The following is a 114,261-nucleotide window of genomic DNA, read 5'->3' as shown; positions in this document are numbered from 1 at the left end:
TTCGCCCATGAGCTGGCCGTGCGTGGCAAGCTGCAGCCGACCGAAGAAGACGTGTTCGCCGCGGTTTCCCACGTGCACAGCCGTTGCGTCGGCGGCTACGCGGTCGTTGCGATGATCACCGGCTACGGTGTCGTCGGCTTCCGTGACCCGAACGGCATCCGCCCTGTGGTGTTCGGTCAGCGCCACACCGACGAAGGCGTGGAATACATGATCGCCTCGGAAAGCGTCGCCCTCGACGTGCTCGGCTTCACCCTGATCCGCGACCTGGCGCCGGGCGAAGCGGTGTACATCACCGAGGAAGGCCAGCTGTTCACCAAACAGTGCGCCGATGCGCCGAAGCTGCAGCCGTGCATCTTCGAGCACGTCTACCTGGCCCGCCCGGACTCGATCATCGACGGTATCTCGGTGTACAAGGCCCGTCTGCGCATGGGTGAAAAACTCGCCGACAAGATCATGCGCGAGCGCCCGGAACACGACATCGACGTGGTCATCCCGATCCCGGACACCAGCCGTACTGCAGCGCTGGAGCTGGCCAACCGCCTGGGCGTGAAGTTCCGCGAAGGCTTCGTCAAGAACCGCTACATCGGCCGTACCTTCATCATGCCTGGGCAGGCCGCCCGCAAGAAGTCGGTGCGCCAGAAACTCAACGCCATCGAGCTGGAATTCCGCGGCAAGAACGTGATGCTGGTGGACGACTCGATCGTGCGCGGCACCACGTGCAAGCAGATCATCCAGATGGCCCGCGAAGCCGGCGCCAAGAACGTCTACTTCTGCTCCGCAGCCCCTGCGGTGCGCTACCCCAACGTCTACGGCATCGACATGCCGAGTGTTCACGAACTGATCGCCCACAACCGTACCACCGAACAGGTGGCCGAGTTGATCGGCGCCGACTGGCTGGTCTACCAGGACCTGCCGGACCTGATCGACTCGGTCGGTGGCGGCAAGATCAAGATCGATCACTTCGATTGCGCAGTGTTCAACGGTGAATACGTCACCGGCGACATCGACGAAGCCTACCTTGACCGTATCGAGCAGGCCCGTAACGACCTGGCCAAGGTCAAGAACCAGGCGGTCAGCGCGATCATCGACCTCTACAACAACTGATTTGGGAGCGACGGCATGACGGATCAATGGGATGCCGGGCGACTGGACAGTGACCTCGAGGGTGTCGGTTTCGACACCCTGGCGGTGCGCGCCGGTCAAAACCGTACACCGGAGGCCGAGCACAGCGAAGCGCTGTTCCTGACCTCCAGCTATGTGTTCCGCACGGCGGCCGATGCCGCTGCGCGCTTTGCCGGCGAAACGCCGGGCAACGTCTACTCGCGCTACACCAACCCGTCGGTGCGTGCCTTCGAAGAGCGCCTGGCGGCCATGGAAGGCGCCGAGCAGGCCGTGGCCACCTCCACCGGCATGGCGGCGATCCTCGCCGTGGTCATGTCGCTGTGCAGTGCCGGCGACCACGTGCTGGTCTCGCAGAGCGTATTCGGCTCGACCATCAGCCTGTTCGAGAAGTACTTCAAGCGCTTCGGTGTGCAGGTGGACTACGTGCCACTGGTCAACCTCGCTGGCTGGGAAAACGCCATCAAGGACAACACCAAGCTGCTGATCGTCGAGTCCCCGTCCAACCCACTGGCCGAGTTGGTCGACATTCCTGCGCTGGCTGAAATTGCTCACGCCCGTGGTGCCATGCTGGTGGTGGACAACTGCTTCAGCACCCCGGCCTTGCAGCAGCCGCTCAAGCTGGGTGCCGACATCGTGTTCCACTCGGCCACCAAGTTCATCGACGGCCAGGGCCGTTGCATGGGCGGTGTGGTCGCCGGTCGTGCCGAGCAAATGAAAGAAGTGGTGGGCTTCCTGCGCACAGCAGGGCCGACCCTCAGCCCCTTCAACGCCTGGATCTTCACCAAGGGCTTGGAAACCCTCAAGCTGCGCATGCGTGCGCACTGCGAGAGCGCCCAGGTCCTGGCCGAATGGCTGGAGCAACAGGAGGGCGTGGAGAAGGTGCATTACGCCGGCCTGCCAAGCCACCCGCAGCATGAGCTGGCCAAGCGCCAGATGAGCGGCTTCGGTGCGGTGGTCAGCTTCGAAGTCAAGGGGGGCAAAGAAGGTGCCTGGCGCTTCATCGACGCTACCCGGGTGATCTCGATCACTACCAACCTGGGTGACAGCAAGACCACCATCGCCCACCCGGCTACCACCTCCCACGGCCGCCTGACGCCGCAGGAGCGAGAAGCGGCGGGCATCCGCGACAGCCTGATCCGGGTTGCCGTGGGCCTGGAAGACGTGGCTGACCTGCAGGCGGACCTCGCCCGTGGGCTGGCGGTTCTCTGATGGAAATCCGCGGCGGTGTACCGGGCCATAATGGTCGGGTTGCCCTGGTCACCGGTGCCGCCCGCGGCATTGGCCTGGGTATTGCCGCCTGGCTGATCTGCGAAGGTTGGCAAGTGGTGCTCAGCGACCTCGACCGTCAGCGCGGTGCCAAGGTGGCCAAGGCGCTGGGCGAAAACGCCTGGTTCATCACCATGGACGTGGCCGACGAGGCCCAGGTCAGTGCCGGGGTATCCGAGGTGCTCGGTCAGTTCGGGCGGCTGGATGCGCTGGTGTGCAACGCGGCCATTGCCAACCCGCACAACCAGACCCTCGAAAGCTTGAGCCTGGCGCAATGGAACCGGGTACTGGCGGTCAACCTCAATGGGCCGATGTTGCTGGCCAAGCATTGTGCGCCGTACCTGCGCGCGCACAATGGTGCGATCGTCAACCTGACCTCGACGCGTGCCCGGCAGTCCGAACCGGACACCGAGGCCTACGCGGCGAGCAAGGGTGGCCTGGTGGCCTTGACCCATGCCTTGGCCATAAGCCTGGGGCCGGAGATCCGCGTCAACGCGGTGAGCCCGGGCTGGATCGATGCCCGTGACCCGTCCCAGCGCCGTGCCGAACCCTTGACCGAGGCCGACCATGCCCAGCATCCGACGGGCAGGGTGGGTACGGTGGAGGATGTGGCAGCCATGGTCGCCTGGCTGCTGTCGCGCCAGGCCGGGTTCGTCACCGGCCAGGAGTTCGTGGTCGACGGCGGCATGACCCGCAAGATGATCTACACCTGAGCAGGCAGCGGTAAGGCAAGGGGACCGAAAGGTCCCTTTTGCGTTTTTGCCTTTTTTGAAAAAATTCAACGGGGCTATTGACTTAGCATCGGCACCTGCGTAAATTTCGCGGCCTCAGCGAAGCAAACGCAACAAGCAACATCGCGAGGGTGATTAGCTCAGCCGGGAGAGCATCTGCCTTACAAGCAGAGGGTCGGCGGTTCGATCCCGTCATCACCCACCACTTCCTGAGACTGTTTCTAGCGCTGGACGCTTCCGATGAAGCCGATAGCCGGAGAGAAACGCACTGCGCAGCGGTAGTTCAGTCGGTTAGAATACCGGCCTGTCACGCCGGGGGTCGCGGGTTCGAGTCCCGTCCGCTGCGCCATTTTTCAGTAACAGATGGGTGCCTGGCACCGGTCTGGAGCCGAAGGCGAAATGCCTGAGGCTGATCCCAGTTTCAATCAGGCGCAAGCCTGAACGATACGCAGCGGTAGTTCAGTCGGTTAGAATACCGGCCTGTCACGCCGGGGGTCGCGGGTTCGAGTCCCGTCCGCTGCGCCATCTTCGTTTCGAGGTCCCTAGAACACCTTGAAGCACACACAAACGAAGCGATCAGACGTCGCTTTTTTTGTGCCTGCCCCGAGGCCATCGCGCCGCAAGGGTAGACCCAGGTTTCAATCGGGCGCAAGCCTGAATGATACGCAGCGGTAGTTCAGTCGGTTAGAATACCGGCCTGTCACGCCGGGGGTCGCGGGTTCGAGTCCCGTCCGCTGCGCCATCTTCGCCTCAAGGCCCCTTGAACGCCTTGAAGCAACGAGAAAGCGACCTTTGGGTCGCTTTTTTCGTTTCTGCGCCCTGCTGGCCACCAGATTTACACGATCCTGACACACTCTTCACCGATCAACGGTTCCTGTGCTTGCCTGCAGTGATGCACAATAGACCTCTTTTTGACTTACCCGGAATTCGCAATGACCAGATCATCCGTCTTTGGTGCGCTCGGGCTGGCCCTGGTGCTGGCGGGCGTGACCGGTTGCTCTTCGAAGAAAGCCGCCATCTACGAGCACGAGAACTTCGACGACTCGGGGACCTACTCGCGCAGCTTCCCGGTGACCGATGCCGGCTCCTGCGAAGCGGCGCGTCGCGCGTTGCTCAGCCAGGGCTACATCATCACCAGCAGTGGCGCCAACCAGGTGATGGGCAACAAGAGCTTCCAGCAGAACAGCGAAAACCACCTGCAGATCAGCTTCAACGTGACCTGCGCGCCAGACGTCAACGACGACAAGCGTTCGACCATGTTCGCCAACGCCTTGCAAGACCGTTACAGCCTGAAGAAGTCCAACAGCTCTGCCAGCCTGGGTGTCGGCGTGCTCGGTTCGGTATCCATGCCGATCGGCTCCAGCGATGACTCGATGGTCAAGGTCGCCAGCGAGACGGTGACGGCGGCGCAGTTCTATGATCGCTACTTCGCCCTGGTCGAAAGTTTCCTGCCGAAACCGAAGGAGGTCGCCAAGGCCAAGGTCGAAGCGCCTGCGCCAAAGCCTGAGAAGCCGGCGCCAGACCTGGGCTTGCCGGAGCAGGCCTCGGCAGCCCCGGCCGTTGCAGCGCCGGCGCCTGCGCCATTGGTTGAAGCCGCTCCCGCACCTGCGGCGGCTGTGCCTGCCAGTGAAGCCGCAGCCAAACCCGTGGTCGATGATAGCCAGGGCTCGCAACCGGTGGCACCGCCAGCAGAGGCCGCACCGATCCAGGTGCAGCAGGATACGCAGCCTGCGCAGGAGGCACCGGCGTCGCTTTAATTCGCTGTTACAGAAGCTTGGCGATAACTTCCTGAACGCCTGCTACGTTTACCACTCATAAGCTTGTCATCATTCCTTCACCCGGCCCGTTTAGGTTGAAGGCATGACCAATGAAGACAGATGAGAAGAGGACGCAGGACGATGGATGACTATCAGGAAGAGCTGCTCGAGTTTCAGGCTTTCGAACTGGATCCGCCAGAACCGGCAGACGACGCCACGGAGCTTTAACCTGCCCGCCGCTGGCTGCGGCGAAATTCCCCCGGCGTAAGGCCCGTCCAGCGCTTGAATGCGCGTTGGAAGGCCTCTGCCGATGCAAACCCCAACAAATAAGCGATCTCGCCAAAGGCCAACTCCGTATCGCGGATGTAGGCTTCGGCAAGGTCGCGTCGCGTGTCGTTGAGCAGGTCACGAAAGCGCGTGCCTTCTTCCGCCAGCTTGCGCCGCAGCGTCCAGGTGGGCAGTTGCAAGCGCAGCGCCACTTCTTCCAGGTCAGGTTCACGGCCGCCATTGAGCAGCGGGCCGAGGAGATGGGTAATGCGCTCGCCCAGGCTGCGCACGCGAGTGCGCTGGAGCATTTCTGCTTCACACAATTGCAGCAGGTGGCTGAAGGTGCTCGGGCAATGCTGTGGGTTGGCCTGCTCGAGCGTGCTGCGGCTCAGTCGCAAGCGGTTGGCGCTGGTGCCGAACTGCACCGGTGTGCTGCACAGGGGCTGGTACGCGGCGGCATAGTCAGGGGCATCGAATTCGACTTCCAGGCGCTCGGCCTGCACAGGGACGCCAGCCAGGGCGGCAAGCTGCGCAAGCCAGCCCGCCAGCAGCGAATCGACCACGAAGCGGTTGTAGTCGTTGTAGGGGCTGATCGAGTAGAAATGCAGCCACGCGCCTTGGGGGTCTTCCTGATAGCTGGAGTGGCCACGGTAGTTTGCCGCGTAGAGTGGCTCGAAGCGCAGCAGCGTACGGGCTGCCTCGCCCAGGGTCGGAGCCTGGGCTGCCGTGACGCCGGCCAGCCCGGCCTGGGCCAGGCGACTGAGGCGTCCCATGCGCAGGCCCAGCGCTGGCTCGCCACACAGCGCGATGGCCGCATGCCCGAGGTGCATGTAGCGCGGGATCGACAAGCGCGCGCCCGCTTCGGCCAGGCGTGCGGCATCGAGCCCGTATTGCTGCAACAGCGACGCAGGATCATGGCCTTGCTCGCGCAGCGCTTCAGCCAAGGGTTGCACGAAACCCACCGAAAGGTCGCCCAGGCGCACGCGGGGGCGGTTCATGTGCCTACAGCCACAGGTTCAGCAGGCGTGCGCCGCGGCTGGGAGGCCCTGCCAGCAATTCACCTGCCTGATGGGCGAAGCCCTGGCCATCGCTGCCTTGCTCCCAGAACTGCCCACGCATGAACACGCTCATGCTGCTGACGCCGTCACCTGCTGCCTGGGTCAGACGCTGCCAGGCGGCCTGCTCGCTGACCTCGCCGCGTTGCAGGGGCAGTTCGGCAGCGGCGTCCTGGTGGCGATTGCCGCGCCAGGGGGTATCCCAACTGTCTTTGCCGCTGAGAAATACCGGATTGGCAATCAGTTTCACCTGTTGCTGCTGCAACTGACGCTGGTTCTCGGGGTACCAACTGTCACTGCCGATCAGCACGCCAAGGCGCCCGGCGGGGGTTTGCAACACTTGCAGCGGGAAATGCCTGCCGTGGTGGATGTAGCGCCGTGTTTCGCTGTCGGGGTATTGCTGGTGTTGCGGTTGGCCAAGCGGTGAGCCGTCTGCGGCGAATACCAGGCTGCTGTTGAACAGCGGCCCGTGCCCAATGTGCAGTACACCTTGTTCAACATAAGGGGCGGGCAGCACGATCGAGCCTGCCACCAGGGTCACGCCGAACTCCTTGGCCAGGCCGCCGAACAGTTGCTGGTAATCGCTGGCCATCTGGCGGGCCTTCATGCGCAGGTGGGCATCGGCGCGCCGGTCATCGCCATTGGCGCTCAGCATGGCCAGGCCATAGAGCAGCGGGTTGCTCAGCTCCAGCCATTGCTCGGCGTCGCGATTGCGGGTGGCCTGGAACAGCTCGTTCTTTTCGCCCCGTGCCCACAGCCAGGTGCCGATGTGCTCCGGCAGTACCACGACCGTGCGCGGGCCGATCAGGCCTTGGGCGCGCGCTTGTTCCAGGTAGGCGGAAAGCTTGCGGTGCAGCCGTTGCAGGCTCTGGTAGTCGCTGGGGAACAGCAACGGCTCGATACCGAGCAGGTTGCCGTGCTCGCCGGGCACGCCATGGTTGAGCGCCAGTTCGATGCGCAAATCGGAGAGGTAATGGCCCTCCGGGCGCTGTTGGGTCCAGAAACCGTAGCCGCACAGAGCGGTGATCATTACCAGCGCCAGGGCGCCTGCCAGGAGTTTTCGCATCAAGCGGTACAGCGCCTTGGGAATCGAGGGTTCCCTAGGGTAGTCCCGCTGCGCGGGAGGATCAATAAGTTGTCAGTTTCGATCATTGAGCGCGTTCAAATGGCTGTTTACTGTCGCAGGCAGACAAACGACGGGGCCCGCCGAGGTACCCGCACTCCGTGATCACGCCACCTGGGGAACCGTACCATGGCTGCCGACCGCTACCCACATTTGCTGGCCCCGCTCGATCTGGGCTTCACCACCTTGCGCAACCGCACCCTGATGGGCTCGATGCACACTGGCCTCGAGGAGCGCCCGGGCGGTTTCGAGCGCATGGCGGCCTATTTTGCCGAGCGCGCCCGTGGCGGCGTCGGCCTGATGGTCACAGGCGGTATCGCCCCGAACGATGAAGGCGGGGTGTACTCCGGCGCGGCCAAGCTCAGTACCAAGGAAGAAGCCGACAAACATCGCATCGTCACCCAGGCCGTGCATGAGGCCGGCGGCAAGATCTGCCTGCAGATCCTGCATGCCGGCCGCTACGCCTACAGCCCGCGCCAGGTGGCGCCCAGCGCGATCCAGGCACCGATCAACCCGTTCAAGCCCAAGGAGCTGGATGAAGCGGGCATCGAGAAGCAGATCGCCGACTTCGTCAACTGTGCCGTGCTGGCCCAGCGTGCCGGCTACGATGGCGTCGAGATCATGGGGTCCGAAGGCTACTTCATCAACCAGTTCCTCGCCGCCCACACCAACCATCGCACCGACCGCTGGGGTGGCAGCTACGAGAACCGCATGCGTCTGGCGGTGCAGATCGTCACCCGTGTGCGCGAGGCCGTAGGGCCAAACTTCATCATCATCTTCCGCCTGTCGATGCTTGACCTGGTCGAAGGCGGCAGCACCTGGGACGAGATCGAGGTGCTGGCCAAGGCCATCGAGCAGGCCGGCGCGACCCTGATCAACACCGGTATCGGCTGGCACGAGGCGCGCATCCCGACCATTGCCACCAAGGTGCCGCGTGCGGCGTTCAGCAAGGTCACCGCCAAGCTGCGCGGCGCCGTGAACATTCCGCTGATCACCACCAACCGTATCAATACCCCGGAAGTGGCGGAAACCGTGCTGGCCGAGGGCGATGCCGACATGGTTTCGATGGCCCGGCCGTTCCTCGCCGACGCCGACTTCGTCAACAAGGCGGCCGCAGGGCGTGCCGACCAGATCAACACCTGCATTGGTTGCAACCAGGCCTGCCTGGACCACACCTTCGGTGGCAAGTTGACCAGTTGCCTGGTCAACCCGCGCGCCTGCCACGAAACCGAGCTCAACTATCTGCCGGTACGTGCCGTGAAGCGCATCGCCGTGGTCGGCGCTGGCCCTGCCGGCCTGGCAGCGGCCACCGTCGCGGCCGAGCGTGGCCATGAAGTGACGCTGTTCGATGCCGCCAGCGAGATTGGCGGGCAGTTCAACGTGGCCAAGCGGGTACCGGGCAAGGAGGAATTCCACGAGACTTTGCGCTACTTCCGTAACAAGGTGAAAAGCACCGGCGTCGATCTGCGCCTGAATACCCGGGTCGATGTGCAGGCGCTGGTAGCGGGTGGCTACGACGAAATCATCCTGGCTACCGGTATCGCGCCGCGTACCCCGGCCATCCCTGGTGTCGGGCATGCCAAGGTGCTCAGCTACCTGGACGTGCTGCTCGAGCGCAAAGCGGTGGGCAAGTCGGTCGCGGTGATTGGTGCGGGCGGTATCGGTTTCGACGTTTCCGAGTACCTGGTGCATCAGGGCGTGGCCAGCAGCCAGGACCGCGACGCGTTCTGGAAAGAGTGGGGGATCGATACCCACCTGGAGGCACGCGGTGGCGTTGCCGGGATCACGGCCGAGCCGCATGCGCCGGCGCGCCAGGTGTACCTGTTGCAGCGCAAGAAAACCAAGGTCGGCGACGGGCTGGGCAAGACCACGGGCTGGATTCACCGTACCGGGCTGAAGAACAAGCAGGTGCAGATGCTCAATGGCGTCGAGTACCTGCAGATCGACGATGCTGGCCTGCACATTCGCGTTGGCGAAGGCGAACCGCAGGTGTTGGCGGTGGACAACGTGGTGATCTGCGCCGGGCAGGAGCCGTTGCGCGAGCTGCATGAAGGGCTGGTTGCGGCGGGGCAATCGGTGCACCTGATCGGCGGTGCCGATGTGGCGGCCGAGCTGGATGCCAAGCGGGCGATCAACCAAGGCTCTCGACTGGCCGCTGAGCTCTGAGACCGCCGGGGCCGCAAAGCGGCCCCGGCGATTTCACTGATAAACTCCGCTCCATGCATTTACCTCAAGCTCCACTACAGCGTCTGAATCTACCTTGGCTGATAAAAGCCAAAGTTCAAGCCGCCATCCTGCGCCTGGACCTGATCGATCCCCTGATCAGCGGCAACAAGTGGTTCAAGCTCCGCCACCACTTGCAGCATGCCCATGGCGCAGGCGCCCCCGGCCTGATAAGCCTCGGCGGCAACCACTCCAACCACCTGCACGCCCTGGCTGCCGCAGGCAAACGCTTTGGCTTCGCCACCGCCGGCCTGCTGCGCGGCCACCGGCAAGACACCCCGACGGTGCGCGACCTGCAAGCACTGGGCATGCAATTGCACTGGCTGGGCTACGGCGGTTATCGGGCACGTTATCAGCCGGGCTTCTGGGAGCTTTGGCAGGCTCGATATCCAGGCTGGCATTGTATTCCCGAGGGCGGCGGCGGGACGGCGGGTGCCGAAGGGTGTGCGCTGATCGTCGAGCAAGCCCGTTCGCAGCTGTCAGCGCTGGGGTGGTCTGGCTACGACGCCTGGTGGCTGGCAGCAGGTACCGGCACCACCGTGGCCGGCCTTGTACGTGCCGAAGCAGGGGACCACCTCGTGCATGGCGCCCTGGCGGTGCCGCAGGGTCATGGCGTGGCGCAGACAGTCGCTGCACTGGCTGGCTCACAAGGCTACCAACTGCACGACGCCAGCCGCGGTGGCTTTGCCAAGTTCGATGATGATCTGCTGGCCTTCATCGCTGAGGGTGAGCGGCACTCTGGCGTGCCGCTGGAAGCCGTGTACACCGGCAAGGCCTTGCTGGCCCTGCATGATCAGGTCGAGGCCGGGCTGTTCGCGCCCGGTACCCGCCTGATCTTCGTCCACACCGGTGGCCTGCAGGGCCGGCGCGGTTACTTGTAGGGCAGCATGCGCAGCAGCGTGTTGTCGCGTTGCACGTAATGGTGGTACAGCCCGGCCAGTGCATGCAGGCCGATCAGCCAGTAACCCCAGCTAGCGACCCGCTCGTGCCAGCCCTTGATGAACTTGGCCTGGTCAGGGTCAGGGCCGATAAGGTGCGGTAGCTCGAGGCCGAAGAAGGGCACGGGTTTGTCGGCGGCACTGAGGATCAGCCAACCGGCCACGGGCAGGCCGATCATCAACAGGTACAGCGCCAGATGCACCAGGTGGGCAATGCCTGTCTGCCAGGCCGCTGGCTTGGGCACGATCGGCGGGGTCGGGCGGCTCAGGCGCACGGCCAGGCGCAGCCAGACCAGCACGAACACACTCAGGCCAAGCATGAAGTGCAGGTCTTTCATCAGGTTGCGTTCAGCGCTGTCCTTGGGGAACAGGCCGCGGAATTCGATACAGGCGTACACGGCGGCCAGCAGCAGAACCATCAGCCAGTGCAGGGCGATGGACAGGCGTGCGTAACGGGGTGCTGGGGTGGATGAAACCATGATCGGTCCTCGTCATCGGTTGGTAATGGCGCTCTTGGTGGCGCTCAGATAGCACTCTACTGGCTATTTGAAACAAATCTTTGCGCTGGGTCTGTGAAAATTCTGTTGTCAGGTAAATGTGGCCAACAATCCGCCACCAGAAACACCCGCTCGACTTCCTGCCAGGCGCCCTCGCCATCCGGCTCCAGCCTGACCAGCAACTGCGCCGGGGCATGCTCATCCAGCCCGGCCAGCCAAGCCTCGAACTGCGGCACGCTCCAGCATGCGTCGGGCTCTGCCCGTGCCGGTGCCAGCCAGGCATGCCTCGGCAACGGTTGCCAGCGTTGGTCTGCTGTGGTTTCCCAGTACTGTCGGCGTACCCAACGCCCGCGCAGATGCTCGGGATTGGCACCCGCAGGCGGCTCGGCGTGCCCCGGCCATGGATAGAACAGGTAGCCACCAAGCCACAAGTGCGCCTGCACCTGGTCGGCCCCTACGGCAGCCAGTGCTTCGCGACTCCGCGCATCCGCCGACATGGGCAGCTGGTGCCCGGCCAGGTGGGCCAGTTTGCTGCCTAGGCGATCGTGGCAGCCAGGCCCGAGCCAGTGCGCCGGATCACCTCCGTTGCCCGCGCTCGGCCCCAGGTACAGTTTGATGGCCAACTCCAGATGATGCGTGCCCTCGCCGTCGCGCAGCAGAATGTCCAGCTCGCCCAGGGTCCGCCCCCCCGTGCGAATCGCCAGGTTGGACGCCAGCAGCTCGACCCCGGGCGCTTGTTTCAGGGCGAACTGCCACAGAGCTTCGTAGTACAGCCCCAGACGCCGGCTGGTGATCCTTGCCAGCCAGTCGCGCAAGGGCAGTTCATCGGCATCCAGTGCGCGCAACCAGTCGTGCAGGTGCTGCGGATCGGCCGCCCAGGCGCTACCCGCCAGCGGATGGCGCTGGGGGCAGGGCGGGGCGCTGAGTAGCGCGGGCGACAGCAAGGTCCACGCCAGGTCGCGCACGGCAGGTCGGCGCAAGCGACGGGGCAGCTCATGGAACTGGGCGAAAGGCGTCATGCTGCGAGCATAGCCGGTTTGCCGCTACCCGGTCGTTTCGCCCATAATCGCGACATCGTCACCCGCCGCAGAGCCTTGCAGGAGCCCCATGGAGCAATTTCGCAATATCGGTATCATCGGCCGCCTTGGCAGCTCGCAGGTGCTCGACACCATTCGCCGACTGAAAAAATTCCTCCTCGAGCGCCACCTGCACGTGATCCTCGAGGACACCATCGCCGAAGTGCTGCCCGGCCACGGCCTGCAAACCTCCACGCGCAAGTTGCTGGGCGAGGTATGCGACCTGGTCATCGTGGTCGGTGGCGACGGCAGCCTGCTCGGTGCCGCCCGCGCCCTGGCCCGGCACAATGTGCCGGTGCTGGGTATCAACCGCGGCAACCTGGGCTTTCTCACCGATATCCGCCCGGACGAGCTGGAACAGAAGGTTGCCGAAGTGCTCGACGGCCATTACCTGGTGGAAAACCGCTTCCTGCTGCAGGCCGAGGTGCGCCGCCATCACGAGGCCATTGGCCAGGGCGATGCGCTCAACGACGTGGTCCTGCACCCGGGCAAGTCGACGCGGATGATCGAGTTCGAGATCTACATCGACGGCCAGTTCGTCTGCAGCCAGAAGGCCGACGGCCTGATCGTCGCCACCCCGACCGGTTCCACCGCCTACGCCCTGTCGGCCGGTGGACCGATCATGCACCCCAAGCTCGACGCCATCGTCATCGTGCCGATGTACCCGCACACCCTGTCGGGGCGGCCGATCGTGGTCGACGGCAACAGTGAGCTGAAGATCGTGGTGTCCAAGGAGCTGCAGATTTACCCGCAAGTGTCCTGCGACGGCCAGAACCACTTCACCTGCGCGCCGGGCGACACCATCACGGTCAGCAAGAAACCGCAGAAGCTGCGCCTGATCCACCCGCTCGACCACAATTACTATGAGGTGTGCCGCACCAAACTCGGCTGGGGCAGCCGCCTGGGAGGCAGGGACGACTGATGCTCGATCCGGCGCGCAGTTTCGACATCATCGGCGACGTGCACGGCTGTGCACTGACCCTCGAACGCCTGCTCGACGCCCTCGGCTACAAACGTGTCGGCGGGGTCTGGCGTCACCCGTGGCGTCAGGCGCTGTTCCTGGGCGACATCGTCGACCGTGGCCCACGCATCCGCGAGGCGCTGCACATCGTCCATGACATGGTCGAGGCCGGCCAGGCGTTCTGCATCATGGGCAACCACGAGTACAACGCGCTTGGCTGGGTCACCCCGGCACTGCCCGGCAGCGGCAAGTCGTTCGTGCGCGAACACACCCCGCGCCACGCCCGGCTGATCGACGAAACCCTGACCCAGTTCGCCCATCACCCGGGCGACTGGCACGACTTCGTGCAGTGGTTCTATGAACTGCCGCTGTTCGTCGATGCCGGGCGCTTCCGCCTGGTGCACGCCTGCTGGGACCCACGGTTGATCGAACCGCTGCGTCAGCAGTACCCGGGCGGGCGTATCGACGAGCACTTCATCCAGGCGTCGGCGGTGCCCGGCAGCTTCGCCGCCACCGTGTGCAACCGCCTGCTGCGCGGCACCGACATGCGCCTGCCGGACGGCCTGACCCTGACCGGCGGCGACGGCCTGACCCGCGCCTTCTTCCGCACCAAGTTCTGGGAAGAAGACCCGCAGACCTACGGCGACATCGTCTTCCAGCCTGATGCGCTGCCCGAAGACGTAGCCCGCACGCCATTGAGCCACAGCGAAAAAAATGCCCTGCTGCGCTACGCCGAGGACGAACCCCTGCTGTTCGTCGGCCACTACTGGCGCAGCGGCCGCCCGGCACCGATCCGTGCCAACCTGGCGTGCCTGGACTACAGCGCGGTGCTGTATGGCAAGCTGGCGGCCTACCGGCTGGATGATGAAACCCGCATCGACCCGCACAAGTTCGTCTGGGTCGACGTCGAACGCCCCCAGGCCAACCAATGAAAATCATCGAAGTGATGCGCCTGCCGCTGTCGGTCGACCTCAGCGGCTTCGTCCACCTGCTGCAGCGCCTGCAGGTACCGCACCGGGTCAGCGAGGAGGGCGAGGAGCAGGTGCTCTGGGCCCCCGACACCCTGGTTGCCGACGTGCGCGAGCTCTACCAGCGCTTCCCCGACGGTAACGCCGACGTGCAACTTGCGCCGGACCCTGTGGGAGCGGGCGTGCCCGCGAAAGCCCCATCCTTGGCGGACCAGGCCAAAGCCTGCAAGGTCACCGCCACCGTCCTCGTCCTGTGCCTGATCGTCGCCGGCCTCACCAGCCTGGGCGACAACCTCGACGCCATCAGCTGGTTCACCTTCCTCGACTTTCGCGTCCAGGGCGAGTACCTGCATTTCACCCCATTGGCCCAGGGCCTGGCCGAAGGCCAATGGTGGCGCCTGGTCTCGCCCATGTTGCTGCACTTTGGCGTGCTGCACCTGGCCATGAACGGCCTGTGGTACTGGGAGCTGGGCAAGCGCATCGAACTGCGCCAGGGCCCCTGGCTGCTGCTCGGCCTGACCCTGCTGTTCAGCCTGGTGTCCAACCTGGCCCAGCACTACACCAGTGGGCCGAGCCTGTTCGGCGGCCTGTCTGGCGTGCTGTACGGTCTGCTCGGCCACGTCTGGCTGTACCAGTGGCTGGCGCCCAACCCCTATTTCAACCTGCCCAAGGGCGTACTGGTGATGATGCTGATCTGGCTGGTGATCTGCCTGACCGGCGTGGTCGGCCAGCTTGGCTTCGGCCAGATCGCCAATGCCGCCCACGTCGGCGGGCTGCTCATCGGATGCCTGACCGGGCTCTTGGGCGGGGCGCTGGCCCGGCGTAAACTGTCGGCTTGAATCAGGAGACACTATGTCCACTTTCGCGCAAATGATCGAAAACATCACCCCGGAAATCTACCAGAGCCTGAAGCTGGCCGTGGAAATCGGCAAATGGTCGGACGGGCGCAAGCTCACCGCCGAGCAGAAGGAACTGTCGCTGCAGGCGGTGATCGCCTGGGAGATGAAGAACCTGCCCGAAGAGCAGCGCACTGGCTACATGGGCCCGCAGGAATGCGCGTCGAAGTCCGCCCCCATCGCCAACATTCTGTTCAAGTCGGACTCGGTACATTGATCGAACTCGCTCGTGGCTCTTTGAGCAAGATGGCGGTCAGCCTGCAGGCTCCGGTGGTGCAATACAGCTTCCGCCTGGATGACACTCAGGTGCCGGTCAACCCGCTGATCGGCCAGCGCCTGCGCCTGGAATACCTTGGCGCCATTCACTGCAGCCATTGCGGCAAGCGCACCAAGACCAGCTTCAGCCAGGGTTATTGCTACCCGTGCATGACCAAGCTGGCCCAGTGCGACGTTTGCATCATGGCCCCGGAAAAATGCCATTACGACGCCGGCACCTGCCGTGAGCCGTCGTGGGGCGAACAGTTCTGCATGACCGACCACGTGGTGTACCTGGCCAACTCGTCAGGTATCAAGGTCGGTATCACCCGTGCCAACCAGCTGCCCACCCGCTGGCTCGACCAAGGGGCCAGCCAGGCCCTGCCGATCATGCGCGTGGCTACCCGCCAGCAATCGGGCCTGGTCGAAGACATCCTGCGCAGCCAGGTGCCGGACCGCACCAACTGGCGCACGCTGCTCAAGGGTGACGCCGAGGTACTCGACCTGCCGGCCATCCGCGAACGCATCTTAGATGCCTGTGCCGAGGGCCTGCGCGCGCTGCAGGACCGCTTCGGCCTGCAGGCGATCCAGCCACTGCCCGACGCCGAAGTGGTGCAGATGCGCTACCCGGTCGAGGCCTACCCGAAGAAGATCGTCAGCTTCAATCTGGACAAGGATCCGGTCGCCGAAGGCACGCTGCTGGGTGTCAAGGGTCAGTACCTGATCTTCGACACCGGCGTGATCAATATTCGCAAGTACACGGCCTACCAGTTGGCCGTGCTCCAGTAAAAAGGACCTGCACATGCGTACCGAACAACCGCAAGTGATCTACCTCAAGGATTACCAGGCGCCCGAGTACCTCATCGACGAGACGCACCTGACCTTCGAGCTGTTCGAGGACCACACCCTGGTTCACGCGCAACTGGTCATGCGCCGCAACCCGGCACGCGGTGCCGGCCTGCCGCCGCTGGAGCTGGACGGCCAGCAGCTGGAGCTGCTGCGCGCCGCGCTGGACGATGTCGAACTGCAGGCGAGCGACTATCAGCTCGAAGCCGACAGCCTGACCGTTCAGCCAAAGGCCGAACACTTCACCCTCGACACCAGCGTGAAGATCCACCCGGAAAGCAACACCGCACTGGAAGGCCTGTACAAGTCCGGCAAGATGTTCTGCACCCAGTGCGAGGCCGAGGGCTTCCGCAAGATCACCTATTACCTCGACCGCCCGGACGTGATGAGCAAATTCACCACCACGGTGATCGCCGAGCAGCATCGCTACCCGGTGCTGCTGAGCAACGGCAACCCGATCGGCAGCGGTCCGGCAGAAGACGGCCGCCACTGGGCGACCTGGGAAGACCCGTTCATGAAGCCGGCCTACCTGTTCGCGCTGGTGGCCGGTGACCTGTGGTGCGTCGAAGACAACTTCGTCCGCCAGTCCGGCCGCGACGTGACGCTGCGCATCTACGTCGAGCCCGAGAACATCGACAAGTGCGACCACGCCATGGTCAGCCTGAAGAAGTCCATGCGCTGGGATGAGGAAGTCTACGGTCGCGAGTACGACCTGGACATCTTCATGATCGTCGCGGTCAACGACTTCAACATGGGCGCCATGGAAAACAAGGGCCTGAACATCTTCAACTCGAGCTGCGTGCTGGCCCGCGCCGAAACCGCCACCGATGCCGCCCACCAGCGCGTCGAGGGTGTGGTCGCCCACGAGTACTTCCACAACTGGTCGGGCAACCGCGTGACCTGCCGCGACTGGTTCCAACTGTCGCTCAAGGAAGGCTTCACGGTGTTCCGCGATGCCGAGTTCAGCGCCGACATGAACTCGCGCACGGTCAAGCGCATCGAGGATGTCGCTTACCTGCGTACCCATCAGTTCGCCGAAGACGCCGGCCCCATGGCCCACCCGGTGCGCCCGGACAGCTTCATCGAAATCTCCAACTTCTACACCCTGACCGTGTACGAGAAGGGCGCCGAAGTGGTGCGCATGGTGCGCACCTTGCTGGGTGCAGACGGCTTCCGCAAGGGCAGCGACCTGTACTTCGAACGCCACGATGGCCAGGCCGTGACCACCGATGATTTCATCAAGGCCATGGAAGACGCCAACGGCGTCGACCTCACCCAGTTCAAGCGCTGGTACAACCAGGCCGGCACCCCGCGCCTGGAAGTCAGCGAGGCTTATGATGCCGCCGCGCAGGCCTACAGCCTGACCTTCCGCCAGCGCTGCCCGCAGACCCCGGACAGGGCCGAGAAGCTGCCGTTCGTGATCCCGGTCGAGCTGGGCCTGCTCGATGCCGAGGGCAACGACTTGCCGCTGCAACTGGCCGGTGAAGCCCAGGCGACTGGCACCACCCGCGTGCTGTCGGTGACCGAAGCCGAGCAGACCTTCACCTTCCAGGGCATCGTTGCCAAGCCGCTGCCGTCGCTGCTGCGCGGCTTCAGCGCGCCGGTCAAGCTGAGCTTCCCGTACGACCGCGACCAGCTGATGTTCCTCATGCAGCACGACAGCGATGGCTTCAACCGCTGGGAAGCGGGCCAGCAGCTGTCGGTGCAGGTGCTGCAGGAGCTGATTGGCCAGCACCGGCGCGGGGAGGCGTTGAAGCTTGACCAGCGCCTGATCACCGCCCTGGGTACTGTGCTGGGCAACGAATCGCTGGACCCCGCCATGGTCGCCGAAATGCTGTCGCTGCCAGGCGAGGCCTACCTGACCGAGATCAGCCAGGTGGCGGACGTCGACGCCATCCACGCCGCGCGCGAGTTCGCCCGCCAGCAGATCGCCGAGGAACTGTTCGACGCCCTGTGGGCGCGCTATCAGGCCAACCGCGAGGTGTCGCGCAACACCGCCTACGTGGCCGCCGCCGAACACTTCGCCCGCCGCAGCCTGCAGAACATCGCCCTGTCGTATCTGATGCAGAGCGGCAAGGCGCAGGTGCTGGAGGCGACCCTGGAGCAGTTCGAGCACTGCGACAACATGACCGAGCGCCTGACCGCGCTGGCCGTGCTGGTCAACTCGCCGTTCGAGGCCGAGCGTGCCAAGGCCCTGGAGACCTTCGCCGAGCACTTCAAGGACAACCCGCTGGTCATGGACCAGTGGTTCAGCGTGCAGGCCGCCAGCACGCTGCCGGGCGGGCTGGCGCGGGTCAAGGCGCTGATGCAGCACCCGGCGTTCACCCTGAAGAACCCGAACAAGGTGCGGGCGCTGATCGGTGCCTTTGCCGGGCAGAACCTGGTCAACTTCCATGCTGCCGATGGTTCGGGCTATCGCTTCCTGGCGGATTTGGTGATCGAGCTGAATGCGCTGAACCCGCAGATTGCCTCGCGCCAACTGGCACCGCTGACCCGCTGGCGCAAGTATGACGATGCGCGGCAGGTGCTGATGAAGGGCGAGCTGGAGCGGATTCTTGCGTCTGGCGCGCTGTCCAGTGATGTGTATGAAGTGGTGAGCAAGAGCCTGGCGTAAGCCTGGTAGATCTTGGGGCTGCTTTGCAGCCCTTTCGCGACACAAGGCCGCTCCTACAGGGGACTCGCATTTCCTTGTAGGAGCGGCCTTGTGTCGCGAAAGGGCCGCACAGCGGCCCCAGCTTTTTTGGCGGTTAACAAAACATAACGTCCCGTTCGTTGTAATCGCGCAACCTTCCCCGATACGATCCCCCAAGCCTCTAAGACAGGCTTTTCACAGCACAGACCCACCAAGAAAAACACAACAGGGGATGGTCATGAAGCAGCGGGTGATGACGCAGGCCAGGCGTGGTGCCTGGCCATTGGCGGCTGGCGCGATGCTGGCGCTGGCACTGGGGATGTGGGCTGACAGCGCGCAGGCCGCTGCGGCCGACGAATACTCTACCGAGTCAGCCAAGGCCAGCCAGAGCCTGCTGATCGGCGCCGCCCATGCCGGCAAGCGCCTGGTGGTGGTCGGTGATCGTGGCCACATTCTGTTCTCCGACGACCAGGGCAACACCTGGACCCAGGCCCGGGTACCCACCCGCCAGCTGCTTACTGCCGTGTTCTTCCTCGACGACAAGCGTGGCTGGGCGGTCGGCCACGATGCGCAGATCCTCGCCAGCAGCGACGGCGGCGCGACCTGGAGCAAGCAGTTCGAAGACCTGTCCCGTGAAGCGCCGCTGCTCGACATCACCTTCCTCGACGCCCAGCACGGCTTCGCCGTGGGGGCCTACGGCGCGCTGCTGGAAACCCGCGATGGCGGCCAGCATTGGCAGGACATCGCCGAACGCCTGGACAATCCTGATCAGCTGCACCTCAACGGCATTACCCGGGTGCGCGATGCCGGATTGTTCATCGTCGGTGAGCAGGGCGGCATGTACCGCTCCAGCGACGACGGCCAGACCTGGGCCAAGGTGCAGGGCCCATACGAGGGGTCGCTGTTTGGAGTGGTCGCTACCACCCAGGCGAAGACGCTGTTGGCCTATGGCCTGCGTGGCAACCTGTTCCGCTCCGCCGACTTTGGTGACAGCTGGCAGGCGATCACGCTCAAGGCCGACCGTGGCGAGCTCGAATTCGGCCTGGCAGGCGCTACGCTTGTCGAAGATGGCAGCCTGGTGCTGGTCGGCAATGGCGGCAGCGTGCTGCGCAGCACCGATGATGGCCAGACCTTCAGCGTCTACAACCGCAGCGACCGCATCGCCCTGGCCGGTGTCAGTGGCCTGGCCAATGGTGGTTTGCTGCTGGTGGGGCAGGGCGGTGTGCACCTGGCCAACGCCGAAGGTGCAGAACCGGCTGCCGGGGAGGTGCGTCCATGACCAGCAGGGAGAGCATTACCATGCACCCGCACCATCAGGACAAGGCCACGCTGCTCGAACGCCTGATCTTCAACAACCGCCCGGTGGTCATCGCCCTGTGCCTCTTGGTCAGCATCTTCCTGTTCTGGCAGGCCACGCAGATCCGCCCCTCGACCAGCTTCGAGAAGATGATCCCGCTGCAGCACCCGTTCATCGAACAGATGATGGAGCACCGCAACGACCTGGCCAACCTCGGCAACACCGTGCGCATTTCGGTCGAGGCGGTCAACGGCGACATCTTCGACAAGGACTACATGGAAACGCTGCGGCAGATCCATGACGAGGTGTTCTACATCCCCGGGGTCGACCGCGCCGGCCTCAAGTCGCTGTGGAGCCCCAGCGTGCGCTGGAGCGAGGTCACCGAGGAGGGCTTCTCCGGCGGCGAAGTCATCCCCAACACCTACAACGGCTCCCAGGACAGCCTCGACACCCTGCGCGACAACGTGCTCAAGTCCGGCCAGGTCGGGCGCCTGGTGGGCAACAACTTCAAGTCCAGCATCGTCGACGTGCCGCTGCTGGAGAGCTTCCCCGACCCGCAGGACCCTGGCAAGCAGGTCAAGCTCGATTACCAGCAGTTCTCGCACCAGCTGGAAGAGAAGATCCGCGACAAGTTCCAGGCACAGAACCCCAACGTGAAGATCCACATCATCGGCTTCGCCAAGAAGGTCGGCGACCTGATCGACGGCCTGGTCATGGTGGCGATGTTCTTCGGCGTGGCCCTGGTGATCACCTGGGTCCTGCTGTACTGGTTCACCTGGTGCATCCGCAGCACCATCGCCGTGCTCATCACCACCCTGGTGGCGGTGGTCTGGCAACTGGGCCTGATGCATGCCGTGGGCTTCGGCCTTGACCCGTACTCGATGCTGGTACCGTTCCTGATCTTCGCCATCGGCATTTCCCACGGGGTACAGAAGATCAACGGCATCGCCTTGCAGTCGAGTGACGCCGACAATGCCTTGACCGCCGCCCGGCGCACCTTCCGTCAACTGTTCCTGCCGGGAATGATCGCCATCCTCGCCGACGCCGTGGGCTTCATCACCCTGCTGATCATCGACATCGGCGTGATCCGCGAACTGGCCATCGGCGCGTCCATCGGTGTGGCGGTGATCGTGTTCACCAACCTGATTCTGCTGCCGGTGGCCATTTCCTACGTCGGCATCAGCAAGAAGGCCATCGAGCGCAGCAAGAAGGACGCGACCCGCGAGCACCCGTTCTGGCGCCTGCTGTCGAACTTTGCCAGCGCCAAGGTGGCCCCGGTGTCCATCACCCTGGCGCTGATCGCCTTTGCCGGCGGCCTGTGGTACAGCCAGAACCTGAAGATCGGCGACCTTGACCAGGGCGCGCCGGAGCTGCGCCCGGATTCGCGTTACAACCAGGACAACAACTTCATCATCAGCAATTATTCGACCAGTTCCGACGTACTGGTGATCATGGTCAAGACACCGGCAGAGAGCTGCTCGATCCACTCGACCATGGCGCCGATCGACGAACTGATGTGGACCATGCAGAACACCCCCGGCGTGCAGTCGGCGATCTCCCTGGTGACCGTGTCCAAGCAGGTGATCAAGGGCATGAACGAGGGCAGCTTGAAGTGGGAGACGCTTTCACGCAACCCGGACATCCTCAACAACTCCATCGCCCGCGCCGACGGCCTGTACAACGCCGACTGCTCGCTGGCGCCGGTGCTGGTGTTCCTCAACGACCACAAGGCCGAGACCCTGGAGCGTGTCACTGCGGTGGCCAAGGCGTTTGCCGACAGCCATGACAAGGAGGACCTGCAGTTCCTGCTGGCGGCGGGTAACGCCGGGATCGAGGCGGCCACCAACGAAGTGATCAAGTCGGCCGAGCTGACCATCCTGATCCTGGTCTACCTGTGCGTGGCGGTGATGTGCATGATCACCTTCCGCTCGTTCGCCGCGACCCTGTGCATCGTGCTGCCGCTGGTGCTGACTTCGGTATTGGGTAACGCGCTGATGGCGTTCATGGGCATCGGCGTCAAGGTCGCCACTTTGCCGGTGGTGGCCCTGGGCGTGGGTATCGGCGTGGACTACGGTATCTACATCTACAGCCGCCTTGAAAGCTTCCTGCGTGCCGGCCTGCCGTTGCAGGAGGCTTACTACCAGACCCTGCGCTCGACCGGTAAAGCGGTGCTGTTCACCGGCCTGTGCCTGGCGATCGGCGTGTGCACCTGGATCTTCTCGGCGATCAAGTTCCAGGCCGACATGGGGTTGATGCTGACCTTCATGTTGCTGTGGAACATGTTCGGGGCGCTGTGGCTGCTGCCAGCACTGGCGCGGTTCCTGATCAAGCCGGAGAAGATGGTGGGCAAGGAGGGGGGCTCCATTTTCGCCCATTGAATCGCTGGGGGCCGCTTCGCGGCCCTTTCCGACCGGTCCGGCGCCCCGGCAAGGCTGCTCCCACAGGAGATCGCATGATTTCAAATGGATGCGATCTTCTGTGGGAGCGGCCTTGTGTCGCGATGGGCTGCAAAGCAGCCCCAGGGGTTATAATCCCGGCACATCCCTTACAGGTACCCCCATGTCTCCCCTCGCCACCGCCCTCGCATCCTGCGACATGCTCCTGATCGACGGCCTGCACGCCTTCGACTTCACCTGCGACGAATCCGGCCTGACCATCGAATGCATGGACGGCCGCCAACTTCGCCGCTGGTCCTTCACCCCCGAGCAGATCGCTGCCGCCGTCGGTGCCAATGATGAATGGCAACTCAACGATGCCCAGGGCGAGCATCGTCTAGTCTGTATGAGTGCCTTTCGCGCCCCGGATGAAGACGACGATGAACCCGATCTGGACGAGCCTGCTGACCGCTAGCCTGATGAGCCTGACAATCACCGCCCACGCCGCCACGTTGCTGGTGGGCAGCTACACCGATGGCCAGAGCCAGGGCATCTACCGTTACGCGTTCGACAGCAAGACCGGGCAGATCGACCCGACGCCGCAACAGGTGGTCAAGAGCGTCAGTCCGTCGTGGCTGGTGCTGTCAGCCGACCAGCGCCAGTTGTTCGCGGTCAATGAAACCCCGAACGGCCAAGTCAGCAGCTTCAGCGTCAGCGCCAAGGGCGAGATCAAGCCGCTGAACCAGGTGGCCAGCCGTGGTGATGAACCGACCCATGCCAGCCTGAGCCGTGACCAGCGCTACCTGTTCGTGGCCAACTACGCCGTTGCCCCCGACCCGGGCGGCAGCCTGGTGGTGATCCCGGTGGCCAAGGACGGCAAGCTCAAGGACGTGGTCCAGCAGCTGCAGCACACGCCCAGCAAGGTCAACCTTGAGCGCCAGGCCGGAGCCCACGTGCATTCGCTGGTGCTGTCACCGGATGGCCTGCATGTGTATGCCTGCGACCTGGGCGCCGACAAGGTCTTCATCTATCGCTACGACGGTGCCAGCGCCGATCACCCACTGACCCCGGCGATCCCGGCGTCGGTGGACCTGCCGCCCGGCAGCGGGCCGCGGCATCTGCTGTTCGATGCCAAGGGCCGGCATGCCTACCTGACGCTGGAAATGAGCGGCGAAGTGGTGATGTTCGACGTCAAGGACGCTGCCTTGCTGGAGCGTCAGCGCCTGCCGCTGACCGAGCAACAGGATGCCGCCGCCAAGGCTTCGGGTGGCCTGCACCTGTCGGCGGACGGGCGCTTCCTGTATGTCAGCAACCGCGGCACGGCGAACGAGATCGTGGTGTTCAGCGTGGGTAAGGACGATGGCCAGCTGACCTTCCTGCAGCGCCGTTCGGTGGAAGGCGACCACCCGCGGGAGTTCGCCCTGGACCCGAGCGACAACTTCCTGCTGGTGGCCAACCAGAAGAGCAACCAGATCGTGGTCATGCGCCGCGACCCGCGCAGCGGCAAGCTTGGCGAGACGGTGCAGAACTTCAAGCAGGATGCGCCTTCGGATCTCAAGTTCATCGATTGACTATCGATAGCGGTGATAACCCTTACCAGCGCAATGAATTTCTGCGGGCGACCTCAGCGGCGTAAGTTTGACCCAAGGCCCAAGCGGCTGAACGTCAAACCACATCTGTCGAGGTCAGCCACCATGAACTTCAATCTCTTCCCTGTGATTGCCGCATCTGCCATCTCCGCTTCCGTCGTGCTGCCGGCCCATGCCCATGCCGATACCCGCAAGGCCACGTCCACCCACAGCTACACCGAGCAGTACCTGCGCCAGAGCGCCAACTTTCATGCGGCCTTGAGTGGCAAGCACAGCCACTGATTGAGGCCTTGCACGGTCACTGTGGGAGCGGGCATGCCCGCGAAGCAGACACCGCGGTGTGTGGCACCGGCGTTGCCGGTGTTCGCGGGCGAGCCCGCTCCCACAGAGACCGAGTTGCAGCCTGAAGCGCTTTAGCGAGCCATGACCGAGTTGAAGAGCTCCGAAGCCAACCACCCCTCCAGCCAGCTCCGCACTTGCGGATAAGCCGCCTCGGCGAACCACTGCGGTTCGACCCCGGCAAACTGGCGCATCAGGGGCAACAGGGCGGCATCGGCCAGGCTCGGGTGAGCGGCCAGGAGGTACGGCCGGCCTTCGAGCAATTGTTCCAGCTCCGCCAGCCAGGCTTCGGCCTGCTGGCGATAGTGCTGGCGGGAATACTCAGGGTAGCGCTCGGCGTACTTGTACAGGTTCACCTGCGCCTTGAACGTGCTGTCATTGCGGGCAATCAGTACCTCGGCATGCTGTGCGGCGGCCGGGTCGGCGTGCAGGCGCCAATCCTGTGGGTCGTGTTGCTCGAGCGCCCAGCGCATGATGTCGAGGCTCTCTTCCAGTACCGCGGCGCCGGTATCCAGTACCGGCACCGTGCCCTTGGGTGACAAGGCCAGCAGTTCTGCCGGCTTGTTCTTCATCGCCACCTCGACAATCTCTACCGCGCAGCCGGCATAGCGCAGCGCCAGGCGCGCACGCATCGCCCACGGGCAGCGGCGGAACGAGTAGAGGATCACCCGCACACCTCCACGTCGCTCAGGCCATTGCCCTGGCGGCGCACCTGGATCTGCACCGGAATGCGCTCGTGCATCTCCTGCACGTGAGAGATCACCGCGACCTTGCGGCCTTGCGCCTGCAGGCCGTCGAGGGCGTCCATCGCCAGTTGCAGCGACTCAGGGTCGAGGCTGCCGAACCCTTCGTCGATGAACAGCGACTCGATGCGCAGGGTGCTCGAGGCCATCGATGCCAGGCCCAGGGCCAGGGCCAGCGAGACCAGGAACGTTTCACCGCCAGACAGCGAGTGCACCGAGCGCAGCTCGTCGCCCATCTCGGTGTCCAGCACCAGCAGGCCCAGGGCGCTGCCACCGCGCTTGAGGCGATAGCGGCGCGCCAGCTGGCGCAGCTGGGCGTTGGCGTGATGTAGCAGCAGGTCGAGGTTGTAGCCTTGGGCGATCTTGCGGAACACGTCGCCCGAGGCCGAGCCGATCAGCGCGTTCAGCCGCGCCCAGCGCTGCCATTGCTGGTGGGCCTGCTCGATTTCCCCGGCCAACGCCTGGCTCGCCTGCTGGCGACGCTGATCGTCGGCCTGCTGCGCGCGCAATTCGGCGCATTGCTGCTCATGGCCGGCCAAGCGCTCGCGCAGTTCGCCCAGCGTTTGCTCAAGGTCTTCGGCCGACGATTCGACGGTCATCTGCGCGGCGTGTTGCTGCAGGCGCTGGTCGCGCTCCTGGAGCAGCACACGGCTCTGCTCGACGGCCTTCTCGGCAAGTTGCAGGCGCTGGCGCAGCTCGCCCAACTGGGCGTCGTCGATAGCCAACAGGCGATCCAGCCCGGCGTCGTCCAGCTCTGGATGCTCGGCACGCCACTGGGCGATGTCGCCCTGCAGCTGCTGGTACTCGCTTTCCAGTACCTGCTGTTGCTGGCTATTGGCCTTGATTTCACTGGCCAGCTGCACGCCCTGGGTGCGCAGATCCTGCAGGTGCTGGGCGGTTTGCGCATCGATGGCACGGGCCTGCTCCAGCTGGCTGTCCATGTGCTGGTGCCAGGCTTCGGCGCTGGCCTGCTCACCGAGCAGCTCGGCCAGCGCGGCCTGGGCCTGCTGACGTTGGCTTTCGAGGGCGGCGAGCTGCTGCTGCACGTGTGCCAGGGTTTGCTCGCGGGCTTGCTGCTGATCGCGCAGCTTGTCCAGTTGCACCTGGCGTGCCTGCAGTTCTTCCTGCTCGTCCTTGCGCTGCTCCAGTTGCTGCAGCCGCTGGGCGATTTGCTGGTCGAGGGCCAGGAAAGCGTTGGCCGGATCATCGCCGAGGGCTTTGAGCACATCACCCGGCAGCACGTTGGCCAGGCCGTCCAGGCCCTGCCTAAGCTGTTGTTCATCGCTGGCCAAGGCCTGGTGCTGCTGGTCGAGATGGCGCTGGGCCTGCTGTTGGGCCTCCTGCGCCGCCTGCAGTTGCTGGTTGAGGCGCGCGGCATCCTTTTGCAGGGCAAGCAGGGCACTCTGGCGCTTCTCGTCCTTGCCGATCTCTTCGTCCAGGCGCCGCAGCTGGCTGTCGAGCCAGGCGCTGCGGGCCTTGTCGTCCTGCGGGGCGAGGGCGGGCCAGAGGCTGTGCGACTGCAGCTGGGCCACCAGCGGTTGTACCTGTTCGGCAAGTTGCTGCTGTTGCTGTTGATGGTCCTTGAGCTGAGCGTTGACCACGCCCAGCTGGGTGCGCAGGTCGACCAGCTTGCCGTTGAGGGTTTCGACCTGTTTCTGCGCGGTTGCTTCTTCAGCATGGTCATGGCGACCGAGGCTTTGCAGCAGGGCCTCGGGTTGATGGAACGGGTGTTCGGCACTGCCACATACCGGGCAGGGCTCGCCGTCGCGCAACTGGGCGCGCAGCTCTTCGACGCTGTTAGTGCGCGCCAGGCGCTGGCGCTCCAGCAACTGCCGAGTGAGGTTGAGCGCCTGTTCGGCAGCTTCCTGCTCGGCCTTGGCCGCAGTGCCTTCGCCGATCAGTTGCTGGCGTTGCTGCATGGCCTGCTGCTGACGCTCACGCAGGGCATCGAGCTGCTGGCGCAGTTCCTGTTCACGGCCGTGCAGGCGCGAAAGTTCTTCGACGGCGCGTTGCTGCTTGCGGTTGTCCTGCAGCATGTTGCCGAGCAGGTCGATCTGTTCGGCCAGGGCCTGTGGTTCGGCCTTGGCTTCGCGGAACAGCAGCTCGAAGTGCTCGCGCAGGGCCTGCAATTGAACATTGGCCTGGCTGGCCTGGGCCTGCAGGCCAGGCAGCTCTTCCCGGCCCTTGGCCAGGCGGCCACCGATCAGCATCACCTGCTTGAGTTGTGGCAGGTAGGCCTGCCAGGCATTGGCCAGGCCGGCCAAATGCTGGCTGTCGGCCAGGGCGCTGTCGATCTGGGCCAGTTGCTGCTGGCTGCGCTGCTGGTTTGCTTCCATTTGCTGCAGTTGCTGCTGGCCTTCGGCAAGCTGCTGGGTGGCCAGCTCGCAGGCGCTACGCTGCCCCGCCAGTTCCTGGTCAAGACGTATCAGGTGGTCCTGGGCTGCGAAGGCCTGGCGCAGGCGCGGGGCATTTTCGCTGTGCAAGGCCTGGCGTTGTGCCAGGGCCTCCTGAGACGCCAGCGATGCGTGTTCCAGCTCCACGGTGCGCCTTTGCAATTCGGTTTGCTGGCGCTGTTGCTCGGCTATTTGTGCCACCAGTGGTGCCAGTTGCGCGCCGAGCGTCTGCTGCCGGTGGAACTGGTGGCGCTGCGGCGCCAGGCGCTCCAGGCGTTGCAGGTCGAGGCGTTGCTCAGCCAGCTGTTGCCAGTCTTGTTCGGCTGCTTGAAGGGTGGCGCTGGCTTCGCCGTGCTGGGCCTGCAGCTGACGTTGTTCATTGAACCAGTTGCGTTGCTGCTCGAGTTGGCGCTCGCCGGCCTGGTCGGCCTTGAACTGCTGCAATGCCTGTTCCAGGCGCTGGTCGAGTTCGGCGCGGGCCTCTGCGGCCATCGGCAGGAGGTGGCTGGCACGCTCCTTGAGGGCGTTGTAGGTGTCTGCAGCTTCCCGCGCCTTGCTGAAGGCACGTTGGCCGAGGCGGGTATAGATGGCGGTGTTGGTGAGCTTTTCCAGTAGCTCGCTGCGTTCTTTGTCGTCGGCCTTGAGGAAGGCGCCGAACTCACTTTGTGCCAGCATCACCGCGCGGGTGAACTGCTCGAAATTCAGGCCCAGGCGGGCTTCGATCAGTTGCTTGTATTCGTTCTTGCCGCTGCCCAGCAGCTGTTCGCTGTCCAGGTCATACAGGCTCTGGCGGCTCAACTGCAGCTTGCCGTTGGCCTTGTCGCGGGCGCGGTTGGCTTCCCAGCGGGCGCGGTAGCGGTGGCCGTCGATGCCGACGAAGTCGACTTCAGCAAAGCCGCTGCCGGTGCCCCGGCGCAGCAGGTTGCGCGGGTCGGACGTGGGGATTTCACCGTCGGCATCCGGCACCTTGGCTTCGCGGGCGATGTCGCTCAGGCGCGGCACGGTACCGAACAAGGCCAGGCACAGGGCATCGAGCAGGGTGCTCTTGCCGGCGCCGGTAGGCCCGGTGATGGCGAACAGGCCGGCGCTGGCCAGGGGCTCGGCGGTGAAGTCGATATCGACCGGGCCGACCAGGGATGCCAGGTTCTTCAGGCGGATGGCGAGAATCTTCATGGCTGTTCCTCTTCCAGCTGGACGTCCTGCAGCAGCAGGGCGAAATCGGCCAGGGCCTGCTCGTCGACGGGGTTGCCGTAGGCCTGTTCCCAGGCGCGGCTGAACAGGTCCTGTGGGGTCATCTGCGCCAACTCGACGAATTGCAGGTCGTCGTCTTCGCTGTTGGTGCGGCCGGCGTATTCGGCGCTGATGCGGATCAACCGTACGGCCTTGCCCTGAAGCGCGGTTTCGATCTGCTGGCGCAGGTCGGGTTGCGGCTCGTCGAGAACCACCCGCACCTCCAGCCAAGGCTGACGGTTGGGGTCTTCGAGCAGGTCGATCACCGGCAGCTCGGCCAGTTGTTCGAGCAGTTCGCCGAGCGGCGCCGGGCCGACCCGCTGCAGGGCCACCGCACGCGGCACCGGGCGCGGCTCGACGCTGACCAGCTCGCTGCCCTCGAGTTCGACTTCCAGTACCTGGTGCGGGTAGTTGATTTCGGCGAACGACAGCGGGATCGGCGAGCCGCTGTAGCGGATGCGGTTTTCGCGGTTGACCTTCTGCGGCTTGTGCAGGTGGCCGAGCGCCACGTAGCTGATCGACTTGTCGAACAGCTTGGCTGGCAGTGCCTCGGCATTGCCGATGATCAGGCTGCGCTCGGAGTCTTCGGACACCGCACCACCGGCCATGTGGGCGTGGCTGATGGCGATCAGCGCCTGGTCCTTCTTGCGTTTCTTCTGCGCCGCGCCAATCAGTTGCTGGTGCACCTGGGTGATGCCTTGCAGGTAGTCGTCGCCCAGCTGCGGGCCGGTCACTTCGGCCGGGCGCAGGAAGGGCAGGGCCAGGCACCAGGCAGCGACCTTGCCACGGCCGTTGGTCAGCGGGATCAGCAGGCGCTCGGCGTCCAGTTGGCCTTCGTCGAGCCAATGCACCCGGCCCAGCGCGTGGGTGCGCAGGCGGCGCATGAGTGCCGCCGGCAATTCGATACGCGAGCCGGAGTCGTGGTTGCCGGCGATCATCACGATGTCCAGCTTCGGTTGCTGCTCGTGGGCCTGGACGATGAAGTCGTAAAGCCGCTCCTGGGCTTTGACCGGCGGGTTGACCGTGTCGAAGATGTCGCCAGCGATCAGCAGCGCGTCCGGCTGGCGCAGGCGCAGCTGGCCGAGCAGCCAGTCGAGGAAGCAAGCGTGTTCGAAGTCGCGTTCCTGGCCGTGCAGGCTTTGGCCCAGATGCCAGTCGGAGGTGTGAAACAGACGCATGGATGACCTGTTGGTGTCGAGTCAGCAAGCCGGGGCTTGGCTTGGGAGGTGGGCGTTGCGCAAGGGCGGTATGGTAACTCAAGCTTGCGTCGGGGTGCATGGCAGTGCGGATAGGCCGATGAACAACTGGCAACCGTGATGCGGTCATTGTTCTGCAACAGCGCTCGCCTGGCATTTTTGTCAGTTGCCTTGCTGTTGTTGATGGCTGAAAAATTGTGCTTGGGCAATTTACCTATCTCAGCCGCATGATGCGAGGCGATGGCAAACCTGGCACAGGTCTATACGGTGTACGGGTACTGCGCACGACCCGGCAAAAAGACTGCACTTGGTTTCAATGGTGAACGGCTGGTCGTTGAGTTGGCAAGTTACCTCTTGGGCAACGGTTATCGTGCCTTGCCTTTGTACGAGCAGCAACTAACCATCGCTCAAGACTTGGCGAAGACCAAATACAATCACTTACCCAAAAGAAAAAATTGGAGTTTGACAGTTCGCGAGACACTGAGACGCCCATGATGGATGCGCTCGGCAACTTTGATAATCCTTTACTGCCAGTGTTGCGCATTGTCCATGTCGCTAAGTCGGTAGGGAGTGACCCCGCTTCGCCTGTCCAAACGGCTGCACAACTTCGAGCGGGAGAGTCAGTGGTTTGAACTGTTCATCGTGTTACGGCCGTTTCGTGACTTGGCTCTCACGCTACCCGAGTTGCAGGCTTGCCCTTGAACCAATCTTGAACTAGCCTCGGAACCGGCCAAATTCCAGGCCATTCACACCCACGGACGATCATCACGGAGCTCCCCATGGAAGGCATCCCGCAAACCCAATCCAGCACTGGCAACCTCAAGCCGAAATGGCAGGAGCGTTTCGCCTTCTTCGATCAGTACGGCAGCCCGAGCAGCGCCGCCTACAAGGCCGCCCTGAAAGCTGCGCCCTTCGGCAAAAGGCTGCTGATCGGAATGAACTTCATCGCCTTCTTCTTCGGCCCGATCTACTTGTTTGTGCTGGGTCTGTGGAAAAAGAACTTGTCCCTGCTGGGGATCATTGTGGCGATCACCTTGGTGATCGAGATTTTCCAGAATGTGACTGGCATCGTCATGCCGAAGGCGCTGGATACTGGCATCAACGTGGCGTTCAACGTGATGTACGGGATTCTCACCAACTATGCTTATTACCTGAAGCAGACCACGGGCAAGCAAGGCTGGAACCCGTTCGAGGGCTTGCGTTTCATTTGAAGGCTTTGTAGCGCGCGAAAGGGCTTAGAGGTGCCTGGCGGGAGAGACTCAGCGCCTGTGAGATCGAGCGCCGCCCGCGCGGCGCATCGCGGGCAAGCCCGCTCCCACATTTGTTTCGGGCCAGTCACTCCTGCACTGCCAACAGGGACCGCCTTGGTGCATGACTTGAGATAGGTGGAGCAGCATTAGCGCCCACCGAGATGTATCGCCATGCCAACAAGGCTGCTCCTGTTGGCATCACAGGAGTGACTGGCCCGAAACAAATGTGGGAGCGGGCTTGCCCGCGATGCGCCGCGCGGGCGGCGCTCGATCTCAAGAGCGCTGAAGATCCCAAGGCATGACTTCCAAACCCAAACCCTCACTTCGGATAAAGCGGCGGCAAACTCCCACTCTCGCCCGCAGGCAACAATACCTGCTCCGCCGGCGGAATCGTGCCGATCGCCCGCCACAGATCCTCCCCCTGCCAATACTGCCCACTCTCGCTATAAAGCGCCCCGTTCAACCCGTCCAGCGCATCCGACAACGGCACGAACCGCGCCGCCATCTCAGCCAGGGTCTCCGGCTGCTGCCGCGCCCAGGCATCGAGCGCCTGGCGGGTAGCCTGTGGGTCGTTGGCCTGGCATGCGCGCTTGAGGTCATCCAGCAAAGTCCGCGGGCTCGGCCCGTTCTGCGCAGCACGCAGCACTGCTGGTTGCGAGCGGGCGCGCCACCACAGGGCGAAACCGAGCACGGTGGTCAGGGCGAACAGCAGGGTGGCGAGCTGCCAGGGCCACAGCAGCTGATTCGCACCGCCAAGGTCGCCAACCGGGGAGTCGGCGCTCAGCGCCGGGTTGTCTAACACATCCAGCATGCGCGCCGGCAGGCTGCTGTGCTCCAGATGGTCTTCGCGGGTGTTCCACCAAGTGACTTCCACGGCCGGCAGGGCCAGCTTGCCGCTGTGTGTCGGCACCAGCGCTTCACGCTCTTCGCGGTTGGCAGTCATGCCGCGTTCGTTGATCTCGTTGCGCAGCACCGGCTGGTCCGGGTAGCGGCGCAGGCCGACGATCTCGGTGGCGGGCAGTTGTGGCAGCTGGGTGCTCGACAGGCCTTCGGCGCGCAGGGTGATGCTGCGCGTCAATGAGTCGCCAATCTGAGGTTGCTGGCTCGCCGGGTCTGGGTTCCAGTGTTCTTCCAGGCTCAGGCCTCGCGCCGGCAGCCAGGGCACGTTGGCCGGCCAGGTAGCGGGGATGGGGCGTACTGCCAGGCGTAGCGGCAGCGAACTGACCTGCACCTGGCGGCCGACCCGGGCGGTGCTGGCAGGTTGCTGGCTGTTGTCGGCGGCGGTGGCAGTGAAGGTCAGCGGCGGGATGTCCAGGTCGCCGCTCTGCTGCGGGTACACCGCGTAGCGGGTTTCGATCACCCCGTGGCGCACACCGTTGATTTCCTTCTCGTAAGTGCGCGACTCACCCAGCGGCTCGACCTTGGCATTCTCCAGCTGCAGTGGGCTCAGGCTGCTGTCGTCGTACAGCGACACCGAGTGGTAGATGCGCAGGGTCAGCACGGCCTGTGCCTGGACGTACACCTCGTTGCTGTCCAGGGTGGCTTCGACGAAGACTTGCGAGGCGACTTCCGGGCGGCTGCTGTCGGCCTGCAGCACTTGCAGGTCGATGGCCTGGCTGTGCGACTGGCCCAGTTGCAGCTCGGGAATACGCAGGCTGCCGCTGCGCCGGGGCAGCAGGGTAATGATCCAGCGGGTGCTGGCGCGTGTTTCGCCGTCGAGGGTGTGCAAGCTGTTCAACTGGCGCGTGCCGCGCACTTCGAAGTCGCCTTCCAGGGCACGCAAATCAGGCTTGCCGAACTGGGTCACGTCCTGGCTTTCGAGGGTCAGTTCGAGGGTTTCGCCGGCCTCCAGGCGCGTGCGGTCGACGCTGGCCTGCAGCGTGGGTAGGGCCTGGGCCATGATGGCCCACAACAGGCCAAGAACAAAGACGCCGAAGCGACTCATCGTGTGTTTTCCTGATGCAATTGCTGTTCATACCAGAATTTGCGCCGCAACAGCTCCGCCGGGTTGTCGGGGATCTCGCGCAGCCATTGTTCCAGAGCCTGACGCTGCTCGGCATCGAGGCTGGTCGATACCGGGCGCTGCGGCGGCTGGGTGATGCTGTCGTCATCGCCGCCCTGGTTGCCAGGCGCCGCCTGGCTGTTGTTGGTGCCTTCACCGGGTTGTTCGGCGCTGGCCTGTTCTTCGCTCGCAGGCGTGCCCTGGGCAGGGCTGCTGGCCGAACTGCTGTTGCCTTCGGTTTCGCTGCCCGGAGTGCCTTGGGCGTCGCTCTCGGCCGGTTGTTCCTCGGCCTGGGCCTCGCGTTGCTGCAGCAACTGTTGCACCAGCGCCTGGTTGGCCAGTGCCGGCTGCAGGTCGGGCTGGCGCTCCAGGGCCTGTTCGTAGGCATCCAGGGCGGCTTCCAGCTCGCCGCTACGGGCCAGGGCATTGCCTCGATTGCAGTGGGCTGCGGCGCTGTCGCCCTGGGCGAAGGCTTCGGCGGCAGCGGCGTAGTCGCCGGCCTGGTACAGCGCCATGCCGCGCCATTGCGGGTCCTGGAAATGCCGGGCGGCGTCTGCCGGGCGCTGCTTGCCCAACAGCATCTGGCCCTGTTGATCGGGGCGCAGCCACAGGTCGTTGAACTCGAAGGCCTGGCTCGGTTGTGGCAGGGCCAGCAGCAGCGGCAGGCAGAACAGCCAGCCGCGGCGCCCGGCACAGGCGGCCAGCAACAACAATGGCAGCAACAGCCAGTAGCCCTGGTCGGCCCAGCTGTCCAGCTGCAGGGTCTGGCCGGCATCGTGCAGGCGGCGCGGGTTGTCGAACAGGCCAAGGCCGCGCAGGTCGAGGTCGTCGATGCGGGCATGGCGGTAGCGCCCGCCGGTGCCGCTGATGAAGGCCTTGAGGCTGGCACTGTCGAGCCGTGGCAGGAGGATGCCCCCCTGGTCATCCTTGAGGTATTCGCCATTGGCCTGGCGCACCGGCGCGCCGTCGCCGGTGCCGATGCCAAGCATCAGCAGGCTCGGGCCCTGGCGGCCGAGGGCCTGGCTGATGCCTTGGCGCTCCGCTGCGCTCAGCGCCGAGCCGACCAGCAGCAGACGGCCCTGGCCGAGGCCACTCTGCGCCAGCAGGGCCAGGCCTTTTTGCACGGCAAGGTCGGCGCGTTGGCCCGGTTTGGGCATGATCGATGGGTCGATGGCTTCCAGCAGGTTGCGCGTGGTGCCGAGGTCATCCGACAGCGGCACCAGCGTGTGCGCACTGCCGGCGTAGACGATCAGCGCGGTCTGGCTGTCGTTGCGGTGTTCGAGCAAGTCGAGGATCTTGCGTCGCGCCTGTTCCAGGCGGTTGGGCGTAACATCCTCGGCCAGCATCTGCGGGGTCAGTTCGAGCAGGATCACCAGCGGGTCGGCGGGGCGCTGGCGGGTTTCTTCCAGGCGCTGCCAGCTCGGCCCGAGCAGGGCCAGCACCACCAGCAACCAGGCCAGGCCCAGGGCCACCCAGGGCAGCTTGCTGTTGCTGCCGCTGCCACCGCCGAGCAGCACCGGGTGGAACGCTGGCGGCAGGATCATCTGCCAGCGCCCGGCACGTTTGCGCCGGTGCCAGAGCTTGAACAGCAGCCAGCCGAGCAGGGGCACGACCAGCAGCCAGAGCGGGCGCAACCATTGTGGCCAGAGATCGATCATCGCCGTTTCCTCAGGCGCAGGCGTTTCAGGCGCTGGCGCCATTCCGGATGGGGCTGCAGGAAGCGGGGTCTGCGCAGCACCTTGTGCAGCAGGTTGTCGGGCCATTGCACTGCCACCACCAGCAACACGCTGAGCAGCAGGGCCAAGGCCAGCGGCCAGGCATACAGGGCTTTGGCCGTACGCGCTTGGGTTGGCTGCTGGGCCACCGGTTCAAGCTGGTCGAGGGTATCGCCGATGGCGTTCAGCTCAGCGCCGTCATGGGCGCGGAAGTAGGCGCCGTGGGTGATTTCGGCAATTTCCCTGAGTGACGCTTCGTCGAGGTCCAGGCTCGGGTTCAGGCCGAGCAGGCCGGGGGTACCGCTGGCCTCGGGGTTGGCGCCGATACCAATGGTATAGATGCGCACGTCTTCCTGGGCAGCCAGGCGGGCGGCTGTCAGTGGGTGGATCTGCCCGCCGTTGTTGGCACCATCGGTGACCAGCACCAGTACCCGGCTTTGCGCCGGGCGCTGGCGCAGGCGCTTGACCGCCAGGCCGATGGCGTCGCCGATGGCGGTGTTCTTGCCGGCGATGCCGATCTGCGCCTCGTCGAGGAAGGTGCGCACGGTGCGCCGGTCGAAGGTCAGCGGGGCTTGCAGGTAAGCCTGGCTGCCAAACAGGATCAAGCCGACACGGTCGCCTTCGCGGTCTTGCAGGAAGTCGCCGAGCAGTGCCTTGACCAGGTCGAGGCGGCTGATGTCTTCGTCTTTCCACTGCATGTCGGGGAAGTCCATCGAGCCCGAGACATCCACTGCCACCAGCAGGTCGCGGCCACTGGAGGCCACCGGCACCGGCTCGCCAAGCCATTGCGGGCGCGCGGCGGCCAGCAGCAGCAACAGCCAGATCACCACATACGGTGCCTGTTGGCGCAGGGTCGGCAGGTTCAGCCGTGCGCGGCGCCCGGCCAGGCCCTCCAGTTCGTCGAGGAAACCGACCTTGAGCACCGGCTCGCCGCTGTCGGCGGCGGGCAGCAAAAGGCGCGCCAGCCACGGTAGCGGCAGCAACACGAAGATCCACGGCCAGGCCAGCTCAAACATGTTTGCGAATCCAGGTTTCGACCGCCTGGCTGAGCCCGACGATAGCCTTGTCGTCGAGCTTGCACTCGGGCTTGTAGGCGCCTTCGACCAGCACCATCCAGCGGGTCAGGCCGGCGGCCGGGCAGCGGTTGTCGAGAAAGGCCAGCCACTGGCGGCCGTTCAAGGTATGGCTGTTGGCACCGGGGTAGTGGTTGCGGCACAGGCGCTTGAGCAGGGCGTTGATCTGCTGCAGCCAGGCGCCGGCCGGTGCGCCGTCGTAGGGGCGCGGCAGGCGGGCGAGTTCGGCCAGCGCTTCCAGGCGCACCGGGTCGAGCGGCAACTCGGCGCGTACCACCGGGCGCTTGCCCGGCCGCCAGCGGCGCAACCGCCACAAGCCCCAGACCAGCAGCGGCAACAGCGCAAGCAACAGCCACCAGCCCGGTGCCGGCGGCCACAGGCCGATCGCTGGCGGTGCGATCAGCGGTTGCAGCTGGTCCAGCGGGTTCACTGGCCACTCCCGGGGCGCTGGGCGTTCAGGTATTCGCGCAGTTGTTCGATCATCTCGCTCTGGGTGCTCAGCGGCATCAGCAGCACGCGCAGCTTCTGTGCCATCAGCTCCCAGCGCTCGATGCGCGCTTCGGCTTGGTGACGGTAAGCCTGGCGCAGGTTGGCGTCCAGGGTGTCAAGCTCCAGCTGCGCGCCGCGTTGGGCGAAGCGCAGCAGGCCGGCGGCGGGCAGGGCGTGGTCGAGCGGGTCGGACACCGGCATCAGCAGCAGGTCGCAATGGCGCGAGAGCATGGCCAGGTGTTGCTCGGCCTGGGCGCTGAGCGAGCGTTCGTCGCAGATGACAATGGCCAGGCTGCCAGGGCGCAACACCTCACGGGCGCGGCGCAGGGCCAGGCCAAGGCTGTCGGCCTGGGGCGCGGCTTCGGTGTGCAGGGCCTGGTTGACCTTGGCCAGGCGGTTGAGCAGCTGCAGCAGGCTCTGCTTGCTGCGCCGGGGTTTGATCTCGTGGTGCTCGTTATCGCCGAACACCAGCCCGCCGATACGGTCGTTGTGGCCCAGCGCGGCCCAGCCGAACAGCGCGGCAGCTTCGGCTGCGAGCACCGACTTGAACATCAGTCCCGAGCCGAAGAACAGGCGCTGGCTCTGCTCGACGAGGATGAAAATCGGCCGTTCGCGTTCTTCGTGGAACAGCTTGGTGTGCGGTTCCTGGGTGCGTGCGGTGACGCGCCAGTCGATGTTGCGTACATCGTCACCGGCCTGGTACACGCGCACCTGGTCGAAGTCCACGCCCCGCCCGCGCAGTTTGGAATGGTGCAGGCCGACCAGCGGGCTGCGCTGGCCCGGGCGGGAAAACAGCTGGATCTCGCGCACGCGGTGGCGCATGTCGATCAGTTCGGCGAGGCCGATGCGGATGCCGGGTTCGGCCTGCAGCGCGGTGGGCATGGGTCAGGCGACGGCCACGACGTCGAGGATGCGCTGGACCACGCGGTCCTGATCGATCCCTGCGGCTTCGGCTTCGAACGACAGGATGATGCGGTGGCGCAGCACATCGAACAGCACCGCCTGGATGTCCTCGGGGCTGACGAAGTCGCGCCCGGCCAGCCAGGCATGGGCACGGGCGCAGCGGTCAAGCGCGATCGAGCCGCGCGGGCTGGCACCGTAGGCGATCCAGTCGGCCAACTCGGCATCGAACTTGGCCGGGGTGCGGGTAGCCATCACCAGTTGCACCAGGTATTCCTCCACGGCGTCGGCCATGTACAGGCCGAGGATTTCCTTGCGTGCGGCAAAGATTGCCTGCTGGCTGACCCGACGCTCGGGCTTCACTTCGCCGCCCAGCGCTTCGCCACGGGCCTGGGCGAGGATACGGCGCTCTACGGCGGCATCGGGGAAGCCGATCTTCACGTGCATCAGGAAGCGGTCGAGCTGGGCTTCGGGCAGCGGGTAGGTGCCTTCCTGCTCAATCGGGTTCTGTGTGGCCATCACCAGGAACAGCGGCGACAGGTCGTAGGTGCTGCGGCCCACGCTGACCTGGCGTTCGGCCATGGCTTCGAGCAGCGCCGACTGCACCTTGGCCGGGGCACGGTTGATTTCATCGGCCAGCACCAGGTTATGGAAGATCGGCCCCTGCTGGAACACGAAGCTGCCGGTTTCCGGGCGATAGATCTCGGTGCCGGTGATGTCGGCGGGGAGCAGGTCGGGGGTGAACTGGATGCGATGGAACTGCGCCTCGATGCCTTCGGCCAGCTCTTTGATGGCCTTGGTCTTGGCCAGACCCGGGGCCCCTTCGACCAGCATGTGGCCGTCGGCCAACAGCACGATCAACAGCCGCTCGACCAGCTTCTCCTGGCCTAGGATCTGGGAGGAAAGAAAGGTGCGTAGCGCGATCAGCGCTTCACGGTGTTCCATCGGTGGCGGTTCCTGGGTTTGCGCCAGGTCGCGGACGACCTGGCAGGGGCTGATACTTTAATCTATCCAGGGGGGCGCCGACCAATGAAGGGCGGGATTTTTATCGCTGCCACAGTCGCTGCAGGGCGCGCCCGCACGCTTATCGGCTCAGTTCTTCGAGGCAGAGTGCTTGCGCCCCTGGTCGCACAGGGCGAACACCACGACCAGCACCCCGGCGATTGCCAGGATCAGCGCTACACCATCGGTGGAATGGGTCGCCGAGCCGGCCACCAGGGCCAGGCCGCCCAGCGGTGCCAGGCCACCGGCCACCGCCGTGCCGATCTCACGGCCTGTACCGAAGCCCGAGGCGCGCGTTTGGGTCGGGAACTGGCGGCTGAGGAACGAACCTTGCGGGGCAAACATCATCGGCGCGAGGATGCCGGTGCCGATCGCGATGGCGATGTAGATCTGGGTGGGCTCACCAGTGCCCAGCAGTTGCAGGAACGGGTAGGCGAACACTGCCGACAGCACCCCGCCTAGCATCAGCACGGTCTTGCTGCTCCAGCGGTCGCACAGCCAGCCGAAGAACGGCACGGCGAATATCGCCACGAGGCTGGCGATGGTCACCGACAGCGAGGTGACATGCGCCTCCACGCCCTTGAACTGGGTCAGGTAGGCCAGCGAGAAGGTCTTGAAGATGTAGCTCAGGGCGTTGTAGCCGATGGCCACGAAGAACACCACGGCCAGGCCCTTGAGGTCGTTCCTGAACAGCAGTTTCAATGGCGACACCTGTGGCTTGCTGCTGTCGGCCTTGTCCAGCTCCTTGAAGTCCGGTGTCTCCGGGATGCTCTTGCGCACCCACAGGCCGATCGCCACCAGGGCGATGCTGGCGATGAACGGGATGCGCCAGCCACCGGCCAGGAGGAATTCGTTACCGTTCATGGTCAGCAGGTACACCGTCAGCGACGACAGCAGCAGCCCCAGGTTCAGCCCCAGCGCCGGCCAGGCGCCCTGGCTGCCGCGCTTGCCTTCGCTGGCATGTTCATAGGAGGTCACCGCCGCGCCGGACAGCTCGGCACCCGCGCCCAGGCCCTGGATGATGCGGATCACCACCAGCAGGATCGGTGCCCAGATGCCGATGCTGGCGTAGCTTGGGATCAGCCCGATCAGCGCCGTGCACACGCCCATCATGCAAAAGGTGATCACCAGCACATGCTTGCGCCCGAAACGGTCGCCCAGGTAGCCGAACAGAATGCCGCCGAAGGGGCGGGCAATGAAGCCGATGGCGAAGGTGGAGAAGGCCAGCAGCGAGGCCACCGCCGGGTTGCTGGCATCAAAGAAGATCTTCGAAAACACGATCGCGGCCATCGTCGCGTAAAGGTAGAAGTCGTACCACTCCAGCATCGAGCCGAAGATGGTCGCCGCCGCCACCTTGCGCAGGCGCTTGCGTTGCTGTTGCGGGGTCTCGTGCGCGGCCGGGGCCGCCTCATGTACCGACATGGGGGGTTCCTTATTGTCTTTGTAGTTGTGGGTGAAGCAGATTTCAGCGGGCCTTGAGGATCTTCGCGGCGATCATCTGGCCGATCGGAATGGCCGAGGTGGCAGCCGGCGACGGGGCATTGCAGACATGCACCATGCGCGGGGTCTCGGCGAACAGGAAGTCATGCACCAAGGTGCCGTCGCGCATCACCGCCTGGGCGCGAATACCCGCCTCGTAGGGCAGCAGGTCTTCTACTTGCAGCGACGGGCAGTACTTGCGGCACTGTTCCAGGTAGCCGCGCTTGAACAGCGAGTTCTTCATCTCGGTGGTGCCGGAGCCGAGGTTGTTCCAGAGGGTTTTCCAGAAGCCTGGGAAGCTGGCGTACTCGGCGACGTCGCGCCAGTTGAGCGAAAACTTGCGGTAGTTCTCGCGACCGAAGCCGAGCACGGCGTTCGGGCCGACGGTGACGCTGCCGTCGATCATGCGCGTCAGGTGCACGCCGAGGAATGGCAGCTCCGGGTCGGGGATCGGGTAGATCAGGTGGTTGACGATCTGGTTCTTGCTGGCCGGCAGGCGGTAGTACTCACCGCGGAAGGGGATGATCTGGTGGTCGATCTTCACCCCGGCCAGGCGCGCCAGGCGGTCGGACTGCAGGCCGGCGCAGGCCACCAGCTGGCGGGCGCGCCAGGTGTGGCTGTCGGTGCCCACGGCGACATGGTCGGCGTGCTCCTGGATGGCACGCACGCGAGTAGACAGGTGTACTTCGCCGCCAGCCTGGCGGATCACCTTGGCCATGGCGTTGCACACCTGGGTGTAGTCGACGATGCCGGTGGCATCGAGGAACAGCGCGCCCTTGCCGACGATGTTCGGCTCACGTTCGGCCAGTGCGGCCGCACCCAGGCGCTCGACGTTCAGGCCGTTCAATTGCGAGCGCTCGTACAGCGCCTGCATGCGTTGCACTTCCAGGTCATTGGAGGCCACCAGCAGCTTGCCGCAGACTTCGAAGGCAATGCCGTGCTCGGTGCAGAAGTCCTTCGTCGCCTGGGCGCCGCGCTTGCACAGTTCGGCCTTCAGGCTGCCAGGCGCATAGTAGATGCCCGCATGGATCACCCCGCTGTTGTGGCCGGTCTGGTGGCGGCCGAGGCTGGCTTCCTTCTCCAGGATCAGCAGGGATGCGCCCGGGCGTTGTTCGAGCAGGGCCATCGCGGTGGCAAGGCCGACGATGCCGCCGCCGATGATGCAGTAGTCATAAGTCATGCAGGGGTACCTTGGTGTTCTTGTCGGTGGATCTGCTTATCAGGTTGTCAGACTAAGTAATGCGTAAAAAAGGCCCGCGTCAGGCCACGTCGGTTTCTCCGGGGTCAGTCGAGGGCGGGGAGGTCGATCTTCAGGCGCTTGGCCGAGGCACGCAGGTGCGCTTCGGCGCAGGCCGCGGCCGCCTGGCGGTCGCCATCGGCTATGGCCTGGTACAGCGCCTGGTGTTCACGATTGGCATCGGCCGAACCACCCACCGAGTGGGCTGCGGAGTTTTCCCAGGCGGTGCGCCGGGCACTGGCCAGCTGGCCACCGAGGAAGTCGTGGAAGGCCACGAAGTAATCGTTCTTGCTGGCTTCGGCAATCGCTCGGTGGAAGGCCACGTCGGCGGCCGAGGCGGTGGCGAAGTCACTGCGCTTGTCGAGCATTACCTGCAGGGCCTTGGCCATGTGGGCCAGGTCCTGCTCATCGCGGCGGCGGGCGGCGATGGCGGCGGCCTGGGTTTCGATCCACAGGCGCATTTCGAACATCTGCACCAGGTCCGGCTTGCGGCCATTGCTGCCGGGGAAGCGGAACACGGTACCGGCGGGTGTTTGCGAGATGTAGGAGCCGAGCCCGCGCCGGGCGATCAGCACGCCGTCGGCCTTGAGCTGCGCCACCGCCTCGCGTACCACCGAGCGGCTGACATTCAGCTGTTCGGCCAGTTGCTGTTCGGTGGGCAGGCGCGATTCGGCGGCCAGGCGGCCGGAGTCGATCTCGGCGCGGATGGCGCTGACGACCCGGTCTACCAGGGTGTCGGGGCGCTGGAGCTCTAGCATGGAAACGGTTGCCTAGTTATCAGGTTGTCAGACAATGCCTGTGATGGGGCAGGGCTGTCAATGCTTCCTGGGAGGAAGCGGTAAGCAGATCCGGTCCTTTCGCGGGCACGTCCGCTCCCACAGGTACGGCGCAGGTTTCAGAATTTGCACAATCCCTGTGGGAGCGGGCGTGCCCGCGAAGAGGCCGGAACAGGAATACTCAGAGCTCGCTGACGAAGGTACCGGTGCCATCCAGGATGTTTTTCAGGGTCAGCGCCACTTCCTCAAGGTCGGTCCCCGCCGAAGTCAGCACGATCTCCAGCGCCTCATCCCCTTTCAGCGCATCACGATCCCCGGCCGCCACTTCGATCAGCAGGCGTTGTGCACTCAAGGTCACTTTCAGCCCATCCAGTGTCGACGGCTCGTCATCCAGGGTCAGGTCGACGGTGTCTTCGTCCGGGTAACGGGTCAGCAGAAACATCTGCCCCTTGTCGCTGTGGCAGCACAGGGTCGCCATGTTGTCTTCCTCGTCATCGCAAGGGGTGGCGAACAGCACGGAGGTTTGAATTTGCATGACGGCGACTCGGGTCAAGGGAATTGAACGGGAATTCTGACAGCCTTGCACACATCCATAAACGTAAAGTTGCCAGCCCTTGACCGAAATTGTCGCAGCCTCGCAAGCGGCAATGACCGCTCAGTCGTTAAGCTTCGGCGAGCCCTGGACGTGCCTGCCACGTTCAACGTCTGGTTTTTACCGTCCGGCTTGCCATGGGTTGGCTATCGTTGATCCGTAACATGGCGGACGTGCGCGACGCTTCAACCATTACAAAGCCCAAGCGGAGTACCACAGATGGCGTTCTTCACCGCAGCCAGCAAAGCCGACTTCCAGCATCAACTGCAAGCGGCCCTGGCGCAGCACATCAGCGAACAGTCCCTGCCACAAGTGGCGCTGTTCGCCGAGCAGTTCTTCGGCATCATCTCTCTGGACGAACTCACCCAGCGCCGGCTTTCGGACCTGGCCGGCTGTACCCTGTCGGCGTGGCGCATCATCGAGCGCTTCGACCCCGAATACCCGCAAGTGCGGGTGTACAACCCCGATTACGAGCGTAATGGCTGGCAGTCGACCCACACCGTGGTAGAAGTGCTGCATCACGACTTGCCGTTCCTGGTCGACTCGGTGCGCACCGAGCTCAACCGCCGCGGCTACAGCATCCACACCCTGCAGACCACGGTGCTGAGCGTGCGCCGGGGCGCCAAGGGCGAACTGCTTGAACTGCTGCCCAAGGGCACCCAGGGCGAGGGCGTGCGCCACGAGTCGCTGATGTACCTGGAGATCGACCGCTGCGCCAATGCCGCCGAGCTGACGGTGCTGGCCCGCGAGATCGAGCAGGTGCTGGCCGAAGTGCGTGTGGCGGTGGCTGATTTCGAACCGATGAAAGCCAAGCTGCGTGAAGTCGTCGCCGAAGTGGAGAACACCGCCTATGGCCCGGCCCAGCACGAAAAGGGCGAGGTCAAGGCCTTCCTCGAATGGCTGCTGGATAACCACTTCACCTTCCTCGGCTACGAAGAATTCACCGTCCAGGCCGACATCAACGGTGGCCAGATGGACTACGACGAACAGTCGTTCCTCGGCCTGCCGCGCCGCCTGCGGGTGGGCCTGACGGCGGAAGAACTGCGCATCGAAGACTACGCCGTGGCCTACCTCAACGAGCCGCTGCTGCTGTCGTTCGCCAAGGCCGCGCTGCCCAGCCGCGTGCATCGCCCAGCCTACCCGGACTACGTGTCGATCCGCCAGCTCGATGCCGACGGCAAGGTCATCAAGGAGCACCGCTTCATGGGCCTGTACACGTCGTCGGTGTACGGCGAGAGCGTGCATGCCATCCCTTACATTCGCGTGAAGGTCGCCGAAGTCGAACGCCGTTCCGGCTTCGACCCGAAAGCGCACCTGGGCAAGGAACTGGCCCAGGTGCTCGAAGTGCTGCCACGCGACGACCTGTTCCAGACCCCGATCGACGAGTTGTTCAACACCGTCATGTCGATCGTGCAGATCCAGGAACGCAACAAGATCCGTGTGTTCCTGCGCAAGGACCCCTACGGGCGCTTCTGCTATTGCCTGGCCTACGTGCCGCGCGAGATCTACTCCACCGAAGTGCGGCAGAAGATCCAGCAGGTGTTGATGGAGCGCCTGAAGGCCAGCGATTGCGAGTTCTGGACCTTCTTCTCCGAATCGGTGTTGGCGCGCGTGCAGCTTATTCTGCGGGTCGACCCGAAGAACCGCATCGACATCGACCCGCAGCAACTGGAAAACGAAGTGATCCAGGCCTGCCGCTCGTGGCATGACGACTACTCGGCGCTGGTCATCGAGAACTTCGGCGAAGCCCAGGGCACCAACATCCTGGCTGACTTCCCCAAAGGCTTCCCGGCTGGCTACCGCGAGCGTTTCCCGGCGCATTCGGCGGTGGTCGACCTGCAGCACGTGGTGGCGCTGTCCGAGCACAAGCCGCTGGCGATGAGTTTTTACCAGCCGCTGACCCGCCTGGGCGACCGCCTGCTGCATTGCAAGCTGTACCATGCCGATACCCCGCTGGCGCTGTCGGACGTGCTGCCGATCCTGGAAAACCTTGGCCTGCGCGTACTCGGCGAGTTCCCATACCGCCTGCGCCACACCAGCGGGCGCGAGTTCTGGATCCACGACTTCGCCTTCACCTATAGCGAAGGCCTGGACCTGGACATCCAGCAGCTCAACGACATCCTGCAGGATGCCTTCATCCACATCGTCAAGGGCGACGCCGAGAACGATGCCTTCAACCGTCTGGTGCTCACCGCCGGCCTGCCATGGCGTGACGTGGCGTTGCTGCGTGCCTATGCCCGTTACCTGAAGCAGATCCGCCTGGGCTTCGACCTTGGCTACATCGCCAGCACCCTGAACAACCACACCGAGATCGCCCGCGAGCTGACCCGGTTGTTCAAGACTCGCTTCTACCTGGCGCGCAAGCTCACCAGCGAAGACCTGGACGACAAGCAGCAACGCCTGGAGCAGGCGATCCTCACCGCCCTGGACGATGTCCAGGTGCTCAACGAGGACCGCATCCTGCGCCGGTACCTGGACCTGATCAAGGCCACCCTGCGCACCAACTTCTATCAGCCGGATGGCAACGGCCAGAACAAGTCGTACTTCAGCTTCAAGTTCAACCCCAAGCTGATTCCCGAGCTGCCCAAGCCTGTGCCGAAGTTCGAGATCTTCGTCTATTCGCCACGGGTCGAGGGCGTACACCTGCGCTTTGGCAATGTCGCCCGCGGCGGTCTGCGCTGGTCGGACCGCGAGGAAGACTTCCGCACCGAAGTGCTGGGCCTGGTCAAAGCCCAGCAGGTGAAGAACTCGGTGATCGTGCCGGTCGGCGCCAAGGGTGGCTTCCTGCCGCGCCGGCTGCCGCTGGGCGGTAGCCGTGACGAAATCGCCGCCGAGGGCGTGGCGTGCTATCGCATCTTCATCTGCGGCCTGCTCGACATCACCGACAACCTCAAGGACGGTGGCGTGGTGCCGCCGGCCAACGTGGTGCGTCACGACGACGACGACCCGTACCTGGTGGTGGCAGCCGACAAGGGCACCGCGACCTTCTCCGACATCGCCAACGGCATCGCCATCGATTACGGCTTCTGGCTCGGCGACGCGTTCGCCTCGGGTGGCTCGGCCGGTTATGACCACAAGAAGATGGGTATCACCGCCCGTGGCGCCTGGGTCGGTGTGCAGCGCCACTTCCGCGAGCGCGGCATCAATGTGCAGCAGGACCCGATCACCGTGATCGGCATCGGCGACATGGCCGGCGACGTGTTCGGCAACGGCCTGCTGATGTCCGACAAGTTGCAACTGGTGGCGGCGTTCAACCACCTGCACATCTTCATCGACCCGAACCCGGACCCGGCCACCAGCTTCGTCGAGCGCAAGCGCCTGTTCGACCTGCCGCGCTCAGCCTGGAGCGACTACGACACCAGTATCATGTCCGAAGGCGGCGGGATCTTCCCACGCAGCGCCAAAAGCATCGCCATCAGCCCGCAGATGAAGGAACGCTTTGCCATCGAAGCCGACCGCCTGACCCCGACAGAACTGCTGCACGCGCTGCTCAAGGCACCGGTCGACCTGCTGTGGAACGGCGGTATCGGTACTTACGTCAAGGCCAGCACTGAAAGCCACGCCGATGTCGGCGACAAGGCCAACGATGCCCTGCGGGTCAACGGCAACGAACTGCGCTGCAAGGTGGTAGGCGAGGGCGGCAACCTCGGCATGACCCAGCTCGGTCGTGTCGAATTTGGCCTGCATGGCGGCGCCACCAACACCGATTTCATTGACAACGCCGGTGGCGTGGACTGCTCCGACCACGAGGTCAATATCAAGATCCTGCTCAATGAAGTGGTGCAGGGTGGCGATATGACCGAGAAGCAGCGCAACCAGTTGCTCGGCAGCATGACCGACGAAGTGGCTGGCCTGGTGCTGGGCAACAACTACAAGCAGACCCAGGCCCTGTCGCTGGCAGCCCGCCGCGCCCGCGAGCGGATCGCCGAATACAAGCGCCTGATGGCCGACCTCGAAAGCCGTGGCAAGCTGGACCGAGCGATCGAGTTCCTGCCGTCCGAGGAACAGCTGGCCGAGCGCCTGGCGGCTGGCCAGGGCCTGACCCGCGCCGAGCTGTCGGTGCTGATCTCGTACAGCAAGATCGACCTCAAGGAGCAGCTGCTCAAGTCGCAGGTGCCGGACGATGACTACCTGACCCGCGACATGGAAACCGCCTTCCCGCCGTCGCTGGTCAGCAAGTTCGCCGACGCCATGCGCCGTCACCGCCTGAAGCGCGAAATCGTCAGCACCCAGATCGCCAACGACCTGGTCAACAACATGGGTATCACTTTCGTACAGCGCCTGAAGGAGTCGACCGGCATGAGCCCGGCCAACGTCGCCGGGGCCTATGTGATCGTGCGTGACATCTTCCACCTGCCGCACTGGTTCCGCCAGATCGAGGCGCTGGACTATCAGGTGCCGGCGGAGATCCAGCTGACCTTGATGGACGAGCTGATGCGCCTGGGCCGCCGCGCCACCCGCTGGTTCCTGCGCAGCCGCCGCAATGAGCAGGATGCCGGGCGTGACAGCGCGCACTTCGGGCCGAAGATCGCCCAGTTGGGGCTCAAGCTCGACGAGCTGCTGGAAGGCCCGACCCGCGAGCGCTGGATGGTGCGTTACCAGAGCTTCGTCGACGCCGGCGTGCCAGAATTGCTGGCGCGCATGGTTGCCGGCACCACCCACCTGTACACCCTGCTGCCGATCATCGAGGCCTCGGACGTAACGGGCCATGACCCGGCGCAGGTAGCCAAGGCGTTCTTCGCCGTGGGCAGCGCGCTGGACCTGACCTGGTACTTGCAGGAAATCAGCAACCTGCCGGTGGAGAACAATTGGCAGGCCCTGGCCCGCGAGGCGTTCCGTGACGACATCGACCTGCAGCAGCGGGCGATCACCATCTCGGTCTTGCAGATGGCCGATGCGCCGCAAGACATGGACGCCCGGGTGGCGCTGTGGGCCGAGCAGCACCGGGTGATGGTCGAGCGTTGGCGCGCCATGCTCGACGACCTGCGCAACGCCACCGGCACCGACTATGCGATGTACGCGGTGGCTAACCGCGAGCTGGTCGACCTGGCGCTGAGCGGGCAGGCGGCGGTGGTGCCGTCCTGAGTCAGGTAGTGAGGTAAAAAGAAAGCCCCGGCAGCGATGCCGGGGCTTTTTTGTATTCCTGTGCCGGCCCTTTCGCGGGTAAACCCGCTCCCACAGGCACTGCCCAAGTCTCAGGATTGGTGCGTTTCCTGTGGGAGCGGGTTTACCCGCGAAGAGGCCAGTGCAGGCTTACTTGAACCTGCGCTCCACGCCTTTCTCCACCAGGATCTTCGCCGAAATCTCTTCCACCGAAAAATGCGTCGAATTAATGTTGGGAATGTTCTCCCGGCGGAACAGGTTCTCCACCTCGCGCACCTCGAATTCGCACTGGGCAAAGCTGGAATAGCGGCTGTTTGGCTTGCGCTCGTGGCGGATGGCGGTCAGACGGTCGGGGTCGATGGTCAGGCCGAACAGCTTGCTGTGGTGCTTCTTCAGCACCGCCGGCAATTGCAGGCGCTCCATGTCGTCCTCGGTCAGCGGGTAGTTGGCGGCGCGAATACCGAACTGCATGGCCATGTACAGGCAGGTGGGCGTCTTGCCGCAGCGCGATACGCCGACCAGGATCAGGTCGGCCTTGTCGTAGTAGTGGGTGCGCGCGCCGTCGTCGTTGTCCAGGGCGAAATTCACCGCCTCGATGCGTTCCATGTAGTTGGAGTTGCCACCAATCGAGTGCGATTTGCCGACGGAATACGACGAATGGGCAGTCAGTTCCTGCTCGAGCGGGGATAAAAACGAAGAAAAGATGTCGATCATGAAGCCGTTCGACGTCGCCAGGATCTCGCGGATGTCCTGATTGACGATGGTGTCGAAGATGATCGGCCGCATGCCATCGCGCTCTGCGGCGGCATTGATCTGCTGCACCATGGTCCGTGCTTTTTCCGGGCTATCGATGTATGGACGAGTGAATTTATTGAACGGAATGCTTTCGAATTGAGCGAGCAGGCTCTGGCCCAGGGTTTCGGCGGTGATGCCGGTGCCATCGGAGATGAAGAACGCGGTTCGTTTCATTTGCGATCTGGGCCTTAAGCTGATGACGTTTCTTGGATATGATAAGTTCGGTTTGCCGAATGCGGCTGTCAGCAATTCTGCCATATTTTGCGAACCTATATTCCAGGTACAGGCCACAAGCGTCCGGCCCAGTCAACGAAGGCAGGCGGGCGCCCTTGAGCTTTTCCAATACAGTTAGTGGAGAGATCACCTTGGTAGAGTACGTAGTTTCCCTCGATAAGCTCGGCGTCCACGATGTGGAGCATGTGGGGGGCAAGAACGCATCCCTGGGCGAGATGATCAGTAACCTCGCTGGTGCCGGTGTGTCGGTGCCGGGCGGCTTTGCCACTACGGCTCAGGCGTACCGTGACTTTCTCGAGCAGAGTGGCCTGAACAACAAGATCCATGCGGCACTCGATGCGCTCGACGTGGATGACGTCAATGCCCTGGCCAAGACCGGCGCGCAGATCCGCCAGTGGGTGATGGAGGCCGATTTCCCGGCCCGCCTGGATGCGGAAATCCGCACCGCCTTCGCCGAAATGTCCCAGGGCAACGACAACATGGCCGTGGCCGTGCGTTCCTCGGCCACCGCCGAAGACCTGCCGGACGCCTCGTTCGCCGGCCAGCAGGAAACCTTCCTCAACATCCGTGGCGTCGACAACGTGATCCGCGCGGCCAAGGAAGTGTTTGCCTCGCTGTTCAACGACCGCGCCATCGCCTACCGCGTGCACCAGGGCTTCGACCACAAGCTGGTAGCCCTGTCCGCCGGCGTGCAGCGCATGGTCCGTTCAGAAACCGGCACCGCCGGCGTGATGTTCACCCTCGACACCGAGTCGGGCTTCCGTGACGTGGTGTTTATCACCGGTGCCTACGGCCTGGGTGAAACCGTGGTGCAGGGCGCGGTCAACCCTGACGAATTCTACGTGCACAAACAAACCCTGCAGGCTGGTCGCCCGGCCATCCTGCGCCGCAACCTGGGCAGCAAGGCGATCAAGATGGTCTATGGCGACGAAGCCAAGGCCGGCCGCTCGGTCAAGACCATCGAGGTCGACCGTGCCGATCGTGCCCGCTTCTGCCTGAGCGACGACGAAGTCAACGAACTGGCCAAGCAGGCGATGATCATCGAGCAGCACTACCAGCGCCCGATGGACATCGAGTGGGCCAAGGACGGTGACGACGGCAAGCTGTACATCGTTCAGGCCCGCCCTGAGACCGTGAAGAGCCGCGCCAGCGCCAATGTCATGGAGCGTTACCTGCTCAAAGAGAAGGGCACCGTGCTGGTCGAAGGCCGCGCCATCGGCCAGCGCATTGGCGCCGGCAAGGTCCGCGTGATCAACGACGTGTCCGAGATGGACAAGGTGCAGCCCGGCGACGTACTGGTCTCAGACATGACCGACCCGGACTGGGAACCGGTGATGAAGCGCGCCAGTGCCATCGTCACCAACCGTGGCGGGCGCACCTGCCACGCGGCGATCATCGCCCGTGAGCTGGGCATCCCGGCCGTGGTCGGTTGCGGCAATGCCACCCAGGTACTAAAAGACGGCCAGGGCGTGACCGTATCCTGCGCCGAAGGCGACACCGGCTTCATCTTCGAGGGTGAACTGGGCTTCGACGTCAAGCAGAACTCGGTGGACGCCATGCCGGAGCTGCCGTTCAAGATCATGATGAACGTCGGCAACCCGGACCGTGCCTTCGACTTCGCCCAGCTGCCCAACGCCGGTGTAGGCCTGGCACGCCTGGAATTCATCATCAACCGCATGATCGGCGTGCACCCCAAGGCGCTGCTGAACTACGCCGGTCTGCCAGCCGACCTGAAAGAAAGCGTCGACAAGCGCATCGCCGGCTACAACGACCCGGTCGGCTTCTATGTCGAGAAGCTGGTCGAGGGCATCAGCACCCTGGCGGCAGCCTTCTACCCGAAAAAGGTCATCGTGCGCCTGTCGGACTTCAAGTCCAACGAGTACGCCAACCTGATCGGCGGCAAGCTGTATGAGCCGGAAGAAGAAAACCCGATGCTGGGCTTCCGCGGCGCCTCGCGCTACATCAGCGAGTCGTTCCGCGACTGCTTCGAGCTCGAGTGCCGTGCGCTGAAGCGCGTGCGCAACGAAATGGGCCTGACCAACGTCGAGATCATGGTGCCGTTCGTGCGCACCCTGGGCGAAGCCAGCCAGGTCGTCGACCTGCTTGCCGAAAACGGCCTGGCCCGTGGCGACAACGGCCTGCGCGTGATCATGATGTGCGAGTTGCCGTCCAACGCCATCCTCGCCGAAGAGTTCCTCGAATACTTCGACGGCTTCTCCATCGGCTCCAACGACCTGACCCAGCTGACCCTGGGCCTGGACCGTGACTCGGGCATCATCGCCCACCTGTTCGACGAGCGAAATCCTGCGGTGAAGAAGCTGCTGGCCAACGCCATCCAGGCATGCAACAAGGCCGGCAAGTACATCGGCATCTGTGGCCAAGGCCCGTCGGACCACCCGGACCTGGCCAAGTGGCTGATGGAGCAGGGCATCGAAAGCGTGTCGCTGAACCCGGACTCGGTCCTGGAGACCTGGTTCTTCCTGGCCGAAGGCCAGGGCGCGGCCTGATGCGGTAAATTGCGGGGGCGCGTCTGGCGCGCTTCCGCCTGGTTTTTTCCAGGGCGAGCTCCAGTGATGGATCCCGCCCTTTTTTGTGCACCAAGCAACCTTATGCAAAGCAGCAGCAACCTTTTTCCCGTGGCCTTGCTCAGTGCCGAGCGCCGCGGCGACCTCAGCGAAGACGTGTACCGGATCAAGACCGGCAACGGCCCGGACCCCAGCGTCGAACTGGCCGTGACCCGCCTGGGGCTGGCCGATCAAGGCCGGCCCCAAGGTGTGCCGGTGATTCTGCTGCATGGCAGTTTCTCCAACCGGCGCTTCTGGTACTCGCCCAAGGGCATCGGCCTTGGGGCCTATCTGGCGCGGGCCGGGTTCGACGTATGGATCCCGGAAATGCGCGGCCACGGGCTGTCGCCGCGTAACCGCAACTGGAAGCACAACAGCGTGGCCGATTATGCCCGCGACGATCTGCCACTGATCGGTGCATTCGTGCGTGAGCAGTCTGGCCAGGCGCCGCACTGGGTCGGCCACTCCCTGGGTGGCACTACCTTGGTGGCAGCCTTGGGTGGCGGCTTCATAAAGGCTGAGCAGGTGGCCAGCGTGGCGCTTTTCGGAACCCAGGTCAGCCGGGTCTATTGGCCGCTCAAGGTGCCTCCGCTGACCTGGGGGGCAAAACTGCTGCTCAAGCGTTGGGGGCAGATTTCCGGGCCGCGCTTCAAGCGTGGGCCGGAGGACGAGCCGATCGGCCTGGCGCTGGAGAGCATGCGCTGGCATGGCCTGTTCGGGCGCTTTGGCGACAAGCAGAACGACTGGTGGGCGGGGCTGGCCGACGTGGATGTGCCGTTGCTGGCCGTGGCTGGTGCCGGGGACTTCCAGGACCCGGTATGGGCTTGCCGCAAGCTGTTCGATCAGCTGGGCGGGGAGCGCAAGCAGTTCCTGCGTCTGGGCCGTGAAGAGGGGTTCGAGGCCTTTGGTCATGTCGACATGCTGGTGAGCAAGGCGGCGCAGGTGCAGGTCTGGCCGTTGGTTGAACGCTGGTTGCGTGATCCGCTGTTGCCGGTGCATGAGTCGACAGTGGCTGAGTTGGTCAGTGCCGTGTAGGAGCGGCCTTGTGTCGCGAAAGGGCCGCAGGGCGGCCCCTGGATTTCAGCAGCGGTGCGTGAAATGCCGGGGCTGCTTTGCAGCCCTTTCGCGACACAAGGCCGCTCCTACACCGGTCCCGGGTGACTGCGACGGCTTCTACGGTGTAGCCTTGGCCGATACCCGCCTTCGTTGTGACTGACAGGAGCTTCCCATGCAGCATTACGTAACGCCCGACCTGTGTGACGCCTACCCGGACCTGGTTCAGGTGCTCGAACCCATGTTCAGCAACTTCGGTGGCCGCGACTCCTTCGGTGGCCAGATCGTTACCATCAAGTGCTTCGAAGACAACTCGCTGGTCAAGGAGCAGGTCGAGCTCGATGGCAAGGGCAAGGTCCTGGTGGTCGACGGGGGTGGCTCGCTGCGCCGTGCGCTGCTGGGTGACATGCTCGCCGAAAAGGCCGCCAAGAACGGCTGGGAAGGCCTGGTTATCTACGGTTGCGTGCGTGACGTCGATGTACTGATCCAGACCGACGTCGGTGTACAGGCGCTGGCCAGCCACCCGATGAAAACCGACAAACGCGGCATCGGCGACCTTAACGTGGCCGTGACCTTCGCCGGTGTCACCTTCCGCCCGGGCGAGTACCTGTATGCCGACAACAATGGCGTGATCATCTCGCCAAGCCCGCTGAAGATGCCGGAGTGACGCGCAGTACGCGCTGATGGAGCTTTGATGTTCGAGGAAGACAACGCGCAGTGGGGGTTGGTGCATGCCCTGGTGCTCGATGGTAAAGGTGGCGCGCGTTCGATTGCCCGGACCGAGCTGGACGGCCTGCAGCTGCAACCACAGCAAAGCCTGTGGTTGCATTGGGATCGCAGTCATCCGCAAACCCGCACCTGGTTGTTGCAGGACAGTGGCCTGAGCGAATTCGCCTGCGACCTGCTGCTGGAGGAAAACACCCGGCCACGGCTGTTGCCGCAGGCCGGTGAGCAGATGTTGCTGTTCCTGCGCGGGGTCAACCTCAACCCGGGTGCCGAGCCCGAGGACATGGTGTCGGTGCGCATTCATGCCCAGGCGCAGCGGGTCATTTCGCTGCGTTTGCGGCCATTGCGTGCCAGCGATGAAATCCTTCAGCAGCTTGAAGAGGGCAGGGGGCCGAAATCGGCGTCCGAGCTGTTGCTGTTGATGGGTGAGTTACTGACCGAGAAGGTACAGAGCCTGGTCAGCGACCTCTCGGAACTGGTCGATGTGGAGGAAGAGAAGGTTGAATCTGACGAACGGTATACACCGGAGCACGGCAGCCTGCAGCAGATTCGCCGCCGCGCGGCGGGCTTGCGTCGCTTTCTGGCACCTCAGCGTGAGATCTACGCCCAGCTGTCGCGCAGCAAATGGAGCTGGTTCTGCGATGCCGATGCCGATTACTGGAACGAGCTGAACAACAGCCTGATCCGCTACCTCGAAGAGCTGGAGCTGACCCGCGAGCGGGCAGCGCTGGTGCTGGAAAGCGAAGACCGCCGGCGCAGCGAGCGGATGAACCGGACCATGTACCGCTTCGGCATCATCACCTGCATCTTCCTGCCCATGAGCTTCGTCACCGGGTTGCTCGGCATCAATGTCGGCGGCATTCCGGGGGCGAGCAACCCTTATGGCTTCCTGCTGGCCTGCATCGTCGTGCTCGGCCTGGCAGTGGGGCAGTGGTGGTTGTTTCGGCGGTTGCGCTGGGTATGAACATGCCGAGTCGTCATGAAGCATTCGTTCCACTGCGATGTGTGACCCATCGCCCGGCCACCTCGTCTCTGAGTGACACTGCGCGAGGTGCCCATGCACGATCCGTTTGAAGAATCACTGCGTGACCTGCTCAAGGCGTCGCCCTCCGGTGAGGAGCGAGACGATGCCGCGTGCCTGGGTCGCGTGCTGAAAACCGCCAACCGCCAGGTCGGTGCCGGTGATCTGTTCAGCCTGCTTGGCCGCTGGAGCCAGGCGCTGCTGATCGCCGTGAACAATGGCTCGGCGCACGTTGCGCCGGTGCGTCGACACTCTACCCGCAACGCTGCCGGTGGCAGCAAAGCAGATAAGGCCGATTGAATATGGAACTCGATCTCTGGACCCAGAGCCTGGTCACTGCCATGACCGCCCTATGGACCAAGGTAGCGAACTTCATCCCCAACCTGTTCGGCGCGCTGGTCGTGGTGCTGCTCGGTTTCGTGGTGGCCAAGCTGCTCGACACACTGCTTTCCAAGCTCCTGGCCAAGTTCGGCCTGGACCGTCTCATGGCCGGTACCGGGCTGACCAAGATGCTTGGCCGGGTTGGCATCCAGGTGCCGATCTCGACGTTGATCGGCAAGATCGTCTACTGGTTCGTGTTGCTCATCTTCCTCGTCTCGGCCGCTGAGTCGTTGGGCCTGGAGCGGGTTTCGGCGACCCTGGACATGCTCGCCCTTTACCTGCCCAAGGTGTTCGGCGCAGCCCTGGTGCTGCTGGCCGGCGTGCTGCTGGCGCAGGTGGCCAACGGCCTGGTGCGTGGTGCGGCCGAAGGTATCGGCCTGGAATATTCCGCCGGCCTTGGGCGCATCACCCAGGGCCTGGTGATCATCATCAGCATCTCGGTGGCCATCAGCCAGCTGGAGGTCAAGACCGACCTGCTCAACCACGTGATCGTCATCGGGCTGATTACCGTTGGTCTGGCCGTTGCGCTTGCCATGGGCCTTGGCAGCCGCGAAATCGCCGGGCAGATCCTGGCCGGCATTTATGTTCGCGAACTGTACCAGGTCGGCCAGCAGGTGCGGATTGGAGAGGTTGAAGGAATGATCGAAGAGATCGGCACAGTCAAGACGACGCTGTTGACCGATGAGGGCGAGCTGGTGTCGCTGTCCAATCGCGAGCTCCTCGAGCAGCGAGTCAATAGCCGCTAACCGTACAAAAGCTGTTAATGTATGCCGCCGCGAAATCAGCCCCAGGGGTTGAGCGGCGACATTGACCTGACTGTCGGCCAGATCCGTTTTGAATAAAGTTCATTCGCCGCCCATGCGTTACGACCCCCGCGAACTCACCGACGAGGAGTTGGTGGCGCGTTCGCATGAAGAGCTGTATCACGTAACCCGCGCGTATGAGGAGCTCATGCGGCGCTACCAGCGGACCCTGTTCAACGTCTGTGCGCGTTATCTGGGGAACGACCGCGATGCTGATGATGTCTGTCAGGAAGTGATGCTGAAGGTGCTCTACGGTCTGAAGAACTTCGAGGGCAAGTCCAAGTTCAAGACCTGGCTCTACAGCATTACCTACAACGAATGCATTACCCAGTACCGCAAGGAGCGTCGTAAACGCCGGTTGATGGATGCCTTGAGCCTGGACCCTGTTGAAGAGGCGTCCGAAGAGAAGGCTCCGAAACCGGAAGAAAAAGGCGGTCTGGACAAGTGGCTGGTGCATGTGAACCCGATTGATCGGGAAATTCTGGTGCTGCGTTTTGTCGCGGAGCTGGAATTTCAGGAAATCGCCGATATCATGCACATGGGCCTGAGCGCAACGAAAATGCGCTACAAGCGCGCGCTAGACAAGCTTCGTGAGAAATTTGCAGGGCTTGATGAAACTTAGCCCTCTGCAAATATCTCTAACGGATCGGCGAGTTCTGCTAGACTTGCCGTCGAGTTGTCCCCCGGATGTTGGTGGGACTGCTTAACTATCACCAGATGGGGATTTAACGGATGAAATTGAAAAACACCTTGGGCTTGGCCATTGGCTCGCTCGTCGCAGCTACTTCGTTCGGCGTTCTGGCTCAAGGCCAAGGCGCGGTCGAAGTCGAAGGCAACGTGACCAAGCAGTACTACGACAGCGAGCGTAACTTCAAGAACGACGGCACCAACCCTGGTGTTCGTCTGGGTTACTTCCTGACTGACGACGTATCCCTGGACCTGGGCTACAACGAGACTCACAACGCTCGTGGCGAAGTCTTCAACAAAGACATCAAAGGTTCCAAGGCCAAGCTGGACGCTACCTACCACTTCGGTACCGTTGGCGATGCTCTGCGTCCGTACGTTTCCGCCGGTTTCGCTCACGAGAGCCTGGGCCAGGCCACTCGTAGCGGCCGCGACCACTCCACCTTCGCCAACGTTGGCGCTGGCGCCAAGTGGTACATCACCGACATGTTCTTCGCCCGTGCTGGCGTTGAAGCCATGTACAACATCGACGACGGCAACACCGAGTGGGGCCCAACCGTTGGTGTTGGTCTGAACTTCGGTGGTAGCGGTGGTAAAGTGGCTGCTGCTCCGGCTCCAGTTGCTGAAGTCTGCTCCGACTCCGACAACGATGGCGTTTGCGACAACGTCGACAAGTGCCCAGACACCCCAGCCAACGTTACCGTTGACGCTGATGGCTGCCCGGCTGTTGCCGAAGTCGTTCGCGTTGAGCTGGATGTCAAGTTCGACTTCGACAAGTCGGTCGTCAAGCCAAACAGCTACGGCGACATCAAGAACCTGGCTGACTTCATGAAGCAGTACCCACAGACCACCACCGTGGTTGAAGGTCACACTGACTCCGTCGGCCCAGACGCCTACAACCAGAAGCTGTCCGAGCGTCGTGCCAATGCTGTCAAGCAGGTTCTGACCCAGCAGTACGGTGTTGAATCCAGCCGCGTTCAGTCGGTTGGCTACGGCGAAACCCGTCCGGTTGCTGACAACGCCACCGAAGAAGGCCGCGCTATCAACCGTCGCGTTGAAGCTCAGGTAGAAGCCCAGGCCAAGTAATTGGTTTGAAGCTTCAATGAAAAACCCGGCCTCGGCCGGGTTTTTCTTTGTCTGTCATTTATGCAACCACCGTATCCCCGGCAAGGCACGTTCAACCCTTTAGCAGGGCGAACAGCAGCACCACATTCAACAACAGGGACAGCAGGGCCAAGGTGCGCCATACCTTCAACGGCTCACGCTCCAGCAGCGGGCGAGGGCGGCTGGGCAGTTCCTGGCGGTCGCCGCGTTCGAGCAACAGTAACCATTGCTCGGCGGTCTCGAAGCGATGCGCCGGGTCCGCCGCCACGGCCTGCAGCAAATTGTGCTGCAACCATTCGGGCAGGTCGGGGCGATAACGGGAGGGATTTACGGCCTGAGCAAAGCGTGGGCGCTGGAAGGCCTCGATCTCCCCATAAGGATAATGCCCGGTCAGCAAGCGATAGAGCGTGACGCCGGCGGCGTACAGGTCCTGGCGCGGGCTCGGGGGCTGGCCTTGGTAGGCTTCCGGGGCGATATACGACGGTGTGCCGGCCAATTCGTGCAACGGTTCCTGGGACAACCCCGGGCAATACGCCAGGCCGAAGTCCAGCAAGCGTACCTGGCCGTCATCGCCCAGGTGCAGGTTTTGCGGTTTGATGTCGCGATGCAGCAGGTTTCGTCGGTGCAGCACGCCGATGGCCTGGAGCAGCTGACGGGCGATTTCCAGCCATTGTGCGAGCGCTAACGGGCCATGTGCTTCGAGGTGCGTGGCGAGCGTCTTGCCGCTGTGTTCGCGCATCACGTAATACAAGTGCTGGCGCCGGCCGGCGGCATGCAGTTCGGGGAAATGGCGGCCGGCGACCCGCCGCAGGAACCATTCTTCCAGTAGCAGGCCCTGGGCGGCGCCGGGTTCCTGTTCGCGCTCGCCGGGCAGTGTTTTCAGCAGCCAGGGTTGACCCTCGGTATCACGTACCCGGTAAAGCAGCGACTGGCGACTGTGCGCCAGGCACGTTTCGACCTGCCAGCCATCGAGCGCCTGGCCCTCGCGCAGTGGGCCAGGCAATGGCCATTGCTGCAGTTGCACCAGGGTGTCGCCGAGATTGGCCGTGCCCAGTTGCTCGACCCGCACCAGCAAGGCGCTGGCGTTGTCCTGGCTGCCGTTGTGATGGGCGCTGGCAACCAGGGTGTCGGCGGCCGATTGCAGGTCGGGTTGCTCGCGCAGGATGGCCTTAATGTGCTGGTCGCCAAGGCTGGCCCAGACGCCGTCGCTGAGCAGCAGGTAGCACTCGCCAGCTTGCAGTTCGCCCTCCAGATAGTCGACAAGCAGGTGCTGGTCCAGGCCTAGTGCACGCTTGAGCACATGCTGCATGCCGGGCTGGTCCCAGACGTGGTCTTCACTCAGGCATTGCAGGCGCCCGGCGTGCCAGCGATAGGCCCGGCAATCGCCCACGTGGGCCAGGGTGAAACGGCGCCCGCGCAGCACCAGGGCGCTCAGTGTGGTCAGCAGTGGCTGGCTGCCTTGGGCACGCAACCAGCGATTTTGTGCCAACAGCAGGCGGTCGAGGGCCTGGGCCACGCCCCAGGTAGCGGGCGTCGCGTAGTAATCCATGGCCAGCGCCTGCAGGCTGGCGCGAGCGGCGAGGCCACCGTCGGCGCATTGACTGACGCCATCGGCAAGGGCGAACAGATAGCCCTTGCTGGCGGCCAGCTCCGCCGCCGGCGTGGCCAGGCGCAGGGCATCCTGGTTCTCCATGCGTGGCCCGGTGGCGCTGGCCTGGGCGAAGCTGAGCTGCAGGCTCATGGTCTTCCTCAGACCCGCGCAGCGGTAACCGCTGCCGAGCCCCAGGTGGTACGCCAGCGTTGCTTGACCCCGTACAGGCCGAACCAGGCGAGCACGCCGAGGCTGGCGAACATCCACAGGCCCAGCTGATAGTCGCCGCTGTGCTGCTTGATGGCGCCGAGCCCTGCTGCCAGCAGGAAGCCGCCGATGCCACCGGCCATGCCGATCAGCCCGGTCATCACGCCGATCTCCTGGCGGAAGCGTTGCGGTACCAGCTGGAACACCGCGCCATTGCCAGCGCCGAGGCCGAGCATGGCGCTGACGAACAGCGCCAGGGCGGCTGCGGCACTGGGAAGGTTGAAGCCAACTGCCGCGATGCAGATGGCAGCCACGCTGTACATGCCGAGCAGGGTGCGGATGCCGCCGAAGCGGTCGGCCAGGGCGCCACCCAGCGGGCGCATCAGGCTGCCGGCGAACACGCAGGCGGCGGTGTAGTAGCCGGCGGTGACCGGGCTCAGGGCGTACTGGTCGCTGAAGTAGCCGGGCAGGGCGCTGGCCAGGCCGATAAAGCCGCCGAAGGTGACGCTGTAGAAGAACATGAACCACCAGCTGTCACGGTCGCCCAGGGCACTGAGGTAATCGGCTGCTGCCTTTGGCTTGGGCCGCTGCGGGGCATTGCGCGCCAGCAGGGCGAACAGTGCCAAGGTCAGCAACAGCGGGAGCACGGCAAAGCCGAACACGTTGTTCCAGCCAAACCCGGCAGCCAGCACCGGGGCCAGCAGGGCGGCGAACACCGTACCGGAGTTGCCTGCGCCAGCGATGCCCATGGCCTTGCCCTGGTGCTGTGGCGGGTACCACTGCGAGGCGAGCGGCAGCGACACGGCGAACGAGGCGCCGGCTACACCGAGGAACACACCCAGCAGCAGGGCTTGCTCATAGGTGTGCACGCCCAGGTACCAGGCTCCGGTCAGGGCGACGATGACAATCGTCTGGCCGATCAGGCCAGCGGTCTTTGGCGACAGGCGATCGACCAGCACGCCCATGACGAAGCGCAGCACTGCACCGGCAAGGATCGGCGTAGCCACCATCAGGCCGCGCTGCTGGGCGCTCAGTTGCAGGTCGGCAGCAATCTGCACCGCCAGCGGGCCAAGCAGGTACCAGACCATGAAGCTCAAGTCGAAATACAGGAACGCGGCGAACAGCGTGGGCACATGCCCGGATTTCCAGAAGCTGGTACTCATCGAACACCTCACTCGGCAATGCAGCGGAAACGAAAAAGACGCCGCTGCCCGGTCCACTGGCGTGGAGCGAAGAGCGACGTCTTTGTCGGGGGGGTATGAGGCAACCGCCGTTGGCTACCGGTGAACTAGGTTCAGCAAAAGCTGGGCCAACTTTTTGATCTGGCAGCCCTGGCGATGCTGCCGGGCTAGCCGAGCATCTCATGCATGGCGATGATCTGCTCGGCCACCTGGATGAGCTTCTGCTGCCGGCTCATGGCCTGCCGGCGCATCAAGGTGTAGGCCTGTTCTTCGTTGCAGTCCTTCATCTTCATCAGCAGCCCCTTGGCCTGCTCGATGCGCTTGCGCTCTGCCAGTTGCTGGTCGCGGGCCAGCAACTGAGCCTTGAGTGCCTGGTCGCTCTCGAAGCGCGCCATGGCGACGTCGAGAATGGGCTGCAGCCGCGCCGCCTGGATGCCTTCGACGATATAGGCGCTGACCCCGGCCTGGATCGCCTGGCGCATTACCGTCGGGTCGTGCTCGTCGGTGAACAGCACGATGGGCCGTGGCTGGTCGCGGCTGACCAGCACCACCTGCTCCATCACGTCACGGTCAGGTGAGTCGGTATCGATCAGTATGACGTCCGGGCGCACCGTTTCGACGCAGGCGGGCAGGTCGATGGTCAGGTCTGGCGCTTCGATCACCTCGAATCCGGCTTCGCGCAGTGCGGCCTTGAGGCGGCCAAGCTGCTTCTGGGTGTCGTCGATCAGCAAGATGCGCAGCATGGTCATGGCCCTCACAGACCGACTCGGGCATCGGGCGCCTGGCCCAGTGCGTGCAGGCGGAAGCTGCGGGCGTAGGCATAGGGGTCGGTACCATCCCAGCGCGTGCCGTCGATGAGCAGGCTGCTGCGCATGGCTGAGTCGGGGCTGCTCACGCCGAGTGCGTCAGCGGCTTCGCGGTACAGCTGCAATTGCTGCACCTGGCGAGCCACGCCGAGATAGTCGGGGTCATCGCGCAACAGGCCCCAGCGGCGGAACTGGGTCATGAACCACATGCCATCGGACAGGTAAGGCAGGTTGGCGCGGCCTTGATCGAACAGGCGCAGGGCGTGCCGGTCGTGCCAGGTGTTGCCCAGGCCGTCCTGATAGTTGCCCAGCAGGCGCGGCTCGATGTTTTCGAGCGGTGTGTCGAGGTAGGCGCTGCCGCTGAGCAGTTGCGCGGTGCTGCGCACGTTCTCCGGGCTCTGTTCGATGAACCGGCTGGCAGCGAGTACCGCCTTGACCAGTGCGCGGGCGCTGTTGGGGCAGTGCTCGACGAAAGCGCGGGTGCAGGCCAGTACCTTCTCCGGGTGGTCGGGCCAGATCGACTGGCTGGTGGCCAGGGTGAAGCCCTGGCCCTGGCTGACGGCGGCAGCAGCCCAGGGCTCGCCGACGCAAAAGCCGTCGATGCGCCCGGCCTGGATGTGCGCCGTCATCTGGGCCGGTGGCACCACCACGCTGGTGACGTCGTGCAGCGGGTGGATGCCCTGGCTGGCCAGCCAGTAATACAGCCACATGGCGTGGGTGCCGGTGGGGAAGGTCTGGGCGAAGGTCAGCCGTGCGCGCTGCTGGTGCACCCGCTGCGCCAGTGCCTCAGGGCTGGTCACGCCCTGCTGCTGCAAGGCGGGTGACAGGTTGATGGCCTGGGCGTTCTGGTTCAGCCCCATGAGCACCGCCATGTTGCTGGCCGGTACACCGCCGATCCCCAGGTGCACGGCATAGACCAGGCCGTACAGGCAATGGGCGGCATCCAGCTCGCCATTGGCCAGCTTGTCGCGCAGGCCGGCCCAGGACCCCTGACGTACCAGGTTGAGGGTCAGGCCGTGTTGCTGGGCAAAGCCCTGGGTGGCGGCGACCACCACCGAGGCGCAATCGGTCAGGGCCATGTAGCCGATGTTGAGGCTGGTTTTTTCCGGCGCGTCGCTGCCGTTTACCCAGGCTAGAGGTGCGGTATTCACAAAGGTCCTCGCCTGTACTGAATAGACTGTAGGCAAACGAAGAAGCAACCCATGTGCCAAGCCCCTGTCATGCCGGGCGCGCGCTGGCTATAATCGCTGCCTCACTTACCCCGAGCCTTGCCCGCCCATGTATACCCTGGCCCGCCAGCTGCTGTTCAAGCTTTCCCCGGAAACCTCCCATGACCTCTCCCTGGACCTGATCGGCGCCGGTGGCCGGCTTGGGCTCAATGGTGTGCTGTGCAAGCAGCCGGCGGCCCTGCCGGTGACCGTGATGGGCTTGAACTTCGCCAACCCGGTGGGGCTGGCGGCGGGCCTGGACAAGAACGGCGCGGCCATCGACGGCTTTGCCCAGCTGGGCTTCGGCTTCGTCGAGATCGGCACCGTGACCCCGCGTCCGCAGCCGGGCAACCCCAAACCGCGGTTGTTCCGCCTGCCGCAGGCAACGGCGATCATCAATCGCATGGGTTTCAACAACCTGGGCGTCGATCACCTGCTCGAGCGCGTGCGGGCTTCGCGTTACGACGGCGTGTTGGGCATCAATATCGGCAAGAACTTCGATACCCCGGTCGAGCGTGCGGTCGACGATTACCTGATCTGCCTGAATAAGGTCTATACCGAAGCCAGCTACATCACCGTCAACGTCAGCTCGCCGAATACTCCCGGCCTGCGCAGCCTGCAGTTCGGCGACTCGCTCAAGCAACTGCTCGATGCCCTGGCCGAGCGCCGTGAGCAGCTGGCCGCCGAGCACGGCAAGCGCGTGCCGTTGGCGATCAAGATCGCCCCGGACATGAGCGACGAGGAAACCGCGCTGGTCGCCAGCGCGCTGATGGAATCGGGCATGGATGCGGTAATTGCCACCAATACCACCCTGGGGCGCGAAGGGGTCGAGGGGCTGGAGCATGGTGGCGAGGCCGGCGGGTTGTCGGGTGCGCCAGTGCTGGAGAAGAGCACGCACATCGTCAAGGTACTGGCGGGCGAGTTGGGCGGCAAACTGCCGATCATCGCCGCCGGAGGCATCACCGAAGGCCGTCATGCGGCCGAGAAGATCGCTGCAGGGGCGAGCCTGGTGCAGATCTACTCGGGCTTCATCTATAAAGGGCCAGCGCTGATTCGTGAAGCGGTAGATGCCATTGCTGCAATGCCACGTTGACCTGACCGGGCCTCTTCGCGGTTGATCCCGCGAAGAATGCAGCGCTGATGTAAGATCGAGCCTGATAAAAAAGGGCCCCTTAAAGGGGCCCCTGGGCCGAAGCCCGCCGCCCGGATAGGGCGCGCATGGGTAACTCGAATTCAGTGTCCTCGTTCAGCCAACGGCGTGATTTTCGTTGAGTCTATGGATGCCAGCGGTGCCAGTCATTCCGTCCCAGTTATCACCGCGACCTTCGCGCCAGCCGTTGATCCAGGCTTGGCGAACTGAAGGAAGTGTAAAGGGGCAAAGTTCGCGGGATTTGCCGGTGACCCCGTATTGGTAGCCACGTGAATATGCTCTTTCCAACGGATCACGCTTAAGTCTTCTCATAGGGTGTTGCCCTCACTTGTTGACTGTAATGTCCCGTCGGCCTCTCCGAGGCCGGGCAGAGTCTTTCTGCCGGTTTTGCGCTCGCTGCCGGCGTGGCGAGCTGAAGGTGCCGCCTCATTGCGAAGCGGCCTGAGACCAGTTCTAACGAATGCAGGTCACGGTGGGAATGATCAATTTGTCATAAGCACGTAACCTTTCCGAGGGTGAGGGGATAAGTAAATAAATGCGACTCAACCTTGTTTGGCGTTGAGCCCGCTATTATCAGGGTTTGCCGAACCTTGGCGTCATTTCGCCAGCGTTGCGACGGGATGACAGAAATATTTGGTAATGCGACGAAGGGTCACACGGCCACGACGTCGACGGAAATTATTGGTACTGCCTGATGATCTAAGCTGTTTTTGCCACTTGGCGAGCGGCAGATCGATCAGGCGGCCCGGCCCCTCGGTTGCGATGACGCAGCGGGGAAGGCCACTCGGACGCTTGCTGGAAGGGCGTTCGGGCAAACATCGGCAAGGCGATGCGTCGCCTCGTCACTTACATAGCCCAAGGCGCTGGAATACTCATGTCGGACCGTTTCGAACTCTATCTCACTTGCCCCAAAGGCCTGGAAGGCCTGCTTGCCGAAGAGGCCCGAGGCCTCGGCCTGGATGATGTGCGTGAGCACACCTCGGCCATTCGCGGCGCCGCCGACATGGAAACCGCCTACCGCCTGTGCCTGTGGTCACGCCTGGCCAACCGCGTGCTGCTGGTGCTCAAGCGCTTCCCGATGAAGAATGCCGACGACCTCTATGATGGTGTGCACGCCGTCGACTGGGCCGACCACTTGGCTGCCGACGGCACCCTGGCCGTGGAATTCAGCGGCCATGGCTCGGGCATCGACAACACTCACTTCGGTGCGCTCAAGGTCAAGGACGCGATCGTCGACAAGCTGCGCAACCGTGAGGGCCTGCGCCCATCGGTGGAAAAGGTCGACCCGGATATCCGCGTGCACCTGCGCCTGGACCGTGGCGAGGCGATCCTCTCGCTCGACCTGTCCGGCCACAGCCTGCACCAGCGTGGCTATCGCCTGCAGCAAGGCGCCGCGCCGCTGAAGGAAAACCTGGCCGCTGCGGTGCTGATCCGCGCCGGCTGGCCGCGCATTGCTGCCCAAGGCGGCGCCCTTGCCGACCCGATGTGCGGTGTCGGCACCTTCCTGGTGGAGGCGGCGATGATCGCTGCCGACATTGCCCCCAACCTCAAGCGTGAGCGCTGGGGCTTCAGCGCCTGGCTCGGCCATGTGCCGGCCACATGGCGCAAGGTTCACGAAGAGGGCCTGGCCCGTGCGCAAGCCGGCCTGGCCAAGCCGCCACTGTGGATTCGCGGTTACGAAGCCGACCCGCGGCTGATCCAGCCGGGGCGCAACAACGTCGAGCGTGCCGGCCTGGGCGACTGGGTGAAGATCTACCAAGGCGAAGTCAGCACCTTCGAGCCACGCCCGGACCAGAACCAGAAAGGCCTGGTCATCAGCAACCCCCCGTACGGCGAGCGCCTGGGTGACGAAGCCAGCCTGTTGTACCTCTACCAGAACTTTGGCGAGCGCCTGCGCCAGGCCTGCATGGGCTGGGAAGCGGCGGTGTTCACCGGCGCGCCGGAGCTGGGCAAGCGCATGGGCATCCGCAGCCACAAGCAATATGCCTTCTGGAACGGCGCCTTGCCGTGCAAGCTGCTGTTGTTCAAGGTTCAGCCTGATCAGTTCGTCACCGGCGAGCGCCGCGAGGCCCAGGCCGACAATGGCGAGGCCCGCCGCCCAGCTGCGGTTGCCAGCGAGCCGGCACGCCTCTCGGAAGGCGCAAAGATGTTCGCCAACCGCCTGCAAAAGAACCTCAAGCAGCTGGGCAAGTGGGCCCGCCGCGAGCAGGTCGACTGCTACCGCCTGTACGATGCCGACATGCCCGAGTATGCCCTGGCAGTCGACCTCTATCAGGATTGGGTTCACGTGCAGGAATACGCAGCCCCGCGCTCGATCGACCCGGACAGGGCCCAGGCACGCCTGCTCGACGCACTGGCGGCGATCCCCCAGGCACTGAACATCGACCCGCAGCGAGTGGTGCTCAAGCGCCGCGAGCGCCAGAGCGGCACGCGCCAGTACGAGCGTCAGGCCACCGAAGGCCGCTTCCAGGAGGTGAACGAGGGCGGCGTCAAGCTGCTGGTCAACCTTACCGACTACCTCGACACCGGGCTGTTCCTCGACCACCGTCCGATGCGCATGCGCATCCAGCGCGAGGCGGCTGGCAAACGCTTCCTCAACCTGTTCTGCTATACCGCTACAGCGACCGTGCACGCGGCCAAGGGCGGGGCGCGCAGCACCACCAGCGTCGACCTGTCGAAAACCTACCTGGACTGGGCACGGCGCAACCTGGCGTTGAACGGTTTCTCCGAGCGTAACCGCCTGGAGCAGGGTGACGTGATGGCCTGGCTGGAAGCCAACCGCGACAGCTACGACCTGATCTTCATCGACCCGCCGACCTTCTCCAACTCCAAACGCATGGAAGGGGTATTCGACGTCCAGCGCGACCATGTGCAATTGCTCGATCTGGCCATGGCCCGCCTGGCATCCGGCGGCGTGTTGTATTTCTCCAACAACTTCCGCAAGTTCCAGCTCGATGAGCATGTCAGCACGCGCTACGCCGTGGAGGAAATCAGCGCCCAGACCCTGGACCCGGACTTCGCTCGCAACAACCGGATCCACCGCGCCTGGCGCCTGCAGCTGCGTTAATTCGACGAGGCGCATTGCGCGCCTAATGGCCAATAGCTATAACTCAGCACAGGGCCAGAAGTTTCGCAGGACGCTGACGTGATGAGATCTCTCTATGTCGAAGTGGGGCGTGCGTGCGAAGGTGCTGGGCCTGTGCCGCGAGGCAATGGCTGCCTGGGCGGTGGCGCTGGTCGCGTTGGTGGCCGGCGTGCTGCTGTCGGCTGGCCTCGCGCTGGCCGCGCAGGCGTTCTACAAGCAGCAGTTGCGCCAGCGCTTCGAACTGTTGGCCAGCGAGCGTTATAGCCGTATAGCCGAGCGTTTCGACGACCAGGAGCGACGCCTGGATGGCTTGCGGCGCTTCTTCACCTATGCCAATGAAATCACCCCGAGCGAGTTCGATGGCTATGCCCGGCCCTTGTTGCAGCGGACCCAGGCGTATTCCTGGGCGCCGCGGGTCGAGGGCGGGCAGCGGCGCGAGTTCGAGCGCCAGGCCAGTGCCTGGCTGGGGCAGGATTACCTGATCCGCGAGGTGGATGGCGCTGGTCACTGGTACCCTTCGCCACGCCGAGCCTATTACTACCCGGTGCTTTATACCCAGGCCGAGCGTATGCAGGGGCAGCCCTACGGGCTCGACCTGCGCAGCCAGCCGGCCCGTGAGCAGGCCTTGGCACGCGCAATGCTATCGGGCAGCATGGCGGTTTCCGAGCCGCTGGACATGCTCAGCGTCGCCCCGGACCTTAGCCGTGGGCTGTTGATGGTCGCACCAGTATTCCGTGATGCATCGCCGGATGACCCGCCGGCGGGATATGTCATGGCCTTGCTGAATGTGCGCCAGTTGGTCACCGAAGGCCTACCCATCGCTGAAGATGACAATCTGGTGATGCGCATCATCGACCCGAGCGGGCGGGACGGCCACGAAGTGCTGTTCGATTCACAGAATCCGGTGGCGGCACTGGCCATGGTCAGCACGCAGCTGCTGCGTCTTGCCGACCATCATTTCCAGCTCGAAATGCGCCCGAGCCAGGCATTCCTGCGGGCCAACCAGTCCACTGCCGCCTTGGCCGTGGGGCTGCTGGGCGGCTTGTTGAGCCTGCTGCTGAGTGTGTTGCTGTACAACCTGTTCAGCCAGCGCCAGCGTGCCTTGACCCTGGTCGAGCAACGTACGGCGGAACTGCGGGTCAGCGAGCAATCGTTGCGTGAGACTCACAACCAGTTGCGCAGCGTACTGGATGCCGCGACCCAGGTGGCCATCATCGCGACCGGCCTCAAAGGCGAGGTCAGCACCTTCAACGCCGGTGCCGAACGCATGCTGGGTTATTCGGCCAGCGAGGCGATCGGGCACCTGCACCTGGAGGACCTGGTGATGCCGGAAGAGCTCAGCCAGCGTGCCCATGCTTTGAGCCTGCGCTATGGGCGGCACATCGCCGGAGGCCAGGCAATGTTCGCCGAGACCATCCAGGAGAGCGGCGGCGAACCTGGCGAGTGGACCCTGGTGCGCAAGGATGGCGGTCATTTGCTGGCCAACATGCTGGTGACTGCCGTGCTCGACGAGCAGGGGCTTTGGGTCGGCTACCTGGCGATCTGTATCGATGTCACCGAGCGGCGCCGGGTGCACGAGGCCCTGGCCCTGCGAGATCGTTTGCTGGAGAAACTCAGCGCGGAAGTGCCGGGCGGGATCTACCAGTACCGGCTGGACGCCGATGGCCACTCGTGCTTCCCCTATGCCAGCCAGGGGCTGTTCGACATCTACGAGGTCGACCTGCAACTGCTGCGCGAGGATGCTTCGGTGGTATTCGAGCGCATCCATCCCGATGACCTGGAGCGCGTGCGCCGTTCGGTGCGCTATTCCGCTGAACACCTGTCGCCGTGGCGCGAAGAGTACCGGGTATGCCTGCCGCGGGCCGGATTGCGTTGGGTGCGCGGTGAGGCGACGCCCGAGGTCGGCGAGAACGGTTGCACGCTATGGCATGGCTATCTCACCGATATTTCCGACCTCAAAGGGGTGGAAGAAGAGTTACGGGCGCTGTCGGTCACCGATTCGCTGACCGGTATTCATAATCGCCGCTATTTTCAGGAACGACTCAAGGTCGAACTGGATCGTGCCCAGCGTGATAAGCAGGACTTGGCCGTGATCATGCTCGACATAGACCATTTCAAGCGGATCAACGATCAGTACGGCCATGCCGTGGGTGACCATGTACTGCGCAGCCTGTGCCAACGCATTGGCCAGCGCTTGCGCCGCACCGATGTGTTCTGCCGGTTGGGGGGGGAGGAGTTCATGGTGCTGTGCCCTGGAAGCGATGTCGAACAGGCGCGGACGCTGGCCACGGAGCTGTGGCAAGGCGTGCGCAGTGTGCCAGTTGAAGGAGTGGGCAAGGTCACTGCAAGCTTTGGCGTGGCCGGGTGGCGGCAGGGGGAGGGGGCTGATGCCTTGTTGCTGCGGGCAGATGCCGGGGTGTATGCGGCCAAGCAGGCAGGACGGGACAGAGTAGAGGCAGAGTCGGCTTGAGATTGCTTTTTTGCCTGTCCCGGCCTCTTCGCGGGTAAACCCACAGGAATAGCACAAGGCATGAGCCCTGTGGGTGCCTGTTGGAGCGGGTTTCCCCGCGAGGTGGCCAGTGCAGGTTATCGAAGCATCAAGGTGCTGCAGCCGTCGCGCTGTTGTTCAGCTTCGGCTGGCGGTAGAGATCCAGCAGCACTTGGTCGAGCACCTGCGAGGCGCCCCATGGCTTCGGATCGTTGAGGATCGCCGCCACCGCCCAGGTATTGCCGTTGCTGTCGCGACTGAAGCCGGCGATCGCCCGTACGGTATTCAGGGTGCCGGTCTTGATGTGCCCTTCGCCGGTCAAAGCGGTGCGCTTCAGGCGTTTGCGCATGGTGCCGTCCATACCCACCAGTGGCATCGAGCTCATGAACTCGGCGGCATACGGGCTGTTCCACGCCGCTTGCAGCAGTGCCGCCATTTCGCGGGTGCTGACCCGTTCGGCGCGCGACAGGCCGGAGCCGTTCTCCATCACCAGGTGCGGCGCGGTGATGCCTTTCTTGGCCAGCCACTGGCGCACCACGCGCTGCGCGGCACGGGCGTCATCGCCGTCGGCATCGGTGCGGAACTGCGCGCCGATGCTAAGGAACAGCTGCTGGGCCATGGTGTTGTTGCTGTACTTGTTGATGTCGCGGATCACCTCAACCAGGTCGGGCGAGAAGGCCCGGGCCAGCAGGCGAGCGCTCTTGGGCACGTTTTCGATGCGGTCACGGCCCTGGATGCTGCCACCCAGCTCGTTCCAGATGGCCCGCACGGCCCCGGCAGCGTAGGTCGGGTGGTCAAGCAGCGACAGGTAGGTCTGCGAATTGCAGCCATCGCCCAGCTGGCCGGTGACGGTCACGCTGATGCCGTCGGGTTGCTGTACCGGGTTGTAGCGCACGTCGCCGCTGCACTGCTTGGAGGCCACGGCCTTGACCTGGTTGTCGATGTGGATGCTGGCGATCGGTGGCTCGACGGCAACGGTGACCTTGCCGCCGTCGTTGCGGGCAACGAAGCGCAGGGCCTTGAGGTTGATCATCAGCGAATCCGGCTTGACCAGGAACGGCTTGTTGACGTCGCCACCGTCATCGTCGAACTGCGGCAGGTTGGGTTGCACGAAGTGGCTGCGGTCCAGCACCAGGTCGCCGGTAACGGTGCGTACGCCATTGGCGCGCAGGTCACGCATCAGCAGCCAGAGCTTTTCCATGTTCAGCTTGGGGTCGCCGCCGCCCTTGAGGTACAGGTTGCCATTGAGCACCCCGTTGCTCAGGCTGCCGTCGGTGTAGAACTCGGTTTTCCACTGGAAAGTGGGACCGAGCAGTTCAAGGGCGGCATATGTGGTGACCAGCTTCATGGTCGAGGCCGGGTTGACCGATACATCGGCGTTGAACACGGTCGCCGAGCCAGGACCGTTAAGCGGCAGCATGACCAGCGACAGTGCGCTGTCCTGCAGCTTGTTGGCCTTCAGTGCTTGCTGGACTTTCGGCGGCAGGGAGGTATTGACGGCAGCTGCCTGGCTGGGCAATGCCAGTGGCAGCAGCAGGCCAGCGAGAACGAGGGGGCGGAGCTTTTTGATCATATGGATTAAATACCCTGCGGACGAGGGAAAAAGACAATGGGGCTGTACGAGATGATTACCCCAGGACGAAATATAGAGCGCATTATGCCCCAAGCGCAGCGCTGATGCGCCACGTTCGACGGAAAAGCGCCTTTGTAGCGTGGAAACTGGTAAAGTGCCGCGCGTTAATACTCAAGAGGATTGTTTCATGGCTACCAACCGTTCCCGTCGTCTGCGCAAGAAGCTGTGCGTTGATGAATTCCAGGAGCTGGGTTTCGAACTGAACCTGGGTTTCAAGGAAGACCTGTCCGACGAAGCCATCGATGCCTTCCTCGACGCCTTCCTGGCTGAAGCCATGGATGCCAACGGCCTCGATTACGTTGGCGGTGATGACTTCGGTCTGGTGTGCTCGGCCAAGCGTGGCTCGGTCAGCGAAGAGCAGCGTGCCACTGTCGAAGCCTGGCTCAAAGGCCGCAGCGAACTGACCAACATCGAAGTCAGCCCGCTGCTGGACGCCTGGTATCCGGAAAAGCCGATCAACCCGGCTTCCTGACCTGTGCATGAGCGGCGCCTCGCTCGGGCGCCGCTCAGTCAGCCCTTGGCCAGTTCCCTCGCCAGCGCTTTCTCCACCCGGCGCATATGCCGGGCCAGTACCTGCCGCTGCAGTCTGATGCACCCAGCAGATAACGCTTCTTCCTCCAGGGCCTCGCAGGCCGTCATCATGCGCCTTGCTTCCAGCAGCCGTGCCGCGCTGAGGATCTTGTGCGCCTGCTCGCGAATCTGGTTGGCCTGATGCTGGGGATCAAGGCTCATGAGCAGTGCCAGGTCTTCCTGCAGGCTTGTGTGCACGGCAGTGAGAAAGCGCGTGCGGCTTCTGGCGTTGTTGCCGACGATGCCGGCCAGGCCCGCCAGGTTGAACAATGGCTCGATGGCTTGGTGGGGGCTGGGCACGATCTTGGCCAGGTATTGGCTGAGCGTACGCAGACTGATGGGCTTGAGCAGGCAATCGTCCATGCCGGCGCTGAGGCACTTTTGCCTGACTTCGGGTTGGGCGTTTGCGGTGTAGCCCAGGATGACGCAGCGCGGTCGCCCGTTCTGGCGCTCTTCGCTGCGCACGGCAGTGGCCAGTTGGTAGCCGCTCAGGTGTGGCATGTTGCAATCGAGCACCAGCACGTCGAACGGCGTATGGCGCCATTTTTCCAGGCCTTCGCGGCCGTCGCTGGCGCTGGCATGGCTTAGCCCCAGGTAACCCAGTTGCTGTGCCATCAGCAAGAGGTTGGCTGGGTGATCATCGACCACCAGCACTGTCAGGTCACGGTCGGGTATGTCCACCTCCTCGGCCTCCCGCCCCTGAGGCGCCGGGGCGTCGACGCGCTCAAGCGGCAACAGCAGGCGAACTTGTGTGCCAAAGTCCGGGAGGCTCTTGATGCTCAGGTTGCCACCCATCATCTCGCACAGGCTGTGGCAGATAGCCAGGCCGAGCCCAGTGCCGGCGCGGGCACCCTGGCTATGCGGGTTGGCCTGGACGAACGGGTTGAACAGGCGCTGGAGGTCTTCGCCCTCGATGCCGATGCCACTGTCGCGCACCTCCAGTTCCAGCGTCGGGTGCGTGCACGGGCCTTCGTCGCGCAAACCGAGTGTGATGCTGATCTGGCCCTGCTCGGTGAACTTGATGGCGTTGCTGACGAGGTTGGACAGGATCTGCTTGAAGCGCAGCGGGTCGAGCAAGGCATGGCCACGGGCTTCAGGGCTGATGTTGATGTCCAGGGCCAGGCCTTTCTGGCGCGCTTGCCCGTGGAAAACGCGGCCGACCGACTCGACAAGCGCTGCCGGATCGACGGCCTCTGGATTGAGTGACAGGTGGCCAGACTCGATACGCACGATATCCAGGATATCGCCGATCAGGCCAAGCAAATCCCTCGCCGATTGGTGGGCGACTTCCAGCGAAGTGGCGTCCACTTGCCCTTGCAGTGCGCGCTGCAACGCCAGTTCGAGCATGCCGATGACCGCGCTCATCGGCGTGCGGATCTCGTGGCTGATGGTGGCCAGGAAGGTACTCTTGGCACGGTTGGCGTCGTCGGCCAGGCGCTTGGCTTCGCGCAGCTCCTGAACCAGTTTGCGCCGATCGCTGATGTCGACCCAGCCGCCAATGATCCCTTGTACTTCACCCAGCGAATCACGGTAGGGCAGGATCCAGTGGTAAAGGGTCATTTCGCGATCCTTGAGGCGCACAGGACGGTCAATGATCAGCGGCACGCCGGCAGCCATCACCTGTTGGTAGTCGGCCTGAATCTGGCGGGTGTTCTCGGCATCGGCGAACAGGCTCTCTTCCAGGCGTTTGCCAATCACTGCTTCCAGGCTGGACTGGACGGCTTCAAGGTAGCTGGCGTTGCAGCTTTGCAAGCGGCCCTCGCGGTCGCGCACGTACATGGGGTGCGGGGTGCCGTTGAGCAGTGCACCCATGAACTCCAGCTGGTCGCTCAGCGCACGTTCGGCGCGTTGGCGCTGCTTGATCTGGCCGCGCAGGCGAGCGTTCCACAGCAGCGCCAGCAACAGCAGCACGCCTGTCCCCAGCAGCACTTGCAGGATCAGGCGTCGCAAGCTTTGCCAGCTGGCATCTTCATGCACGTCGTAGCCGCGCCAGCGATTGTTGATCACCCCCAGTTCTTCCGGTGAGATGCTCAGCAGGGCTTTGTCGAGCATGCTGGCAAGGGCTTTGTCCTGTTCGCGGGTCGCCATCGCGAAGTTGGCTGGCTCGCTGCCCACCGTGCTGCGTATGACCAGGTTGGTATTGACGGCAAGGGCGTGGTTGGCGTCGATCAATGGTGTGATCACGGCATCGACGGCACCACTGTTGAGCAGCGCTACCGAATAATAGGGGCTTTCGGTCTCGATCCAGCCGATCTGCGGGAAGTGGTTCGCCAGCAGGTCGTCCATGTTGCTGTAGCGGGAGATGGCGATACGACGCTGGCTCAGCTGCTCCAGCGAACTGAACCGCTCGTCATGGGCACGGGTGACCAGCACGTGGGGGCTTTCGAGGTACGGCCGGCTCAAACGCAGGCTTTTGTCGTTGATGCCGTCGCTGGCAAGGGCGGCAATCATGTCTACACGCCCGTCTTCAAGCCGTGCGAGCATGTCGGCAATGCCATTGGCCCGCTGGACCTGAAAGCGCAGGCCGGTTCGCAGGCGTATCAGGTCCAGCAGGTCGGCCGTTATTCCGCGAAAATGGCCGTTGCCATCGAAATAGGAAAGGGGAGCTGCCGTTTCGTCAATCGCGACCTGCATGACCGGATGGCTGCGCAGCCACTGCTCCTCGTCTGCCGTCAACTGCAGCTGGCGATTGCTCAGCAGCAGGTCGCTGCCAGCGCTCCAGCGCTTGAGAATACTGGCCCGCAGTGAGCTGGACTGGCGGTCGAGGGTTGCATCGACCAGCTCTTTGAGCTGCACATCCTCGGTGCGCATGGCGAAACTGAAACCGAAGTTCTCGTGTTGGCCGAAACTGGCCAAGCGCAACCGTGGCAGGTGCCCGCGGTTGAGCTGGTAATGGGTCGAAATGGTATCGCCGACGAACACATCCGCCTGGCCAAAGGCCACGGCGTTGAGGGCCTGGGTGGATGAGCCGAAAACCAGCACCTCGGCATTGGGGTAGGTAGCCTGGACTTCCTCCTGCGGCAGGTAGTGGTAGAGCATGCCCAGGCGCATGCCAGGCAGGCCGCCATTGAGGGCACGCATTTCATCTTCCCGGGTGACCAGCACGGGTTGATCAACCGCATAAGGGTGCGAAAGTGTCACGCCTTCGGTTGTCGCTTCGTAACCATTGGCGCTGCCGAGCAGGTCGATTTCGCCACGTTTGAGCGCCTGCAGCGCTGCCTGCCTGTGCGGGTAGCGCATGACCTTGACCGGCAGGTTCAGTGCCCTGCCGATCAGGCTTGCATATTCGGCCGTGAGGCCCTGGTAGATCTGCCCGCCACTGGTGATGTCGAAGGGTGGGTAGTCGGGCGCCGAGGTGCCCAGGGTCAGGCTATGGCGACCCATCAGCCACTTCTTTTGCTGTTCAGTCAGTGGCGGATTGAGCGGTATCGCCGAAGAGCGGGCCAGCAGGGTATAGGTCTCGACATCCTGGGATGAAGCCTGCGCCAGGTCGCAGGCGAAGGCCAGGACGAACCCCAGGCAAGTGATCAGATGCAGCATCGAAAACCTCAGACCAGCGCGTTACGTTTAGCCATTTCAATCAGGTCGACCAAGGTGTCGACCTGCAATTTCTGCATGAGCCGCTTTTTGTAGGTACTGACGGTCTTGTTGCTGATGAACATGCCCTTGGCGATCTCCTGGTTACTGCGGCCTTGGGCGAAAAGTTGCAGGACCATCAGTTCTCGGTCGTTAACGAGTCGGAAAAGTTGCAGGTCTGCGTCAGCTGTTGCGTGGTCATTGTGTATCGCCTGGCTGGGAAAATAGTTATAGCCAGCCAGTACGGCCTTGATTGCACTGAGCAGTTCGCTCAGGTCTTCCTGTTTGCATACATAACCTGCGGCGCCGGAGTGCATGCAGCGCATCGCGAACAATGCCGGTGTCTGTGCGGTGAGTATCAGGATTTTCAGCGGCAGGGCCATGCCCTGGAAGCGCGAAAGCACCTCAAGACCGTCGAGTTTGGGAATGCTGATATCCAGGATCACCAGTTCTGGCTGGGTTTCACGAATCATCTGTATGGCATCTACGCCATTGTCCGATTCACCCACGACTTTGTAGTTCTGGTTTTCCAGCAACATACGGACAGCAAGGCGGATGACTGGATGGTCATCGACGATAAATACGCTATTCATGTTCAAGTTCCCTGCAGCGAATGGCGGAGGCAGGGTGGCACCTTACCCCAGTTGCAAGTCGACGGGGGCGAGTGGATAGGTAATTCGATATATATGGGAAACGGCTTACAGCGGAAAACAAATTGAGCCACGAAGTGTAAGAATTTACTTCGTCATCAAAGGCGTTTTGGGTGCGTTTTGTTCTTTTGTGTATACGTTGTTTATAAGGCGGTAGGGTTTGTAGGACGTTTCTTAGATAAGGGCGTCGCTCGGTATGTGCTGAGCGACGCCTTGCCCTTAGCTCAGGCTCGAGTGCCCGGTCATTTCCCGAGCCATGTCACTTGCATAACTGTCGGTCATGCCTGCGATGAAGTCGATCATACGCAGGAACGCCTGGTGCAAAGAGTCGTGCGGGTTGGGGGCGTTGTTGCCGATCAGGTCCAGCACGCGGCGGCTCTTGAATGACGGCGTGCGGCCGCCATGCTGTTCCAGGGCGGCAGCGCAGAACGTGTTGAGGAGGATTTCCAGCGTGGTGTATGCGCCAATTTCATGCAGCGTCTTGCGCTTGTCCTGGAAAATCTTGTTTCGCGCCATAGCCTTGGCCTGCAGTACGCAACGCTTGGCCGGGCCGTGCATGTGCTCGACCAGGTCACCGCTCAGGCGACCGCTCAACAGTGCTTGCTGCTGCTCGACAAAGGCGTGGGCAGCGGCATTGGTCAGGTGCTCGATGGCTTTGCCTCGCAGTATGGCCAGTTTGCGTCGGCGGGAGTCGGCAGGGCCAAGCTGTCGATAGGTCTCCGGCAGGTCATCGCCGACCAGGTCGAGCAGCAGCGCCTCGACTTCGGCGTAGTGCAGCAGCTCCATCTCCAGGCCGTCTTCCAGGTCAATCAGGGCGTAGCAGATGTCATCTGCCGCTTCCATCAGGTACACCAGCGGATGGCGCGCCCAGCGCTGTTCTTCAAGCTGCGGCAGGCCGAGCTTGCGGGCAATCTGTTCAAGCAGTGGCAGTTCGCTCTGGTAGCAGCCGAACTTGTGCTTCTTGTACCCCAGGGCATCGGCATGCCGGGCAGTCCAAGGGTACTTGAGGTACGTGCCAAGGGTGGCGTAGGTGAGCCGGGTGCCGCCATCGAACTGGTGGTACTCGAGCTGGGTGAGCACACGAAAGCCTTGCGCGTTGCCTTCGAAATTGAGGAAGTCGGCGCGTTCGTCGTCGCTCATGTCGTCCAGCCAGCCACGCCCGGCTGCCTGCTGGAACCAGTGGCGAATGGCGTCTTCACCGGAGTGGCCGAACGGTGGATTGCCAATGTCGTGAGCCAGGCAGGCCGACTGCACGATCATGCCCAGGTCGCTGGGCTCGCACCACTCGGGCAGGCTGCTGCGCAGTGTTTCACCGACACGCATGCCCAGTGAGCGGCCTACGCAGCTGACCTCCAGGGAATGGGTCAGGCGCGTGTGGATATGGTCGTTGCTGGTGACGGGGTGGACCTGGGTCTTGCGCCCGAGGCGGCGAAAGGCCCCTGAGAAGATGATCCGGTCATGGTCTTTGTGAAACGGGCTGCGGCCCAGTTCTTCGGCGCTATACAGCGCTTTGCCAAGGCGCTCGCGGGTGAGCAGGGTGTGCCAGTCCAAGGCGCGGTCTCCTGTCGATCGAGAGGGATAGCTTCCAGCGTCGCGAGCAGGCGTGCAAGAGGAAGATCGTGACCGGCCCTGGGCAGGGGGCCGGTCATGACGTTCAAGGGCGACGGTTGCCTTGCAGGTACAGGCGCACCAGCGGCAACAAGCTGGTTCCCAGCCGGACCAGGCGGCCCAGGTTACCGCTGCGTACCCCTTTGCCGGTCAGAAAGCCCAGTGCCACGACGGCCCCGATGCCCCACAACGGCGCGTGCTTGATACCCAACCCGTCATGCAGCGAGCTGCCCATGCCGCGCAGGCGCTGCAAGGGTTGCAGCAGCTGGCCGGACTCATGGCGGATTTCCTGGCGGTGCATTTCCATGCGCAGGCGTAGCAGCGCCTTGCGCAGCTCCCGTGGATTACGGGTATTCGGAAGTTCTGGCAGGCTCATGGCAACAGGCGCTCCCGGTCCTTGGCCAGTTCGTCGAGGGTCGCACCGAACGGTGACGACTCATCGAACACAGCCGCTTTGAGGCGCAGGCCGCAATACAGCGCAGCCGCGCCATAGAACACGCACAGGCCAGAGATGCCAGCCAGCCGATAGCTGTCCCACAGCAGCACCAGCAGCAAGCCGGACAAGGCCGTCAGCAGCAGCAGTGCGAACACCAGTGCCAGGCCGGCGAACAGCAGCAGGCTCAGGGTGCGTGCTTTCTGCTCCTGCAGTTCGATGCCGAACAGTTCGATGTGGCTGTGCAGCAACCCCAGCAGTGCCGCGCCCAGGCGCTTGCCGGAAGCGCTGGTGCCAATGCTGTCATTGTCCATGGGGACTCCTCAGCGCCGATTGGCCAGCAGGCCGATCAGCAGGCCGACGCCTGCGGCAATACCAATGGCCTGCCAGGGTTTCTCCTGGACGTACTGTTCGGCGCTACCGAGCGCTGCCTGGCCGCGCTCGCGCACTGAATCCTGAGTCAGCTGCAAGGTTTCACGGGCTTGGGTCAGACGCTCGTGGATCTGCTCGCGCAGTTCATCGGCCTGGTCGCCGGCGAGGTTGGCAGTATCGGCCAGCAAGCGCTCGGTATCGCGAACCAAGGCTTGGAAGTCAGCCATCAATATCTCTTGTGCAGTCTTTGCCGATTTGCTGGCCATGGGGCTCTCCCTATTGTAGGTGTGCAGGTCTGTAGGTCATTCGAGTGACCGGGTGTATGGAAGGTTCACTAGCGGCGCTGGTATGGGCCTTGCTACTGAAACTTGCCACAACGCGGGGCGTAGCCCGCAGCGGTGCGCCGAACCAGGGCGTCGACCCTGGCGGATACCGATAAACCTTAACCCAATCCACGACAAACCCAAGAAAAAACCACGCAGGCCGCGCCCGGTTCGGCAAAACAGGGCAAACGCTGGCACCGATTCGGTGCAGGGATGCAGGTTCTTGAACTGTCCTGGTGCTTTTTCAGCAGGTCTGCCTCTTTCATGGAAAACATGCACAGCGCAATGGACTCCCTGGTCCACGGCTCCAACACCCTGTTCATCCTGATGGGCGCCATTCTGGTGCTCGCCATGCACGCCGGCTTCGCCTTTCTCGAAGTGGGCACCGTGCGCCACAAGAACCAGGTCAACGCGTTGTCGAAGATCCTCAGCGATTTCGCCATTTCCGCGTTGGTGTATTTCTTCATCGGCTACTGGATCGCCTATGGCGTGAATTTCCTGCAACCGGCGTCGCAACTGGCCACCGACCACGGCTATGCGCTGGTCAAATGCTTTTTCCTGCTGACCTTCGCAGCCGCGATTCCGGCGATCATCTCGGGGGGGATCGCCGAACGTGCGCGCTTCGCGCCGCAGCTATGCGCCACCGCGTTGATCGTTGCGTTCATCTACCCCTTTTTCGAAGGTGTGGTGTGGAACGGCAATTTCGGCGTGCAGGCCTGGATGCAGGCCAGCTTTGGTGCGCCGTTCCATGATTTTGCCGGCTCGGTGGTCGTGCATGCCATGGGCGGCTGGCTGGCGCTGGCCGCGGTGCTGTTGCTGGGCGCCCGGCGGGGGCGCTACCGCGACGGCCGGCTGGTGGCCTTCGCACCGTCGAGCATTCCATTCCTGGCATTGGGCTCATGGATCCTGATCATCGGCTGGTTCGGCTTCAACGTGATGAGCGCCCAGACCTTGCAAGGTGTCAGTGGCCTGGTAGCGATCAATTCGCTGATGGCCATGGTCGGCGGCACCTTGGCAGCCTTGCTGGCCGGGCGCAACGACCCGGGCTTCCTGCACAACGGGCCGTTGGCAGGGCTGGTGGCGATCTGTGCCGGCTCTGACCTGATGCACCCCGTTGGCGCTTTGGCTACCGGGCTGGTGGCGGGGGTACTGTTTGTCTGGAGCTTCACCGCTGCGCAGAATCGCTGGAAGGTCGACGATGTGCTCGGTGTCTGGCCGCTGCACGGGCTTTGCGGCCTGTGGGGCGGCATCGCCTGCGGCGTGTTTGGCCAGGCGGCTCTGGGTGGCATGGGTGGGGTCAGCCTGGTCAGCCAGCTGCTGGGCAGCCTGGCAGGCGTCCTGCTCGCACTGATCGGTGGTTTCGCCGTGTACGGCCTGATTCGCCAGGTGCATGGCCTGCGCTTGAGCCATGAACAGGAGTTTCAGGGTGCAGACTTGTCGCTGCACCGGATCGGCGCCACCAGCCAGGATTGAGCAGGGTCAGGTGCACAGGGGGCAGGACGGACTTAGAATAAGCTTCTTCCTACAGTCAAATCGGGTGTTGCCCCACATGCTGCCTGAATGCCAACTCTTCGGCACCGTCGGGTGCCACTTGTGCGAAGTGGCCGAAGCCGTGCTGATGCCCTTTGTCGAACATGGCTTGCTGATCGAGTTGGTCGATATCGCCGATGACCAGGCCTTGTTCGAGCGGTACGGTTTGATCATTCCGGTGTTGCGGCGCAGCGACACGTCTGCAGAGCTTGCTTGGCCCTTCGATGCCGAACAGGTAGTGGCTTTTCTTCACCAGTAACGGGCAGGAGGGAATGATTGCCCTCGTGCACGGCCTCGGGCCAGAAATGATGATGCCTCACCGTTGAATGGTCATCGGTACTTTTGCATTGTCATCGAGAGCCTCATCATGCTGATCACGCCACATTTCGCCCTGGAAGAACTGATTGCTTCGCAAGTTGCCGCGAGAAAGGGACTGGACAATATTCCTCCGCCTGAAGTCCTGGGTAATCTGCACCTGCTTTGCCAGGTGCTTGAGCAGGTTCGGGAGATGTTCGGGCGCCCCGTGATCGTCAGCAGCGGATACCGCAGCGAGGCGCTGAATCTGCTCGTCGGCGGGGCGCCAGGCAGCCAGCACGTGAAAGGCCTGGCTGCGGATTTCACCGTGCGGGGCATCGACAACCGGGAAGTGGTCAGGCAGGTCAGTGAGAGTGACTTGGCGTTCGACCAGTTGATTCTGGAGTTCGACAGATGGGTTCACTTGTCGGTATCGGTGGCCGCGCCGCGCCGTCAGGTGCTGACCATTCGCAAGGGTACGGGCTACCTGCCCGGCTTGCAGTAGGGGCCGAGACGATTGACGCAGCGGTGTCGCGCTACGTATGCTGTATATAAATACAGTGTCGAGGTGGATCATGCTCAACGTCGAGCAACTCAAGTACAGCGTCAACCGTATGCCGGTGGAGCGGGTGTGCGACGCCGTGCTGGAATTGCGTCTCGAAGGCTTGGTCACCGATGACCGCACGCCCTTCGCAAAGGTGCATTTCAATACCTGTTTTGCAGAAATCGAGGCCTTGTTCCAGCGTGCCGGTTACCATCGCGGGCTGGATGTTGTGGGTTACCAAGGCCTGATCTATGCGCTCTATGACCCCGGGCGCTGGGAGCCGGTGCAGGTATTGCGCTGGTTGAAGGCACATAGCGAGAGGATAGTGGAGACTGGTTGAGGCGCCGGGCTTGGGGGATAATGTGCGGCTTTGATTGCTCGAGCCCTGCCATGACCACGCCTTTCGACCCCGCCCGCCAGCAAGCCAGCACGCTCTGCCTGCCACCCGGCAACTGGGCCACGGTACTCGATTGCCTGTGCGACCATTTCAAGGCGATCGAGCGTGCGCAGTGGCTTGACCGCTTCGCTCGAGGGCGGGTGCTCGATGCCGAAGGCAGGGCAATTGCCGCCGACATGCCCTACCTTCGCGGCATGCGCGTTCACTATTTTCGCGAAGTACTCAACGAGCGGCCGATTCCGGTGCAGGAGACCATCCTGCATGTTGATGAGCACCTGGTAGTGGCCGACAAACCGCACTTTCTGCCGGTTACGCCCACCGGGGAGTACGTCGAGCAGACCCTTTTGCGGCGCCTGATCCGGCGCCTGGACAACCCGCATCTGGTCCCACTGCACCGCATCGATCGGCACACCGCCGGGTTGGTGCTGTTTTCCGCCAATCCGCAGACGCGCAGCGCATATCAACGGTTGTTTCCGGAGCGGCGGATCGACAAGCGTTATCAGGCCATCGCTGCCGCCTTGCCGCAGCATGCATTCCCCTTGGTGCACAAAAGTCGCCTGGTGCACGGCGAGCCGTTCTTCCGCATGCATGAAGTGCCAGGGGAGGCCAACAGCGAGACCTTCGCCGATGTGCTGGAGACGAATGGCGAGTGGTGGCGCTACGGCCTGTCGCCGGTAACGGGCAAGACACATCAGCTGCGTGTGCACATGGCGGCGTTGGGAGCAGGAATCTGCAACGACCCGTTCTATCCCGAGTTGCTCAAGGAAGAGGACGACTATCAGCGGCCGTTGAAGCTGCTGGCGCAAAGCTTGCGGTTTGTCGACCCGTTGACGGGCAGCGAGCGCTACTTCGAGAGCCGGCTTGGCCTGGACTGGTAATGCGCCTTTGCCCGTCATGCAGAAGCGGCTTGCGCTGCGAACGGGCCGCAAGGCTGCTCCTGCAATGACGGCGTGGGCCTGAACTAGCGGTTGAACCGCTCCACCAGCGAATACTGGCTGCCGGCAGTGACGGTCAGCTCTTCGCTGAGCTGCGCCGAATGCTGCGCTTGCTCGGCTGTCTGGTCGGCCAGTTCAGCTATGGTGCTGATGTTGCGGCTGATCTCGTCGGCCACTGCGGTCTGCTCTTCGGTGGCGGCGGCAATCTGGGTCGCCATGTCAGTGATATTGGCCACGGCTTCGCTGATGCCGACCAGAGCCTGGTCGGCCTGCATGACGCGGTCAACGCCTTCCTGGGCCTGACGGTGGCCGGTTTCCATGGTCTGCACGGCGTTGTTGGCGGTCTGTTGCAGCTTGGCGATCAGGCCGTGGATCTGCCCGGTCGATTCGGCGGTGCGTTGGGCCAGCTGGCGTACCTCGTCGGCGACCACGGCAAAACCACGGCCCATCTCGCCGGCACGGGCCGCTTCGATTGCAGCGTTGAGTGCCAGCAGGTTGGTCTGGTCGGCGATGCCCTTGATCACATCGACCACGCCGCCAATCTCGTCGCTGTCCTTGGCCAGCTGGGTCACGGTCTGGCCGGTTTCGCCGACGGCGCTCGACAGGCGTTCGATGGCGTCGCGGGTTTCCCCGGCGATCTGCCGACCCTGGCTGGTCAGGCGGTTGGCTTCCTGGGTAGCGTCTGCGGTGCGTTGCACGTGGTTGGCCACTTCCTGAGTGGTGGCCGCCATCTGGTTGACCGCGGCGGCAACCTGTTCTGTCTCCACGCGCTGGCGCTCCAGGCCCGAGGAGCTCTTGTGCGCCAGCGCATCGGACTGACGCGCCTGGTCACTAAGGTGCTCGGCGCTGTCCTGCAGGCGGGTCAGGCAGGTCTTCATGCGCGCGTCCTGGCTGAGCATGGCCATCTCCAGGCGTGCCTGTACCCCACGGCTGTCGGTGTACATCTGTGCGATCAGCGGGTCGGAGGTGGTCTGTTCTGCCAGGCGCAGCAGGCGCTTCAGGCCACGCTGTTGCCAGCTCAGGCCGAGCAGGCCGAGCGGTACCGACAGGCCGGCGGCCAGTGCGAAGCCCCACGAGTGACCGAGCCAGTTGCCAATCAGGAAACCGACCTGGCTGACCAGGATGAACGGCAGCCAGTCCTGCAGCACCGGCAGCCAGCGATCGCGGCGCGGGATGGCCGTCTTGCCGTCGTTGATGCGCTGGTACAGGGCTTCGGCACGGCGGATCTGCTCGGCGCTAGGCTTTACCCGCACCGACTCGAAGCCAACGACCTGGTTGTTCTCGAATATCGGCGTGACGTAGGCATTTACCCAGTAGTGATCGCCGGATTTGCAACGGTTCTTGACGATGCCCATCCACGGCAAGCCTTGCTTGAGGGTTTGCCACATGTGGGCAAACACCGCAGTCGGCACATCCGGGTGGCGCACCAGGTTGTGGGGGGCACCATTCAGCTCTTCGCGGGTGAAACCGCTGATCTCGACGAATGCATCGTTGCAGTAGGTGATCACACCCTTGGCATTGGTGGTGGAGATCAACCGTTGTTGGGCAGGGAAGGTCCGTTCCCTCTGGGTAATCGGCTGGTTGTTACGCATGAGCTGAAATAGTCCGTAAGGCTTTCGACTGATATCGGCAAGCCACTGGTTTTATTGAATGGATATTTAATTTACTTGACCTGGGGCAAATGGCCGCTACTGCAGGTGCGTTATGCGAACCTTGGCGTTCGCAGCAGTTGGCCTATGTTTGTGACCGTTTGGTTACAAATCGGGTGCATGATGACTGACCGGCCATCAAAGTGCTACTGCCGGGTGCCTGACGTCGTTTTCTGTTGTCGCGCGTAGATCGAGCGCCGCCCTCGCGGCGCTCGATCTACGCGCCACAACACCCAAGCCAATCAGCTGCGAATCATCTGCCGCAGCACATAGTGCAAGATCCCACCTGACTTGAAGTACTCCACCTCATTGAGCGTGTCGATCCGGCACAGCACCTCGATCTGCTGTTGTTGCCCATCCTCACGGGTAATGCGCAGGGGCAGGCTCATGCCCGGTGTGATCTGGGCACCGTCGAGCCCCAGCAGGTCGATCTGTTCCTTGCCCGTGAGCGCCAATTGCTTGCGGTCCTGCCCGGCCTTGAACTGCAGCGGCAGCACGCCCATGCCCACCAGGTTGGAGCGGTGGATGCGTTCGAAACTTTCTGCCAGCACCGCCTTGACCCCCAGCAGGTTGGTGCCCTTGGCCGCCCAGTCACGGCTGGAGCCGGTGCCGTATTCCTGGCCGGCGATGACCACCAGCGGCGTGCCCTCAGCCTGATAACGCATGGCGGCGTCATAGATCGAAAGCTTTTCACCGCTGGGCACGTGCAGGGTGTTGCCACCTTCCTCGCCGGCCAGCATCTCGTTGCGGATGCGGATATTGGCGAAGGTGCCGCGCATCATCACTTCGTGGTTGCCGCGCCGTGAACCGTAGGAGTTGAAGTCCCGAGGCTCCACCCCCTTGCTGCGCAGGTAACGCCCGGCGGGGCTGTCGGCCTTGATGTTGCCGGCCGGGGAGATGTGGTCGGTGGTCACCGAGTCGCCGAGCAGGGCGAGGATGCGTGCACCGTGGATGTCCTTGATCTCGGGCAGCGGCCCGCCGATATCGTCGAAGAACGGTGGGTGCTGGATGTAGGTAGAACTGTCCTGCCATACGTAAGTCGCCGCCTGCGGTACTGCAATGGCCTGCCATTGAGCATCGCCGGCGAAGACTTCGGCGTATTCCTTGTGGAACATGGCCGTGTCGACCTTGGCCACGGCGTCGGCGATTTCCTGCTGGCTGGGCCAGATATCGCGCAGGTAGACGGGCTTGCCGTCGTTGTCCGTCCCCAGCGCATCCTGGGTCAGGTCGACGCGCACGCTGCCGGCCAGCGCGTAGGCCACTACCAGCGGAGGCGAGGCCAGCCAGTTGGTCTTGACCAGCGGGTGCACGCGGCCTTCGAAGTTGCGGTTGCCCGAGAGGACCGACGCGACCGTGAGGTCGGCGCTGGCGATGGCTTTTTCGATGGCTTCGTCCAATGGCCCTGAGTTGCCGATGCAGGTGGTGCAGCCATAGCCGACCAGGTCGAAGCCAAGCTGGTCAAGGTATGGGGTGAGCCCCGCAGCCTGGTAATAGTCGGTCACCACCTTGGAGCCAGGGGCCAGTGAACTCTTGACCCAGGGCTTGCGTTGCAGGCCTTTTTCCAGGGCCTTTTTCGCCAGCAGGCCGGCCGCCATCATCACGCTGGGGTTGGAAGTGTTGGTGCACGAGGTAATCGCGGCGATGACCACAGCGCCGTCGCGCAGGGTGTAGTTCTGGCCTTCATGGCTGTAGGCGATTTCGCCGGCCTGATCGGCGTTGCCGACCGCCACACCGCCACCCCCTTCACTCTCCATGCGCCCGACCTCTTTGGCCAGCGGTTTGGGTTGCAACTCGATGAAGTGGTCGAAGGCCTGGCTTACCTGTCCCAGGGCAACCCTGTCCTGTGGCCGCTTGGGCCCGGCCAGGCTGGCCTCGACGTCATGCATGTCCAGGGCCAGTGTGTCGCTGAACAGCGGTTCTTGCCCTGGCAGGCGCCACAGGCCTTGTGCCTTGCAATACTGCTCGACCAGTTCCACGGATTCGCTTGGGCGGCCGGACAGCCGCAGGTAGTCGAGAGTGACCTCATCGACCGGGAAGAAGCCACAGGTCGCGCCGTACTCCGGTGCCATGTTGGCGATGGTCGCACGGTCGGCCAACGGCAGGTCGGCCAGGCCGTCGCCGTAGAACTCGACGAATTTGCCGACGACGCCTTTCTTGCGCAGCATCTGCGTGACGGTCAGTACCAGGTCGGTGGCGGTGATGCCTTCGCGCAGCTTGCCGGTGAGCTTGAAGCCGATCACTTCCGGTATCAGCATCGACACCGGCTGGCCGAGCATGGCCGCTTCCGCCTCGATGCCGCCGACGCCCCAGCCGAGTACGCCAAGGCCGTTGATCATGGTGGTGTGCGAGTCGGTGCCGACCAGCGTGTCGGGGAAGGCATAGGTGCGGCCATCGTCGTCGCGGGTCCATACCGTGCGCCCGAGGTATTCCAGGTTGACCTGGTGGCAGATGCCAGTGCCCGGCGGTACCACGCGGAAGTTGTCGAATGCACTTTGGCCCCAGCGCAGGAAGGCATAACGTTCGCCGTTGCGCTGCATTTCGATGTCGACGTTCTGGGTGAAGGCCTGTGGCGTGGCGTAGCGGTCGACCATCACCGAGTGGTCGATCACCAGGTCCACCGGCGACAGCGGGTTGATCCGCTGCGGATCACCGCCGGCCTTGGCCATGGCGGCGCGCATGGCGGCCAGGTCGACGACTGCTGGCACACCCGTGAAGTCCTGCATCAGCACCCGCGCCGGGCGGTACTGGATTTCGCGGTCGGAGCGACGTTCCTGCAGCCAGCCGGCGAGGGCGCGCAGGTCATCGGTGCCGACGGTCTTGCCGTCTTCCCAGCGCAGCAGGTTTTCCAGCAGTACCTTGAGCGACATGGGCAGGCGCTGCAGGTCGCCCAGCTGCCGGCCGGCTTCGGCTAGGCTGTAGTAGTGGTAGGTGCGGTCAGCCACCTGGAGGGTCTGGAGGGTATTCAGGCTATCGAGCGAGGGCATTGCCAACTCCTTGTGCGGCGGGGGCCCGGCACGGCTGGATGGCCGGTGCCACCGCGCTGTTTCGGCCCGCACGGCACGGGCCAGGCTGAAGGGTCAGGTTAGCTCTGTTTGCTGCCCCTGACTCTTTTCTGGACCGGCGGGGCATGTCGCAGGTTCCGATCTTCCTTTATCATCGCCGCCCTGCCGGCGCCCGTGGTGCGTCAGCCGTAGTGGAGTGAGAGATGAATACCCTGTTCATGCATTGCCGGCCCGGTTTCGAGGGTGAGGTCTGCGCCGAGATCAGCGAACACGCCGCCCAGCTGGGTGTGGCCGGTTATGCCAAGGGCAAGCCGCAGAGCGCTTGTGCCGAGTTCGTCTGCGCCGAGGCCGAAGGTGCCGAACGCCTGATGGCACAGCTGCGCTTTGCGCAACTGATCTTCCCGCGCCAGTGGGCGCGAGGCACGTATATCGAGTTGCCGGAAACTGACCGCATCAGCGTGCTGCTGGCGCATCTGGCCGAGCTCCCGGTGTTCGGCAGCCTGTGGCTGGAGGTGCTGGACAGCAACGAAGGCAAGGAGCTGTCGACCTTCTGCCGCAAGTTCGAAGTACCGCTGCGCAAGGCCCTGGAAAAGGCCGGCCGCCTGGTCGACAACGCGAGCCTGCCGCGCCTGCTGCTGACTTTCATCAGCGGCCGCCGGGTTTTCGTTGGCGTGGCCGAGGCGAACAACAGCGCGCTGTGGCCGATGGGTATCCCGCGCCTGAAATTCCCGCGTGAGGCGCCCAGCCGTTCGACCCTCAAGCTGGAGGAGGCCTGGCACCAGTTCATCCCGCGCGAGAAGTGGGAACAGCGCCTGAATGACGATATGACCGGGGTCGACCTGGGTGCTTCGCCGGGTGGCTGGACTTACCAGCTGGTGCGCCGTGGCATGCTGGTGACCGCCATCGACAACGGGCCAATGGCTGAAAGCCTGATGGACACCGGGCTGGTACAACACTTGATGGCAGATGGTTTCACCTGGCAGCCGAAGCAGCCGGTGGACTGGATGGTCTGCGATATCGTCGAGAAGCCGGCGCGTACTACTTCGTTGATCGAGACCTGGCTGGGCGAGGGGTTGTGCCGTGAGGCGATCGTCAACCTGAAGTTGCCGATGAAGCAGCGTTATGCCGAGGTGCGCCGGTTGCTGGACCGTATGGAGGCAACGTTCAAGGCGCGCAAGGTCAAGGTGTCGATTGCCTGCAAGCAGCTGTATCACGACCGCGAGGAAGTGACGTGTCACCTGCGCAGGTTGGACCTCAAACCACGTTGACATCTGCCTTGCTCTTGCTCTTGCTCTTGCTCTTGCTCTTGCTCTTGCTCTTGCTCTGCTTTTGCTTTTGCTTTTGCTTTTGCTTTGGCTTCTAAGCGCGCGGTAGTTCAGGCGACGCAAATTGCGACTTCAGGAGGCCGAACGCAGGCGTCTGGAGGGCCAGGGTGCGCAGCACCCCTTCGGCGTAGCCGAAGGCGCGAGATGTAGACTTGCGTAGCAAGTCGTAGGCCGCGCGGGCCCGGAAGGCGCCGGAGTGAGGGGACCCCGGAGCGAAGCGCAGGGGCCGGATGATGGGAGCGAGGGGTTTTTGGTTACTTTTTGCCCCGTCAAAAAGTGACCCGCCGTAAGGGCGGAAGGGTGATTGTGCGTCGCCATCGCAAATGAATGTACTTGAGTGAAACAAAACCACCGCAGTCGAGCTTTTTCTTTTGGCTTTTGGCTTTTGGCTTTTGGCTTTTGGAGAAGTGGGGAAGTGTCAGATTTTTTGTGTGCGGGCCGGTAACGGGGGCCTTTGCATCAGGTCAACATTCATTTGCCAAGGTGGCGCTGAGTCACCTTTCCGCCCTTACGGCGGGTCACTTTTTGACTGGGCAAAAAGTAACCAAAAACCCCGGCTCCCATCATCCGGCCCCTGCGCTTCGCTCCGGGGTCCCCTCACTCCGGCGCCCTCCGGGCCCGCGCGGCCTACGACTTGCTGCGCAAGTCTACATCTCGCGCCTTCGGCTGCGCCGAAGGGGTGCTACGCACCCTGGCCCTCCAGACGCCTGCGTTCGGCCTCCTGAAGTCGCAATTTGCGTCGCCTGAACTACCGCGCGCTTAGAAGCAAAAGCAGAGCAAGAGCAAAAGCAGAGCAAGAGCAGAGCAAGAGCAAAAGCAGAGCAAGAGCAAAAGCAGAGCAAGAGCAAAAGCAGAGCAAGAGCAAGAGCAAGAGCAAGAGCAAGAGCAAGAGCAAGAGCAAGAGCAAGAGCAAGAGCAAGAGCAAGAGCAAGAGCAAGAGCAAGAGCAAGAGCAGTCAGAGGTGGGCCTCATGAATGGCTATTGGTCCTGGTGGCGCGATGCGCCACAATAGCGATCATTTGCGGAGCCCCCCATGACTGATTTCACCCCCGATGCCATCCTCGACGCCACCGGCCTCAACTGCCCGGAACCGGTGATGATGCTGCACCAGCACGTACGCAACCTGGCCGCCGGCGGCCTGCTCAAGGTCATCGCCACCGACCCGTCGACCCGCCGCGACATCCCCAAGTTCTGCAACTTCCTCGGCCACGAATTGCTCGGGCAGCAGGAAGAAGCCGGCACCTACCTGTACTGGATCCGCAAGAAAGCCGACTGACCCACGCTGGAACACACCTCGCGTAGCGCCTACACTGCGCTCCCCAGACAGGAGAGCGCCATGCTGATAGTTGCCGACGAGAATATCCCGCTGCTCGATGCCTTTTTCGCAGGCTTCGGCGAGATCCGCCGTTATCCCGGCCGCAGCCTCGACGCCGCCAGCGTCAGGGACGCCGATGTGCTGCTGGTGCGCTCGGTGACCAAGGTCGACCGGCAACTGCTCGAAGGCAGCAAGGTGCGCTTCGTCGGCACCTGCACCATTGGCACCGACCACCTGGACCTCGACTACTTCGCCGAAGCCGGTATTCACTGGAGCAGCGCGCCGGGCTGCAATGCCCGTGGCGTGGTCGATTACGTACTGGGTAGCCTGCTGACCCTGGCCGACCTGGACGGCGCGGTACTGGCGCAACGCACCTATGGGGTGGTCGGCGCCGGCGAAGTCGGTGGCCGCCTGGTGCGCGTGTTGCACGGCCTGGGCTGGAAGGTGCTGGTCTGCGACCCGCTGCGCCAGGCCACCGAGGGCGGCGATTTCGTCAGCCTCGCGACCATCCTCGAGCAGTGCGACGTGATCAGCCTGCACACCCCGCTGCAGCGCGGCGGTGAGTATCCAACCTGGCACCTGCTCGGTGCAGCCCAGCTGGCGCAGCTGCGCCCCGGTGCCTGGCTGATCAACGCCAGCCGCGGGCCGGTGGTGGACAACGCAGCGCTGCGCGAGCTGCTGCTGGATCGCGAAGACGTGCACGCAGTGCTCGATGTCTGGGAAGGCGAGCCGCAGGTCGACCTGCAACTGGCAGACCTGTGCACCCTGGCCACGCCACATATTGCCGGTTATAGCCTGGATGGCCGCCAGCGTGGCACGGCGCAGATCTATCAGGCCTTGTGCCGCCACCTGGGCGAGGCCGAACAGGTCCAGCTGGCCGACCTGCTGCCGCCTGCGCCGTTGGCGCAAATCGAGCTGGACGGCACCGCAGAGCCTGCCTGGGCCTTGGCGACGCTGTGCCGGGCGGTATATGACCCGCGACGTGACGATGCCGATTTCCGTCGCAGCCTGAGTGACGATGTGGCCGAGCAGCGTGCGGCGTTCGACCAGCTGCGCAAGCAGTATCCACCGCGCCGGGAGATCGAAGGGCTGGCGGTGCGCGTGCGGGGCGAAGCGCCGCAGCTGGCGCAGATGGTCAATGCCCTGGGGGGCGTGCTGGCCTGAGCACGGCCAACACATAAAAAACCCGGCATCAAGCCGGGTTTCAAAAAGTCCGCACTTCAGCCGTGGTGAAGTTTTTTCACGCGGCTGTCTTCCAGGTCCTTGCAGGCCTGCTGGATCATCTGCTCGGTGATCTCGATCTCGCGGCCCTGGGCGTCGATGATCGAACCACAGGCCTTGGGTTGTGGCTTGTTCTGCGGTTTCACAGTGTCGCTGCCATGTTGCAAGCTCATTGAATATCTCCTCATCAGGTTCAGGCCCAGGTTAAACCTGCGCCGTGACTGGCCTGTTACAAAAGTTATCGTGTGCACCAAGGCCTGCACAGTCCAGCAGAAAGCGCAGCAAAGCTCCAGAGGCCCGTTAGAACGATGGGCTATAGGCACTGCCTGGGTGGATGAGTGGTAGTCTTCATATTCCTGCTTTCCTGGTTCATGTCATGCCCGATTCGGCTTCCTTTCGCCAACGCCGTGCCCTGCGCCTGGCCTGGCAGTTCATGCATCCTTACCGTCGCCAGGCGCTGTTGGCATTGCTGGCGCTGATCGTCACCGCTGGCATCACCCTGTCCATGGGCCAGGGTATCCGCCTGCTGGTCGACCAGGGTTTCATGACCCGTTCAGCACACCAGTTGAACCAGACCATCGGCCTGTTCATGGTGCTGGTGCTGGCCCTGGCGACTGGCACGTTCAGCCGCTTCTATCTGGTGTCGTGGATTGGCGAGCGCTGCGTTGCCGACATCCGCCGCGCGGTCTTCGACCACCTGGTGGGTTTGCATCCGGGCTTTTTCGAAGACAACCGCAGCGCTGAGATCCAGTCGCGGCTGACTGCCGACACGACCTTGTTGCAGTCGGTGATCGGCTCCTCGCTGTCAATGTTCCTGCGCAATGCACTGATGGTGATCGGTGGCGTGGTGCTGCTGTTCATCACCAACCCCAAGCTCACCAGCATCGTGGTGGTGGCATTGCCGCTGGTGCTGGCACCGATCCTGTTGTTTGGCCGACGGGTGCGCAGCCTGTCGCGGCAGAGCCAGGACCGGGTGGCCGATGTAGGCAGCTATGTGGCGGAGACCCTGGGGCAGATCAAGACCGTGCAGGCATACAACCACCAGGTGCGCGACCGTGAAATGTTCGCCGGTACGGTGGAGGCTGCATTTGCCGTGGCCCGGCAACGTATTGCCCAGCGTGCCTGGCTGATCACGCTGGTGATCGTGCTGGTGTTGGGGGCGGTGGGCGTGATGCTGTGGGTGGGCGGCATGGATGTGATCGCCGGGCGCATTTCTGCAGGCGAGTTGGCGGCGTTCGTGTTCTATAGCCTGATTGTCGGCAGCGCCGTTGGCACGCTCAGTGAAGTGATCGGCGAGCTGCAGCGCGCCGCTGGGGCCGCCGAGCGCATCGCCGAGCTGCTGGCGGCGAATAGCACGATCCTGGCCCCAGAGGCCCCCGTGATGCTGGCACAGCAGCGCGCCAGTGGACGCATCGAACTGCAGCACGTGACCTTTGCCTATCCCTCGCGACCCTCGGTGGCTGCCATCGACCAGCTCAGCCTGACCATCGAACCCGGCCAGACCTTGGCGCTGGTGGGGCCGTCGGGGGCGGGTAAGTCGACATTGTTCGACCTGCTTTTGCGCTTCTACGACCCACAGCAGGGGCGCATCGTGCTCGACGGCCAACCCATCACGGCGCTGGCCCCGGACGACCTGCGCCGCCAGTTCGCCCTGGTGGCGCAGAACCCGTCGCTGTTCCGCGGCACGGTCGAGGCCAACATCCGCTACGGCCGGCCCGAGGCGACAGTGGCCGAGGTCGAGGCGGCGGCCCATGGCGCCCACGCCGACGAGTTCATCCGGCAACTGCCGCAGGGTTACCAGACGCCGCTGGGCGAGGGCGGCATTGGCCTTTCCGGTGGCCAGAAGCAACGCCTGGCAATCGCCCGGGCGCTGCTGGTGGATGCGCCGATCCTGCTGCTCGACGAAGCCACCAGCGCCCTAGATGCGCAAAGCGAACACTTGATCCAGCAGGCCTTGCCGCGCCTGATGGCCGGGCGTACCACGCTGGTCATCGCCCATCGCCTGGCCACGGTGCAGCACGCCGACCGCATCGCGGTGATCGACAAGGGGCGTGTGGTCGCGGTCGGCACCCATCGGCAGCTGATCGAGGAAAGCCCGTTGTACGCTCGCCTGGCCGAGTTGCAGTTCACCACGGGCTAAGCGTCGTGTAGCTGTAACATTTCTGTAGCAATTGCTTGAGAGTATGGATCGCAACTGTTGCGTAAGTGCTCGACCTGGCTGCTATCGATTGATGGCAGCTTTTTTTTGGCCTGCGAAAGAGGACAAGGATGTCTGTCGCGGCGCTGCAACGGCGCGCCGTTCCCTTATTCCTTGTTCCCGAGATCCGCGATGTTGCGTAAATCACTTCGAGTGCAAATTCTTACCCTGCTGGGCAGCAGCCTGGCGGCGATGCTGCTGATCGCCCTGGTGTGCTTCCAGTTCCTGTCCTCCAGCGTGCGTGGCTATGGTGAACTGGTGGACGGGCCGCTGCGGGCTTCGCAATTGATCGATGAAGCCAACCTGCAGTTCAAGATCCAGGTGCAGGAGTGGAAGAACGTGCTGCTGCGCGGCCGCCAACCTGCCGAGCTGGACAAGTACTGGCAGCAGTTCCAGGCCCGTGAGCAGCAGGTTCAGCAATTGCTCGGGCAACTGATCGACGGCAGCGAGGAAGAGCTCAAGGCACCGCTGCAACAGCTGCGTGATAGCCATCGCCAGCTTGGCCAGGCCTACGCACAAGGGCGTCAGGCCTTTCTGGCGGCCGGGGGGGACCCGGTAGCCGGTGACCAGGCGGTTAAGGGGGTCGACCGGGCGGCCAGTGAGCAGATGAGCGCGCTGGTCGAGCAGTTGCGCGCCGAGGCCCGTGACCGCGCCTCCCAGATCAACGCCAGTGCCGAACGCACCGTGTGGCTGGGTGTGTTGGTAATGCTGGGGTCGGCCTTACTGGTCGGCCTGCTCAGCCTGTGGCTGCTCAACCGCAGCCTGATCGAGCCGATCCGCCAACTGATCGAATACGTGGCGCAACTCAGCCAGGGGCACTTCGCCGCCCGCGTCGACAGCCGTCGCGAAGACGAACTGGGCCGCTTGGCGCGTGCTGCCAATACCCTGCGCGACTTCCTCGCCGACACCGTTGGCCGCCTCAAGGACAATGCCCAGGAACTGGAGGGCGCCAGTGGCCAGCTGCGCACCATTGCCGGTGACATGGCCCGTGGCACCCACGACCAGTTCCAACGCACCGACCAAGTGGCCACGGCCATGCACGAGATGTCTGCCACCGCCCAGGAAGTGGCGCGCCACGCAGCGGATGCTGCACGGGCCGCCGACGAGGCCGACCACAGCGCCCAGGCCGGCGAGCAGGTGATGCAGCAGACCATCGACACCATTGGCGTGGTCAATCGCGAGATCGCCGGTACCGCCGCAGTGATCCGCAATCTTGAGAACGACAGCTCACGCATCGGCAAAGTGCTTGAGGTGATCCGTGGCATCGCCGAGCAGACCAACTTGCTGGCGCTCAATGCCGCCATCGAGGCGGCCCGCGCGGGTGAGGCCGGGCGTGGCTTTGCCGTGGTCGCCGACGAGGTGCGCAGCCTGGCCCAGCGTACTGCGGCGTCGATCGCCGAAATTCACCAGATCATCGAAGCCGTGCAGTCGGGTGCGGTGGAGGCGGCCAAGGCTATCGAAAGTGGCCAGCAGCGTAGCGAGGAGGGTGCCGAACAGGTGCAGCAGGCCGGGCAGATGCTGCAGCGCATCACCCTGGCGGTGGAGGCGATCCGCGACATGAACCGGCAGATCGCCACGGCGGCCGAGGAGCAGACCAGCGTGGCCGAGGATATCTCGCGCAACCTGATCGAAATCACCCGGATTGCCACCGCCAACCAAGAGGCCGTGCAACATACCGAGCAGGCGGGGCAACGCCTGCATGGTTTGTCGGGGCAGCTGGGCGAGGTCACTTCGCGTCTGACCGCCTGATGGTTGCCGAGGGGACGAAGCGCCCCCCAGCGGCAACCCGCCCTGTGCCGGTGCAGGCGGAACAGGCGCGTTCAACGCGCAACAAAAAGCCCGCGCGAGGCGGGCTGTTTGTTGAGGATCTGGTCGGAGAGACAGGATTCGAACCTGCGGCCTTCTCGTCCCGAACGAGACGCGCTACCTGGCTGCGCTACACTCCGATGAGCAAAATCCTACTGCATAGCATTTTCGGGTGCAAGCCCTTGTAGTTTAAAGGGCTTATGCCCAAAACAGCGCGTGGATCAGAGCTCCTTGACGGTACGGATCTGGTCCTTGTTCAGGCGCGTGCGCTTGCCGTCGAGCTGTTCGAATTCGTAGAAACCGGAGTCCTCGTCAAAGGAAGGGGTATCCACTGCCTGGATTTCACGGCCGTCGTTCAGAGTGATCACGGTCGGCGATGCACAGCCGGCGAGGGCGCCAAGGCCCAGGGCGAGCAAGAAGGCGGGAAGGGTCCGTTGAATCATCGTGTTTCTCCAGTGCGATGGTGCAAGATGACTTTATGACGCAGGGCGTCCACGCAAGTTCCTTTTACATTCCATCATAGCGACAAGCCAGGGTTATTGACCTGTGCCTGCTTGCACGGCCGCCTGTGTTATAACTGCGCGCATCATCTTCCCCTGCGACGGACACTCATGAAAGCCAAGGCAGATACCCCCTTCGTGGCGCTGAACATTGCCGTGCTGACGGTCAGCGACACCCGCACTTTCGAAACCGACACCTCCGGGCAAACCTTCGTCGAGCGCCTTACTGCCGCGGGCCACAACCTGGCCGCGCGCGTGCTGCTCAAGGATGACCTGTACAAGATCCGCGCCCAGGTCGCCACCTGGATCGCCGACGATAGCGTACAGGTGGTGCTGATTACCGGTGGTACCGGCTTTACCGGCCGTGACAGTACACCGGAAGCTGTTACCTGCCTGCTGGACAAGCAGGTTGAAGGTTTTGGCGAGTTGTTCCGGCAGATTTCCGTGGCCGATATCGGCACCTCCACCATTCAGTCGCGCGCCCTGGCTGGCCTGGCCAACGGCACCCTGGTTTGCTGCCTGCCGGGTTCGACCAATGCCGTACGCACCGGTTGGGACGGCATCCTCGCCGAACAGCTGGATGCCCGCCATCGTCCGTGCAATTTCGTCGCCCACCTGAAACAGGCAGCGGCCTGTGACAGCCGTGGCTGAGGCACCCGCTACCCGGCCACTGATGCCGGTGGAGCAAGCCTTGGAGCGCCTGCTGGCGCTGGCCGAGGCTGCGCCAATCACGCAAACCGAACGCGTCTCGCTGGCCGAAGCCGAAGGCCGCGTGCTGGCCACCGAGCTAGTGGCCACGCTCGACCTGCCGCCGTGGCCGAACAGCGCCATGGACGGCTACGCCTTGCGCCTGGCCGACCTGCAGGGCGAGCCTTTGCCGGTTAGCCAGCGGATTTTCGCCGGGCACGCGCCTGAGCCTCTGCAGCCCGGTACCTGTGCACGGATCTTCACCGGTGCACCGATGCCGGCGGGTGCCGACTGCGTCGAAATGCAGGAAAATACCGAGGTGCTGGAAGATGGCCGGGTGCGCTTCCTCGAAGCGCTGACGCTTGACCAGAACGTTCGCCCGCAGGGCCAGGAAACCCGCAAGGGCGAGCAGGTGATGGCCGCCGGCACACGGCTCGGGCCGATAGAACTGGGCCTGGCGGCGACCCTGGGTCATGCCGAGCTGCCGGTGGTGCGACGGGTGCGGGTGGCGGTTCTGTCCACTGGCGATGAACTGGTCGAGCCCGGCCTGCCGCTGGGCCCGGGGCAGATCTACAACAGCAACCGGCGCCTGCTGGTCAGCTGGCTGCAGCGGCTGGGCTGCGAAGTGCGCGACATGGGCATTGTTCCCGATAACCTGGAACGTACCCGCGAGTGCCTGGGTGCCCTGGGCGATGTCGACCTGATCCTCTCCACGGGCGGTGTCTCCGTGGGCGAGGCCGACTACCTCGGTGCCGCACTGCGCGAAGCGGGGGAACTGGCCCTGTGGAAGCTGGCGATCAAGCCTGGCAAGCCGCTGACATTCGGCCATTACCGCGGTGTGCCGGTACTCGGCCTGCCCGGTAACCCGGCGTCGACCCTGGTCACCTTTGGCCTGTTGACCCGGCCCTATCTGCTGCGCCGCCAGGGTGTGGCTGATGTCACACCGCTGCGCTTCGATGTACCGGCCGGGTTCGAATGGACCAAGGCCGGCACGCGCCGCGAGTACTTGCGTGCGCGCATCGACCAAGGCCAGGTGCGTATCTACAAGAACCAGAGCTCCGGCGTGCTGCGCAGTGCGGCCTGGGCAGAGGGCTTGGTGGAGGTGCGTGAAGGCAGCACGCCGAAACCTGGCGATAGCGTGCCGTTCATCCCGCTGAGCGAACTACTCGGTTGAGCGACCCAGCCAGGCGCCAGCGCCTTGGGAGGCGCCGGCCGTTGCTGCCTGGGTTAGGCGCATGTGCACCGTTTCCAGTTGCTGGGCGGCCACGCTCCAGTCGTGGCGATTGCGGGCGAACTGTCGGCCGGCCTCGCTCAATTGGCACATGCGCCACGGCTGGTTGAGCAATTGCGTGACCAGCAGCGCCAACTGGTCGCCGTCGTCACTGCCCAGGTAATGTTCGCCGTTGTTGGCGGCCAGCCCTGAGACGCCTTTGCCGGTGCTGATCACCGGCAGCCCGGCGGCCATGGCTTCGAGGATCTTCACCTTGGAGCCCCCGGCATAGCGCAAGGGCGCGAAGAACAGCGCGGAGCGGCGTTGCAATTCGCGCAGGTCCGGGCGATAGCCGACCCATTCGATACGTGGATCGTTCCAGCGCAGTTTCCAGCTTGCCGGCAGCGCATGCCCGGCGATGGCCAGGCGTACCGCCGGATTGCTCATCCACACTTGGGGCAGGATTTCTTCCAGGGCCCATTCGACCGCCTCCACGTTGGCGGCGTACTCGAAGTTGCCAACGAACAGCAAGCGCTGGCTATGCAGGGCCGGGTGGACGTTCTGGTAATAGTCGCAATCGACGCCGTTGACCACCACCTTTACCGGGCGGCCGCTGACCTGGCTGATCAACTCGGCATCATGCGGACTCACCGCCACCACCTCGGTGGGTTGGCGCAGCACGCGCTGCTCCCAGCGCCGGTAGCGCCAACGGTCGAAGGCGTTGAGCGGGCGCAGCCACAGCGGCAGGCGGTCGTGGCAGGCGGCGCCGGTGACTGATTCCAGATTGTGCTCGCAGAGCATGTAGGGCAGCTCGCGTGCCTGCAGTGCTTTTTCGAAAGGCTGGAAACTGTAGCTGTGCTCGATCTGGATAACGTCCCAGGGTTCGTCCAGCAACTGCTCGAACTGGCGCCGCAAGCCTGGCGACAGGCCATTGATGATGGCCCGCATCGGGTAGTCGATGATCGGCGAGGCGAGCAGATTGAGCGGGCTGTGCAAGGGGCGCCGGGGCAGCACGATCAGGCGTTCGAGCAGGGGTTCCAGGGCTTCGCGGGCGGCATCGCACAAAGGGATTTTCGACTGCACCAGCAAGGTGATCCGGTTGCCCTGCTGCGCCAGCGCGCGCAGCAGGTGATATTGCCGGGTCTTGCTGCCACTGGTGGTGGGCCAGGGCAGGTAAGGCAGAGTCCAGAGAATGCGCATGAAGCGGAAACCTCACTGAAGGCTGCGGACAAAAAACGCGCCCGCCAGCCTTCAGCCGATGGCTGCCGCCGGGACGCGTCCGTAAATATCAGTAAAGCGCACGATGTCGTCTTCGCCCAGATACTCGCCGCTCTGGACTTCGATCATCACCAGGTCGATGACGCCGGGGTTGGTCAGGCGGTGGGTGCGGCCTGGCTTGATGAAGGTCGACTCGTTGGTGTCGAGCAGAAACTCTTCTTCGCCGTTGGTCACGCAGGCCATGCCGCTGACGATGATCCAGTGCTCGCTGCGATGATGGTGCATCTGCAGCGACAGCGATTCGCCCGGGCGCACCATGATCCGCTTGATCTTGAAGCGCGGGCCTTCCTCGAGCACGGTGTACATGCCCCAGGGGCGAATGACGGTGCGGTGCAGGCGGTAGGCCTCATGGCCTTGGTGCTTGAGCTGCTGGGCAATCACCTTGACCTCCTGGCTGCGCGCTGCGTCGGCGATCAGCAGGGCGTCGGGGGTGTCGATGACGATGAGGTTATCCACGCCGACCGCGCCGACCAGGCGCTTTGGCGAGTCGATGTAGCAGTTGGTCACATCGTGCAGCACGGCTTCACCATTGCAGTGGTTGCCGTCGTCGTCGGTGTGGCGCAGCTCGCGCACTGCTTCCCAGCTGCCGATATCGCTCCAGCCCAGTTCGCAAGGCACCACGGCAACCTTGTCGGAGCGCTCCATCAAGGCGTAGTCGATGGAAATGTCCTCGGCCAGGGCGAAGCTGTTCGGGTCCAGTTCCACCTGCAGTGCCTTGTCGCCCTCCTTGGTCGCGCTCTGTTCCAGGCAGCAGGTCACGCAGGCCAGCAGTTCCGGGGCATGCGCCTGCAATTCGGCGAGCACGGTGCCCGCACGCAGACAGAACATGCCGGCATTCCACAAGTGGCGGCCGCCTTCGAGGTATTCGCGGGCGGTGAGGGCATCGGGCTTCTCCACGAAGCAGGTGACCTGATGCGCATGCTGGCCGATCGCCTCGCCTTGCTCGATGTAACCAAAGCCGGTTTCGGCGCGGCTGGGCAGCAGGCCGAAGGTGGCCAGCCAGCCATCGTCAGCCAATAGCCGGGCGTGTTCGACGGCGTTGGCGAAGGCCTCGGCATCCTGGATCAGATGGTCGGCGGGCAACACCAGCAGCACGCTGTCATGGCCATGGTGCCTGGCACAATGCAGCGCGGCTGCAGCGATGGCGGGAGCAGTGTTGCGGCCGTTAGTTTCCAGCAGGTAATCGAGGGCGAGCTTGCCGGTGTTGACCTGGCGGTATTCGTCCTGGGTGCGGAAGAACACTTCGCGGTTGGTCACCGTCAGTATTCTTTCGACGCCCGGTAACGCCGCAGCGCGGGAAAAGGTCTTCTGCAGCAGGCTCTGGCCATCGGGCAGACGCATGAAGGGTTTGGGCATGGCTTCGCGCGAAACCGGCCACAGGCGGGTGCCGGCACCGCCGGCGATGATGCAGGGGATCAGAACGCTCATTTCACGGCCTCGACTCTCGGCGCTGATTACAGCGCAGTGAAGGGAAACGTTGCGACCTGTCACGGTTTTGGCGGAAAAGTCAAAAAACCGACTTTTCACTACAGCTTCGTCCATGAAGGCCAAATATTTGTCGATAATGCGCCGGATGGAAAAAGCTTTCAATGATATTTATGTGAATCTGGTCGATTTTTGTTCGACCACGCGCCAAGTCAATCCCCGATGTAGAGCTGTTTTACCGGCGGCATGCAGTATTTGGGCAGACTTTGTGGTCGAGATCTGGACTGAACCAACCCCATGGAGACGCGTGATGCCACAGCGCAAGGCAATCTTGATCCTGCATGGCAAGCAGGCCATGAACGAAGCGGTGCGCCACGCCGTGAGCGCCATGCGCGAACGTGGCTGGACGCTGGATGTGCGGGTGACCTGGGAAGGTGGCGATGCCCAGCGGCTGGTAGGCGAAGCGCTGGCGGCCGGGTACAGCCATGTGATCGCTGGCGGGGGGGACGGCACCTTGCGCGACGTCGCCGAAGCCATGGGCCGGGCACGCAGCGAAGCCAGCCTGGCGTTGCTGCCGCTGGGAACGGCCAATGACTTCGCCAGGGCTGCCGGCATTTCCCTTGAGCCAACCGAGGCCTTGGCGCTGCTGGAACTGCCGCCACGGCCGATCGACTTGGGCCAAGTGGGCGACCAGTTGTTCCTGAACATGGCCACGGGCGGTTTCGGCAGTCAGGTTACCGCCAATACTTCTGAAGACCTGAAGAAAATGCTCGGCGCTGCGGCCTACCTGTTTACCGGGCTGTCACGCTTCAGTGAGCTGCAGGCCGCCTCGGTCGAGCTGTCAGGGCCGGGCTTCGACTGGCAGGGCGACCTGCTGGCGCTGGGGATCGGCAATGGTCGCCAGGCCGGTGGCGGACAAGTGTTGTGCCCGGACGCGCAAGTCGATGATGGCCTGCTCGATATCGCCATCCTGCCAGCGCCCCAGGAAATGGTAGGCGCCCTTCGTGATTTGCTGGCGGGTGAAGGCTTGTTCGTGCGGGCACGTTTGCCTTGGGTCGAGATTACCTGTTCGCAGGGGCTGGACATCAACCTCGATGGCGAGCCGCTGCAGGCCGACAGCCTGCGCTTTGCGGCGTTGCCAGGGGCGCTGCGCCTGCACTTGCCGTTGAATTCACCGCTGATCAGTCATCCAGGCTGATGATTTTTTCGCGCACGGCGAACAGCACCAGGCCGGCCACGTCGTAGATCTGCAGGCGCTTCATGATCTGCGAACGGTGAGTTTCCACGGTCTTGATCGACAGGCCCAGGCCGGCGGCGATTTCACGGGTGGACTTGCCGCGCACGATCAGGCGCAGGATCTCCAGTTGCCTTGCGGTGAGGTTGTGGCGATCAAGGCCGGGTTGCTTGCCGTGTTGCGCGCGCATCAATGCCTGGTTGATCACCGTATGGGCGATGGCCGGGCTGAGGTAGCGCTCGCCATTGCGCAGCGCGGCCAAGGCCTGCTCCAGTTCGATCGCCGTGGCATCCTTGAGCAGGTAACCGTGGGCGCCACTTTCCAGCGCGCGCATGATCAGGTCCGGATCGGTGTGCATGGACAGGATCAGCACCTTGCAGGGGTTACCCGTGGCGCGCAGTTGGGTGAGGGCATCGAGGCCGCTGGTCGAACGCATGGAGATGTCCAGCAGGACGATGTCGGGTGCCAGGTGCCGAACCTGCTCGAGCAACTGGTCGCCGTCATCGGCTTCGCCGGCCACGGTGTAGCCAGGGATGTCGGATACCAGGGCACGAACCCCGGCACGGATCAGCGAGTGGTCGTCCACCAGCAGCAATCTACAGGTCATGTTGAAGCGGTAGTCCTGGCGCGTTCATGAATACGGGGTGGCCACGGGAACAGCACGTCGATCGTCGTGCCCAGGCCGAGCTGGCTGGTGATCGCCAGGCTGCCGTTGAGGGCGGTGGCGCGTTCCTGCATGCCGGCCATGCCGCGCTGGCCGGCCTCGGCCGGATTGGCAGCCGGGATGAAGCCCTGGCCGTCATCCTGGATCGATAGGGCAAGCCCTGCTGCGCTGCGCTGCAGGCGGATGGTCAAGTTGCGAGCCCGGGCATGGCGCAGCATGTTGGTGACCGCCTCCTGGGTGATGCGAAACGCCGCCATGGCGACTTCTTCGGAAATACCGCCCAGGCGTTGATGGCATTCCAGGCTCCAGTGCACGTCGCTGTTTGCCAAGGTGCGTACCAGGTGGGCCCGCAGGCTGGCCTCGAGACCAAGGCTGGCCAGTTGCCGTGGGTTGAGCAGGGCGGAAACGTCGCGCACTTTGCTCAAGGTGTCTTCAAGGGTGCTGCGCAAGTCGTCACAGTGTGTCTGCAAGTCGCTCGGTACACGGCGTTGCAACCAATCCAGCTGCATCTTGGCGGCGGTCAGCAATTGCCCGATGTCGTCGTGAAGTTCGCGGCTCAGGTGCTGGCGCTCTGTCTCCTGGACTTGGAGCATGCGCCCGGCCAGCTCCGCCGGGCGCAGGCTGATCGACTTGGCACCGTGGCTCAGGTGCCAGCAGAGGCCAAGCGTGGCCACCAGTTGCAGCAGCAACAGGCTGGCCGGCATGCCTTGCCCGCCAGCATACAGAGCCAGGTTGGCAAGCAGGGACACCACGCACAGCATTGCCGTCACCCAGCGCAGCAAGGTGGTGCGTGAACGGCAGCGCAGAGATATCTTCAAGCGTGGGGACATAGAGTTGAGAAGCCACTGAAGTCTTGCTGATGGGGGCTGTGCACACCTCTTGGCAGAGGCTTTGGCGCTGTGCTTGCAACAAGTGGCGAGCGCGACCCGATGCGAAACATGGGGAGCCGGCCAGCATTTGTGTGCGCGCATCTTACCACTTCGGTTCAATTTGGTCGCGCTGGGCAATGCTTTGAAACCTAAGCATTTCCGGGCTCGGGAGGGGGGCTGGGCAGGCAAATTGAGTGTCAAAATGCCACCTCCCGATCTTGTGATGACCGCTTCACGTTCAACTAGCAACAGACCGCGAAAGTGCGCCCGGCTGAACGTGTGAAAAACCCCTCGAGTCATGCGTCATTGGGTGAGTTGTACCCGCCGGCTAGTGGCGCTGTGCGGCTCCGCTGGCTGATGGCCTGCCGGGCACGGCGGAGCGCGGATGCAAGCAGTTACTGGCGTTTTCGTTGCAAGACGCACACGTTTGCGGCAACGGCTGATTCAGGGCGACTGCCAGTTCGCTCAGCAGCGTTACCTGCTCACAGCAATCGAGAGCGAGCCTGCCGGTGCGCACATCGAGCAGTTCGAGTTGCCAGGCCAGCAAGGTCAGGCAGGCATTCAGCGCTGGCAAAACGGTCTGATCCAGGCACCGCTGCTTGCAGGCCGGGGCGAGCAGTCGGTGCAGCACGCTGGCATAGTGGGCGACTTCAAGCAGGCCCAGGGCGCTGGCGCGTCGGGCCAGGGTCTGGAGGGTGCTGTTCAGGCATTGGCAGGCGTCCGGGTCGTTGCTGATCAGTTCCAGATGCTGCAGGCATTCCTGGGACTGGGTCAGCAAGACCTGGGCATCCAGCAGGAAGTCCTGCAGGGTGTCGAAGTTGGAGACGCTGCTGTCCATCAAGTCACTCCGGCGCGTTGGGCTGGAGCAGGGGATGGCCACGCCATATCGATCGCTAGCAAAAGCCTGACTCCATTCATGCAGTGAGAATGGCGTCACATTAATGGCTAAAGGATATCGCGAACATCAGGTTGCGCCTGATTGCGCCTAGGGGATTCCCTGATGGCACCTAGGGTGCGACAGGTTGCGCTGAAATGGATCCAGGCGGGTCATGCCGCAGTAAAGCATGATGCTAATCTGATATCAATCGCCCGGCAGGGCATTTTTTCGCCGGGGTCAAGATACGCAGAATAGCGCCGATACAGGACGGATCATTTCTATTTTTCGACATAACCCTGGGGGTTTTCCAATGGCTGGCATTCTCGACACGGTAGACCAACGCACGCAGCTGGTGGGTGAGAACCGTCTGGAAATCCTGATGTTCCGCCTTGCCGGTCGCCAGTTGTTCGCAATCAACGTGTTCAAGGTGCAGGAAGTACTGCAACTGCCAAAGCTGACCCTGATGCCGCAGCGCCACGCCTTCGTCTGTGGGGTGGTCAACCTGCGTGGGCAGACCCTGCCGGTGATCGACCTGTCCCAGGCGATCGGCATGCGCCCGCTGCAGCCGGGGCCGGACAGCACCATCATCGTCACCGAGTACAACCGCTCGGTGCAGGCGTTCCTGGTGGGTGGCGTCGATCGCATCGTCAACATGAATTGGGAATCCATCATGCCGCCGCCTTCGAGTGCCGGGCGCCAGCACTACCTGACCGCCATCACCAAAGTGGATGACAAGCTGGTCGAAGTGATCGATGTGGAGAAGGTGCTCGCCGAGATCGTGCCTTATAACGCCCGGGTCTCCGGCGACAAACTGGCCGACCCGGTGCTGGCGCGCGCGCGTGGCCGTGAAGTGCTGCTGGTGGACGACTCCAGCGTGGCACTGGCGCAACTGCGCGATACCCTGTCGCAACTCGGGGTGAAGCTGCACGTTGCCAGTGATGGCCTTAAAGCCTTGCGCCTGCTCAAGGGTTGGGCCGATGCGGGGGAGGACGTCTGCGAGAAGCTGTTGATGGTCTTCACCGATGCGGAAATGCCGGAGATGGACGGCTACCGGCTGACCACCGAAATTCGTGGCGATGCGCGCCTGCGCAAGCTCTACGTGGTGCTGCACACTTCTTTATCGGGCAGTTTCAACGAGTCGATGGTGAAAAAGGTCGGTTGTGACAATTTCCTCTCCAAGTTCCAGCCTGATCGCCTGGTCGATGTGGTCAAGCAGCGCCTGCTGCTGGATGCCGGCAACGCGTGATCCCACGGTCAGCCAGGTATAAGCTTGGCTTTTGACAAGGCATGAGGCGGGCAGGGATGTTTCTCAGTGAGTTGTATCGATACCCGGTGAAGTCGGGGCAGGCGCAATGTTTGCGAGCTTCACCGGTGGGGCTTCTAGGCTTGCAGGGCGACCGACGCTGGATGGTGGTCGAGGAAGAGAACGGACGCTTCCTCACTCAGCGTGCCTGGCCCCAACTGGGCCAGCTGAAGGCCAGCGCGGGCGAGGCTGGCGAATTGCTGCTCGAACTGCCTGGGCAGGCGCCGTTGCCAGTGGCGGTACCCGCCGCTGACGATGGGCTGCGCGGTGTGACCATCTGGCGCGATACCTTGCGTGTGCCGGACGCCGGCGACGAGGCGGCTGCCTGGCTGTCGCAGTGGCTTGGCAAGGCGGTGCGCCTGGTGCATTGCCCGGAGCAGCGGGCGCGCTACCTGCCCAATGGTTACGGCCTGAACAGCGACCGTGCGGCGTTCCCTGATGGCTTTCCGTTGCTGCTGATCGGGCAGGGCTCGCTGGATGACCTGAGCCGGCGGATTGGCCGGCCCATGGAAATGCTGCGTTTTCGGCCAAACCTGGTGGTGCAGGGGGCTGAGCCGTTCGCCGAGGATGGTTGGAAGCGGATCCGCATTGGCGAGCTGGAGTTTCGAGTGCTCAAACCGAGCGTCCGGTGCATCTTCACTACCCTCGACCCGGCGACCGGGGAGCGCAGTGCTGACCGTGAGCCGTTGACGACCCTGAAGACTTTCCGTGAGAAGGAAGGCGACATCCTGTTCGGGCAGAACCTGGCCATGGATGGCAGTGGCTGGCTTGAAGTGGGGATGGAAGTCGAAGTGCTCGAATAACCTGTACCGGCCTCTTCGCGGCTAAAGGCGCTCCCACAGGTATTGCACTGATTCTGCAAGCTGTGGGATCCCTGTGGTAGCGGCTTTAGCCGCGAAGAGGCCGGTACAGGCTTAGCTGGAACTACATGTCATCGAAATACCGCTCATGCCAGTCCACCAGCGGCTGTGGCACATTGAGCTTTTGCCCGTAGATCACCGAATACGACAGCACGTTCTGCACATACTGGCGGGTTTCATCGAACGGGATCGACTCCACCCACACGTCGAAGCTCAGGTGCTTGGCGCCCTTGAGCCACTGTCGCACACGCCCGGGGCCTGCGTTGTAGGCCGCCGACGCCAGCACCCGGTTGCCGTTGAACTGGCCATGCACCTGGCTCAGGTAGGCCGCACCGACCTGAATGTTCTTTTCCGGGTTGAACATCTGCTGCGGCGAGGCCAGCGGGATGCTGAACTTGCGTGCGGTTTCCTTGGCGGTGGCCGGCATCACCTGCATCAGGCCGCTGGCGCCGACGCTGGAGCGGGCATCCTCCATGAAGGCGCTTTCCTGGCGGGTGATGGCGAACACCCAGCTCGAATGCAGCCCACGCACCTTGGCTTCACGTACCAGGGTGTCGCGATAGGCCATGGGGAAGCGGACATCCAGGTCGTCCCAGTACTGCGCCTGGCTGATGGTGCGGATGGCCGGGAAGTACCAACGCATGTCGTAGGCCAGGCGAGCCTGGGCGACCATCTCATCGCGGTTGAAGTGACGGCTGACGTGGTACCACTCGCGGCGGCCTTCGACCACCTGGCCACGCGCGTGGAACTCCAGGGCACGCTGGATGCCGGGGGTATTGCGCACCTTGTTGACCAGTTGCGGGCTCAACAGCAGCGGCCTGTTGTTCAACTGGTAAGGCGTTTTGGCCCGGTCAGCCGCGAGGAAACCGTAGAAGTCACGCTCGCGTGCCACGTTCTTGTACAGCAATGGAACCTGCGGGTTGTTCGGCTGGGCCAGCTCCAGGGTGCGGGCCTGCCAGTATTTCCAGCGGTTGCTGCTGGCCAGGTCCTGTGGCAGACGCCGGGTCAGCTCGTAGGCGTCTTGCCAACGGCCGAGGCGCAGCAACAGGCGCAGGCGCCATTCACTGACCGTGTTGTCGCGCAGTTCAGGGTCGTAGCGGGTCATCAGGTCCAGCGCGCGCGGGTCGTAGCGGCGTGCCAGGGTCAGGCCGATCTCGCGGGCGATGGCGACCTTCTCGTCACGCGAGAAATGCATGCGTTGGGCGTACTCGTCGAGCAGCGCCATGGCCCGTTCAGGGTCTTGCCGGGCCAGGCGGCGCAGGCCGAGGCTGACCACGTCGGACATGGCCTCGGTGGCCGGCGTGAAGCGCGACGGCTGGTTGAGCAGTTCCGGCTTCTGGGCAACGTCGATCAGCAGCCGGCCCTGAGGCCCGAGCGTGGTCAGGCCTTGCACCATGTTGTTGGCCAGTGCGTAGTTGCGCGCCTGGGCTGCAAGCTTGGCGCGGTTCCAGCGCTTGGCCTCGGTCAGCTGGCCTTCAGCGGCCCACATGCCGAACAGGGTGTCACAGGCAGCCGGTTGCGTCTTGCCGACGTTCCACAATTTTTCCGCACTGGCGAAGCCTTCGGCGCGCTGGCCGTGGCTCAACTGATACTGGCCGTTGAGGCAGTCCAGCTCGGTGAAGTTGAGCTTGGGGTCGTAGTACTTGACGAAGGTGTTCCACTCGCCGCGTTCGGCCAGCCAGCGCAGCCAGCGCAGTTTCATCCAGTTGGCCTGGGGCAGGTCGCCGTGCTTGGCCAGGAAACCTTCGATTTCCTCGTTGCTGGCAGTCTTCAGGCGCGCAGTCAGTTCGTCATACGCCAGGTACGGCGTGAGCGGGTAGTCGCGCAGCTGTGGGGCGTAACGCAGGTAAGGGCCCTTGTCACCCTTGGCCAGCGCACGCTTGGCCTCGTCGTAATACTGGCGTTGCAGAGAAAGGTCGATGGCCTGCGCCGCACTGGCGGTGGCGGCAGTGAGCAGCAGGCAGGAAGCAATCTGTAACAGGCGGCTGCGCATGATACGTCCGGGCAGTTGAACCATGGGGAAGTGACGGCGAAGCCAGCACTGTTGAAATCTGATTGCCTTAGCTTAGCCGTTTGCCGGCGGCGGGTGATAGCGCTGTGCTTGTAACCGGGCATTAACACTGACCGGGTGTCGCCAAGCCTCGGTACGGAAGTGTACTTAATGCCGGCAGGGGCCAAGTCAGGTAGAATGCGCGCCCGCTTTCTGGAGACGAACATGACCCTGCTCAAATTCAGCGATGTGTCCCTCGCATTCGGCGCGATGCCGCTGCTGGACAAAGTGTCCTGGCAGATCGCCCGTGGCGAGCGGGTGTGCATCATCGGCCGTAACGGCACCGGCAAATCGAGCATGCTGCGCCTGGTCAAGGGCGAGCAGAAGGGCGACGATGGCGAGATCTGGCGCGCCCCTGGCTTGAAGATCGGCGAGCTGCCACAGGAGCTGCCGGTTGCCGACGAGCGTACGGTGTTCGATGTGGTCGCGGCAGGCCTGGATGGCGTCGGCGAGTTGCTCGCCGAGTTTCATCACCTGAGCCAGAACATCCACAGCGATGCAGATCTGGAAAAGCTCATGCACGTTCAGCACGAGCTCGAAGCCCGCGACGGCTGGCGCCTGCAGCAAGTGGTGGAAAGCACCTTGAGCCGCCTGCAGTTGCCCGCCGACAAGACCCTGGCCGAGCTCTCCGGTGGCTGGCGCCGCCGCGTGCTGCTGGCCCAGGCGCTGGTGTCCGAGCCTGATCTGTTGCTGCTCGACGAGCCGACCAACCACCTGGACATCGGGGCCATCGCCTGGCTCGAAGAAGCCCTGCGCGGTTTCAACGGTGCCGTGCTGTTCATCACCCACGACCGTTCCTTCCTGCAGAACCTCGCCACGCGCATCCTCGAACTGGACCGCGGCGGCCTGATCGACTGGAACGGCGACTACGCCAGCTTCCTGGTGCACAAGGAAGCCGCGCTGGCCGCCGAAGAGACCGCCAATGCGCTGTTCGACAAGCGCCTGGCCCAGGAAGAAGTGTGGATTCGCCAGGGCATCAAGGCCCGGCGTACCCGCAACGAAGGCCGTGTGCGTGCACTCAAGGCCCTGCGCGTCGAGCGCAGCGAGCGCCGCGAACGCCAGGGCAAGGCGAACATCCAGATCGAAGCGGCGGACAAATCCGGCAAGCAGGTGATGGTGCTGGAAAACGTCAGCTTCCATCACGCCGATGGCCCGCTGCTGGTCAAGGACTTCTCCATGGTCCTGCAGCGCCAGGACCGTATCGGCCTGCTGGGTGCCAACGGTACCGGCAAGACCACCCTGCTGAAGATGATGCTCGGTGATCTGGAGCCTACTGCAGGCAAGGTCGAGCGCGGCACCAAGCTGGAAGTGGCGTATTTCGACCAGATGCGCCACCAGCTCGACCTGGAAAAGACCGTCATCGACAACCTCGCCGAAGGCCGTGACTTCATCGAGATCGATGGTCAGAACCGCCATGTACTGAGCTACCTGGGCGATTTCCTGTTCAGCCCGCAGCGTGCCCGTACGCCAGTCAAGGCGCTGTCCGGCGGCGAGCGGGCGCGCCTGCTGCTGGCCAAGCTGTTCAGCAAGCCGGCCAACCTGCTGGTGCTCGACGAGCCGACCAACGACCTGGATGTGGAAACCCTCGAGTTGCTGGAAGAGGTGCTGTCCAACTACAAGGGTACCGTGCTGATGGTCAGCCACGACCGGGCCTTCCTCGACAACGTCGTCACCAGCACGTTGGTATTCGAAGGTGAGGGCAAGGTGCGCGAGTATGTCGGTGGCTATGAAGACTGGATCCGCCAGGGCGGTTCGGCGAAGCTGCTCGGCGTGACCGAGAGCAAGAGCGGCAAGTCCGAGCTCAACAGTGCCGTGGTCGAAAAGCCGGTGGAAGTGGCTGCGCCTGCGCCAGCTGCGCCGGTTGCCGATACTTCGAAGAAAAAGCTCAGCTACAAGCTGCAACGCGAGCTTGAAATGCTGCCGGGTCAGATCGATGAGGTCGAGCAGCGCATGGCCGAGGCGCAGGAAGAGGTGAACGCTGCTGGCTTCTATCAGCGGCCGATTGCCGAGACTTCGGCAGTGCTGGCCAAGATCGAGAAGCTGCAAGCTGAGCTGGATGCGCTGGTAGAGCGGTGGGCTGAGCTGGAAGGCTGAGTCTGCTGCGCCGGCCTCTTCGCGCAGAACCGCCGCGAAGAGGCCGGCGCAGGCTGGATCATTCTTTTTTCTGCAAGCGCACCGCCAGCACATCGCACGGCGCACCATGCAGCACATCATTGGCGGTGGATCCCAGCAGCAAGGCCAGGCCATGCCGGCCATGGCTGCCGACCACGATAAGGTCGCATTTCTGGTCCTTGGCCAGTTGGTGGATTTCCTGGCGCGGCTGGCCGTAGGTCAGGTGCGAGTCGCCACGATTGATGCCGGGGTACTTGTTGAACAGGCGGTCCATGCGCTCCTTGGCCTGGTCGAACTGCTGCTGTTGCAGTTGCGACAGGTCCATCGGCACATCGCCGCCAAAGGCCATGGCCATCGGTTCGACGATATGCACCAGCGAGACCTTGGCGCCTGTGGGCTCGGCGAGCTTCATGGCACGCTTGATCACCGGGTCGCATTCCTCGGTGAGGTCGACGGCGACCAGAAGATGTTCGTAGGACATGAGCTGTACTCCTGACAATCGCGATAGTAGAAGTATGGTCGCTTTCCGGCAGGTCATCCGTGAATACTGAGTAACCCGCTCTTTTGCAACGCTTTATGGAACTTACTGATATGACGGTATGGCTAGTGGTGTCAATCCTTGCGCTGATTCTCAGTCCGCTGTCCTGGCTGCGCCTGTCGCGCAAACAGGGGCAGCAGATGAGCCTGCGCCTGGAGGCGCGGCGCATGGGCCTGGCCATGCAACTGGCCCCCCAACAGTGGCCACACTGGTTCGAGCAGGCGCCACCGAGCCCGTGCCCGCAATACCACCGTGGGCGCAGGCGCGGGCATGAAGACAGCTGGTGCTACTGGCAGGTCAGCCCTGGTGTCTGGTGGAACCAGTGGAAGGAGGCCTGCGAGGAGCCGCGCCTGAACGAAGTGTTCATGCGCCTGCCGGCAACCGTCTACAAGGTGGAGGCTGACAAGCGCATGCTTGCCCTGTACTGGAGCGAGCGCGGGGATAAATCTGTATTGCAGGATATTGCCCACGCCTTCGACACCCTGGCTTGATAGCCACAACGACAAAGCGGCAACCCGGTAGCTACCAGGTTGCCGCTTTGTCGTTTCTGCCGCGCAGAAAAGGCCAGGCAGGCCGGGAAATTCCTGAATCCAGTCGCAGTGTAGCCATTCCCTGGCCGCGTGCATGAAATAAATGCAGCCCCCGTCGTTTGCTTGTGGTCAATCGCTGACATGAATGATCGGTAATCACTGTCATCATGTTTAACCCATCGGCGATACAAAATGACCGCAAAGTCGCGTTTTCACCCTGTTCCAGAGCATTTGACAACGCCGACCTTTTCGGTGAATGTGTGCATACCCAAATCAAACGGGCGTATGAATTGAGCGTTTGTATGTCATGCCGCTCATACAGAATCCCGACTAGCGCGCTGACGGGTGTGCCTGGGGCAAGGGCGGCAAGACCTACTCTTCCACCAGCGATCGGCGTGTACAGTTCAGCTTCCATATCGTGGAGATCAGTTGATGATTTACGAAGGTAAAGCCATCACGGTTAAGGCTCTTGAAAGCGGCATCGTCGAACTGAAGTTCGACCTCAAGGGTGAGTCCGTCAACAAGTTCAATCGCCTGACCCTGGACGAGCTGCGCCAGGCCATCGACGCCATCAAGGCCGACGCCTCGGTGAAAGGCGTGATCGTCAGCAGTGGCAAGGACGTGTTCATCGTCGGCGCCGACATCACCGAGTTCGTCGACAACTTCAAGCTGCCCGAAGCCGAACTGGTTGCCGGCAACCTGGAAGCCAACCGCATCTTCAACGCCTTCGAAGACCTCGAAGTACCGACCGTGGCGGCCATCAATGGCATCGCCCTGGGCGGCGGCCTGGAAATGTGCCTGGCAGCCGACTATCGAGTCATGTCCAGCAGCGCCAAGATCGGCCTGCCCGAAGTCAAGCTGGGCATCTACCCAGGCTTCGGCGGTACCGTGCGCCTGCCGCGCCTGATCGGCTCGGACAACGCCATTGAGTGGATCGCCGCCGGCAAGGAAAACCGTGCCGAAGACGCCCTGAAAGTCGGCGCCGTCGATGCCGTGGTCGCCCCTGAGCTGCTGCTGGCCGGTGCGCTGGACCTGATCAAGCGCGCCATCAGTGGCGAGCTGGACTACAAGGCCAAGCGCCAGCCCAAGCTGGAAAAGCTCAAGCTCAACGCCATTGAGCAGATGATGGCCTTCGAGACCGCCAAGGGCTTCGTCGCTGGCCAGGCCGGCCCGAATTACCCGGCGCCGGTCGAGGCCATCAAGACCATCCAGAAGGCCGCCAACTTCGGCCGCGACAAGGCCCTGGAAGTCGAGGCTGCAGGCTTCGCCAAACTGGCCAAGACCTCGGTTGCCGAAAGCCTGATCGGCCTGTTCCTGAATGACCAGGAGCTCAAGCGCAAGGCCAAGGCCCATGACGAAATCGCCCACGACGTGAAGCAGGCTGCCGTGCTCGGCGCCGGCATCATGGGTGGCGGCATTGCCTACCAGTCGGCGGTCAAGGGCACCCCGATCCTGATGAAGGACATCCGCGAGGAAGCCATCCAGTTGGGCCTGAACGAGGCCTCCAAGTTGCTTGGCAACCGCGTCGAGAAAGGCCGCCTGACTCCGGCGAAAATGGCCGAGGCGCTCAACGCCATTCGCCCGACCCTGTCGTATGGCGACTTCGCCAACGTCGACATCGTCGTAGAAGCCGTGGTCGAAAACCCGAAGGTCAAGCAGGCCGTGCTGGCCGAAGTGGAAGGCCAGGTAAAAGAGGACGCGATCCTCGCCTCCAACACTTCGACCATTTCCATCAACCTGCTGGCCAAGGCGCTCAAGCGCCCGGAAAACTTCGTCGGCATGCACTTCTTCAACCCGGTACACATGATGCCGCTGGTGGAAGTGATCCGTGGCGAGAAGTCCAGTGAGGTAGCAGTCGCGACCACCGTGGCCTACGCCAAGAAGATGGGCAAGAACCCGATCGTGGTCAACGACTGCCCGGGCTTCCTGGTCAACCGTGTGCTGTTCCCGTACTTTGGCGGTTTCGCCAAGCTGGTCAGCGCTGGCGTCGACTTCGTGCGCATCGACAAGGTCATGGAGAAGTTCGGCTGGCCGATGGGCCCGGCCTACCTGATGGACGTGGTCGGCATCGACACCGGCCACCATGGCCGCGACGTGATGGCCGAAGGCTTCCCGGACCGCATGAAGGACGAGCGCCGCTCGGCCGTCGACGCCCTGTACGAGGCCAACCGCCTGGGCCAGAAGAACGGCAAGGGCTTCTATGCCTACGAGACCGACAAGCGCGGCAAACCGAAGAAAGTCTTCGATGCCACCGTGCTGGATGTGCTCAAGCCGATCGTCTTCGAGCAGCGTGAAGTGAGCGACGAAGACATCATCAACTGGATGATGGTGCCGCTGTGCCTGGAGACCGTGCGTTGCCTGGAAGACGGCATCGTCGAAACCGCCGCCGAAGCCGACATGGGCCTGGTCTATGGCATCGGTTTCCCTCCCTTCCGGGGTGGTGCGCTGCGCTACATCGACTCGATCGGTGTGGCCGAATTCGTTGCCCTGGCCGACCAGTACGCCGACCTTGGGCCGCTGTACCACCCGACCGCGAAGCTGCGTGAAATGGCCAAGAACGGCCAGCGCTTCTTCAACTGAGTGGTCAACGAGCTAGAGCGAGAGATTTGATATGAGCCTTAATCCAAGAGACGTGGTGATTGTCGACTTTGGTCGCACCCCGATGGGCCGCTCCAAGGGTGGCATGCACCGCAACACCCGCGCCGAAGACATGTCCGCGCACCTGATCAGCAAGCTGCTGGAACGCAACGGCAAGGTCGACCCGAAAGAAGTCGAAGACGTGATCTGGGGCTGCGTGAACCAGACCCTGGAGCAGGGCTGGAACATCGCCCGCATGGCGTCGTTGATGACCCAGATCCCGCACACCTCGGCCGCCCAGACCGTCAGCCGCCTGTGCGGCTCGTCGATGAGCGCGCTGCACACCGCCGCCCAGGCGATCATGACCGGCAACGGCGATGTGTTCGTGGTCGGCGGCGTCGAGCACATGGGCCACGTCAGCATGATGCATGGTGTCGACCCCAACCCGCACCTGTCGCTGCATGCGGCCAAGGCGTCGGGGATGATGGGCCTGACCGCCGAAATGCTCGGCAAGATGCATGGCATCAGCCGCGAGCAGCAGGACCTGTTCGGCCTGCGTTCGCACCAGCTCGCCCACAAGGCGACGGTCGAAGGCAAGTTCAAGGACGAGATCATCCCGATGCAGGGCTATGACGAGAACGGTTTCCTCAAGGTCTTCGACTTCGACGAGACCATTCGCCCGGAAACCACCCTCGAGGGCCTGGCGTCGCTGAAACCGGCGTTCAACCCGAAAGGTGGTACCGTGACTGCCGGTACTTCGTCGCAGATCACCGACGGTGCATCGTGCATGATCGTCATGTCCGGCCAGCGCGCCATGGACCTGGGCATCCAGCCACTGGCCGTGATCCGCTCGATGGCGGTGGCCGGTGTCGACCCGGCAATCATGGGCTACGGCCCGGTGCCGTCGACCCAGAAAGCCCTCAAGCGCGCCGGTCTGACCATGGCCGATATCGACTTCATCGAGCTCAACGAAGCCTTCGCTGCACAAGCCCTGCCAGTGCTCAAAGACTTGAAAGTGCTCGACAAGATGGATGAGAAGGTTAACCTGCACGGCGGCGCCATCGCTTTGGGCCACCCGTTCGGTTGCTCCGGTGCACGGATTTCCGGCACCCTGCTCAATGTCATGAAGCAGAACGGCGGTACCCTGGGGGTGGCGACCATGTGCGTCGGCCTCGGTCAAGGTATCACCACTGTCTTCGAACGCGTCTGATCGCGTAGCGGGACAGCAGCCGGGGCCTTGTGCCCCGGTTTTTGTTTTTTACAGAATTTGTTTCAAGAGGAAGGGCGGCATGCAGATACAACCAGGCGTATACCGGCATTACAAAGGGCCTGAGTACCGTGTCTTCAGTGTTGCACGGCACTCGGAGAATGAAGAGTGGATGGTCTTCTACCAATGCCTGTATGGTGATTACAGCTTCTGGGTGAGGCCCCTTGCGATGTTCCAGGAGTCCGTCGAGGTTGACGGCGAGCAGGTGCCGCGCTTTGCTTTGGTCAAGGTCGAAGAAGGGCTGCCGGAGCTGGTTGGCAAGTCGCAAGCGTGATCGACCACGCTTGACCTCACTCTTTTGCCACTATATATAGCGGTGCCGCGTCCGGCACCTGACGCGTTTTTCATCTTCAGATTCAGGAATACTCCGATCCATGGGCAAATCGCTGGTCATTGTGGAATCCCCGGCCAAGGCCAAGACCATCA

93 protein-coding genes, 5 tRNA genes and 1 pseudogene (2 of these 99 cut by a window edge) are annotated in these 114,261 nt (G+C 63.5%); 57 read left to right on the top strand and 42 right to left on the bottom strand.

Going from position 1 to position 114,261, the window contains the following annotated elements:
• The 8 genes from purF to ACTORR_RS06005 form a co-directional block, all read left to right on the top strand.
• On the top strand, nt 1–1,104 hold the 3' portion of the coding sequence (gene purF / locus ACTORR_RS06040) for an amidophosphoribosyltransferase (protein ID WP_054885754.1). 402 nt of this gene lie to the left of the window's left edge; the window shows 1,104 of its 1,506 coding nt (coding positions 403–1,506); the start codon falls outside the window, past its left edge; the stop codon is at nt 1,102–1,104.
• 15 nt (nt 1,105–1,119) lie between these two features.
• On the top strand, nt 1,120–2,331 hold the full coding sequence (locus ACTORR_RS06035) for an O-succinylhomoserine sulfhydrylase (protein ID WP_313365300.1): 1,212 nt from the start codon (nt 1,120–1,122) through the stop codon (nt 2,329–2,331).
• Nucleotides 2,331–3,101, top strand: coding sequence for an SDR family oxidoreductase (locus tag ACTORR_RS06030; protein ID WP_313365301.1), 771 nt, complete (start codon nt 2,331–2,333; stop codon nt 3,099–3,101). Before ACTORR_RS06035 ends, ACTORR_RS06030 begins: the two co-directional genes overlap by 1 nt.
• 147 nt (nt 3,102–3,248) lie before the next feature.
• Nucleotides 3,249–3,324: transfer RNA gene (locus ACTORR_RS06025), tRNA-Val, on the top strand.
• Nucleotides 3,325–3,391: 67 nt separating this feature from the next.
• A tRNA-Asp gene (locus ACTORR_RS06020) sits at nt 3,392–3,468 on the top strand.
• Nucleotides 3,469–3,567: 99 nt separating this feature from the next.
• Nucleotides 3,568–3,644, top strand: a tRNA-Asp gene (locus ACTORR_RS06015).
• Between the two features lie 140 nt (nt 3,645–3,784).
• Nucleotides 3,785–3,861 (top strand) — tRNA-Asp (locus ACTORR_RS06010).
• Between the two features lie 190 nt (nt 3,862–4,051).
• Nucleotides 4,052–4,876, top strand: a complete 825-nt coding sequence (locus ACTORR_RS06005; protein ID WP_313365885.1) for a DUF2242 domain-containing protein — start codon at nt 4,052–4,054, stop codon at nt 4,874–4,876.
• Nucleotides 4,877–5,100: 224 nt separating this feature from the next.
• Here the strand turns inward: ACTORR_RS06005 and ACTORR_RS06000 are convergent, their stop codons facing one another.
• Both ACTORR_RS06000 and ACTORR_RS05995 read right to left on the bottom strand, forming a co-directional pair.
• Entirely contained in the window at nt 5,101–6,141 is a 1,041-nt protein-coding gene (locus ACTORR_RS06000; RefSeq protein WP_054885758.1) for an AraC family transcriptional regulator, read from the bottom strand.
• 4 nt (nt 6,142–6,145) lie between these two features.
• Entirely contained in the window at nt 6,146–7,264 is a 1,119-nt protein-coding gene (locus ACTORR_RS05995) for a nitrilase-related carbon-nitrogen hydrolase (RefSeq protein WP_054885759.1), read from the bottom strand.
• A 186-nt stretch (nt 7,265–7,450) separates the two neighbouring features.
• Between ACTORR_RS05995 and ACTORR_RS05990 the strand changes: the two genes are divergently transcribed.
• Together ACTORR_RS05990 and ACTORR_RS05985 are read left to right on the top strand one after the other, a co-directional pair.
• Entirely contained in the window at nt 7,451–9,487 is a 2,037-nt protein-coding gene (locus ACTORR_RS05990) for an NADPH-dependent 2,4-dienoyl-CoA reductase (protein WP_099814845.1), read from the top strand.
• A gap of 53 nt (nt 9,488–9,540) precedes the next feature.
• Nucleotides 9,541–10,425 carry a 1-aminocyclopropane-1-carboxylate deaminase/D-cysteine desulfhydrase gene (locus ACTORR_RS05985; RefSeq protein ID WP_313365624.1) on the top strand — a complete coding sequence of 295 codons (885 nt, stop codon included), beginning with the start codon at nt 9,541–9,543 and terminating at the stop codon, nt 10,423–10,425.
• On the opposite strand, the gene cybB is transcribed toward ACTORR_RS05985, so the two are convergent.
• Nucleotides 10,416–10,961 (bottom strand): cytochrome b561, encoded by a 546-nt coding sequence (gene cybB / locus ACTORR_RS05980; protein WP_054885762.1) that lies wholly within the window; start codon nt 10,959–10,961, stop codon nt 10,416–10,418. The two genes, ACTORR_RS05985 and cybB, sit on opposite strands and share 10 nt — an antisense overlap.
• Nucleotides 10,962–11,017: 56 nt before the next feature.
• Nucleotides 11,018–11,998, bottom strand: a complete 981-nt coding sequence (locus ACTORR_RS05975; protein WP_313365623.1) for a DUF1853 family protein — start codon at nt 11,996–11,998, stop codon at nt 11,018–11,020.
• A gap of 88 nt (nt 11,999–12,086) precedes the next feature.
• Here ACTORR_RS05975 and ACTORR_RS05970 point away from each other — a divergent pair, with 88 nt between their 5' ends.
• From ACTORR_RS05970 to ACTORR_RS05920, 11 genes are all read left to right on the top strand, one after another.
• Entirely contained in the window at nt 12,087–12,977 is an 891-nt protein-coding gene (locus ACTORR_RS05970) for an NAD(+) kinase (protein ID WP_054885764.1), read from the top strand.
• Nucleotides 12,977–13,948, top strand: coding sequence for a metallophosphoesterase (locus ACTORR_RS05965; RefSeq protein WP_054885765.1), 972 nt, complete (start codon nt 12,977–12,979; stop codon nt 13,946–13,948). Before ACTORR_RS05970 ends, ACTORR_RS05965 begins: the two co-directional genes overlap by 1 nt.
• On the top strand, nt 13,945–14,823 hold the full coding sequence (locus tag ACTORR_RS05960; protein ID WP_262109694.1) for a rhomboid family intramembrane serine protease: 879 nt from the start codon (nt 13,945–13,947) through the stop codon (nt 14,821–14,823). Before ACTORR_RS05965 ends, ACTORR_RS05960 begins: the two co-directional genes overlap by 4 nt.
• Before the next feature lie 13 nt (nt 14,824–14,836).
• The gene (locus ACTORR_RS05955) at nt 14,837–15,097 is read left to right on the top strand and encodes a YeaC family protein (RefSeq protein ID WP_054885767.1); all 261 of its coding nucleotides are present in this window, start codon (nt 14,837–14,839) and stop codon (nt 15,095–15,097) included.
• Nucleotides 15,094–15,924 carry a DUF2797 domain-containing protein gene (locus ACTORR_RS05950; protein WP_313365622.1) on the top strand — a complete coding sequence of 277 codons (831 nt, stop codon included), beginning with the start codon at nt 15,094–15,096 and terminating at the stop codon, nt 15,922–15,924. Before ACTORR_RS05955 ends, ACTORR_RS05950 begins: the two co-directional genes overlap by 4 nt.
• 13 nt (nt 15,925–15,937) lie before the next feature.
• A complete protein-coding gene (pepN, locus tag ACTORR_RS05945) occupies nt 15,938–18,595 on the top strand; it encodes an aminopeptidase N (protein WP_441343581.1) in 2,658 nt (885 codons plus the stop codon).
• 271 nt (nt 18,596–18,866) lie between these two features.
• Nucleotides 18,867–19,892, top strand: coding sequence for a WD40/YVTN/BNR-like repeat-containing protein (locus ACTORR_RS05940; RefSeq protein WP_371263251.1), 1,026 nt, complete (start codon nt 18,867–18,869; stop codon nt 19,890–19,892).
• A gap of 20 nt (nt 19,893–19,912) precedes the next feature.
• Nucleotides 19,913–22,288, top strand: coding sequence for an efflux RND transporter permease subunit (locus ACTORR_RS05935; RefSeq protein WP_054885787.1), 2,376 nt, complete (start codon nt 19,913–19,915; stop codon nt 22,286–22,288).
• A 181-nt stretch (nt 22,289–22,469) separates the two neighbouring features.
• On the top strand, nt 22,470–22,760 hold the full coding sequence (locus ACTORR_RS05930) for a DUF5629 family protein (RefSeq protein WP_054885770.1): 291 nt from the start codon (nt 22,470–22,472) through the stop codon (nt 22,758–22,760).
• The gene (locus ACTORR_RS05925; RefSeq protein WP_177332395.1) at nt 22,726–23,856 is read left to right on the top strand and encodes a lactonase family protein; all 1,131 of its coding nucleotides are present in this window, start codon (nt 22,726–22,728) and stop codon (nt 23,854–23,856) included. Before ACTORR_RS05930 ends, ACTORR_RS05925 begins: the two co-directional genes overlap by 35 nt.
• 123 nt (nt 23,857–23,979) lie before the next feature.
• On the top strand, nt 23,980–24,156 hold the full coding sequence (locus tag ACTORR_RS05920) for a hypothetical protein (protein WP_176510170.1): 177 nt from the start codon (nt 23,980–23,982) through the stop codon (nt 24,154–24,156).
• A gap of 131 nt (nt 24,157–24,287) precedes the next feature.
• Here the strand turns inward: ACTORR_RS05920 and ACTORR_RS05915 are convergent, their stop codons facing one another.
• From ACTORR_RS05915 to ACTORR_RS05905, 3 genes are read right to left on the bottom strand one after another with little or no spacing between them, the layout of a single operon-like run.
• Nucleotides 24,288–24,881 carry a glutathione S-transferase gene (locus ACTORR_RS05915; RefSeq protein WP_054885772.1) on the bottom strand — a complete coding sequence of 198 codons (594 nt, stop codon included), beginning with the start codon at nt 24,879–24,881 and terminating at the stop codon, nt 24,288–24,290.
• On the bottom strand, nt 24,878–28,522 hold the full coding sequence (locus ACTORR_RS05910) for an AAA family ATPase (protein ID WP_441343580.1): 3,645 nt from the start codon (nt 28,520–28,522) through the stop codon (nt 24,878–24,880). The genes ACTORR_RS05915 and ACTORR_RS05910 overlap by 4 nt, the downstream gene beginning before the upstream one ends.
• Nucleotides 28,519–29,757 carry an exonuclease SbcCD subunit D C-terminal domain-containing protein gene (locus ACTORR_RS05905; RefSeq protein ID WP_054885774.1) on the bottom strand — a complete coding sequence of 413 codons (1,239 nt, stop codon included), beginning with the start codon at nt 29,755–29,757 and terminating at the stop codon, nt 28,519–28,521. Before ACTORR_RS05905 ends, ACTORR_RS05910 begins: the two co-directional genes overlap by 4 nt.
• A 797-nt stretch (nt 29,758–30,554) precedes the next feature.
• On the opposite strand from ACTORR_RS05905, the gene ACTORR_RS05900 reads away from it, so the two are divergent.
• Nucleotides 30,555–30,986, top strand: coding sequence for a DUF2628 domain-containing protein (locus ACTORR_RS05900; protein ID WP_313365900.1), 432 nt, complete (start codon nt 30,555–30,557; stop codon nt 30,984–30,986).
• A 358-nt stretch (nt 30,987–31,344) separates the two neighbouring features.
• On the opposite strand, the gene ACTORR_RS05895 is transcribed toward ACTORR_RS05900, so the two are convergent.
• The 10 genes from ACTORR_RS05895 to ACTORR_RS05850 form a co-directional block, all read right to left on the bottom strand.
• Nucleotides 31,345–32,970, bottom strand: coding sequence for a BatD family protein (locus tag ACTORR_RS05895; RefSeq protein WP_313365866.1), 1,626 nt, complete (start codon nt 32,968–32,970; stop codon nt 31,345–31,347).
• Nucleotides 32,967–34,685, bottom strand: a complete 1,719-nt coding sequence (locus tag ACTORR_RS05890; protein WP_313365865.1) for a tetratricopeptide repeat protein — start codon at nt 34,683–34,685, stop codon at nt 32,967–32,969. Before ACTORR_RS05890 ends, ACTORR_RS05895 begins: the two co-directional genes overlap by 4 nt.
• A complete protein-coding gene (locus ACTORR_RS05885; RefSeq protein WP_054885778.1) occupies nt 34,682–35,758 on the bottom strand; it encodes a vWA domain-containing protein in 1,077 nt (358 codons plus the stop codon). The genes ACTORR_RS05890 and ACTORR_RS05885 overlap by 4 nt, the downstream gene beginning before the upstream one ends.
• A complete protein-coding gene (locus tag ACTORR_RS05880) occupies nt 35,751–36,245 on the bottom strand; it encodes a DUF4381 domain-containing protein (RefSeq protein ID WP_027919336.1) in 495 nt (164 codons plus the stop codon). Before ACTORR_RS05880 ends, ACTORR_RS05885 begins: the two co-directional genes overlap by 8 nt.
• A complete protein-coding gene (locus tag ACTORR_RS05875) occupies nt 36,242–37,186 on the bottom strand; it encodes a DUF58 domain-containing protein (protein ID WP_054885779.1) in 945 nt (314 codons plus the stop codon). The genes ACTORR_RS05880 and ACTORR_RS05875 overlap by 4 nt, the downstream gene beginning before the upstream one ends.
• A 3-nt stretch (nt 37,187–37,189) precedes the next feature.
• The gene (locus tag ACTORR_RS05870; RefSeq protein ID WP_027919334.1) at nt 37,190–38,149 is read right to left on the bottom strand and encodes an AAA family ATPase; all 960 of its coding nucleotides are present in this window, start codon (nt 38,147–38,149) and stop codon (nt 37,190–37,192) included.
• Nucleotides 38,150–38,296: 147 nt separating this feature from the next.
• Nucleotides 38,297–39,628 carry an MFS transporter gene (locus ACTORR_RS05865; protein ID WP_054885780.1) on the bottom strand — a complete coding sequence of 444 codons (1,332 nt, stop codon included), beginning with the start codon at nt 39,626–39,628 and terminating at the stop codon, nt 38,297–38,299.
• Nucleotides 39,629–39,671: 43 nt separating this feature from the next.
• Nucleotides 39,672–40,865, bottom strand: coding sequence for an L-2-hydroxyglutarate oxidase (gene lhgO / locus ACTORR_RS05860; protein WP_099816046.1), 1,194 nt, complete (start codon nt 40,863–40,865; stop codon nt 39,672–39,674).
• Between the two features lie 104 nt (nt 40,866–40,969).
• Nucleotides 40,970–41,680, bottom strand: coding sequence for a FadR/GntR family transcriptional regulator (locus ACTORR_RS05855; RefSeq protein WP_313365509.1), 711 nt, complete (start codon nt 41,678–41,680; stop codon nt 40,970–40,972).
• A 199-nt stretch (nt 41,681–41,879) separates the two neighbouring features.
• A complete protein-coding gene (locus tag ACTORR_RS05850) occupies nt 41,880–42,233 on the bottom strand; it encodes a hypothetical protein (protein ID WP_054885783.1) in 354 nt (117 codons plus the stop codon).
• A 276-nt stretch (nt 42,234–42,509) separates the two neighbouring features.
• Here ACTORR_RS05850 and ACTORR_RS05845 point away from each other — a divergent pair, with 276 nt between their 5' ends.
• Nucleotides 42,510–47,375: an NAD-glutamate dehydrogenase gene (locus ACTORR_RS05845; protein ID WP_054885784.1), complete on the top strand. Its 4,866-nt coding sequence runs from the start codon at nt 42,510–42,512 to the stop codon at nt 47,373–47,375.
• Between the two features lie 168 nt (nt 47,376–47,543).
• Here ACTORR_RS05845 and ppsR read toward each other — a convergent pair whose 3' ends face one another.
• Nucleotides 47,544–48,362: a posphoenolpyruvate synthetase regulatory kinase/phosphorylase PpsR gene (ppsR, locus tag ACTORR_RS05840; RefSeq protein ID WP_054885785.1), complete on the bottom strand. Its 819-nt coding sequence runs from the start codon at nt 48,360–48,362 to the stop codon at nt 47,544–47,546.
• Between the two features lie 191 nt (nt 48,363–48,553).
• Here ppsR and ppsA point away from each other — a divergent pair, with 191 nt between their 5' ends.
• The 8 genes from ppsA (at nt 48,554) to ACTORR_RS05800 (ending at nt 56,740) form a co-directional block, all read left to right on the top strand.
• Complete coding sequence (ppsA, locus tag ACTORR_RS05835) at nt 48,554–50,929, top strand: phosphoenolpyruvate synthase (RefSeq protein WP_099815559.1); 2,376 nt, start codon at nt 48,554–48,556, stop codon at nt 50,927–50,929.
• Between the two features lie 102 nt (nt 50,930–51,031).
• A complete protein-coding gene (locus ACTORR_RS05830; RefSeq protein ID WP_313365226.1) occupies nt 51,032–52,021 on the top strand; it encodes an alpha/beta fold hydrolase in 990 nt (329 codons plus the stop codon).
• A gap of 193 nt (nt 52,022–52,214) precedes the next feature.
• A complete protein-coding gene (rraA, locus tag ACTORR_RS05825) occupies nt 52,215–52,706 on the top strand; it encodes a ribonuclease E activity regulator RraA (RefSeq protein ID WP_054883439.1) in 492 nt (163 codons plus the stop codon).
• Nucleotides 52,707–52,733: 27 nt separating this feature from the next.
• A complete protein-coding gene (locus ACTORR_RS05820; RefSeq protein ID WP_099815561.1) occupies nt 52,734–53,729 on the top strand; it encodes a zinc transporter ZntB in 996 nt (331 codons plus the stop codon).
• 93 nt (nt 53,730–53,822) lie between these two features.
• Entirely contained in the window at nt 53,823–54,086 is a 264-nt protein-coding gene (locus tag ACTORR_RS05815; RefSeq protein WP_054883441.1) for a hypothetical protein, read from the top strand.
• A 2-nt stretch (nt 54,087–54,088) separates the two neighbouring features.
• Entirely contained in the window at nt 54,089–54,913 is an 825-nt protein-coding gene (locus ACTORR_RS05810; protein ID WP_054883442.1) for a mechanosensitive ion channel family protein, read from the top strand.
• A 112-nt stretch (nt 54,914–55,025) separates the two neighbouring features.
• The gene (sigX, locus tag ACTORR_RS05805; protein WP_033696348.1) at nt 55,026–55,592 is read left to right on the top strand and encodes an RNA polymerase sigma factor SigX; all 567 of its coding nucleotides are present in this window, start codon (nt 55,026–55,028) and stop codon (nt 55,590–55,592) included.
• 110 nt (nt 55,593–55,702) lie between these two features.
• Nucleotides 55,703–56,740: an OmpA family protein gene (locus ACTORR_RS05800; RefSeq protein ID WP_054883443.1), complete on the top strand. Its 1,038-nt coding sequence runs from the start codon at nt 55,703–55,705 to the stop codon at nt 56,738–56,740.
• A 91-nt stretch (nt 56,741–56,831) separates the two neighbouring features.
• On the opposite strand, the gene ACTORR_RS05795 is transcribed toward ACTORR_RS05800, so the two are convergent.
• The 4 genes from ACTORR_RS05795 to ACTORR_RS05780 form a co-directional block, all read right to left on the bottom strand.
• Nucleotides 56,832–58,499 carry a bifunctional protein-serine/threonine kinase/phosphatase gene (locus ACTORR_RS05795; protein ID WP_313365225.1) on the bottom strand — a complete coding sequence of 556 codons (1,668 nt, stop codon included), beginning with the start codon at nt 58,497–58,499 and terminating at the stop codon, nt 56,832–56,834.
• Between the two features lie 8 nt (nt 58,500–58,507).
• Nucleotides 58,508–59,719 (bottom strand): nitrate/nitrite transporter, encoded by a 1,212-nt coding sequence (locus ACTORR_RS05790; RefSeq protein WP_313365224.1) that lies wholly within the window; start codon nt 59,717–59,719, stop codon nt 58,508–58,510.
• Between the two features lie 185 nt (nt 59,720–59,904).
• Nucleotides 59,905–60,480, bottom strand: a complete 576-nt coding sequence (locus ACTORR_RS05785) for an ANTAR domain-containing response regulator (protein WP_054883656.1) — start codon at nt 60,478–60,480, stop codon at nt 59,905–59,907.
• An 11-nt stretch (nt 60,481–60,491) separates the two neighbouring features.
• Complete coding sequence (locus ACTORR_RS05780) at nt 60,492–61,694, bottom strand: CmpA/NrtA family ABC transporter substrate-binding protein (RefSeq protein WP_054883446.1); 1,203 nt, start codon at nt 61,692–61,694, stop codon at nt 60,492–60,494.
• 127 nt (nt 61,695–61,821) lie between these two features.
• Between ACTORR_RS05780 and ACTORR_RS05775 the strand changes: the two genes are divergently transcribed.
• Nucleotides 61,822–62,844 (top strand): quinone-dependent dihydroorotate dehydrogenase, encoded by a 1,023-nt coding sequence (locus tag ACTORR_RS05775; protein ID WP_054883447.1) that lies wholly within the window; start codon nt 61,822–61,824, stop codon nt 62,842–62,844.
• Between the two features lie 153 nt (nt 62,845–62,997).
• Here the strand turns inward: ACTORR_RS05775 and rmf are convergent, their stop codons facing one another.
• On the bottom strand, nt 62,998–63,213 hold the full coding sequence (rmf, locus tag ACTORR_RS05770; protein WP_079227119.1) for a ribosome modulation factor: 216 nt from the start codon (nt 63,211–63,213) through the stop codon (nt 62,998–63,000).
• A 562-nt stretch (nt 63,214–63,775) separates the two neighbouring features.
• Here rmf and rlmKL point away from each other — a divergent pair.
• Both rlmKL and ACTORR_RS05760 read left to right on the top strand, forming a co-directional pair.
• Entirely contained in the window at nt 63,776–65,968 is a 2,193-nt protein-coding gene (gene rlmKL / locus ACTORR_RS05765) for a bifunctional 23S rRNA (guanine(2069)-N(7))-methyltransferase RlmK/23S rRNA (guanine(2445)-N(2))-methyltransferase RlmL (protein ID WP_441343579.1), read from the top strand.
• A gap of 94 nt (nt 65,969–66,062) precedes the next feature.
• Complete coding sequence (locus tag ACTORR_RS05760) at nt 66,063–68,456, top strand: sensor domain-containing diguanylate cyclase (protein ID WP_054883449.1); 2,394 nt, start codon at nt 66,063–66,065, stop codon at nt 68,454–68,456.
• Between the two features lie 127 nt (nt 68,457–68,583).
• Here the strand turns inward: ACTORR_RS05760 and dacB are convergent, their stop codons facing one another.
• A complete protein-coding gene (gene dacB, locus ACTORR_RS05755; RefSeq protein ID WP_054883450.1) occupies nt 68,584–70,047 on the bottom strand; it encodes a D-alanyl-D-alanine carboxypeptidase/D-alanyl-D-alanine endopeptidase in 1,464 nt (487 codons plus the stop codon).
• 187 nt (nt 70,048–70,234) lie between these two features.
• Here dacB and ACTORR_RS05750 point away from each other — a divergent pair, with 187 nt between their 5' ends.
• Entirely contained in the window at nt 70,235–70,579 is a 345-nt protein-coding gene (locus ACTORR_RS05750; RefSeq protein ID WP_054883451.1) for a YggL family protein, read from the top strand.
• A gap of 38 nt (nt 70,580–70,617) precedes the next feature.
• Here ACTORR_RS05750 and ACTORR_RS05745 read toward each other — a convergent pair whose 3' ends face one another.
• From ACTORR_RS05745 to ACTORR_RS05720, 6 genes are all read right to left on the bottom strand, one after another.
• A complete protein-coding gene (locus tag ACTORR_RS05745; RefSeq protein WP_313364979.1) occupies nt 70,618–74,217 on the bottom strand; it encodes a transporter substrate-binding domain-containing protein in 3,600 nt (1,199 codons plus the stop codon).
• Between the two features lie 8 nt (nt 74,218–74,225).
• Nucleotides 74,226–74,846 (bottom strand): response regulator transcription factor, encoded by a 621-nt coding sequence (locus ACTORR_RS05740; protein ID WP_054883453.1) that lies wholly within the window; start codon nt 74,844–74,846, stop codon nt 74,226–74,228.
• A 276-nt stretch (nt 74,847–75,122) separates the two neighbouring features.
• Nucleotides 75,123–76,454, bottom strand: coding sequence for a deoxyguanosinetriphosphate triphosphohydrolase (locus ACTORR_RS05735; protein WP_054883454.1), 1,332 nt, complete (start codon nt 76,452–76,454; stop codon nt 75,123–75,125).
• 103 nt (nt 76,455–76,557) lie between these two features.
• Complete coding sequence (locus tag ACTORR_RS05730) at nt 76,558–76,887, bottom strand: hypothetical protein (protein WP_054883455.1); 330 nt, start codon at nt 76,885–76,887, stop codon at nt 76,558–76,560.
• The gene (locus ACTORR_RS05725) at nt 76,884–77,258 is read right to left on the bottom strand and encodes a phage holin family protein (RefSeq protein WP_313364978.1); all 375 of its coding nucleotides are present in this window, start codon (nt 77,256–77,258) and stop codon (nt 76,884–76,886) included. The genes ACTORR_RS05730 and ACTORR_RS05725 overlap by 4 nt, the downstream gene beginning before the upstream one ends.
• 9 nt (nt 77,259–77,267) lie before the next feature.
• Nucleotides 77,268–77,582, bottom strand: a complete 315-nt coding sequence (locus tag ACTORR_RS05720) for a DUF883 family protein (RefSeq protein WP_099815566.1) — start codon at nt 77,580–77,582, stop codon at nt 77,268–77,270.
• A gap of 321 nt (nt 77,583–77,903) precedes the next feature.
• On the opposite strand from ACTORR_RS05720, the gene ACTORR_RS05715 reads away from it, so the two are divergent.
• The 5 genes from ACTORR_RS05715 (at nt 77,904) to ACTORR_RS05695 (ending at nt 81,282) form a co-directional block, all read left to right on the top strand.
• A complete protein-coding gene (locus ACTORR_RS05715) occupies nt 77,904–79,112 on the top strand; it encodes an ammonium transporter (protein WP_313364977.1) in 1,209 nt (402 codons plus the stop codon).
• A 76-nt stretch (nt 79,113–79,188) separates the two neighbouring features.
• Entirely contained in the window at nt 79,189–79,428 is a 240-nt protein-coding gene (locus ACTORR_RS05710) for a glutaredoxin family protein (protein WP_054883459.1), read from the top strand.
• A 108-nt stretch (nt 79,429–79,536) separates the two neighbouring features.
• Entirely contained in the window at nt 79,537–79,968 is a 432-nt protein-coding gene (locus ACTORR_RS05705) for a D-Ala-D-Ala carboxypeptidase family metallohydrolase (protein ID WP_054883460.1), read from the top strand.
• Nucleotides 79,969–80,038: 70 nt separating this feature from the next.
• Nucleotides 80,039–80,347, top strand: a complete 309-nt coding sequence (locus tag ACTORR_RS05700) for a hypothetical protein (RefSeq protein ID WP_054883461.1) — start codon at nt 80,039–80,041, stop codon at nt 80,345–80,347.
• A gap of 50 nt (nt 80,348–80,397) precedes the next feature.
• The gene (locus ACTORR_RS05695) at nt 80,398–81,282 is read left to right on the top strand and encodes a pseudouridine synthase (RefSeq protein ID WP_054883462.1); all 885 of its coding nucleotides are present in this window, start codon (nt 80,398–80,400) and stop codon (nt 81,280–81,282) included.
• An 83-nt stretch (nt 81,283–81,365) separates the two neighbouring features.
• Here the strand turns inward: ACTORR_RS05695 and ACTORR_RS05690 are convergent, their stop codons facing one another.
• Together ACTORR_RS05690 and acnA are read right to left on the bottom strand one after the other, a co-directional pair.
• Nucleotides 81,366–82,931, bottom strand: coding sequence for a methyl-accepting chemotaxis protein (locus ACTORR_RS05690; RefSeq protein WP_054883463.1), 1,566 nt, complete (start codon nt 82,929–82,931; stop codon nt 81,366–81,368).
• Between the two features lie 299 nt (nt 82,932–83,230).
• Complete coding sequence (acnA, locus tag ACTORR_RS05685; protein WP_441343577.1) at nt 83,231–85,972, bottom strand: aconitate hydratase AcnA; 2,742 nt, start codon at nt 85,970–85,972, stop codon at nt 83,231–83,233.
• Between the two features lie 221 nt (nt 85,973–86,193).
• On the opposite strand from acnA, the gene rlmM reads away from it, so the two are divergent.
• The 3 genes from rlmM (at nt 86,194) to pdxB (ending at nt 89,794) form a co-directional block, all read left to right on the top strand.
• Entirely contained in the window at nt 86,194–87,258 is a 1,065-nt protein-coding gene (gene rlmM, locus ACTORR_RS05680) for a 23S rRNA (cytidine(2498)-2'-O)-methyltransferase RlmM (RefSeq protein WP_054883465.1), read from the top strand.
• A 1,090-nt stretch (nt 87,259–88,348) separates the two neighbouring features.
• The gene (gene tusA, locus ACTORR_RS05675; RefSeq protein WP_054883466.1) at nt 88,349–88,591 is read left to right on the top strand and encodes a sulfurtransferase TusA; all 243 of its coding nucleotides are present in this window, start codon (nt 88,349–88,351) and stop codon (nt 88,589–88,591) included.
• A gap of 60 nt (nt 88,592–88,651) precedes the next feature.
• Nucleotides 88,652–89,794 carry a 4-phosphoerythronate dehydrogenase PdxB gene (gene pdxB / locus ACTORR_RS05670; protein ID WP_054883467.1) on the top strand — a complete coding sequence of 381 codons (1,143 nt, stop codon included), beginning with the start codon at nt 88,652–88,654 and terminating at the stop codon, nt 89,792–89,794.
• A 56-nt stretch (nt 89,795–89,850) separates the two neighbouring features.
• Here pdxB and ACTORR_RS05665 read toward each other — a convergent pair whose 3' ends face one another.
• Nucleotides 89,851–90,024, bottom strand: a complete 174-nt coding sequence (locus tag ACTORR_RS05665; protein ID WP_176506107.1) for a PA1571 family protein — start codon at nt 90,022–90,024, stop codon at nt 89,851–89,853.
• Between the two features lie 203 nt (nt 90,025–90,227).
• Here ACTORR_RS05665 and ACTORR_RS05660 point away from each other — a divergent pair, with 203 nt between their 5' ends.
• The 3 genes and pseudogenes from ACTORR_RS05660 to ACTORR_RS05650 all read left to right on the top strand — a co-directional run bounded on the left by ACTORR_RS05660 (nt 90,228) and on the right by ACTORR_RS05650 (nt 93,797).
• The gene (locus ACTORR_RS05660; RefSeq protein WP_313365289.1) at nt 90,228–91,991 is read left to right on the top strand and encodes an ABC transporter transmembrane domain-containing protein; all 1,764 of its coding nucleotides are present in this window, start codon (nt 90,228–90,230) and stop codon (nt 91,989–91,991) included.
• Nucleotides 91,992–92,180: 189 nt separating this feature from the next.
• Nucleotides 92,181–92,864: pseudogene (locus ACTORR_RS05655) on the top strand (methyl-accepting chemotaxis protein); the annotation flags it as partial.
• Nucleotides 92,865–93,029: 165 nt separating this feature from the next.
• The gene (locus ACTORR_RS05650) at nt 93,030–93,797 is read left to right on the top strand and encodes a methyl-accepting chemotaxis protein (RefSeq protein ID WP_409521030.1); all 768 of its coding nucleotides are present in this window, start codon (nt 93,030–93,032) and stop codon (nt 93,795–93,797) included.
• Between the two features lie 120 nt (nt 93,798–93,917).
• Here the strand turns inward: ACTORR_RS05650 and ACTORR_RS05645 are convergent.
• Nucleotides 93,918–93,994, bottom strand: a tRNA-Pro gene (locus ACTORR_RS05645).
• 81 nt (nt 93,995–94,075) lie between these two features.
• Nucleotides 94,076–94,297 carry a YgdI/YgdR family lipoprotein gene (locus tag ACTORR_RS05640; protein ID WP_027596642.1) on the bottom strand — a complete coding sequence of 74 codons (222 nt, stop codon included), beginning with the start codon at nt 94,295–94,297 and terminating at the stop codon, nt 94,076–94,078.
• Nucleotides 94,298–94,465: 168 nt separating this feature from the next.
• Here ACTORR_RS05640 and moaB point away from each other — a divergent pair, with 168 nt between their 5' ends.
• Together moaB and ACTORR_RS05630 are read left to right on the top strand one after the other, a co-directional pair.
• The gene (moaB, locus tag ACTORR_RS05635) at nt 94,466–95,005 is read left to right on the top strand and encodes a molybdenum cofactor biosynthesis protein B (protein ID WP_054883470.1); all 540 of its coding nucleotides are present in this window, start codon (nt 94,466–94,468) and stop codon (nt 95,003–95,005) included.
• Nucleotides 94,989–96,215: a molybdopterin molybdotransferase MoeA gene (locus tag ACTORR_RS05630; protein WP_054883471.1), complete on the top strand. Its 1,227-nt coding sequence runs from the start codon at nt 94,989–94,991 to the stop codon at nt 96,213–96,215. The genes moaB and ACTORR_RS05630 overlap by 17 nt, the downstream gene beginning before the upstream one ends.
• On the opposite strand, the gene ACTORR_RS05625 is transcribed toward ACTORR_RS05630, so the two are convergent.
• Together ACTORR_RS05625 and ACTORR_RS05620 are read right to left on the bottom strand one after the other, a co-directional pair.
• A complete protein-coding gene (locus tag ACTORR_RS05625) occupies nt 96,204–97,451 on the bottom strand; it encodes a glycosyltransferase family 4 protein (RefSeq protein ID WP_313365287.1) in 1,248 nt (415 codons plus the stop codon). The two genes, ACTORR_RS05630 and ACTORR_RS05625, sit on opposite strands and share 12 nt — an antisense overlap.
• Before the next feature lie 51 nt (nt 97,452–97,502).
• Nucleotides 97,503–98,957 (bottom strand): mannose-1-phosphate guanylyltransferase/mannose-6-phosphate isomerase, encoded by a 1,455-nt coding sequence (locus ACTORR_RS05620; RefSeq protein ID WP_099815574.1) that lies wholly within the window; start codon nt 98,955–98,957, stop codon nt 97,503–97,505.
• Between the two features lie 307 nt (nt 98,958–99,264).
• Between ACTORR_RS05620 and yegS the strand changes: the two genes are divergently transcribed.
• Nucleotides 99,265–100,152, top strand: coding sequence for a lipid kinase YegS (gene yegS, locus ACTORR_RS05615; RefSeq protein ID WP_054883474.1), 888 nt, complete (start codon nt 99,265–99,267; stop codon nt 100,150–100,152).
• On the opposite strand, the gene ACTORR_RS05610 is transcribed toward yegS, so the two are convergent.
• From ACTORR_RS05610 to ACTORR_RS05600, 3 genes are all read right to left on the bottom strand, one after another.
• Nucleotides 100,136–100,795: a response regulator transcription factor gene (locus ACTORR_RS05610; RefSeq protein ID WP_313365286.1), complete on the bottom strand. Its 660-nt coding sequence runs from the start codon at nt 100,793–100,795 to the stop codon at nt 100,136–100,138. The genes yegS and ACTORR_RS05610 overlap by 17 nt on opposite strands.
• Nucleotides 100,792–101,682, bottom strand: coding sequence for a sensor histidine kinase (locus ACTORR_RS05605; RefSeq protein ID WP_313365285.1), 891 nt, complete (start codon nt 101,680–101,682; stop codon nt 100,792–100,794). Before ACTORR_RS05605 ends, ACTORR_RS05610 begins: the two co-directional genes overlap by 4 nt.
• Before the next feature lie 367 nt (nt 101,683–102,049).
• Nucleotides 102,050–102,559: a hypothetical protein gene (locus ACTORR_RS05600; protein WP_054883477.1), complete on the bottom strand. Its 510-nt coding sequence runs from the start codon at nt 102,557–102,559 to the stop codon at nt 102,050–102,052.
• 349 nt (nt 102,560–102,908) lie between these two features.
• Between ACTORR_RS05600 and ACTORR_RS05595 the strand changes: the two genes are divergently transcribed.
• Together ACTORR_RS05595 and ACTORR_RS05590 are read left to right on the top strand one after the other, a co-directional pair.
• The gene (locus ACTORR_RS05595) at nt 102,909–103,844 is read left to right on the top strand and encodes a chemotaxis protein CheV (protein ID WP_054883478.1); all 936 of its coding nucleotides are present in this window, start codon (nt 102,909–102,911) and stop codon (nt 103,842–103,844) included.
• A gap of 56 nt (nt 103,845–103,900) precedes the next feature.
• Nucleotides 103,901–104,704 carry an MOSC domain-containing protein gene (locus ACTORR_RS05590; RefSeq protein WP_313365640.1) on the top strand — a complete coding sequence of 268 codons (804 nt, stop codon included), beginning with the start codon at nt 103,901–103,903 and terminating at the stop codon, nt 104,702–104,704.
• A gap of 121 nt (nt 104,705–104,825) precedes the next feature.
• Here the strand turns inward: ACTORR_RS05590 and ACTORR_RS05585 are convergent, their stop codons facing one another.
• On the bottom strand, nt 104,826–106,754 hold the full coding sequence (locus ACTORR_RS05585) for a transglycosylase SLT domain-containing protein (RefSeq protein WP_054883480.1): 1,929 nt from the start codon (nt 106,752–106,754) through the stop codon (nt 104,826–104,828).
• A 222-nt stretch (nt 106,755–106,976) separates the two neighbouring features.
• Between ACTORR_RS05585 and ACTORR_RS05580 the strand changes: the two genes are divergently transcribed.
• The gene (locus tag ACTORR_RS05580; protein WP_099815578.1) at nt 106,977–108,905 is read left to right on the top strand and encodes an ATP-binding cassette domain-containing protein; all 1,929 of its coding nucleotides are present in this window, start codon (nt 106,977–106,979) and stop codon (nt 108,903–108,905) included.
• Between the two features lie 58 nt (nt 108,906–108,963).
• On the opposite strand, the gene ACTORR_RS05575 is transcribed toward ACTORR_RS05580, so the two are convergent.
• Nucleotides 108,964–109,404 (bottom strand): universal stress protein, encoded by a 441-nt coding sequence (locus tag ACTORR_RS05575; protein ID WP_054883482.1) that lies wholly within the window; start codon nt 109,402–109,404, stop codon nt 108,964–108,966.
• A gap of 110 nt (nt 109,405–109,514) precedes the next feature.
• On the opposite strand from ACTORR_RS05575, the gene ACTORR_RS05570 reads away from it, so the two are divergent.
• From ACTORR_RS05570 to topA, 5 genes are all read left to right on the top strand, one after another.
• Complete coding sequence (locus tag ACTORR_RS05570; protein ID WP_099815580.1) at nt 109,515–109,952, top strand: hypothetical protein; 438 nt, start codon at nt 109,515–109,517, stop codon at nt 109,950–109,952.
• Nucleotides 109,953–110,423: 471 nt separating this feature from the next.
• Nucleotides 110,424–112,571: a fatty acid oxidation complex subunit alpha FadB gene (gene fadB, locus ACTORR_RS05565; RefSeq protein WP_099815581.1), complete on the top strand. Its 2,148-nt coding sequence runs from the start codon at nt 110,424–110,426 to the stop codon at nt 112,569–112,571.
• Nucleotides 112,572–112,602: 31 nt separating this feature from the next.
• Nucleotides 112,603–113,778 (top strand): acetyl-CoA C-acyltransferase FadA, encoded by a 1,176-nt coding sequence (fadA, locus tag ACTORR_RS05560; protein WP_054883485.1) that lies wholly within the window; start codon nt 112,603–112,605, stop codon nt 113,776–113,778.
• A gap of 79 nt (nt 113,779–113,857) precedes the next feature.
• Nucleotides 113,858–114,109 (top strand): DUF1653 domain-containing protein, encoded by a 252-nt coding sequence (locus ACTORR_RS05555; RefSeq protein ID WP_054883486.1) that lies wholly within the window; start codon nt 113,858–113,860, stop codon nt 114,107–114,109.
• A 100-nt stretch (nt 114,110–114,209) separates the two neighbouring features.
• Nucleotides 114,210–114,261, top strand: the start of a protein-coding gene (gene topA / locus ACTORR_RS05550; protein ID WP_054883487.1) for a type I DNA topoisomerase. It continues 2,561 nt past the right edge of the window; the window shows 52 of its 2,613 coding nt (coding positions 1–52); the start codon lies at nt 114,210–114,212; its stop codon lies off the right edge, out of view.

Source organism: Pseudomonas sp. SAR267, assembly GCF_052077595.1.
In the GTDB taxonomy this organism is placed as follows: domain Bacteria; phylum Pseudomonadota; class Gammaproteobacteria; order Pseudomonadales; family Pseudomonadaceae; genus Aquipseudomonas; species Aquipseudomonas vlassakiae.
This window is presented reverse-complemented; position numbering and strand designations above follow the sequence as displayed.

What these genes read in the sequence shown, in the direction of transcription:
- ACTORR_RS06035 (WP_313365300.1), top strand. Translation starts at nt 1,120, where the DNA reads ATGACGGATCAATGGGATGCCGGGCGACTGGACAGTGACCTCGAGGGT.
- ACTORR_RS06030 (WP_313365301.1), top strand. Translation starts at nt 2,331, where the DNA reads ATGGAAATCCGCGGCGGTGTACCGGGCCATAATGGTCGGGTTGCCCTG.
- ACTORR_RS06005 (WP_313365885.1), top strand. Translation starts at nt 4,052, where the DNA reads ATGACCAGATCATCCGTCTTTGGTGCGCTCGGGCTGGCCCTGGTGCTG.
- ACTORR_RS06000 (WP_054885758.1), bottom strand. Translation starts at nt 6,141, where the DNA reads ATGAACCGCCCCCGCGTGCGCCTGGGCGACCTTTCGGTGGGTTTCGTG.
- ACTORR_RS05995 (WP_054885759.1), bottom strand. Translation starts at nt 7,264, where the DNA reads ATGCGAAAACTCCTGGCAGGCGCCCTGGCGCTGGTAATGATCACCGCT.
- ACTORR_RS05990 (WP_099814845.1), top strand. Translation starts at nt 7,451, where the DNA reads ATGGCTGCCGACCGCTACCCACATTTGCTGGCCCCGCTCGATCTGGGC.
- ACTORR_RS05985 (WP_313365624.1), top strand. Translation starts at nt 9,541, where the DNA reads ATGCATTTACCTCAAGCTCCACTACAGCGTCTGAATCTACCTTGGCTG.
- cybB (WP_054885762.1), bottom strand. Translation starts at nt 10,961, where the DNA reads ATGGTTTCATCCACCCCAGCACCCCGTTACGCACGCCTGTCCATCGCC.
- ACTORR_RS05975 (WP_313365623.1), bottom strand. Translation starts at nt 11,998, where the DNA reads ATGACGCCTTTCGCCCAGTTCCATGAGCTGCCCCGTCGCTTGCGCCGA.
- ACTORR_RS05970 (WP_054885764.1), top strand. Translation starts at nt 12,087, where the DNA reads ATGGAGCAATTTCGCAATATCGGTATCATCGGCCGCCTTGGCAGCTCG.
- ACTORR_RS05965 (WP_054885765.1), top strand. Translation starts at nt 12,977, where the DNA reads ATGCTCGATCCGGCGCGCAGTTTCGACATCATCGGCGACGTGCACGGC.
- ACTORR_RS05960 (WP_262109694.1), top strand. Translation starts at nt 13,945, where the DNA reads ATGAAAATCATCGAAGTGATGCGCCTGCCGCTGTCGGTCGACCTCAGC.
- ACTORR_RS05955 (WP_054885767.1), top strand. Translation starts at nt 14,837, where the DNA reads ATGTCCACTTTCGCGCAAATGATCGAAAACATCACCCCGGAAATCTAC.
- pepN (WP_441343581.1), top strand. Translation starts at nt 15,938, where the DNA reads ATGCGTACCGAACAACCGCAAGTGATCTACCTCAAGGATTACCAGGCG.
- ACTORR_RS05940 (WP_371263251.1), top strand. Translation starts at nt 18,867, where the DNA reads ATGACGCAGGCCAGGCGTGGTGCCTGGCCATTGGCGGCTGGCGCGATG.
- ACTORR_RS05935 (WP_054885787.1), top strand. Translation starts at nt 19,913, where the DNA reads ATGCACCCGCACCATCAGGACAAGGCCACGCTGCTCGAACGCCTGATC.
- ACTORR_RS05930 (WP_054885770.1), top strand. Translation starts at nt 22,470, where the DNA reads ATGTCTCCCCTCGCCACCGCCCTCGCATCCTGCGACATGCTCCTGATC.
- ACTORR_RS05925 (WP_177332395.1), top strand. Translation starts at nt 22,726, where the DNA reads ATGAACCCGATCTGGACGAGCCTGCTGACCGCTAGCCTGATGAGCCTG.
- ACTORR_RS05920 (WP_176510170.1), top strand. Translation starts at nt 23,980, where the DNA reads ATGAACTTCAATCTCTTCCCTGTGATTGCCGCATCTGCCATCTCCGCT.
- ACTORR_RS05910 (WP_441343580.1), bottom strand. Translation starts at nt 28,522, where the DNA reads ATGAAGATTCTCGCCATCCGCCTGAAGAACCTGGCATCCCTGGTCGGC.
- ACTORR_RS05905 (WP_054885774.1), bottom strand. Translation starts at nt 29,757, where the DNA reads ATGCGTCTGTTTCACACCTCCGACTGGCATCTGGGCCAAAGCCTGCAC.
- ACTORR_RS05900 (WP_313365900.1), top strand. Translation starts at nt 30,555, where the DNA reads ATGGAAGGCATCCCGCAAACCCAATCCAGCACTGGCAACCTCAAGCCG.
- ACTORR_RS05895 (WP_313365866.1), bottom strand. Translation starts at nt 32,970, where the DNA reads ATGAGTCGCTTCGGCGTCTTTGTTCTTGGCCTGTTGTGGGCCATCATG.
- ACTORR_RS05890 (WP_313365865.1), bottom strand. Translation starts at nt 34,685, where the DNA reads ATGATCGATCTCTGGCCACAATGGTTGCGCCCGCTCTGGCTGCTGGTC.
- ACTORR_RS05885 (WP_054885778.1), bottom strand. Translation starts at nt 35,758, where the DNA reads ATGTTTGAGCTGGCCTGGCCGTGGATCTTCGTGTTGCTGCCGCTACCG.
- ACTORR_RS05875 (WP_054885779.1), bottom strand. Translation starts at nt 37,186, where the DNA reads ATGCCCACCGCGCTGCAGGCCGAACCCGGCATCCGCATCGGCCTCGCC.
- ACTORR_RS05870 (WP_027919334.1), bottom strand. Translation starts at nt 38,149, where the DNA reads ATGGAACACCGTGAAGCGCTGATCGCGCTACGCACCTTTCTTTCCTCC.
- ACTORR_RS05865 (WP_054885780.1), bottom strand. Translation starts at nt 39,628, where the DNA reads ATGTCGGTACATGAGGCGGCCCCGGCCGCGCACGAGACCCCGCAACAG.
- lhgO (WP_099816046.1), bottom strand. Translation starts at nt 40,865, where the DNA reads ATGACTTATGACTACTGCATCATCGGCGGCGGCATCGTCGGCCTTGCC.
- ACTORR_RS05855 (WP_313365509.1), bottom strand. Translation starts at nt 41,680, where the DNA reads ATGCTAGAGCTCCAGCGCCCCGACACCCTGGTAGACCGGGTCGTCAGC.
- ACTORR_RS05850 (WP_054885783.1), bottom strand. Translation starts at nt 42,233, where the DNA reads ATGCAAATTCAAACCTCCGTGCTGTTCGCCACCCCTTGCGATGACGAG.
- ACTORR_RS05845 (WP_054885784.1), top strand. Translation starts at nt 42,510, where the DNA reads ATGGCGTTCTTCACCGCAGCCAGCAAAGCCGACTTCCAGCATCAACTG.
- ppsR (WP_054885785.1), bottom strand. Translation starts at nt 48,362, where the DNA reads ATGAAACGAACCGCGTTCTTCATCTCCGATGGCACCGGCATCACCGCC.
- ACTORR_RS05830 (WP_313365226.1), top strand. Translation starts at nt 51,032, where the DNA reads ATGCAAAGCAGCAGCAACCTTTTTCCCGTGGCCTTGCTCAGTGCCGAG.
- rraA (WP_054883439.1), top strand. Translation starts at nt 52,215, where the DNA reads ATGCAGCATTACGTAACGCCCGACCTGTGTGACGCCTACCCGGACCTG.
- ACTORR_RS05820 (WP_099815561.1), top strand. Translation starts at nt 52,734, where the DNA reads ATGTTCGAGGAAGACAACGCGCAGTGGGGGTTGGTGCATGCCCTGGTG.
- ACTORR_RS05815 (WP_054883441.1), top strand. Translation starts at nt 53,823, where the DNA reads ATGCACGATCCGTTTGAAGAATCACTGCGTGACCTGCTCAAGGCGTCG.
- ACTORR_RS05810 (WP_054883442.1), top strand. Translation starts at nt 54,089, where the DNA reads ATGGAACTCGATCTCTGGACCCAGAGCCTGGTCACTGCCATGACCGCC.
- sigX (WP_033696348.1), top strand. Translation starts at nt 55,026, where the DNA reads ATGCGTTACGACCCCCGCGAACTCACCGACGAGGAGTTGGTGGCGCGT.
- ACTORR_RS05800 (WP_054883443.1), top strand. Translation starts at nt 55,703, where the DNA reads ATGAAATTGAAAAACACCTTGGGCTTGGCCATTGGCTCGCTCGTCGCA.
- ACTORR_RS05795 (WP_313365225.1), bottom strand. Translation starts at nt 58,499, where the DNA reads ATGAGCCTGCAGCTCAGCTTCGCCCAGGCCAGCGCCACCGGGCCACGC.
- ACTORR_RS05790 (WP_313365224.1), bottom strand. Translation starts at nt 59,719, where the DNA reads ATGAGTACCAGCTTCTGGAAATCCGGGCATGTGCCCACGCTGTTCGCC.
- ACTORR_RS05785 (WP_054883656.1), bottom strand. Translation starts at nt 60,480, where the DNA reads ATGCTGCGCATCTTGCTGATCGACGACACCCAGAAGCAGCTTGGCCGC.
- ACTORR_RS05775 (WP_054883447.1), top strand. Translation starts at nt 61,822, where the DNA reads ATGTATACCCTGGCCCGCCAGCTGCTGTTCAAGCTTTCCCCGGAAACC.
- rmf (WP_079227119.1), bottom strand. Translation starts at nt 63,213, where the DNA reads ATGAGAAGACTTAAGCGTGATCCGTTGGAAAGAGCATATTCACGTGGC.
- rlmKL (WP_441343579.1), top strand. Translation starts at nt 63,776, where the DNA reads ATGTCGGACCGTTTCGAACTCTATCTCACTTGCCCCAAAGGCCTGGAA.
- ACTORR_RS05760 (WP_054883449.1), top strand. Translation starts at nt 66,063, where the DNA reads ATGTCGAAGTGGGGCGTGCGTGCGAAGGTGCTGGGCCTGTGCCGCGAG.
- dacB (WP_054883450.1), bottom strand. Translation starts at nt 70,047, where the DNA reads ATGATCAAAAAGCTCCGCCCCCTCGTTCTCGCTGGCCTGCTGCTGCCA.
- ACTORR_RS05750 (WP_054883451.1), top strand. Translation starts at nt 70,235, where the DNA reads ATGGCTACCAACCGTTCCCGTCGTCTGCGCAAGAAGCTGTGCGTTGAT.
- ACTORR_RS05745 (WP_313364979.1), bottom strand. Translation starts at nt 74,217, where the DNA reads ATGCTGCATCTGATCACTTGCCTGGGGTTCGTCCTGGCCTTCGCCTGC.
- ACTORR_RS05740 (WP_054883453.1), bottom strand. Translation starts at nt 74,846, where the DNA reads ATGAATAGCGTATTTATCGTCGATGACCATCCAGTCATCCGCCTTGCT.
- ACTORR_RS05730 (WP_054883455.1), bottom strand. Translation starts at nt 76,887, where the DNA reads ATGAGCCTGCCAGAACTTCCGAATACCCGTAATCCACGGGAGCTGCGC.
- ACTORR_RS05725 (WP_313364978.1), bottom strand. Translation starts at nt 77,258, where the DNA reads ATGGACAATGACAGCATTGGCACCAGCGCTTCCGGCAAGCGCCTGGGC.
- ACTORR_RS05720 (WP_099815566.1), bottom strand. Translation starts at nt 77,582, where the DNA reads ATGGCCAGCAAATCGGCAAAGACTGCACAAGAGATATTGATGGCTGAC.
- ACTORR_RS05715 (WP_313364977.1), top strand. Translation starts at nt 77,904, where the DNA reads ATGGAAAACATGCACAGCGCAATGGACTCCCTGGTCCACGGCTCCAAC.
- ACTORR_RS05710 (WP_054883459.1), top strand. Translation starts at nt 79,189, where the DNA reads ATGCTGCCTGAATGCCAACTCTTCGGCACCGTCGGGTGCCACTTGTGC.
- ACTORR_RS05705 (WP_054883460.1), top strand. Translation starts at nt 79,537, where the DNA reads ATGCTGATCACGCCACATTTCGCCCTGGAAGAACTGATTGCTTCGCAA.
- ACTORR_RS05700 (WP_054883461.1), top strand. Translation starts at nt 80,039, where the DNA reads ATGCTCAACGTCGAGCAACTCAAGTACAGCGTCAACCGTATGCCGGTG.
- ACTORR_RS05695 (WP_054883462.1), top strand. Translation starts at nt 80,398, where the DNA reads ATGACCACGCCTTTCGACCCCGCCCGCCAGCAAGCCAGCACGCTCTGC.
- ACTORR_RS05690 (WP_054883463.1), bottom strand. Translation starts at nt 82,931, where the DNA reads ATGCGTAACAACCAGCCGATTACCCAGAGGGAACGGACCTTCCCTGCC.
- acnA (WP_441343577.1), bottom strand. Translation starts at nt 85,972, where the DNA reads ATGCCCTCGCTCGATAGCCTGAATACCCTCCAGACCCTCCAGGTGGCT.
- rlmM (WP_054883465.1), top strand. Translation starts at nt 86,194, where the DNA reads ATGAATACCCTGTTCATGCATTGCCGGCCCGGTTTCGAGGGTGAGGTC.
- tusA (WP_054883466.1), top strand. Translation starts at nt 88,349, where the DNA reads ATGACTGATTTCACCCCCGATGCCATCCTCGACGCCACCGGCCTCAAC.
- pdxB (WP_054883467.1), top strand. Translation starts at nt 88,652, where the DNA reads ATGCTGATAGTTGCCGACGAGAATATCCCGCTGCTCGATGCCTTTTTC.
- ACTORR_RS05665 (WP_176506107.1), bottom strand. Translation starts at nt 90,024, where the DNA reads ATGAGCTTGCAACATGGCAGCGACACTGTGAAACCGCAGAACAAGCCA.
- ACTORR_RS05660 (WP_313365289.1), top strand. Translation starts at nt 90,228, where the DNA reads ATGCCCGATTCGGCTTCCTTTCGCCAACGCCGTGCCCTGCGCCTGGCC.
- ACTORR_RS05650 (WP_409521030.1), top strand. Translation starts at nt 93,030, where the DNA reads ATGGCCCGTGGCACCCACGACCAGTTCCAACGCACCGACCAAGTGGCC.
- ACTORR_RS05640 (WP_027596642.1), bottom strand. Translation starts at nt 94,297, where the DNA reads ATGATTCAACGGACCCTTCCCGCCTTCTTGCTCGCCCTGGGCCTTGGC.
- moaB (WP_054883470.1), top strand. Translation starts at nt 94,466, where the DNA reads ATGAAAGCCAAGGCAGATACCCCCTTCGTGGCGCTGAACATTGCCGTG.
- ACTORR_RS05625 (WP_313365287.1), bottom strand. Translation starts at nt 97,451, where the DNA reads ATGCGCATTCTCTGGACTCTGCCTTACCTGCCCTGGCCCACCACCAGT.
- ACTORR_RS05620 (WP_099815574.1), bottom strand. Translation starts at nt 98,957, where the DNA reads ATGAGCGTTCTGATCCCCTGCATCATCGCCGGCGGTGCCGGCACCCGC.
- yegS (WP_054883474.1), top strand. Translation starts at nt 99,265, where the DNA reads ATGCCACAGCGCAAGGCAATCTTGATCCTGCATGGCAAGCAGGCCATG.
- ACTORR_RS05610 (WP_313365286.1), bottom strand. Translation starts at nt 100,795, where the DNA reads ATGACCTGTAGATTGCTGCTGGTGGACGACCACTCGCTGATCCGTGCC.
- ACTORR_RS05605 (WP_313365285.1), bottom strand. Translation starts at nt 101,682, where the DNA reads ATGTCCCCACGCTTGAAGATATCTCTGCGCTGCCGTTCACGCACCACC.
- ACTORR_RS05600 (WP_054883477.1), bottom strand. Translation starts at nt 102,559, where the DNA reads ATGGACAGCAGCGTCTCCAACTTCGACACCCTGCAGGACTTCCTGCTG.
- ACTORR_RS05595 (WP_054883478.1), top strand. Translation starts at nt 102,909, where the DNA reads ATGGCTGGCATTCTCGACACGGTAGACCAACGCACGCAGCTGGTGGGT.
- ACTORR_RS05590 (WP_313365640.1), top strand. Translation starts at nt 103,901, where the DNA reads ATGTTTCTCAGTGAGTTGTATCGATACCCGGTGAAGTCGGGGCAGGCG.
- ACTORR_RS05585 (WP_054883480.1), bottom strand. Translation starts at nt 106,754, where the DNA reads ATGCGCAGCCGCCTGTTACAGATTGCTTCCTGCCTGCTGCTCACTGCC.
- ACTORR_RS05580 (WP_099815578.1), top strand. Translation starts at nt 106,977, where the DNA reads ATGACCCTGCTCAAATTCAGCGATGTGTCCCTCGCATTCGGCGCGATG.
- ACTORR_RS05575 (WP_054883482.1), bottom strand. Translation starts at nt 109,404, where the DNA reads ATGTCCTACGAACATCTTCTGGTCGCCGTCGACCTCACCGAGGAATGC.
- ACTORR_RS05570 (WP_099815580.1), top strand. Translation starts at nt 109,515, where the DNA reads ATGACGGTATGGCTAGTGGTGTCAATCCTTGCGCTGATTCTCAGTCCG.
- fadB (WP_099815581.1), top strand. Translation starts at nt 110,424, where the DNA reads ATGATTTACGAAGGTAAAGCCATCACGGTTAAGGCTCTTGAAAGCGGC.
- fadA (WP_054883485.1), top strand. Translation starts at nt 112,603, where the DNA reads ATGAGCCTTAATCCAAGAGACGTGGTGATTGTCGACTTTGGTCGCACC.
- ACTORR_RS05555 (WP_054883486.1), top strand. Translation starts at nt 113,858, where the DNA reads ATGCAGATACAACCAGGCGTATACCGGCATTACAAAGGGCCTGAGTAC.